This window comes from Nitrospira sp., from assembly GCA_030692565.1.
Lineage (GTDB): Bacteria > Nitrospirota > Nitrospiria > Nitrospirales > Nitrospiraceae > Nitrospira_D.
Window position 1 is genome coordinate 1 of the sequence record JAUYAO010000004.1, and the last position, 90,958, is coordinate 90,958.

The window sequence follows — 90,958 nt, forward strand, 5'->3', positions numbered from 1 at the left end:
ACCGCGCCCGCCGCTGCTGCTCTGAGTCGGGTCGACTGCCGATCTCTGGCCCTGGGCCAACGGCGTGCGTCGCGAATTCGTGACAGGCGCGGAAAACTCTCATTCACCCTTGACTGTCAAGACAGTCGCTTACAAAGGGGATGAAAAGATGAGTGCTGACTGGAGTGCCCCCTCTCAAAGCCGAAAGCTGATGACTGTTTTCCTAGGGGGCTATTAGCCGTCGACCGCTTGTTCAGGGCCAACCGCTCGTCTATACTCCGCCCGTATCGACATCTAACTCGTTTACGCACACCTTGTACGATCTAGAGAAACAGCTTCGACAGCAGTTCGGTCTCGCCCAGTTCCGGCCCGGCCAAGAGGACGTCATGCGGGCCGTCTTGGCCCGCCGCGACGCGATGGTGGTCATGCCGACCGGCCAGGGGAAATCGCTCTGCTATCAACTTCCTGCGACACTCTTGCCAGGGTTGACCCTCGTGGTGTCCCCGCTTATCGCTTTGATGCAGGATCAAGTTGAGAGCCTGAGGCAACGGAAAATCTCTGCTGCCGCCTTCCATTCCGGCCTGACCGAGCAGCAGCGAGACAAGGTCATCCAGGGTCTTCACCTTCAAAGTCTCAAACTGCTCTATGTGGCGCCAGAACGGATTCAACACGAAGGGTTTCTGCGCCTGGTCAGGAAATGCCTGGTGTCGCTCCTGGTCGTCGATGAAGCGCATTGCATCTCCCAATGGGGGCATGATTTCAGACCCGACTATATGAAGCTCGGGCGCCTGCGCCAGGAACTCAACAATCCGCCCTGTTTGGCGTTGACGGCCACGGCGACGACGCGGGTGCAGGCCGACATTTGTGAACGGTTGACCCTGCGCGATCCGTTGCCCGTGGTGACGGGATTCCGCCGGGAAAATTTAGCCTTGTCCGTCCGGCTCTGTTCGTCGCTTGGGGAGAAGCTGACGGAATTGGATCGGCTGGTGCGCAAATGCGACACGGGGACCATTGTGATTTATGGAGCCACCCGCCGGACGGTGGAGGACGTCGCGAGCTGGCTCGGGCAAACCCATCCGTCTGTTGGGTACTACCATGCCGGGCTTTCCGATGAGGAGCGGCGACTCGTCCATGATGATTTTCGCCAGGGGCAGCTCCGCATTCTCGTGGCGACCAACGCGTTCGGTATGGGCATCGATAAGGCGGACGTGCGTTTGGTCGCGCACATCGATATTCCGGGAAGCATCGAAGCCTACTACCAAGAGGCGGGCCGCGCCGGGCGCGACGGGTTGCCGGCTGCTTGTGTGCTGCTGTTTCACGAGCGGGATCTCAATACGCAGGAATATTTCATTCAGCAGGCGGCGAAAGATCCGGCGAGTGGAGAACGTGCGGCTCGCATGCGGACGTTGCTTCGCGAGATGCTGGCCTATGTGTCGGTCCGTACCTGCCGCCAGCTGGCGATTCTGGATTACTTCAGCGATGCCGAGGAGCGGGCCATGGGGCCTTGCGGCCTCTGCGATCGCTGCGTGAGCGAGGTGCATGAAGCGCCCGCATCTCTTCAGGATGATGCGGCCTGTGCCAGGGCTGTGTTGCAGACGGTGGCCTGGTGTGATGGGCGATTCGGGGTGACCCGCGTTGTGGAGATTCTTCGCGGCAGCCAATCGAAGGCGATCCTGTCGCAAGGAGCCGAGCGGTGTGAGAGTTATGGCTTCTGTCGGGACTCCTCAAAAACGACGGTCACGCATGCGGTGAAAGATCTGATTGATTCGGGCTATCTGGCGGTGATTGGTCAGGAGTATCCCTTGCTTGACCTGACGCGCCTGGGCCGCGAGGTGCTGAACGGGACCCGTGCCCTCGACGCACGGCAGGCGGCCGGGGGCGCGATCGGTGCACGATCGACAAAGCCAGTGGCTGAACGGCGACCCTCTCGCGCGATCGAACTCGCCGCTCAGGGTGATCCGCAGCTCTATGAGCGGCTCCGCCGGCTCAGAACGGCATTGGCGGAAGAGGAGGGGGTGGCGCCGTTCGTCATCTTTCATGACAAAACCTTGCGCACGATTGCCAGCCACAAGCCCGTGACCCAGGCGGCCTTGCTGGAAATCCCCGGCATCGGCGACGCGAAAGTCGAGCGCTACGGCCGTCGGGTGTTGGAGATAGTGAATGGAGAGTAAGAAAGCAGTCAGCTTTCAGCAGTCAGCTTTCTTTTCCCCTCCTTCGTAAGGAGGGGGCAGGGGAGGTCGAGACTTCCGGCAGCCGTGACGGGCATGTGAGGTTGCATCGGCATGGTAGCTCATGAGCTGCTACCCCTCCTGGCCTCCCCTTACAAAGGGGAGGAAAAATTAGTGGCTGAGAGCTGAACGCTGATGGCTGAACGCTATTTCAAATTCCCCGCCTTCGCAAACTTCTCTTGCAGTTCGCTATAGGTCTGGGTCACCGGAAACTGCGGGAATTCTTTCGGCAGATGATCGGGCGGCCGGAAGAAGAATCCGGCGTCGGCTTCGCCCAGCATGGCGGTGTCGTTGTAGGCGTCGCCGGCGGCCATGGTGAAAAAGTTCAACGACTTGAAGGCGGCGACGGAATACTTTTTCTGATTCGGCATCCGCATGTGGTGCGCCGCGATGCGGCCGCTTCCGTCGATTTCAAGCTGGTTGCAGAACAGCGTGGGATAGCCCAACTGACGCATGAGCGGCAGCGCGAATTGATAGAACGTGTCCGAGAGAATAATCACCTGGCAGCGCTCACGTAACCAGGTGACGAATGCCGGCGCTCCTTCCAGCGGCCCCATCTTATCGATCACGCTCTGAATGTCGGCGAGGGTCAACTTGTGCTCATCGAGAATGGCGAGCCGCCGCTTCATCAGCTTGTCATAATCCGGCATCTCTCTCGTCGTGATCTTGAGTTCTTCGATTCCGGTCTTGAGCGCAACATTGATCCAGATTTCCGGCACGAGCACGCCTTCTAAATCCAAACAGGCAATCACAGGCTTCTGCATTCGAGCTTCTCCTTGCTGGGCGGTTGATAGGGGACTCACAGCTTTTGTTCGATGTTCCCTCTCCCTTCCAGGGAGAGGGGTAGGGGGAGGGGGTCTCACGGCGAGCTGGATCGCTTCCAGTACCGCTGAAGTTTCTATCAGTGCCTCATGATTCCAGAAGCGTAAGACTCGGTATCCCTGAAGGCTTAGCCAGTGAGTACGGACTTCATCGTTCCTTGTCTCGTCAGCATGTTGCCCGCCATCAAGCTCAACGATCAGCCGCTGTTCAAGACAGCAGAAATCTACTATGTAGGGGCCAACCGGATGTTGACGCCTAAACTTAAGCCCATTGAGTTGTCTTGACCGGAGCAATTGCCATAGGCGTCGCTCGGCGTCTGTTTGATTCGCACGCAAGGAACGCGTAAAGGCTTTCTTCCCCTCACCCCTGCCCTCTCCTCCAAGGGGAGAGGGTGGTTGTTGGTTGGACATTATGCTTCCTTCTGAAATGCCTGACTGAGGAACCGCCAGACTTTGTCGAGCGCGCGATCGAGGATGTGGGTGCCCTGCCAGCGCGGCTGATTCTCCTGCTCATGGCGGGCGGCCCAATCGAGCGCGGTCGCGAGGGGGATCAGCGTCGGCAGTTGCTCCGTCAGTTCGCCCCACAAGAGACTCAGCACCGGTCCGATCCGCACCGGAACCGGCAAGGCATCAACGGGATGTTCCGCCGGGTCTTGGCACCACTCGGCCGGTGAGGTCACCAGCAATTCGCGGCAGGCTGCCGGCCGGTGCTCGTAGATGGTGCAGACGTCCTGATCGAGAAATGCGCACGGGAGCCGCAGCGCATAATAGGCGCGATTGATCGGCTCCAGCGCCGTGTCGTCAGGCGGGTTCGTCGATTCACCCATCTCGATCAAATTATTCCAGAGTCCGCGGGCCAGCAGGGCCGTCCGCGTGACGGCCAACCGTTGAGTCAGGCGGGTCTGTTCGGCTTCCGGCAAGGTCTGCACATAGGCGCGCAGCGCAAAGGCTTCGGGGGCTGAGACCGGCACGAGCATGCGGCAACAGGCGGCGCAACCTTTTTTGCATGAGATGGCATGTCCCGCCTCAATGCTTCGGCGTTCTTCCAGGGCCTGGGCTTCTTCTCCCAGCCGCCGCATCATCGGCACGATCGCCGAGACCGGCACGAAGCCAGTGGGCACGTCGACCGCACTGGTGAGTTGCCCCGCCGGGGTGTTCAGAGAGATGTCGTATCGTTCGGTCATCGGGTCTCTATGTTGTCGAGTAGTTCGCATCATAGAGAAGCATTTGGCGCAGGGTCAACCGGAACGCGTCCTTGCTCCTCCTCCACGGAATGCCGATAATGGCGGCATGCTTTCTGGTCATGTGATCGGTTTGTTGAAAGAGTATATGCAGGATCTGGTGGAGCAGGCCCGGCAGGAGACCTTGGCTCAGGAGCGGTTTGGCTTTTCCGCCTCTGCCTATCGGCCTGACCATGCCATCTCGGATCTGTTGGCGCTCCTTGATGACCGCATCGAGTCTGAAGGTATGCAGGTCGGGTTGCCCGAGGGCTTTCTTCATGACATGTGGGGGCTTTGTAATGAGGCGAGCACATTTTTGACCGATCGAGTTTATGTCGAGAGCAATGTAGGATCCGAAGCCGGGAGTAAAGCGAGAACCAGAGAGCTGACGTATCGTGCGCTGCTGGCGTTTATTGAGGATCGGGGGCGGGCCTTGTCGCAGGGTGAGGGGGGAGCTGAGGTATGAGTCGACTCCTCAAGTGCCGTTCGTTTCTGGCTTTTGTCGAAACGGGGGTGCGGCTTTCAGAGCTTTCCCGCGAGCCGGTAGACGGCGATGCCGGCGAGTTCCTCGATCGCTTCTGATACTTCCCGGAAAGCCCATGTGGCGGGAAGCACATCGAAAATGGAGAGGGTGTCCCAGCCATCCGTGACCCGGTTTCTTGCATGAAATCCGCAAGGGGAGGGGATGACGTCGAATCCTTGCGCGCGGAATAGCGCCGCCGCTCTTGGCATATGGGTTGCGGAGGCGACCAGGATAATCGAGGCGCGGTCGCCGAGGAGCGTTTTCGTTCTTGTGGCATTTTCGTAGGTTGTGCGGGCCTGGTCTTCTGTGATGATAGCGGTTGCGGGGACTCCGAGGCGGGTGGCAAATTCTTTCAGGACCGTCGCCTCGGCCGGCCCTGCCCCCAATACGCGGGCGTCTCCGCCGGTTACAAGCAGCGATGGGGCGATGCCATGACGGTAGAGATCGGCGCCGCAGACCGTTTGCCGCATGGATTCTTCCGTCAGTTCGATCCTGGGGCGTAGCGAGCCGGCGTCTCGCAGTCCGCCACCCAACACCACGATGGTGCCGTTCGCGATTGGCCTCGGAAGGCCTGACGGAAGGTGTTCGTCTTCCAGCGCGGCTACAAGCACGTGCGCAGTCAGTGGAGACGTGAGGATGAGGAGCAGGGTGACCAGAGCCATAGCGCTCAGGCGGAGGCGGCGCTGTCGTACGGAAGAGAAGGGAAGCCAGGCGAAGAGCAGGACCAGGCCCGAGAGACCGAGGATCCAGGTCAGGGGATAGACACCATACTTGACGAGCTTATAGAGGCCGAAGAAAAATGGGCTCAGTTCCATCGACGTTCCTTAGGGATGATGGGGGTCGCTAGGACGTGCAGCATAGCAGTCGTGGGAGATTTGACCAAGAGAGGATGTCAGGGATGTCGCACCCAAAGCAATATTGGCTGATGAAATCAGAACCGTTGGTGTTTTCGATCGAGGACCTGGCGCGGGCGCCGAAGCGCATGACCTCGTGGGATGGGGTACGGAACTACCAAGCCAGAAATTTCATGCGGGCGATGCAGCCGGGCGATCAGGTGTTGTTCTACCACAGTAACGCGAATCCTCCGGCTATCGTGGGAATCGCGGAGGTCACGGCTACGGCGTATCCCGATCCGACCCAGTTCGAGCGGCGCCACAAGCATTTCGATCCTGCCAGCGATCCCAAGGCACCCCGGTGGGACATGGTCGATATCCGCCATGTCCGGACCTTCGATGCGCCCATTTCGCTCGACTCTTTGCGGATGGAGAAGGCGCTCGCGGGGATGGCGCTTTTGCAGAAAGGTTCTCGATTGTCGGTTCAGCCGGTCACGAAAGGGGAGTGGGAATACATCATGAAGCTGGCCAACGGGTGATTCTGCCTGGCCTCAGGTGCTCGCCTTTCCTTCGTCGAGATGTCGATGTTGCCAGTCCAGCCAGGCATGTCCGAGTTCGTGCGCGAGGATATAGCGGCGCCTGGTCATCGGGAGGCGCTTTCGAATATAAATCGTCCTGTTGTCGTCATCCCAGATGCCATCGGCGTTGGCATCGCGCTTATCCATTTCAGTATCCGTCAGCTGGCGGATTGAAATTTGATAGCCGAAGGGGAGAACGACTCTCGTCGGAATTCGTATCATGCGAGAACGGCTCCTTTATCAGTCCACGGTATCGGGGAAATTGCATTTCGCTCGTTCAGCCGAGTCGGCTCTAGTACATTACCACAAAGCCTCAGTGCGACGATGTTCTAATATATTATCCATATCAATGGCTTAGGAGAGTTTTTGGTGCTGGGAGTCGCAACGGCAGTTTAGCGCGACCGCCTCTTCGCCGGTTTCCCTTCAGGGTGAACTCGTGTATCATGCGAGCCATGAATCAGGTCACAATCGACGAGATGGTAAAGGCCTACCCCCAATCGGTCCGGTTGACCGAAGTGAAGATCCGGGATCGCGGGGAGGTCAAGAAACTGGATGCCGGAGAATTACTTCTGCGGACCGGTGACCGGGTCTTGCTCGAAGCCGATGGCGAAGTGACCTACGGTGTGGTGTACACCGCGCCTTACGAGACTCCGTTTATTCCGCCCATGCGCGTATTGAAGCCGATTCTGCGCAAGGCAAACGGGGAAGATGCTGCGCTCGTGTCACGGCTTGAGCGGCTCTCTCACGAGGCCATGGCGTATTGCCGGGCGAAGGCTAGTGAGATGAAGCTTCGGTTGAAGCTGGTCGAGGTCTATGGCGCGCTCCAGCGCCGGCAACTGACCTTCGTATATACCGCAGACGATCGTATCGATTTCCGCGAGCTCGTGCGTGACTTGGCCAGGCGTTTTGGCGGCCGGATCGAAATGCGCCAGGTAGGTGTCCGGGAGGAAGCCCGGCGACTCGGCGGACTCGATACCTGCGGACTGGTACTCTGTTGCACCAGCTTTCTGACAGAGGTCAAGCCGGTGACCGTGAAGCAGGCGAGAACAATGGGGTTGCAGGTCGAAGATCCCCGGCTGCTCGGCGTCTGCGGACGATTGAAATGTTGCCTCATGTTCGAGATGATGGACGCGCAAGGCGCGCTCCCTCAGCCGGCCCAGAAACTCATCACTCCCTCGCGATCGACCCCGCCCGTTCGATCTTCCTAGGACTTGACTCTTCTGCGTAAGCCAACAACTCGTTTCCGGGTTGTCTCTAGCGGACTTGCTCTATTTTGCTCCATCTGACCCTTGTCGATTGTGATAAATCACGCGCACGAGTGTGCAGGATTTTCTGCAGCGATTTTCAGCTGTTCCGGGCATCAGGTCATGCAAACTGGCCTGGAGCTTCGGGCGATAGTTTTTCGAATCCTTTTCTGTCGATTCCGCTCTCAGTAGGGTGAACGCTCAAGGAGGATCAGTAGGTCGCATCCGTGTTGTGCCATATTCCAACCCCAAATCAGGAGGTCGCAAGTGATGAAAAAAGGACTGTTAGTCATGATTGCGGTGACAGCCATCGGCTGTGCCGGAGTGGCGCCGCAGAAGGCGATGAGCGGAGAGCCGAAGTCGCCGGTCGAAGGGTTCGACATCCATGTACAGGCTCCTCATTTGATGGCAAACGGGGAACCGGGCGGACCGTTCCATCACTATTGCAAAGGCATCTCAGACAAGATTCTTCAATGTCTTCTGTTCGACTCGACCGATCCCAAAGCCAAGCTCGTCGCGATTGAGTATTTCGTGTCAAAAGACCTGACCAGGAAGTTGCCTGCCATTCAGTGGCACCGTCATTTCCACGATCATAAGGTCGAGATTGCCACGGGCCGCGTGCAGATTCTCGACATGCCGGCCGATCAAGCCGCGAAGGTGGCCGAAGTGGCCGCCGGAACGGACGGTGTGATCTATCACTTGTGGCAGCATGGGCAGGAATTCCCGGACGGCACGGTGAGTTTCCCGCAGTCACTCGGGCACAAGTTCCCTGGCCATTCAGACAAGTAGACGATCGTTGATCGGGCCAGCCCCGTCTTTGTTGATGTGGGCTGGCCCCCTCACGTTTTTTCACTGCATAGGCCGGATTCCATCGCTGAGGGGGTGCCATGATGGCGCAGGGTTGTCGACATTGGGTGTTGCTGGGTCTGTCTATCATGGTCATGATCGGACAAGTTCCCGCGGTGGCGTCGGCCACTGAGGCGGCGGTGCTCAAGCCCCGGGTGCCGGCCGATAAGATTGATGAGGCCAGAACATGGATCAATCCGTTTGAAGCGACGCCTGAGAATATTGACAAGGGGCGGGCCTTGTTTCAGGGCAAGGCGTTTTGCGTGACCTGTCATGGGAAAGAGGGGAAGGGGTTGGGTGATATTCCTGGCCTTGTCGGCAAGCTCCCGCGCAATTTCACCGACAAGATTTGGCAGGCCGCCCGCACGGACGGTGAGCTCATCTGGATTCTCAAGAATGGGAGCCCGGGGACCGATATGGCGTCATTTGTTCCCCTGGTTCTCACCGAAGAAGAAGCCTGGCATGTCCTGCTGTATGTGCGATCCTTCGGGCAGCCCTAATCTGATCGGTATGGCCCGGCCGTATTCCCGCTATCTGTTCTTCAGCGCAGTTCTTCTCCTTGCCTTGATGAGTCTTCCCGGCCGCGCCCTGGCGGAATGGTCTGCCATCGCTGAGACCAAAGTGCTCTACACTGACAATGTGTTTGAACTTTCCTCCTCGCGGCGTCTGGCGCTGGCTGAAGACCCCAGTCAGCCGGCGGTCGTGTCCGTCAAGAAGGCCGGCGATGTGGTGTGGGAACCGTCGATCGATCTACGCCACCGCTCGCGCCCGACGAATCTCGGCGATATGGAGGTGTCGCTAAAAGCCGCGGGTTTCGTCTTCACGGACAATCCGATTTTCAATCACGGTAATTACCGTATACAGGTGAAGCAGGCGCTGGATGCCGATACCTCCATCCTGATCCGGTACCGGTTTGTCCCGAATCTGTTTCTCGGCCCCAATACGGAGCGCCGGACCGGCCTCCGTCTTCCGGAAGAAGAGCGGGTGACCTCACATATTTGGCGAGTGCAGGTGGAACGACGGCTGTCGGAGTCGTTGATCGGGACGCTGGTTGCCCGGTATGGCCTGCGGCAATTTAACGACGTCTTTGCCGAGCGCGATACCGCCTTCTGGAGCGCCGGGCCACAGGTGGAGTGGCTGGTGATGTCGCGGGTCACGCTCAGTCTGGCCTATTTGTTTGAACAGGGCCTGGCCGATGGCCGCGAGCAGACCCAATTCAGAGACGACGTTTCCTACCGCCAGCATTTTACGTCGATTGGCGCCACGGTTCAGATCGCCGAACCGCTTTCATTCATGGTGGGGTATGCCTATCGGCGCAAGGAATTTACGAGTGAGATTGCGGGCGATTCGAATCGAGGAGTTGTGGACACGACTCACCAAGGCTCTGCCGAATTTCAATACCGCCTCTCACCTGCTGCCATCATGACACTGGGCGTGCAGCGATCGCAGCGCTTATCGAACGTGACCTCCCGAGAATTTTTCAATACCAATACCTCCCTGGGGATCCAGTATCGCTTCTAGAGAGCAGGATGAGTGTTGTAGTGGGCCAGGATGATCGTTGCCCAAGCTATGTAGGGCGGCTTGCCAGCACGCTGGGCGATTAGAATGATGGTAGAAAAATTTGGAGTGTTTGGGGCAGGCCTGGTAGGGGGCAAACCTACGGCCCGCTGATGAAGAGCAGCGGACCGGTAAGAACCCGCGTCTATTTCGAGGAGTGCACGTCAGCCCCTCAGGGCGCTTATTTGCCGTTCCCCTTCAACTCGATTGTTTCCATGATGGGTTTTGCCAGGTACAGTTTTCCCCACGTGCGCCCTGTAATTTCTTCTAACATCCCTTTTTTTTGTAGAAGTATCACGGCCTGTCTCGCGGTGGGGTTGGAGACCTTGAGAACATGTTCAGCCCGTGAGACGGACATATACGGGTTCAGAAAGAGTTCGTCCAACAACGCCAACGCTTTTGCTTTGTCGCGAAGGCGAGCACGGAACTTTTCGCGAAGATCCATCAGGCGGCCAGCCTGTCCCACGGCTTCAAGCGCAATTTCTGTGACGCCGGCAATGAAGAATCGAAGCCAGCTCATCCAGTCTCCGTGAGTTCTGACTCGTTGCAGAAGATCATAGTAGTCTTGGCGATGGGCCTCGATGTATGAGGATAAGTAGAGCAGAGGTTGCGGCAGCCGACCCCGCTCGATGAGAAAGAGTGTGATCAAGAGCCTTCCCAATCGACCATTCCCATCCAGAAACGGGTGAATCGCTTCAAACTGCTCATGCATGATGGCGCACTGGATGAGATCGGGGAGCGTGTTCCGCTCGTGGAGAAAGCGTTCCCAATCTCCCAGCAAGTCGTCCAAGTATTCCGGTGGCGGAGGGACATAGGGAGCCGTTTCGATGGTGCTTCCTGATGGGCCAATCCAGTTTTGACTGCGGCGAAACTCTCCGGGCGTCGCTCGGTCGCCCCGTACTCCCTTCATCAGTCGCCCGTGCATCTCTCGCACGAGCCTGAGCGAAAGAGGGAGCTTCTGTAACCGTTCGAGACCATGTTCCATTGCCGCGACATAATTCCGTACTTCTTGAACGTCATGATCTTCGGTACGCCGTGCTGGCTCTTCCATCTCATCTATTAACAGATCGGACAGGCTGGCTCTTGTTCCCTCGATACGGGAGGACAAGACCGCTTCGCGTCGGACATAAGGGGCGATCAAGAGGTGCGGGTTGGGGAGATGTCGGCCTAGTCCCGAAAGTTCACTGAGGGCTGCATCGGCCCGAGACAGCGACAGCACAAACTGGTCATCGTATGTAAGCGTGGGCGGCAGCTTGGCTGGAATGAACGCCGTATAGCCTGTGGGTGTCCGTATGGCTTTGCCCGCGCTCGGAGCTCGGAAGTCTTTTGGATTCATAGTGTGGGAATCCTGAATGTAAGGCGACTTTCAAAGTGCTTTTAGCTTTGAAAGAAATACTGGTTATTCTTTCAAAGAAAGAGAGGCTTTGCAAGGACTCTTTCAGACAGGGAGAGTCTTGAGGGAGAGAGGGGGCAGAGCTTCAACGGCAGAAAAATAATTCACTCCCATCCGTCTACACGGTGTCTATACCGGCGACTTTGAGGAGGACTGCGGCTTGTAAGTGTTTGATTTTGGTGGGCCGTGTAGGGGTCGAACCTACGGCCCGCTGATTAAGAGTCAGCTGCTCTACCAACTGAGCTAACGGCCCACCTAGGAATGTGCGATGCGAAGGTCTTTGTGCAGTCGTGATCCCTGTCTGTGCTTGCTGATGGTGCGCCTGACAGGATTTGAACCTGTGGCCCTCAGCTCCGGAGGCTGATGCTCTATCCAGCTGAGCTACAGGCGCTCCCGTAAGCAAGGAGTGGCACCTTACCATAGGGCGAAAGTCTCTGTCTAGGCGGTGTGAAGATGGGCGAGAGGGTGTTTTTTGGGGAGGAAGGCATAGGGGAGCAGGAGCTCTTCTCCCTGGCATTGCTGTATTCGGTGCAGCGCGGTCAGTTGTTGAGACTCTTCTCCGGCCAGCCGGTCTTCTTCTTCTCGAAATGGAGAAGAAAGGCGAATGATCGGGATAGCGGTTTGGATGTCGCAGGCGCCTTCAACGCATCCATCCTGGTCAGGTGGGATGCCCATCGATCGACAGGTGAGCGGCCGAAAGGCGTAGACTGCGCAGTCCCCCTCGGAGGTGAGCGCGGGGCAAGGCAGATCCTGGAACTCTTCAGCGAGTTGCTCGGTGAGACGGTCGGGCCAGTTGTCCAGCATCGGTGACGAAGAGAGGCGGGGAAAACGAGCTTCGATTGCCGTCACCTGAGTCTGAGCATTCTGTTGGATGGACTGGCGTTGTGCGTGCGGAAGCCGGGCAAGTCCTTCTTGAAGCTGTTGCTGATCGAGAATCGTGACGGGAAACGTGCCGATGCAGCAATGGCAGCAGCCCTGACGGCAGGGCAGCTGTTCTAAGAGGGCTGCCGCGGCTCGTTCGAACCATCGTGAGGTTTTTTCAGGGAGCGAGGAGAGGCTGGTGATCGGGGTCGGTCGATTCGACACAACCGGCTACTCTTCCTGTGGAGCCATATCGACAATGAGGTCGCCCTTGGGCGAGTAAAAGCCCTGGTCGTCGATCTGGACGATCCCGTTGCACTGTTCCTGATAGAACTCCAGAATCCACCCGTTGAAATCGTAGCCCTCATCCGTCATATCGTCTTTGGAAAAGCGGGTGGTAAGAATGAATTGTGCGCGATTGACGAATTCGAGAGCGAGCTGGGCTTCAATGTCTTCGTAGGCCGTCAGCAGATCGCGATATTGAGTCTGTTCCTGGCCGAAGACGTCTTGATAGGTGCCGCGATCGCGTACGCAAAATAATTGAACCGGCTTCCGGTCTCGGTGATAGCCCAGGGAAATTTGTACCCAGGCCCACTCATCGAGAGCCGCGTCATCAATGTTGGTCGGGACGATGGGCGTCTGACCGCGGGCTTTCAAAAAATCGATCAAGAGTCGGAGCGGCGGCGAATTCTCTTTCTGGCAGAACACGCGAGAATATACATAGTTTTCAGCCTGTTCCGATGAGTCCGCCTGCGCAGATGCGGGAAGAATTGGAAGTTCCCTGCCCATGATGATCCTTTCACTGGAGCCCGTGTTCTTGAGGTGTCCGGCACCTCCGGCCTGAGACGTTTCGCTACTTTACGCCGGGGTCTCAGGCAACTGCAAGAGGGCACTGTAGGCATTTCCCCACGCCTGGCCTGTGTTTTTCTCGTTGACAGCCTGGGGACTCTTGGCTACACTCTCGCGGGTTTTCATGGTGGGAGTGTTGTTGAAGGGCCTTTCGCCAAACGATTCTCAATTCAGCGTGTTTCAAGAGAGGCGAGTCAACATTCGATTTGTGGTTTTCTTCTTCTCACTTTCTAAGGAGGTTCCCGAATGGCAAAATCAATGACGAAGTCGCAGATCGCTGACTACATGGCCCAAAAAGCCGGTATGACCAAGAAGGCCGCCGTCCAAATGATGGACGATTTTGCCGCCTTGGCCTATCGTGAAGCAAAGAACGTCTTCACGGTGCCTGGCATCGGCAAGTTGGTGTTGGCGAACCGCAAAGCCCGGATGGGCCGGAACCCACAGACCGGTGAGCCGATCAAGATCCCGGCCAAGCGGGTGGTGAAGTTCCGCGTCGCGAAGGTGGCTAAGGACGCAATCCTCGGAAAGAAGTAATCGAGGGAGTTCCGTCCGGCATCGGTGCAGCGCCATGAGTTCTCTGGGGCTTCATCCGCTGCAGGTGACGACATAACAAAGGGCTGGTTCTCCAGACGGGGAACCAGCCCTTTGTATTGGTGCCGCCAAGAGTTCTTTTTCAGGAATGCGAGGGTGCCAGACCGCTCCCGCCCATGCCGTCATGGCCGACCAGCCTGATCGCGTCGCCATCTTGCACGAGAGAGTCTTCGCTCGCGATGCGCTTATTGATTGTGACCAGCACTTTCTTCTCCCGCAGCAGTTGCAGTAAGTGGCGGAGTTGAAAGCCTTGGCGTTGAATGACCTGCCGAACGGTGAGCGAGGTGGGGATCTCGCAGGCCATGTCTCGCTCGCCGTCGGCTGTTTGTAGTTGCCCGGTCAGGGTAATGGTGACCATTGGTGCCGCTCCTTGCGTTCGCGTGTGTTCAGATGGGATTTTTTTCGTAGCGGGTAGGCGTTGACTCAGTCGCGCCGCATCCCGATAATAGCGCCATCATGCAATCTTTGGATATCTATAATCCCGGTATGCCGGACCTGCAATTTGTGCTGTTTGTCTCGGCGCTCTGCACCTCCGACCTTCCGACGTTAAACATCCCCCAGCCTCTGAGAGACGAGCTCTTTGAGCGCTGTTGGGCGCTGGTTCATACAGGGCCGCCACCGGTTTCGAAACGCGAGCGCGTATTGGACCTTCGCCATGGGAACGATCTCACGCTGGATGCCTGCCTGGAAGCGATCCAATCGATCCTGGGCGATGCCGGGATTACGACGATTACCTGGGATCATCCGCCGAGTCCTCCTTCGAGGTCCAGTACGCCGGAGGCCCAGCCGTTGATCGATCGCCTTCAGCAACTGTACCCTGACGCGCCCGACATTGTCGATCCGGATGGCGGGCATGCAGGTTAGCGCGACGCCGCTGGAAGGTCTCCTGGTGATCGAGACGACGCTCTGGCGCGATGCGCGCGGGGCCTTCGTGGAAACCTATCATCAGGAGCGCTATCGAGACGCGGGTATCGGGGCGGCGTTTGTGCAGGACAATTTTTCCTGGTCGCAGGCGAATGTGTTGCGGGGTTTGCACTATCAGCTCAGTCGTCCACAAGGGAAGCTCGTGATGGTCGTGGAGGGGCGGGTGTTCGACGTGGCGGTCGACATTCGGAAAGGATCGCCGACCTTTGGCCACTGGCATGGCGTCGAACTGTCGGCCGAGAACGGACGGCAGGTCTATATTCCGCCAGGCTATGCGCACGGGTTTTGTGTGTTGAGCGAACGGGCCGGATTCATGTATCGGTGCACGGACTACTATACTCCATCGGATGAACGGGGCATTCGATGGAATGATCCGCAGCTGGCGATCGACTGGCCGGCCGTGAATCCTCTGGTATCCCAGAAAGATCAAGCCTATAAGACGCTGGCCGAGATGCAGGCCGAGCTTCCGCCGTGGACCGCCGCGCGGTAAGCCAGATCAACCGTTGAACCCCACGCGGGAGCTATGTTATACGCCGTACCGTCAATGCAGAGGGTGATCACCACGAACCATCGTAATTCGTCGTCATAGAAGGAGGACTCAATGGGGAAAAGTTTGAAGGGGACCAAGAGCCACGATAATTTGAAGGGCGCATTTGCCGGCGAATCGCAGGCCAATCGCCGTTATCTCTATTTTGCGCGCCGTGCCGACATCGAAGGTTATCCCGACGTCGGCGGACTGTTTCGCGATACCTCAGAGGCCGAGACCGGCCATGCCTTCGGCCATCTCGATTTCTTGAAGGAAGTCGGCGATCCGGCCACCGGAGTGCCGATCGGCAATACCGAAGCCAACCTCAAGTCGGCGATCGAAGGGGAAACCTACGAATATACCCAGATGTATCCCGGCATGGCCAAGACCGCGCGAGATGAAGGATTCGCCGAACTCGCCGAATGGTTCGAGACGCTGGCCAAAGCCGAGCGCTCGCACGCCAACCGGTTCCAGAAGGGTCTCGATAGCTTGAAGCAAGGCTAATCAGGCACAGGCATTCTGAGGAAGGGTGGGTCGGGCTGAGGTCCGATCCACCCTTCCTCTTTTCCGCCTTGTCTTCCATCCGATCAACAGGAGACAATACCAGCCGTGAAAGGCCTAAGTCTGATCCAGCCGGTCGATTCCGCTCAGCTTGCGAAAGATACGCTGCGCATCTATGAGATTTGCGACGGCTGCCGCCGCTGCTTCAATCTGTGCCCGTCCTTTAATACTCTCCTCGACGGGATTGACCGGCATGACGGCCATGTTGAGAAGGCGATGTCGGCCGAGCATCAGCGGGTGGTGGATGAGTGTTACTACTGCAAGCTTTGTTATAACCATTGTCCCTACACGCCGCCGCATCAGTACGCGTTGGATTTCCCGAAGCTCATGGTGCTGTGGAAGCAACGGTATGCCGCCGAACGGGGCGTGCGCTGGCGGGATTGGCTGCTGATCCAGACCGATCTCATCGGACGGTTCTCGACGATCTCAGCCCGGCTCTCCAATTGGGCATTGAGCCTTGGGGGCGTGCGCCGGCTCATGGAAATGACGGTAGGAGTTCATCGCGACCGAAAGATCATGCATTTCTCCACGGAGACGTTTTCACGCTGGTTTCAGCGCCGTCCGATACCCGCGCCCCTGCCGGGGCCGCAAAAGAAAGTGGCGCTGTTTGCCAGTTGTTTGGTGAACTATCAGGCGTCCGATGTCGGGAAGGCCACGGTGCAGGTCTTGGAAAAGAACGGCGTTCAGGTGGTGGTGCCGGAGCAACAATGTTGCGGGATGCCCTCGTTCGATATCGGGGACACCGCCGCGATGCAGAAAGCGGCTCAAGCGAATCTCCGATCGCTGTTACCCTGGGTCGAACAGGGATACGATGTCGTGGTGCCCGTGCCGAGTTGCAGCTTGATGTTGAAGCGCGAGTATCCAGAGCTGCTCGGCGGTGAAGAGCCGAAGAAGGTTAGCGCGCGGACGTTCGATGTCTGCGAGTACCTCATGAAACTCAAGCGGGAAGGCGCGCTTGCCATGGATTTCGTCAGCAACCCAGGCCGGGTGGCCTATCAGATTCCTTGCCATCTCCGCGATCAGAATATTGGCTTTAAATCAAAGGAGCTGATGGAATGTGCCGGGGCGCAGGTTGAGGTGATTGAGAAATGCTCCGGCCACGACGGATCCTGGTCGGCGAAAACGGAATTCTTCCCGCTTTCAATGACCATTGCCAAGAAGGCGGTGCGCGCAATCGAGCAGGCTCCGGCCGACCTTGTGGCGTCGGACTGTCCGTTAGCCGGGCTGCAATTGGATCAAGCCGGAGCGACGGGGCATGTGGGCGGGAACGCGACCAAGCACCCGATACAGATCGTGCGCGATGCCTACGGGCTGCCGTCATGAATGCGTTGATCTCCAGCGATATTATTCCGTATGCCGACTACGAGCGGCAACGCGAAGGGTTTCGTGCCCGTATTATTGAGTTGAAGCGGCGGCGGCGGATCTCGGTCGGGCCGCTGATCACGCTGGTGTTTGAAAATCGAGAGACGCTCCTGTTTCAGATCCAGGAAATGATTCGCGTCGAGCAGATCTTTGATCCGGCCAAAGTCCAGGAAGAGCTGGATGTGTACAATGCCTTGCTTCCGGGAACGGGCGAGTTGAGCGCGACACTGTTGATCGAGATCACCGACGACGCCAGAATGAAAGAATGGCTCGATGCCTTCATGGGGTTGGATCATGGGCGGAAGGTGGCGATTACCATCGGCGGGGAGCGTCTCTACGCCGAGTTCGAAGGCGGCCATAGCCACGAGACGAAAATCAGCGCCGTGCATTTCGTGCGCTTCCTGGTGCCGCCCTCGGTCAAAGACTTGCTGGCGGATTTGCGTGTGCCGGTGACGCTCTCCGTGCACCACGGCGTGTATCGGGCGGACACGCCGGTTCCCGGCAGCATGCGTGAAGAGTGGCTCAGGGATCTGGAGGGGTAATGCCATCTGTCTTATTGACCAAACGAATCGAATTCGCCGCCGCTCACCGCTATATCAAGCCCGAGTGGGATGAGGCGAAGAACCGCGCCGTCTTCGGCCCCTGCTATAACGCGCCTGCGCACGGGCACAATTACATGCTGGAAGTCACCGTCTCCGGCGAGGTGGATCCCAAGACCGGCATGGTCATCAACTTGTTCGACCTGAAGCAGGTGCTGCTCGCGGTGATCGAAGAATTCGATCACATGAACTTCAACCTGGACCTGCCCTATTTTCGCGACCGAATTCCGACGTCGGAGAACATCGCGCGGGTCCTCTGGACCAAGCTGGCTGCGCAGTCGGATATCGGCACGTTGGATACTATTCGTCTCTACGAAGACGAGGATCTCTATGCGGAAATCACGGCGTCCGGCGGGCTTGATGTGGCCAGCGTCACCCGCCGGTATTCCTTTACGGCGTTGCTCGATGGCCTCCAGGGGCATATGTGGGATTGCTTCGTGTCGGTGCATGGGGCCATCGATCCGGTCACCGGTATGGTGACTGACATTGGGGCGCTGGACCGTCTGGTGCAGGAGCGGGTTGTTCGAGTATGTGATCGGCAGGATCTTAGAGAAATTCTCAAATCCTCTGCCATCAGCGGTGCGCACCTGGCCGAGTACATCTGGCACGCACTCGTGACCCGTCTCTCACCCGCGGCATTAAAGAATATTCGCGTCGTGCAGTCGCGCGATCTTTCCTTCGACTACAACGGGTAGGTTCGTATGGGATTCCAGCCGCTGTGGATCATTCTTCTTGCCGGGTCGCTCGGGTGGAGTCTGTCCGCATGGGCCGGGCAGGATGAAGAGGCTGTTCAGCGCGTGGTCACGCAGGCCGTCGCCGGCACCGCGACCTTTTCAGAGTCGCGAGACAAGCAGTCGGTGTTGATGCTGTACACGGACGATTATGTGGGGAGTCAGGATGGTCAGCCGGAAACCAAGGCGGCGATCGAACAATGGTTGAGCGACTATGAGTCGGAGTTGAAGCAGGGCAATCGATTGCGGTTCATCGGAGCGGTGTCGAATCTCAGGACCGGTCGTGACGGGTCGACAGCCTGGGCGATCTACGACTATGTGTTTCAAGCCATCAGAGATGGTGAGATCGAGGGGCAAGACGCCGGCACCTGTACCAGCCTCTTGCGTAAAGAGAATTTAGTCTGGCGTATTTTCCACGATCACTGTTCGAAGTCGAAACCCACAAGATAAGTCCGCCAAGGCTAGGTGCCGGAGAACGGGCGATCGGGAAGGTTGCCGAGCTCGCCTGCCGGATCACTACTCTGCGTTTAGGATCTCCTGCACCTTCTCGATCAGCGTCGTCGGGAGGAACGGTTTCTGGAGAAAGGGCGTGTCTTCGTGTATTCCGCTGGTCTCCAGCGTCTCTCCCGCATAGCCTGACATATAGAGGATCCGCGCCTCCGGTTGCATCGCTTTTACGCCTTCTACCAGCACCGTACTCTTCATGCGAGGCATGATCACATCCGTTACCAGTAGATGACAAAGACCTTTGTGGAGTTGGAGTTGCTGCAGGGCTTGGATGCCGTCGCCGGCGACCAGCACGTGGTATCCCTGGTCTTGAAGAACGGTGGCCATCAGCGTGCGAATGCTGTCATCGTCTTCGACGAGGAGAATGGTTTCCCGTGTCGTTACCGGCGCCATGGCGGATCGGGTCGCTGCGAGTGAAGCGCCAGATTGTTCGACCCGAGGCAAATACACGGTAAATCGGGTGCCCTGTCCAGGCTGGCTGGTGACATCGATGTAGCCCTGGCTTTGTTTGAGAATGCCGTAGACGGTCGCCAGTCCAAGGCCGGTTCCTTTGTCAGGTCCTTTGGTTGTGAAGAAGGGCTCGAAAATATGAGACAGCGTCTCCTGGTCCATTCCGCATCCGGCGTCTTGGACGAGAATTTTGACGAAGGAGCCTACTCTTGCGCCGGGATGAAGGCGAACGAAGTGTTCATCGAGGTCAATGCAATCAGTCTCGATATTCAGTAACCCTCCGCCCGGCATCGCATCGCGGGCGTTCACGGCCAGATTCATAAGGATTTGTTGGAGCTGGACCGGATCCATCATGGCATGTCCGGCTTCAGGATGGAGCACGACGACCATCTGGATATGCTCACCGATGATCCGCTGCAGCAGATCTTCCATCTCTCTGACGGAAGCATTGATGTCCAGTTCCTTGGGCTCGAACACCTGGCGCCGGCTGAACGTCAGAAGCTTTTTGGTGAGGGCGGCAGCGCGCAGGCCGGCCTGGCTGATCAACTCGATTTCTCGTTTCGCCGGATGCGCGGCCAATTGCTGCAGCAGCCGGTGGGCATGACCGATGACCACCATCATCAGATTATTGAAGTCGTGGGCGATACCGCCGGCGAGCCGACCGATGGCCTCCATTTTTTGCGACTGCTGGAGCGCCTGTGCGGTGCGTTTGTATTCGGTGATATCCGTGATCGTTTCAATGATGTGGGTGCGGCCGTCGGTAGTCGGTGCCTTCGCCCAATGGACAAGCAGGAATTGATTGCCGGGCAGGGGGACCTCGCTGGAAACGACCGTGTCACTTGCCATCGCTTCGGGCATCCGGCAAAAGTCGCAGGGGGTCCGGCACCCGGCGATCTTGTCGTAGCAGGCTTTCCCTGCAACATCGCCGAATTTCTTGAGCCCGGTCTGGTTCTGGAATTGGATCTGATGTGTCGACGGGTCGATGACCGTCACGATGACGGGCTGCGAATTGAGCAGGACCTGCGCATCATACTGCGGAAATCCGGAGCCGTGAGAGGGAGAGGCCATCGGTTCGTTCCAATGACAGGTGTCGAGGCCGCTGGCGGTGCATGCCCCGTGACTGACTCGACAGTACACCAGGCCCCGGACGAGTCAAGAAGTTCGTCGGTTCCGGTCTGTTCCTAAGGAGAACGAGGCAGGCTGTGGGAGCTACTTGGTAAGGTGATCTGAAATGAGTGCCGCGAGTTCAGCCGGCTCGACCACGCCTTCGCGGGTCAGGAGGAGCTTGCCGTTCGAGAAGAAGTGCGTCGTGGGGTACGTTTCAAACGTGTGGGTCTTTTTAATCTCCCGGCAGCGGCCAGGGACATGCATCTTGGCCTTGCCGACCTTGATGCCAGGAAACTTTGCCGCGGTTTCTTCGAGAATAGGGTCATAGGTCTTGCAGGGTTCGCAGGTGGCGAGTCCATAGGCGACGACGGCACCGGGACTGTCGGTGAACTCTTTGTAGTTCTCATCTCGGACGTCTTCGACGGTTCCTGCCATGATCCTGCCTCCTAAAATGAAAGGGGAGGGTTCTCTCGAACGCCTCCCCTTCCGGTTTCACAAGCTAGCTGAGCTTCGCCAGTGCTTCGAGGATATCCTTGTCCTCGCGGGCAACCTTGATTTCCTGCACTTTTGCGTAGGCCACCTTGCCGTTCTTGTCGACAATGACGGTGGCGCGCTTGGAGCAGTTCAACGGCTCGAAATAGAGGCCGTAGGCCTTGCACGTAGTCCGGTGCACGTCGGACAGCAGGCGGTGCTTGAGGTCCATGGAATCCGCCCAGGCCTTGTGCGAGAAGAAGCTGTCGCAGCTGATGCCGAAGAGTTCGGCGTTCGCGTTCTGGAACTTGGGGAAGTCATCGGTCAAGCACTTGTTCTCCCCCTGGCAAACCGGGCTCCAGTCCAGCGGGTAGAAGGCCAGCACGACGTTTTTCTTGCCGCGATAGTCGCTCAGCTTCACGTCCTTCTGATCCTGGTCCTTCAGGTTAAAATCCGGGGCGGTATCGCCGACCTTAATTTCTGCGGCTACATCACTCATTGCTATGCCTCCTTATGAGAATATCGCTATCTGTGGGCGTATTTGAGGTCTCAGATTGAGAGAACCCCCCTGTGGAAACCTTGAACTTTGTACCTTGTGGTTTGAAAGATTGTCAACGGGCCTGAAGGCCTACAGCGATAGGCCTATGAGCTGTAACAGGCTGAACTTAAAGCGTTTTGCCTATCCCTGGAGCTCACGGAACCCGATCATTCGGCCGGCAGGGGATGCGGTGCGGTAATTGACGATCCGGATCGTCCGGCCCAGTAACGGGAGGCAAAAGGCCGTGCCGACTTTGGGGGATTGCCCGATGCGGAGCAACTCCGTGGCGGACTCGGTCAGCAAGTCTTTCGCAGCACTTTCGGGGATCCCTTTGCCATAGAACGTTTCGATCTCGTCCAAGCCGAATTTGGTCAGTCCCATCGTGTGACACCAGACCTGGTCCGGTTTGGCCTGGTCGTCGTGCACGATGGCGACATGGTCGTCGGCCAGAAAGCTGGTCATCGCTCGATTCTGCCAGTCCGAGGGATTCAGATACGCTTGCGTGGTGACATCATAGGCCGTGCCCTGTGTCAGCAGCGTGAGGCCGCGCGCGAGGCGGGCCGCGAACAAGACCAGGTCAGGCATATCCCGATTGGGCATGAGTGTGGGCGCGACGGCTCCCATCTGGTCGTGTTCCCAGGCCAGGTTCTTCATGATATCGCCGGTGTGAGTGGCCGGCAGGGGCATCACGACGTGAGCGGACCAGGGGCCGTGGGTGGCCTGCCAGGACTCTGGCGCTCCAGCCTCCGGTTGAATCGCAAGCGGGCCGCCGTATTCGCGATCGTGCCAGATCGCGATTTCATCGAGTCCTGGCGCGGTGCCGCGATAGCCGATGAAATAGAGCGGCGGGCGTTTGGCTGACGGCTTGGGGATTTTTTTCTTGATACGCATCGTCGACGGCTCGCTATTTGCCGGATTTCTTAGCTCGGCGGCGTTCATCCGCATTGAGCAACCGTTTGCGCAGGCGGAGGTTGAGCGGAGTAATTTCCACCAATTCATCCGGTCCGATATATTCCAAGGCGAATTCCAGGCTCATCTCCCGTGGCGGGGTAAGCACCAACGCTTCATCGGTTCCTGATGCCCGCATGTTGGAGAGGTGCTTTTCCTTGCAGACGTTCACGTCCAGATCTTCGTCCCGGCTGTTTTCGCCGATCACCATGCCGCGATAGACCTCGACGCCCGGGCCGATGAACATGGTGCCCCGTTCCTGCGTCATGAAGATAGCGTAGCCGGTGCTGGTGCCGTCTTCGTGCGCCACGAGGGATCCGTGCGGTGCGACCATCAAATCCCGCTCTTCGGCCGGCTCATAGGCGGCAAATACGTGATGCATGATGATCGTGCCGCGGGTTTTGGCCAGCAAGAGGTTCTTGAGGCCCATGATGCCGCGCGTCGGGATATGGTATTCGAGATGCATTTCGCTGGTGCCGACATCGGAATGGATGAGGCGCATATGGCGCAGTTCGCCTCGGCGCTTCCCCATCTCTTCGATGACCGTCCCCTGGTAGGTCTCGGGGACTTGGATCGTGAGTTCTTCGTACGGTTCCGTGGCTTTGCCGTTGGCATCGCGGTGGATGATGACCTCGGGTTGCGAGACCTGGAGTTCGTACCCTTCGCGCCGCATCTGTTCGATCAAGACGCCGAGGTGGAGTTCTCCGCGGCCGGCGACGAGGAACCGGTCGGCGCTGTCGGTTTCATGCACGCGCAAGGACACGTTCGTTTCGAGTTCTTTGAAGAGCCGATCCCGCAAGTGGCGAGACGTCAAATACTTTCCTTCGCGTCCGGCAAACGGGCTGTTATTGACGGAGAAGCTCATTTGGACGGTCGGTTCATCGATCGTCACGCGGGGCAAGGCAATCGGATTTTCCGCATCGGCGATCGTATCACCGATGCTCACCTCATCGAGGCCTGCGACAGCCACGATCTCTCCGGCTGCCGCCTGATCGGCATCGACCCGTTCAAGGCCGGAGTACACAGCCAGGTCGGATACCTTCCCGAGGGTTTGGGCGCCGTCTTTCCCGAGCAGCATGACGGGCTGCCGTCGGGCGATGGAGCCGGATTGAATCTTCCCGATGCCCATCTTGCCTTTGTAGGGATCCTGAACGAGGGCCAGGACCAGAATTTGGAGCGGGGCTTCGGCATTGATGGCCGGTGCGGGAATTTTTTCCAGAACCGTGTCCAGCAACGGCGTAATGTCTGTCCCGGGCTTATTCACATCCAGCGTCGCCTGGCCCTTGATGGCGGCGGCATAGACGATCGGGAAGTCGAGTTGTTCGTCGGTGGCGCCCAGGTGGACGAACAGATCGAACGTGCGATTCACGACGTCGTCGATCACGGCATCGGGCCGATCGATCTTATTGATCACGACGATGGCCTTATGCCCGAGCGCGAGTGCCTTGCGCAGCACGAACGTCGTCTGCGGCATGGGCCCTTCTTTGGCGTCGATGAGGATGAGCACGCCGTCGACCATCCGGAGCGTACGCTCGACCTCGCCGCCGAAATCGGCATGCCCCGGCGTGTCGACGATATTGATTTTGACGCCCTGATAGACGACGCTGGCGTTTTTCGCTCGGATCGTAATGCCGCGCTCACGTTCCTGATCCATCGAGTCCATGATGCGCTCGCCCATGTCGTCGATCTTGCGATGGACGTGGGTCTGTCGCAACACCGCATCGACCAAGGTGGTTTTGCCGTGGTCGACGTGTGCGATGATGGCGATGTTTCGAATATCGGTGCGACGGTCGTGAGGGGCGCGTAGCTGTGTCATGGTGTTGTGGTCTCGCGGTCAAAAAAAGGCGCCTCGACAGTGAGGCGCAATCGCGCAGTATAGCCGAAGTCTCGTCTCCGGCACAAGCCACGATCTTCAGACCTGTTGGTTTTTCCTACGAGGCTACTTACTGTGCCAGGACGCGGTTCTCGTCATGGCTCCCCACGTCGCTTTTTTGCCGACCATCCAACGATACAACCCGATCAATTTCCAGAGGGAATTCAATTGTCGATAGCCGAAGTTCTCCAAAATCGCTCCTAGGAGGAGCAGGAGGACGTGTTGAGGTTTCGGATAGACGTGGAAGGACATCTCTTCGAGGAAAAATGCACTGACCGAGAGCAGGATGCCGAGACTGATGGCGGCCACGAGCAACACAAGCCAGACTTTAAAAGAGACGAAGCCCAGAATGAATCCGACGGTGACGAATACGTAGCCGAAGACTTCGATGGCCGGGCCCAGCCACTCAAACAGGGCCATAAAAGGAAATGCCAGCCAGCCGACGGCTCCACCCTTGGGATGAAATAAGAGATCGAGATTGTTCGTCAAGCTCTCACACAGGCCACGCTGCCACCGGATGCGCTGATTCTTGAGTGTCGTGAGGTCTTCCGGGGCCTCGGTCCAGCAAATCGGGTCGGGAGCGAAGGTGATGCGATAGGGCTTCCCGGCTAGTCGCATGTGCCGGTGGAGCCGCACGACGAGCTCCATGTCCTCGCCGATCGTATCGTGGCGGTAGCCGCCGATGCCGATCACGGTGTCCTTATGGAAGAGCCCGAAGGCGCCGGAAATGATGAGCATCGCATTGATCGGAGACCAGCCGAGCCGGCCGAACAGGAAGGCGCGCAGGTATTCGATGATTTGAAACAGCGCGAGGATATTGGTCGGGAGCCCCACCTTCGTGAGAAATCCGTTCTTCACTTCGCAGCCGTTGGCGACGCGGACGGTGCCGCCGCAGGCGATGGTGTGGGGGTCGTCCAGAAAGGGCTGCGCTGCCAGCCGAAGGCTGTCACGTTGGAGGATGGAATCGGCATCGATACAGCAAAATAACGGGTACAGCGAAATGTTGATTCCGGCGTTGAGCGAGTCCGCTTTGCCGCCGTTGTCTTTATCGACGACCCGCAGATTGGGCTGTGCCGGGGCGTGGTAGACCGTTCGGATCGGCTTCGTGGCCAGCCGGGCGTCATAAGCTTCGGGAAAGGGAATCAGGCCGAATTCCTTGATCAGCACGTCCAACGTCGTGTCCTTCGACCCGTCGTTGATGACCACGATTTCAAATTCAGAATAGCTCAACTGGAGAAGGGATCTGACGGTGGTCGCGATGGTCGCTTCTTCATTGAACGCGGGAACGAGCAGCGTGATTTGCGGTTCGAACCCGGTGTAACCGTGCGGGAGGCTGTTGAGCGAACGCTCTTCCATGTAGCGCCGCAAATGAATGGCGGCGACGACATCCAGCATCAAGTATCCTGCGGTCAGGCCGAGAAGGTAGAGCAAGAACAGCCATTCGGAAATCGATATGAGCGCGTCTATCCACATCGGTCAGTGTCGTTCCATCCGCCGTCGGGTCCGCCGATGGAGTGGTACCTCTACCATGTGGTGGAGCTGGACCCTTGCGGCCATGTCGGTCGTGGCCCTGCCGGTACTCGGATACGCAGAGGACATTTCGGTACCGCTCTCCATTCCCATCCCGCCCGCCGTTTCTGAGATCGAGTTGTCGTATGTCGGTGAACGCACTACTCCAGCCGTGACGCTCAGTGGTCCGCCTGCTGCCGTGCCCTCTCTTCCTTATCGACCGTTTGTGCCTATTCTTGATCTTCGCGGCCTGTTCGGCGAAGCCCGCCTGTTCGGCTCCTGCCAAGGACGGCAGACTCGGGCGCAGGAGGGGATCGATCTGCAGCGGGCTCCCGGAAAGGGCCTGCGGTGCGGTCAGCGCATCCCTCTGCATCAGGCAGAAATTGCCGTGGATCTCTTGTCTTACGAGACCCTGCGGATTCGTGGGCATGCGACCGGCCGGGTCGTCGTGGCATTGGAAGATCGGGCTGCAGCGCAACGAGAAGACAATCTCCCGCTTGCCACGGTGACGGGTCCGTTCGATCTCACGCTTCCGCTCAAGGGGATCGGTCGGAAGCTGGATCTCCGTTCACTGACGGCGCTGGTGGTATCGACGGAGACGGCCGGTGCGCACATTCTGTTTGAACAGATTGAAGCCGTGCAGCCGTCAGTCGTGCCCCGAGGGCCTGTTGGGATCGGATTCTGGGTGTGGACGTATCGCGAGGCGATCCGTGACCCGAATGCCCTGCTGGCGACCTGTCGGATGCAGGGCTGCTCCAGAGTGCTGATTCAGATGCCGTCTCAGGCGGATGACGACGGGCTTTGGCGTCACTATGCCAGACTATTGATGACGATGCAGGAGGCCGGGGTGGCGGCATTTGCGCTGGACGGATATCCCGAAGCGATTCAGGAACCCCATAAACTCGCCGATAAGATACAGAGGCTCCTGGCCCTGGTGAAACCCGGCGGGATATCCGGGGTTCAGCTTGATATCGAACCCTATCTCCTGCCGGGCTTTCTGAAGGATGAGGCCCAACTTCGTCGCTATGTCGAGGCGATTGAGACGCTGAAGGACGTCATCGGCGGACGCGTTCGTCTCTCGATGGTGATTCCCTTTTGGCTGACGGCGCCGACCCTGGCCGGTCGTCCGTTGGCCTATGCCGTGATGGATCGGGTCGACGAAGTCGCGGTGATGAGTTATCGCACTGACTTGGACGAAGTGCAGGACATTGCCGAAGACATCCTGCGCTATGGCGATCTTGTCGAGACACGGGTGTGGCTGGCGGTGGAGACGACTCCGCTCCCGGTTGAGCAGCATGTGGTGCTGCGCCGTGAGATGGACCCTGACCGGGCTGATGCGATGCTGGACTATGATCGGCGTCTGCTGCAGTGGATGCCACTGCCAGGGGGATCGAACCTCTCGACCCGTCGGGAGTGGTTCCGCATTCATCACCGATTCACCGTGAGGCCGGAGCGGCTGACCTTTGCCGGCCGTTCACGCGCGGAGGTGTCCGCCTCGGTGAAGCGGATTGTGGAGATGACCTCACATCCCAGTTTTTCGGGCGTGATCATTCACGACGTGGATGGGTTTCGAGCGCTGCCGGACTAAGGCTGTATGGCGAGAGGTTGGGCCGCCAGGGATGAGCGATTCCATGGGATGGAGAGGTCAGTGTAGATCTGTTGCCGGGGTGGTGCTTGCGATACTGTTCGCCCTGGGGTGGGCGGGCGTGGACGTTGGTCTGGTGCAGGCGATCAGCGCCGAGCCCTCGCCACGCCGGCTTCTGGAGCAGGGGAAGGCGCTGGAGCAACAGAAACAGTTCCCGAAGGCCATCGCGGTCTATCGCCGATATTTGGCAGCCCGCCCGGAGAATGACGAAGTCCGTGCCGCATTAGCGAAGCTGCTCTCCTGGCAAGAGCAATGGGACGAAGCGAGCGCCTTATATCGGGACGTCTTGTCCCGCCATCCTCTCGATGACGAAAGCCGCGTGGCTCTTGCGCGGGTGTTGTCGTGGCAACAGCGCTACGACGAGGCCAAGCAGGAGTATGAGCGGGTTCTCCGCGATCATCCGCAACATCCTGATGCGCTGACCGGGCTCGCCGATGTGCTGGTGTGGAGCGGTCATCCGGACCAGGCGATTCCGTATTATCAACGTGTGGTGGAGGCCACGGGCGATCCGGCACTCGCATCACGCCTCCATTCACTGAAGGCCGAGTCCTCTCAAACAATCGCCCCGCCGGTTCAACGCCCGGCACCCGTGCCAGCCCCGGTCCGGGAGGCCGAGTCTGTCTCTGCCGATGCGAGGCAGAGAGTGGAGCGCGGGCGCCAGTTCGAGGCGGCGCGGCAGTACGGCGAGGCGGTCGCCCTCTACCGTGAAGGACTGCGCCGGTCTCCTGAAAACGATGAGGTGCGTGGTTCATTGGCGCGCGTCCTGTCGTGGCAGGGCGCGCACTCCGAGGCGGCCTCGTTATATCGTGAGGTGTTAGCGCGCCATCCCAAGGATCAGGATATTCGTGTGGCGCTGGCGCAGGTGCTCTCGTGGCAGAAACAATTCCCCGACGCGCAGGCTTTGTATGAACAGGTGGTTCGGGAAGAGCCTCGCCATCTAGAGGCGCGCCGCGGGCTTGCGGAGCTGGCGCATTGGCAGGGGAACCGGACAGAGGCCTTGGCGCGTTACGAGGCGCTGGTGGCCGAGACGCACGATCCGGACATCGAACAGCAGCTGCGCAACGTACGATCCGAACTGCTGGTCTCGCCGCGGGCGGCCGTGGGGCAAGGGTTGACCGGGCTCCGTCTGCCCTATCGCGACTACGCCAAGATTGGCTACGGGCACTACACCTACACGCGGAGCCAGCCGGATGAGCGGGATCTCCTCTTTGAGGTGGCCAAGCCGATCGGCGATCAGACGCTGGTGGTTCGGGCCGAGCCGATCAATCGCTTTGGCTCGCACGACACGCCGCTGTCGGCCGAGTTGTACAGTCCGCTCTGGAAGCGGGCCTGGGGCTACGTTGCGGCACAAGGGACCATCAATCCGCATTTCGCCCCCAACTATTCGTTCGTCGGCGAGATGGCGCAGGGGTTGGGCGGCGTCCATGCCGCGCTGGCTCCGTTCGAAGTGTCATTCGGCTATCGTCGTTTGAATTATAAGAAAGACGACATCGATCTCCTCATGCCCGGATTGACCATCTTCCTGCCGTTCAATCTCTGGCTGACCGAGAAGGTGTATCTGATCCCCAATACCGGGGCCTTCACATTGTCCTCGCAATTGACCTGGCGGCCGACGGAGCGGGTGCAGGTCTTCGCGTCGGGGTCGTTCGGAACGTCGGGCGAACGGATCGTGGCCACGCAAGATTTTACCCGGGTGCAGAGCCGGACGCTCCAAGGGGGAGTGACGGTCCCTGTGACCGATCGATTTTCGGTTGAGGCGTCGGGCTATTACGAAGACCGCGGATTTCTCTATGTCCGACGGGGCGGCAACCTGAGTCTGATCTATCACTGGTAGGGTATGGAACGATCAATCCTCATCCGTCTGACTGGAGTCGCAATCCTTTTTCTGTCGATCGTCATCGGGTCGTGGGTCTTGTTCGGCCCGCGATCTATTCAGCACATCGACCTTCCCGATCAGGCCTTCCATCGTTTCCCCGGCGTCTCAGGTCCCGATCATGCCACCGTTGTACCCCCGCGCGTGTCGACGGCGTGGACGACCTATGCAGAAGGGGCGAAGAGCCGCCTGGCGATCTTATTGACCGATCCGGATTCCTCCTGGCTGGGATTGGCGCATGGGCTCAAATCCATCGGCGTCCCCTTTCTCATCACGCGCGATGTTCGTGAAGCCCTGACGCATCAGGTGGTGGTGGTCTATCCGATGATCTCGGGGAAGGTGCTCAGTTCCCAAGAGCTACAGGCGCTGGCCGAATTTCCCCAAGCCGGCGGGACGTTGATCGGGGTACAGGTATTGGGCGGCGGGTTGAATGAGACCTTCGGTTTTCGCGAGGCGTTGGTCTCGCGGGAGCGCTATGACCTGCACCTGGCGGAGTCCGACCCATTGCTGGCGGAGTTGACCGAGCTGCGCGAGCGGCATCTCCGTGTCGGCATTCGAGACAAAGGGATCGAGGTGATGGGAACCTACGGTTATACGGAGAGTGAGGCCCCGCTCGCCCGATTTGACGACGGCACTGCGGCCGTCACGCAGAAAACCTACGGTAAAGGCCGAGCCTATGCCATCGGGCTTGATCTCGGCTTCCTGCTGCTCAAAGGGTACAACAATCGCGGAGAGGAACTTGTTCAGACGTTCGACAATCAGTTTGATCCGACGCTCGATGTCTGGCTGCGGCTGCTGAAGTCGATCTATCGCGCCGCCCAGGCAGGCGCGGTGACGCTGGGCACGGTGCCCTTCGGCCAGTCGCTCTCGGTCATGCTCACGCACGATGTGGATTTTACGGAGTCCATTAAAAACGCGGTGGATTATGCGGAGTATGAGAAGAGTCAGGGGTTGATTGGCACGTACTTTATCCAGGTGAAATACATTCGCGACTACAACGATGATATTTTCTTCAATGACGAAGGGGTGCGGTATCTCGCGCGTCTTGCAGGTCTCGGCATGGAGCTGGGGAGTCACACGATCGCCCACTCGAGGGTCTTCAACCGGTTTCCGATGGGGACGGGGCGCGAGGCCTATCCCGCCTATGCGCCGTTCGTGAAGGATCGGACGACGGCCTTGAACGCGAGCATCCTCGGCGAATTGCGGGTCAGTAAGTTCTTGATCGATCACTTTTCAGGCCAGTCCATCGTGTCATTCAGGCCGGGCGAGTTGTCCAATCCCTTCAGTCTGCCTCAAGCCCTGCTGGCGACCGGATATCGATATAGCTCAACGGCCACCGCGAACAATTCGCTGACCCATCTGCCGTATCAGCTGAACTATGATCGATTGACGGACAGCGAAGTCGAACTGTTCGAGTTCCCCGTCACGATTGAAGACGAGGAGCTGCCGAAGATGGGCGACCGGCTGCCGGAAGCCTTGGAGGTCGCGCGCCAGATCAGCCGGTACGGTGGCTCAATGGTTGTGCTCATCCATCCCAATATCCTCGATCATAAACTGGCCTTTGAAAAAGGGTTTGTCGAAGGCGTGCGGTCTTATGCCTGGTTTGGGTCGGTAAGGGAATTCGGGCGCTGGTGGGCGGCGCGCAATCAGGTGAAACTCGACGTGGCTCAGGATGCAACGAGCCTTACGGTGACGATTGCGTCTCCTGAATCGGTGGACGGATTGACCCTTGAGATACCGGCGGGCTGGAGACTGAGTGCAGCGGGTTCGTCATTGCAGGGCATCCAGCAACGGAGTACCGCGGTCATTCTGCCAGAATGGCAGGGCACGCACAGGCTGGTCTTTTCATCGAGCCGGTCGTCGAAGTAGCGGCTGCCCCGGCCGTTAAGCCGGAGCCACTCCGGGAGTTAGCGCAAAAGAGTCCTGGATTCTCTTGGCGACGAAGGGGGTGAGCACCTTCCGCGCTTCCGTCGTCGGCAGCGTTTGCACAAGGATCGATAGTTTCTCGTCTGTCATTGACGGCAGAATGGAGAGGGCCTCCGCGGCTCTGTATCGCACCCACCAGTGGGAGTCGCCCAACAATCCGATCAAGTGTTCTTCATCTTCCTCGACGCCCATCTTTCCAAGGGCTGACGCAGCGTGGACTCGAATAAACCACGTCGGGTGGGTGAGGTACTGTCGCACGGTGGAGAGATCCTGCGGGTCGGAGCATTGCCCGAAGAGCGAAAGGCACCCGGCCAGCACGTCTTCATGCAGGGGACGCCGGGCAAGGAGAGGGCGAATCAGCGGCAAGGCGCGATGATTCCTGATCGAAGCGAGAAAGCGGATTAGACGAGCGGCAATCAGCGGCGGTGCGTGTCCCGCGGCTTCCCCGAGCGCGCGGGCGACGAGTTCATTTCCCGCGCCCTGGAGGATGGCCAGCACTTTGAGCGGAGACCAATCGAGACGTTGGGACATCAACGGGACCAACACAGGAATCGCGCGCGGGGCATCGATTCGCACAAGGGCGCGGGCGGCCTCAAGAGAGCGAAACGCATTTGCGTCATGCGCGAGTTCGACGAGGCGCAGCCAAGCTGAGGAGTCTTTCAAGTGGCCGAGCGTGACGATCGCCAGGAGTTGTTGCCGCAGCGTCCCTTTGGCCAAATAGTGGTGCACGACGTGATCCATGCCGGTCCGCCGTATCACCGCGCACAGTTCGTCTGACGACTCTCCTTTGATGGACTCCTGCAGATGATTCCATAAATAGAGAAACAGCACCCGGTCGCGCGGGTGGATCGGCGGGAGGGTGTCAGGCGCTTCGATCAAGCTCTGGGACAGGATCGGACGCCAGACGGTCACCATCTGTTGGCGCCGTCGGTCGGTCGAGACACGGAGTCGACGGATGATGAGCGTCCATCCGAGGAGGAACAGAATCAGACCATGAATGGTGAAGGTGGTCAGCCAGCCGACGTCCATAATTGACTGGGAGAGAGTGTTTTCAACCACGCCTATTCCCCGCTATCTCCAGCTAGGCCGCGACTTTGAGGAAGCGACTCAGCCGTGCGGTGAGTTCCCGCGGGTTGAAAGGTTTCACCATATAGTCATTCGCGCCTGCGGCCAGGGCCTGTTGAATGTCATGCTCGCTTGAATCTGCGGTGAGCATGATGATGGGAACCCGCTGCCATTCAGTCTTGTTCCGAATATACGGGAGTAGCTGCAGGCCGCTCACGTGCGGCAACATGATGTCGAGCAAGATCAGGCTCGGCGGCGCCATGGTGTCGATCAACTGCTGCGCTTGGTGGCCGTCGGGTGCATGGACGACATGGTACCCGGCGCGTTCCAGGAGAAATCTGATCAAGCCGGCGGTATCTTCCTCATCCTCCGCCATCAGCAATGTGGGTTTCCCCGAGGGTGTTGTCTCCGTCATGTGCTCTCCTTTCTCTCTCCGTCGTCGTCGCTAGTCGAACACCACTTGGACTTGCTCAAGATATGTTGCGAGCAGCGCCAGCTCTGTTGCAATCGGGGCCGCTGATCCCGCCTTCGCGGCTTGTTCGATCGCGGCGGCCATCGTAGTAACACGATCGAAGCCATAGCTGCCGCCGGCTCCTTTCATGCCATGGGCGATCTTACGGACGGTCTCAAAGTCCTGTTGCGCCAGCGCCTCCCGCATGGTCACGACCTCTTTCTTGCGATTGGTCATAAATTTCGGCAACAGGTCTTCAAAATCCGCTTCCACGTGGACGATCATCGCGTCGTCTGTCGATACCGGATGAAGTGGGGGTGTGATGTGCATCAAGCAGCCTCCTGGTGATCGGGATGTCGGGCATAGTGGCGAATGGCCTCCAGCAGCGCCTTTTTCTTAATCGGTTTCGTGAGATGCGCCGTGCAGCCGGCCGAAAGACTTTTCTCGAGTTCTTCGGGGAATGCATTGGCCGTGAGCGCCAAGATCGGAGTCGGCGCGCGCCGGTGTTCGTGTTCCCATTCCCGAATCCGATGGGTGGCGACATACCCGTCCATGACGGGCATCTGCATGTCCATGAAGACGAGATCGTAGGTGCCCGCTTTGAACTTCTCCAATGCGATCGCCCCATTTTCTGCCATGTCGAGTTCATAGGCTGTGGTTTTCAAGAAGAGCGCGACGACGTCGCGATTGTCTTCGAGATCCTCGGCGAGGAGGATTCGGCCTATCGCAGACGGTCGGGCCGGGACATGCGGTGTTTCGGCGGATGCTGGGAGCGGAGTGGTTGCCGGAGTCTGGTCGAGGGAGATCTGTGGTATTTCGGTCAGGGTACTGTGGACGGCGTTGAGCAGCGCTATGCTTCGAATGGGCTTGCTGAGATGCTGGCGAATGCCCAAGGCGTGAGCTTTCGTCGCGTTTCCGCTGCCCGCGTCGGATGTCAGCATGATGGTTGGCGTCTTGGATAATTCCGGGGATGCGCGCATCGCCTCGGCGACGGAGAAACCGTCCATTTCCGGCATGCGACAATCGAGGATGACGAGATGAAATGGGATGCCGTCGGTGTGGGCCTTCTGCATCGCAGCCAACGCGGCAGGGCCGTCACCGGCTTCGACGATACTGGCGTCTGTTCGGGCGAGGATGTCGTGGCAGACCAGGCGATTGGTTTCATGGTCATCGACGATCAGCATGCGCGTGCCGGTCAGGCGCAGGCCGGTCCCGTCGCCGGCGGGAGGCTCTGAGGCGGCCTGCGGCAGGCGTACGGTGACATGCATGGTGCAGCCCGCTCCGAGCGTGCTTTCAGCCCAGATGCGTCCGCCCATCAGTTCAGTCAGGCGCCGGGAGATGCTGAGCCCCAGCCCGGTGCCGCCGTATTTTCTCGTCGTGGAGGAATCGACTTGCGTGAAGTTTTCGAAGATTGTATTCAGCTTGTCTTCGGGAATGCCGATGCCGCTGTCCGTCACGCTGAAATGCAGCAGGCCCTCTGGGGAGGCGTCGTGCGGCTGCACCCGCAGGATGATTTCGCCCCGCTCGGTGAATTTAATGGCATTGCCGAGGAGGTTGAGCAGGATCTGCCTCAGACGCGTGGGATCTCCCATCACGAACTGTGGGGCATCAGGCGCCACATGGGTGATGAGTTCGAGCCCTTTTGCCTGTGCCCGCACAGCCATGAGTTCGCCGGTGGTTTCGACGAGTTCCCGAAGATCGAAGGGAATAGTTTCCAGCGTCATATGGCCGGATTCGATTTTCGATAAATCCAAAATGTCGTTAATCAGTCCCAGCAAGGCGTTCGCCGCCCGACTGAACCGATTCACAAAATTCTTTTGTTCGTCGGTGAGCGTGGTTCCCAGCAACAGATCGGCCATGCCGATGATAGAATTCATGGGGGTACGGATTTCATGGCTCATCGTGGCGAGGAACGCGCTCTTGGCTTGCGTAGCTGCCAAGGCCTGATCTCGCGCTTGCTCGAGTTCGCGATTCTGTGATTCGAGATGCTCGGCAGCGATCCGTATAGCCTCATCCGATTTTTTGCGCGCGGTGATGTCCCGGACAAATCCGGTAAAGAACCGGCTGTCTGCGAGACGGATTTCGCTGATGGCCAGTTCGATCGGAAATAATGTGCCGTCTTTCTTGACGCCGGCGACTTCCACTTCTTTCCCGATGACGTTGGCGTGACCGGTCTGGCGATAGTGTTGGAGATAGCCGTCATGGGCTGATTGGTGCGGCTCCGGCATGAGGCGGGAGATGTTGGTGTTGATGATCTCTTCGGCTGTGTAGCCGAAGATCCGTACCGCCGAGGGATTGAACGAGGTGACGGTGCCGCGCTCGTCGATGGTGATGATGCCGTCGGCCGCATGGTCCAGGATGGCCCGCATCCAAGCTGTGTGTCGCGTCAGCGCTTGCTCAGCGGTTTGTCGCTGCATCGTATTCCGATAGGACCGCAGAATCTGGCCGCAGGTTTGGAGAAACGGATTCAGATAGTCGATCAGTGAAGCGTGATAGCCCTCCGGTCGTCCGGCCATGGCCACAACCCCGACCACTCGATCACCTTCTAACAGCGGAAGGCCGAGGAGTGTTTGAAAAGAGGGATGGCCGGAATCATTAATCAGGACTGGGTGCCCGGTGGTAAGCACCCGTTGCAAATGTTGCTGGAGGACTTTCTCCTGTTTCTCTGACGAGGGCTCTGACGTGGCAGGGAACGTATGGGCATGGATGTGGAGAGATGGGGGAGCCTCGTTGGTGAATTCCGCCTCCCCAACGATTCCGTAGGGACTCCGAGTGAGGATTTGCAGTCGGGTGAGCAGTCTGGCAAACATCTCTTCGGTCCGGATGTCTGAGATAAACGCGTCCTGCACTTCGGAAATCGCGGATAATAATTCTTGCTGGGCCTCAGTCTGGAGTGTCACCTGTTTCAAGGCTGTGACGTCTTTCGCAATGCCGAGAAATCCTGTCAGCGCGCCGTTGGGCCCTCGCACGGCCGTGACGACCAGACTGACGGTAATGCCGTCGCCGTCTTTGCGAAGGTAGGTCCATTCCCGTTCTTCGTAGCCTCCCATGCGCGCCGCTTCAACCAGGACATCGGCACCGGCCAGCGGACGTCCGAATCGTTCAGAGAGCTGATGCCCGCGAACGGCTATTTCCGACGGGAGGTGGAAAGAGTCGAGGGTGCGCTGTCCGATGACTTCATCGGCCTGGTAGCCGAGCAGGCGCTCGGCGCCGAAGTTAAAGAGCGTAATGAGGCCTTGCGGATTGGTGGCGATGATGCCGATTTCCGTGGCGGAATCGAGGACGGTTTGCAGACGTGCCCGAGTGTCGGCGATTTCCTCCAGCGCCTGTTTTTGCGCGGTGATGTTGCTGCAGGTCCAGATCAGCCACTGTTCTTCATGGTGCCGCTCCGGAAGCGTTTTCAAGGAGGCTTCGACCCAGATGGACTCGCCGGATTTGGTGCGGCCGATCAGATCTCCCCGCCAGATGCCGTGCTGTCGGAGGAGGGGGAAAAACACGTCGTCGAGTTTCGCGACCCATTCGGGTGGATAGAGCGTCGTCCAGGATTGTCCGATGAGGTCGATGGGACGAAAGCCATACATGCCGGCAAAGGCGTCGTTGACGAACGTATAGCGGCCTTCTTTGGTCAGGAGGGCGACGCCCTCGGTGCTATGTCCCAATGCCAGGAGCAGCCGCTCATGCATCGCTTCGGCTTGCCGCTGGGCTTGGGCACTCTGGGCGAGTTGCTTGGCGCGTTGGCGGAGCTCCAACTGGCTTATAACTTGCCGTGCCAGGGCGGTGAGGGCCTGCTCCTGTTTTTGGCTGACATGGCGGGGATGACGGTCGAGCACACAGAGGGTGCCGATCGCATCGCCATCGGCAGTGAGGAGTGGAATGCCTGCGTAGAAGCGAATGAACGGCTCTCCCGTGACCATGGGATGATTCGCGAATCGAAGATCGGCCAAGGCATTAGGAAGCACGATGGGGTGCGATTGCATGATGGTATGGGCGCAGAGCGAGCGATCTCGCGGGAGTTCGGTCTGGGGAATTCCGATGCGGGATTTGAACCAGAGGCGGGTCCGATCCATGAAGCCGATGTAGGCCATGGGGGCTCCGCAGATTTGTGTCGCGAGCTGGCATAGGTCGTCGAAGGCCGGCTCAGCTTGGGAGTCCAGGATGCCATAGCGCAACAGGGCGTCGTGGCGTCGATATTCATCTTGCGGCTGTATAGAAGGCTTCATCACGCTCGGTGGCATCCGGTCACGAATGCAATGGTTCAGTTCGTTAGGCGATAACCCTTAGCCAAGGATGGACCGCCGGAGCGCAGAACAGTGCCACATCTCCGGCTATCTTCTCGGTAAATTCCCGTGCAATCTTGAGCGGTTGATGAGTGGGGTGGTCTGTAGGACTCCGCTCCCCGCCTTCCGGGAAGACGGCCTCTGGTGTAACGGGTCTGATTGCCTGGTCTGCTTGAGTTTTGGGGGGATGCATTGTAAGGTGACGGGGCGACCCTGCCAGATTCTTTTTCCCTTTGGAGCGTGCCTGAATGCCTGGTGACGACCGGTTCGTTGAAATACAGCAGCCTTCGCGTCGTCCCTGGCGTTGGTGGCAGATCACCCTCTTGACGCTGTGTGCCCTCGGCATTGTGGGCGTCACGGCTGCGGCTGGCGTGATCTGGCATTTGGCTCAGGATCTTCCCCCCTTGGACCTCTTGCAGGGGTATCAACCGAGTTTGGTCACGACGGTCTATGCCGACGATCGGCAGCCGATTGGCCAGTTCTTTATCGAGCGGCGGACGCTGACCCCTCTGGACCACATTCCGAAAACATTGACGCATGCCGTGATTGCGACGGAAGACGTGCGGTTTTTCGAGCATCCTGGGCTGGACTATATCGGGATTTTGCGAGCTGCGTGGACCAACCTTCGCCACGGCGGGAAGAAGGTGGAAGGGGCAAGCACGATTACGCAGCAATTGGCGCGGTCTCTCTTCTTGTCCGCAGAGCGATCGTATGATCGGAAGCTGCGGGAGTTGATCCTGGCCTATAAGATGGAAGCGGTGTCCACGAAAGAGCAGATTCTTGAAACCTATTTGAACCAGATCTATTTCGGTCAGGGGTCCTACGGAGTGGCATCCGCGGCGCAATCGTATTTCGGAAAAGAGATCGAAAAACTCACGCTCGCCGAGTCCGCGTTTCTCGGCGGACTGCCGAAGTCGCCGAGCCGGTTCTCCCCGTTCACGAACTACGAGCGGGCGAAGAAGCGTCAGGAGCATGTGCTCGCGCGTATGGAAGAGGCGGGATTCATTTCCGTCGCTGAGCGCGATGCCGCGATCGCAGAGGAATTGAAGTTCCGTCGGCCTGGCAGTGAGCACATTGCGCCCTATTTCGTCGAACATGTGCGCCAGCAGCTGGTCGCAAAATACGGCGAATCGATGGTGTACAAGGGCGGGTTGCAGATCTTCACCACGCTGAATCTGGAAATGCAGCGAGCTGCGGAGAGTGCGTTTCTTGCGGGCGTGCGGGATCTCGATAAACGCCAAGGGTGGCGTGGCCCAAAGAAGACAGTCGATCTTGCGACGGTGCAAATCCCCGGGGCTCCGCTTTCGGATCAACCGATCAAGGCCGGGGATTTTCTTGAGGGCATCGTGCTGAAGCAGGCGAAGGATCACTATGTCGTCCAACTCGGGGATCAGACGGCCAAGCTTCTATTCGACGATATGGCCTGGGCCAAACGTGTGTTGAAAGGGACTGATCCAACACAGGATGTGGTGGTGACGCCTGACGTCAAGAAAGCCTTGAAGCCGGGCGATGTGATTGAGGTCAGCGTCAAGAAACTCGCCAAGGACGGGATGCAATTGACTCTGGAGCAGACGCCGATTGTCGAAGGTGGGCTGGTTGCGGTTGACCCTCGGACGGGGGCTATTCGTGCCATGGTGGGTGGCTACGATTTTTCCCGCAGCGAATATAACCGCGCGGTCCAGGCCCGCCGGCAGCCCGGCTCAGCGTTTAAGCCGGTGATCTACGCCACGGCGATGGCGCAGGGGATGAGTCCTGCGACGCAAATTCTCGATGCGCCGGTGGTGTACGAGCAGGAAGCCGACGATAAAATCTGGAAGCCGGAGAACTATGGACGGAAATTCCACGGGATGGTGACGCTGCGCGATGCCCTGGCGCACTCACATAATCTGGCCACCGTGCGATTGCTGGACAAGGTGGGCATCAAGAATGTCATTGAGTTTGCGCGAACGGTCGGCGTCACAAGTCCGCTTCCCGCAGATTTATCCCTGGGGTTGGGATCGTCCTCTATCGGGCTGCTGGAACTGACCTCGGTCTACGGCGTGTTTCTGAACAAGGGGACGAGAGCCGAGCCCTTTGCGATTAAGGTGGCCAAGGACAGTACCGGCAAGACACTTGAAGCCATGGAGGATCAGCCGCACGAACTCATCGCGAAGGAGACGGCCTATCTGATCACCAACATGATGGAAGATGTGATTCAGAAAGGGACCGGTCAGGCGGCGAAGGTGATCGATCGACCGATCGCCGGCAAGACCGGCACAACGAACGAATACATCAATGCCTGGTTTATCGGTGGAGCTCCGAACTTGGTAACGGGGGTATATGTCGGATTTGACGATCGCCGGCCCTTGGGAGAAAGCGAGACCGGTGCCCGTTCGGCGCTGCCGATTTGGATCCAGTTCATGAAGGAGGCCTTGCTCCAATTGCCGGTGGTGCCGTTTGAAATTCCTGAAGGCATCACCTATGTAAAAGTCGATCCGACCACCGGGCTGCTGGAGTCGGAGCAGGAAGGGGACGGAGAGAAAGGCTCAGTCGAGCTGTTCGCCAAAGGAAGCGAACCCACCCAATCGGCTGCGCGCCGTCTCGGGCCGACCGATTTCTATAAGCTGGATCAGATTCCTGAAGGGGGGCCTGTCGGGGAGGGTATCGCTTCGCCGTGAGTTGTTAGGATTGTGAGTCTTGGTATTCCTCATGCCAGGCCATCTGAATCGCTTCGAGGATCTTCTCGTTCGACTTCTTGGGATCATCTTTAAAATCCGGCAGTGCCACGATCCAGGCGTGCATGTCCGTGAATCGAACGGCCAGCGGATCCGCGTCCGGGTGTTTCTCGACCAGTCGAATCGCAATATCTTCCGTATTCTGCCACTTCAAATCCATCGGGTATCCTCGTTATCAGGGATTACGTAACTTCAGAGACCTTTTTGCCTTGCAGCCCTCGCTTGAGGGAATCGTCCAACATGGCTACAGTCAGGCCTTTCGCGGCTTGTTCAAGCTCGGCCATGCGAGCGCGGATGGCGCGGGGGTCGTTCCCATCCTTGGCCGCAGCCAGTGCCGAGAGTACTTGGCGAATGGCGGTGACCTCGGCGGCGGAGATGAGCTGCCCGCCGTCGGTTAAGGACTTTTCCGTGGTGATGATCAAGGCTCCGGCGTCGAGCCGGGCTTCAATCAACTTTCGCGCGCTGACATCGTCTGCGGCGAACTTGAAGGAGTCTTCGATCATCCGCTCCACTTCTTGATCCGACAACCCGTAGGAGGGTTTGACCTCGATCGACTGGGTTTCACCGGTGCGCATGTCTTTGGCCATGACGTTCAGAATGCCGTTGGCATCGATCAGGAAGGTCACTTCGATGCGCGGCACTCCCGCTGGCAGCGGCGGAACTTTCAACCGAAAACGGGCCAGGCTGCGGTTGTCTTTCGCCAGTTCCCGTTCGCCCTGGAGAATGTGGATGTCTACGCCGGTCTGTCCGTCCACATAGGTGGTGAACATCTCCTTGGCGCTGGCGGGAATTGTCGTGTTGCGGCGGATGAGGCTGCTCATGACCCCGCCCATCGTTTCGATGCCCAGCGAAAGAGGCGTCACGTCGAGGAGGAGCATGTCGGTCGTGCCGCCGCTCAGAATATCGGCCTGCACGGCGGCGCCGAGGGCCACGACTTCGTCCGGGTTGAGCTCGCAATGCGGTTGCGTGCCAAAGAGAGCCTGCACGCGTTGACGGACCAGCGGCATGCGGGTCGAGCCGCCGACGAGCACAACTTCGTCGATGTCGGCTGCAGTCAGCCCCGCATCCTTGAGGGCGAGACGGCAGGGTCCCAGCGTACGTTCCACCAGGGCGTTGCAGAGCGACTCCAGGTGTTCGCGCGTGAGTTCGCGGGTGAACAGACCCTTGCCGTCAGGAAGTTCGAGGTTCACGGTGGTCTTGAGTTCGTCCGAGAGGCGGATTTTTGCCCGCTCGGCTTCAAGCCGGATTCCCTGCATATGATCGGGATGAGCCTTGAGGTCGAGCCCGTACTGCTGGCGAATGTCCGCGACGAAGATGTCGGCGATCAACTGGTCGAAGTCGTCGCCGCCCAGGTGGGTGTCTCCATTGGTGGCAAGCACTTCGAAGATACCGTTCTTCAACTTCAAGATTGATATATCGAAAGTCCCGCCGCCGAGATCGTAGACCGCGATGGTTCCCTGCGTCTTTTCTTGGAGCCCATAAGCCAACGAGGCTGCGGTTGGCTCATTGATGATGCGCAGAACCTCAAGCCCCGCGATCATACCGGCGTCTTTGGTGGCCTGGCGCTGGCTGTCGTTGAAGTAGGCGGGGACGGTGATGACGGCTTTGGTGATGCTCTCACCGAGAAAGGCTTCCGCCCGGAGCTTCAACTCCTTCAGGATCATGGCGGAAATCTGCGGCGGCGAATAGGTCTTCTCGCCGAGCTTGATCCGGATGACTCCGCCTTTCTCGGTGAGCGTATAGGGAAAGTAGGCCAGTTCGTCCTGAACGTCGGCCAGGCCCTTGCCCATGAACCGCTTCACGGAATAGACGGTCCGCTCGGGGTTTCTGGTCAGGTGTTCTTTCGCCGGATCGCCGACGATGAGCCCGTTATCGGTCAGCGCAACGACGGAGGGGACCATGGCCCGCTCGTGGCGTCCTGCGATGACACGGGGCGTGCCCTCGTCCATATAGGCGACAAGGGAGTTCGTTGTTCCGAGATCTATGCCGACGATGCGTGCCATGGTGATTATGCGATGGTGGCGACGAGGTCGTTGACGATGTTCTTGACGTAGGTGCGGTTGGAGAGGATGTCCCGCATATCTTTCAGAATACGGTCCCGTTCGGTGCGCGCCTGTTCGGTGGCTTCGCCGCGGTCTTGTAGCTCATCCCACCGGCCGAAGAGTTGGTGAAGTTGGGTTTCCATATCTCGTTGCCGACCCTCAAGCGTGGTGCGTTCGGATTGGAGCTGTGAACGGAGCGCAGCGGCAGCGTCGGAGGTCCGGTCACTGGCGCGGAATTCATCGAGCGTGTCCTGGAGTTCGAGGATTTCTTCGAAGAGGTCGGCGGGCGGTGTCGTCCGGATCTCTTTCACCGAGCCGGCTTCGAGGTCCAGCAGATATTCGGCTCGCTGAATCGGATCCCGCAGCGTGCGATAGGCGGTATTCAGCATGGCCGAGTTGCCGAGGCTGATGGTCTGCTCCGCATCGCTCTTATTCTGGTAAAAGTCGGGATGGAACGCCCGGCTCAATTCGTAGAATTTGGTTTCCATCTGTTGCTGATCGAGGGCCAATCGGCGGGGAATGCCGAAGCAGGTGAAGTAGTCCAATTCCTTCGACACCGGCTGGACCTTCACGCAGCGATCGCAAAAGTATTCTCCCGAGACCTCGGATTGGCAGTGCCAGCACATACTGCGAGCCATTTGCAGCTCGCGCCGGTCACCGGTGCTATGGGTATGATTGTGTCCATCCATGGGCGGTACTCGTTTAAGCCGAAAAAGACTCTCCGCAGCCGCAGGTTTTGTTGGCGTTCGGATTCACGAACTTGAAATTCCCGCCCATCAGGTCCTTGTGAAAGTCCATCTGGGTGCCTTGCAGGTAGATCGCACTCTTGGCGTCCACAATGATCTTCACGCCGTCGAAGTCATAGACCTGGTCGTATTGGCCGATCTTTTCGTCGAAGTTGATGGTATAGCTCAGACCGGAGCAGCCGCCCCCTTTGACGCCGAGGCGGAGGCCGCCTTCTTCGATGCCTTGGACATTGATCAGGCGCTTCACTTCCTTAATCGCTGCATCGGTGAGCGAAATGACCGGGGTCTGGGCTTCCGTATTCGTGGCGTCCATAGTGCGTTCCCTTCTGCCGTTACTTTGTGTCGGCTTTCTTCTGATAGTCGGCCAGTGCCGCCTTGATCGCATCCTCAGCCAGAACCGAACAGTGGATCTTGACCGGTGGCAGGTTCAATTCATGAACGATGTCGGTGTTCTTAATCTTTTGGGCCTCTTCGATGGTCTTGCCCTTGAGCCATTCGGTGGCCAGGCTGGAGCTGGCAATGGCGGAGCCGCAGCCGAAGGTTTTGAACTTGGCATCGACGATCGTATCGTTCTGGACCTTGATCTGCAGCTTCATGACGTCGCCGCACTCGGGCGCACCGACCATCCCAGTTCCCACGCCCTCTTCGTCTTTCTTGAAGCTCCCCATGTTCCGGGGATTATTGAAATGATCAACGACTTTGTCACTGTATGCCATGGTGCGTCCTCCTCGTGTCTATCTGAGTCAGTGGGCTGGATCAGTGGGCCGCCCACTGAACGGATTTCAAATCGACCCCTTCTTTGGCCATTTCGTACAATGGAGACATTTCACGCAGCTTCGTGACGATCTCAATAACCTTCTTGATCGTGTAGTCAATCTCTTCATCCGTATTGAAGCGGCCAAGGCCGAAGCGGATGGACGAGTGGGCGAGTTCCACGCCGACGCCCAAAGCCCGCAGGACGTAGGACGGTTCCAGCGTCGCCGAGGTGCAGGCCGAGCCGGACGAGAGCGCGATGTCCTTCATGCCCATCAGGAGCGATTCGCCTTCGACGTAGGCGAAGGAAATATTCAGGTTATGCGGCAAGCGCTGAGTCGGATGGCCGTTGAGATAGGCTTCGTCAATCTCTTTCATGATGCCGGCCTGCAGGCGATCGCGCATCGCAGCCAGACGTACCGATTCCGTGGCCATTTCCTGCTCGCACAATTCGCAGGCTTTGCCGAATCCGACGATCATCGGCACCGGCAGAGTGCCGGAGCGCATGCCGCGCTCGTGTCCGCCGCCGTCCATTTGCGCGGCGATCCGCACGCGGGGGTTCTTCTTTCGGACATAGAGGGCGCCGACACCTTTCGGGCCATAGATCTTATGGGCCGAGAACGACATCAGGTCGATCCCCATATCCTGCACATCGACCGGGATTTTGCCGACGCCTTGCGTCGCATCGCAATGGAAGAGCACGCCCTTTCCCTTGGCGATCTTGCCGATTTCCTTCACCGGGTTAATCGTGCCGATTTCATTGTTGGCGAGCATCACGGAAATCAGGACCGTCTTGTCCGTGATCGCCTTCCGCACATCTTCCGGATTCACCATGCCGAATTTATCCACCGGGAGATAGGTCGCCGTCGCTTTGCCCTTCGCTTCGAGGGCCTTGGCGGTGTCGATGACTGCGCGGTGTTCGGTCGAGGAGGTGATGATATGATCGCCCTTCTCCTTGTACATCTCCAGCACGCCCTTGATCGCCAGATTGTCCGATTCAGTCGCGCCGCTGGTGAAGACGATTTCCTTGGAATCAGCCTTAATCAGCTTCGCGATCTGCTTGCGGGCATTTTCAACCGCTTCTTCTGCCGCCCAGCCGAAGGCATGGTTGCGGCTGGCGGCGTTGCCGAACTTCTCGATGAAGTAGGGCAGCATGGCCTCCAGCACCCGGGGATCCATCGGGGAGGTTGAATGATTATCCAGGAAAATAGGGAGCTTCATTGTGCGACTCCTTGTGCCGTGGGAGACTGAATCGTGATGAGAGGTGTTCCGCCCATCATGTCTTGCAACGTCATATTGTTGAGAAGCTGATAAATGCTGTCTTGTACCTTGAGCAGCGGTGTGCGGATGTTGCAGTGCTCGCGCTGGAGGCAGAGTTCGCCTTCTTTTTCATGCGAGCAATCCGTAATGCCCAGCGGCCCTTCGATACCTTCGAGAATCTGCGCGATCGTAATCTGTCTGGTGCTGCGGGCCAGGACGTAACCGCCCTTGGGACCGTTATGGCTTTCGATCAGCCCGTTCTTCGCCAAGGTCTGAAGCACCTTTGCTAAGAGTTCGAGCGGGATGTGGTACTCTTCTGCGATTTCTTTCGTATTTACAACCCGGCCCGGAGTCACGTCACCGAATTGCACCGAGGCGATGTGCTGGAGGGCCATGAGGGCGTAGTCAGCTTTTTTTGAAATCTTCAACATGCCTATTGCCGATCATTGAGATCGGAGACTATAATGATCTCCGATCAATAAGGTCGGACTAAAGATACCACGCAACTTTTAGAGCTGTCAACAACGGAATCCAGCATTTTCCGGAGAGAAAGGATCAAGCATATGGGAGGCACCAACCCTTATATCGAAAAGACGGAATATGAGCTTCCCCGATCCTCCTATACCATTACGTATATCGAGCCGGACGGCACCGTGACCAAGGTCGCCGTTGATCCGGCAAAGATTCCCTATGGCCCAACCGGATTGCCGGGAAGCATTCTTGACATAGCGATGGCCAACGGGGTGGATCTGGAGCATGTGTGTGGGGGGGTCTGTGCCTGCTCGACCTGCCATGTGATCGTCAAGCAAGGGCTTGAGAGCTGCAGCGAAGGGACTGACGATGAATTCGATCAGCTAGACGAGGCTCCGATTACGACATTGCAGTCTCGACTCGGTTGCCAATGTGTGCCGAACGGCACAAAGGACATCGTGGTGGAGATTCCCGCCGTGAACAAGAATCTCGTCAGGGAAGGGCACTAATCGAAGGTTTCTGTCTTCACGTCCTTCCGGTCGTATCCGTATTCCATCAACGCCGCGCGTAAGGGCCGGACAAATCCCTTGGTGCCGCTGATCATCGGGATGACTTTCGGTTGTCCTTCCACGAGGGGGCGCAACATCGCCGCTGTTTGCGCGACCGCCTCTGCTTCTCCGCCCGGTGCGACTAGGGGCAAGTAGCGGAAGGAAGGGGAATGAACGGCCATGGTGAGCAATTCCTGATGAAACAACAGCTCGTCCTCCGACGGCGCCACTGCGATGAGGAGCACTGAGGTGATCGCGTGGGCTGCGACCAGTTGTTTCAGGAGGCAGCGAATCGGGACGAGACCGGTATAGCGGGCGATGAAGAGCAGTTCCCGATCCAGGGGCATCGGCAGCACAAAGTTCCCATAAGGGCCTGAGAGCGGAATTTCATCGCCGGATTTCAGCTGATAGAGGTAATTCGAGCCAATCCCCTCAGGGATGCGGTCAAACACCAGCGTCAACTCACCGTAGGGAGAAGAAGGATCGGCCATTGAGTAGGCGCGATTGAGCGGGGGCTTGGCTCCAACCGGCAACTTGACCGAGACCCATTGTCCCGGCTGAAACACAATCTTCTGCTGGAGCGGGCGAAGGACCAGTTGCCGCACATGGGGTGTGAGATCGAGCGTGGAGAGCACGACGGCTGGTTGGGTAAGTTCTGCCATACGACCGGTGTCTATCCTCATAGCAGAACCGGCCTGATTCTGTACAACACTTTTCCCTGCGTGCTATAGATACCGGCCTTTCCACCCCACTAATGAGATGAATGCATGACTCAAGTACGTGTCCGCTTCGCACCCAGTCCGACCGGGTTCCTTCATATCGGGGGAGTCCGGACTGCGCTATTCAATTGGCTCTATGCGCGCCAACAAAACGGGATCTTTGTCCTGCGGATTGAAGACACGGACCAGGATCGTTCGACTGACGAGTCTATTCAGGCCATCATCGAAGGCATGAAATGGGTGGGGCTGGATTGGGACGAAGGACCGTTTCGTCAAACTGAGCGCATGGAGCTGTATCGCAGCCATGCCCTGGCGCTGCTGGACAAAGGCCAGGCCTACTGGTGTGTGTGCAAGGCTGAGGAACTGGAAGCCCGCCGCAAAGAAGCCGAGGCGAAAGGGCTGTCGCCTCGATACGACGGGCGCTGCCGGACTCTCGGGGTTACAAATCCCTCGGGCGATGCCGCGTTGCGATTCAAGGCCCCGCAAGAAGGTCAGATCGTGGTTGATGATTTGATCAAAGGGAAGATCACGTTTGACAATAGTGCGGCAGACGATCTGATCATCCTCCGCTCAAACGGGTATCCGACCTACAATTTCTCCGTCGTGGTCGACGATGCGCTCATGAACATCACCCACGTTATTCGTGGGGATGACCATTTGACCAACACACCACGCCAAATTCCAATCTTTCAGGCGTTGGGGTTTCCAGTCCCGCAATTCGGCCACCTGCCGATGATTCTGGGGTCGGACAAATCCCGGCTTTCCAAACGGCACGGGGCCACGTCGATCATGGCCTACAAAGACATGGGCTACCTGCCCGAGGCGATGGTGAACTATCTGGTCCGGCTGGGCTGGTCGCACGGGGATCAGGAACTGTTTACCCGGCAGGAACTCATCGAAAAGTTTTCCTGGAAGAACGTCCAGTCCTCCCCGGCCGTGTTCAATCCCGAGAAACTGCTCTGGATCAACGCCGAATACATCAAGACGACCTCGCCGAGCCAGGTGGCGCAGGCACTCGTTCCGCTGTTAGAGCAGGCCGGTCTGCAGGAACAGGTCAAGGCGGTGTCGCCCGAGTGGTTGGCTCAGCTGGTGGTCCTGGTGAAGGAACGGGCGAAGACCCTGGTTGAGATGGTGGACTGGGTGCGGCCGTACTTCGGCGAGTCGGTCCTCCTCGAAGAGGAAGCCGCCAAGAAATTTCTCACGCCGGCCATCGCGCCGGTGCTCGGTAAGCTGATCGCACGGTTCGAGGACTTTCCCGCGTTTTCGAAACAGGTATGGGAAGAGTCGTTCAAGAAGTTCGCGGAAGAAGAAGGCCTCAAAATGGGCCAGATCGCTCAGCCAGTGCGTGTCGCCTTGACCGGCAGGACCGCCAGCCCTGGGCTGTTTGAGGTCATGGAGGTCCTGGGGCGAGACCGGACGCTCCTCCGTCTCCGGCGAGGACTTGAACGAGCCACAGCTTCATAAGACGAATTCTGTCAATAAATTCGCGACGATCTTGACGGAGTCACGATCCGTATATTACTGTGTGCGTCGGTTGGGGGATCGTCTAGCGGTAGGACGTCAGTCTCTGGATCTGACTACCTAGGTTCGATTCCTAGTCCCCCAGCCAAAAATTCTTTCCCACGCCGTACTCTCAGGCCGACGTCTTCGTTTCGTACCGCGCTGGGGGATCGTCTAGCGGTAGGACGCCGGCCTTTGGAGCCGGCTACCTAGGTTCGATTCCTAGTCCCCCAGCCAATTTCTCTTTCATCGCATCAACAACCCTCAACTTCTTGGCGTCTCTTCTGCTGGTTGCGCGGAGCGCTGCTCGGGCGCTCTGCCGCGGTCTTCCCCGTGATGCTCTGTAAGAACTCCGCCATCGGAAAGACATACGCGCACAAGGGGATGCTGAAGACAAGCACCCCGCTTCTTATTCACCTTACAGGGAGGATTGCGATGAAACGCACGGTGACGATGGGACTGTTGTCTCTGGTGATGGCAACAGGGTTGTTTGTGGCGTCGAACGGCTTGGCGGCCGATGCGCATACCACGAGCAAGTTTGAGGGCGTGAAGGCCAATACCGGCACCGCTATGCACGGCCGGCAGGGGAACAACGATACGTTGACCTGGTCGGAGGAATTCAAGATTCCCGACACGCCCGCTCCACACTGGCAGGTGGTCGACACCAAAGGAAATGTGTTTTTGTTGCAGCGCTTGAAGATCAAGGGCGACAAAGAAAATCGAACGATCACCATCTCGTCATACATCCACGATGTGGCGAAGGTGCAGATCTACTGCGCCTGGGCCGAAGCGTTGCTCGGCGCGGCTTCATTCGCCAAGCCGATTATGACTGCGGCCGGCGAAGCCGCTTCGATGCATGCGGACAACGCCATGGGGAAGCACAACAGCATGGCGATGGGGCGGTAGTGATTGGCCATCGGCTGTCAGCCCTCAGCTTTTTCGGAAGCGTGAAGCTGGCGGCCGTCGGCTGAATGCAGCGTGACGATGGTGACAAGGAGGTGTCTATGCTTCGAATGGCGATGGCGGCAATCATCGGTTTCGTGGCGGCAGGTCCCGCCGCCGCGCAGCTCATGGAAAAAACCGCGCTCACGCTGGACGGGGCCAAGCAGATCGCGGCCGTCGCGGAAGCCAAGGCCAAGGCGGAAGGAGCTCGCGTGGTGATCGCAGTCGTGGATGACGGTGGCAACTTGTTGTTGCTGCAACGGCTGGATGACACGCAAGTGGCCAGCGTCAATGTCGGCATCGACAAGGCCAGAACCGCTGCGATTTATCGACGGCCCAGCAAGGTGTTTGAAGACCAAGTGAAGAACGGCCGGGTGTCGGCCTTGGCCCTGCACGGAGCCGTCGCATTGCAAGGCGGCGTGCCGATCACCGTGAAGGGGAAGGTCATCGGCGCCATCGGCGTCAGCGGAGAAACGCCCCAGCAGGATGAAGACATCGCACTCGTCGGGGCTGCTGTCGCCGCAGGATTCACCACTCAGTAGCTGACAGTCTTCAGCGATCAGCTCGGATGCATGTGCTGGATGCTGACAGCTGATGGCTGAAGAAAGGGCCGCATCATGAAACATGCAATCTTATTCATCTCCGCAGTGGTCTGTGTAAGCAGTGTGTCACTGGCACAGACCGGATCGGTGTCCGATACGCGTGCGCTTACACTCGAAGGAGCTAAGACGGTCATTGCCGCAACGGTTGCGGAGGCAAGAAAGGTGAATGCCCCGGGCGGTTCCATCGCCGTCGTCGACGACGGCGGGAATCTTCTGGCGCTCGAACGGCTGGATCAGACCTTTGCTGCCAGCGCAAATATCGCGATTGGGAAGGCCCGCACGTCCGCGCTCTTTAAGAAGCCGACCAAAGTGTTCGAAGACGTCCTCAAGGGTGGACGCACCTCCATGGTCACGCTGGGCAGCGATCTCCAGAACTTCACCCCGTTGCAAGGCGGGATTCCGCTCGAATGGGAAGGCAAGGTCGTCGGCGCGATCGGGGTGAGCGGTGCGGCCAGTGCGCAACAGGATGAGGAATTGGCGATCGTCGGCGCCAAGTCGTTGGATTCAATGGAAATGGCCGGGATGGTTAATGGCCACTCGCCGTTACCCGTCACCTACATCGAGAGCCAGAGAGTCACGGCTTCTTTTGCGAAAGGCGCCGTCTTGCTCGGGGACGACGAGAGCATGATGCACGCGGCTCGGAATTACATGGTGCACGCTAGCCACCGCGACAAGGCGGGCGTCGTCGAAATCCACGAGTTCGATACGGACATCGTCTACGTCCTCAAGGGTACGGCACAGTTGATCACCGGCGGGACGCCGGTCGGCACGAAGACGATCGCGCCGCATGAGTTCCGAGCGCCGACTGTCACCGGCGGCGAGGCGCGGAAGCTGGTGCCGGGCGACGTGGTGATTATCCCGAATGGCGTGCCGCATTGGTTCAAAGAAGTGGAAGCGCCGTTTGACTACTACGTGGTGAAGGTGCGGTAGACGGAAGCTGAAAACGGTCCTCAACTTTGTTCTCGTCTTGCGACCATCCTCAACGTACCCCAGAGGGTACGCCTCCGGTGGCCGCATCGCCTGCGGCCTCGTTGGATGACCGTTTTGAGCATCCTCCGAGGACGGAGAATGAAATGAATCAGCGACAAAATGCACTCGCAGTATTTGCGACTATGACTTTGGCTTTCTGTTCAGGTCTGGCCCGGGCGCAGGTTACGGGGGATGCGCCGGGGGTGCGGCCGGACGCGATCGTCGATCTGAAGACCGACGAAGGGATTGCGCTCGTGAAAGGCCAGTGGCGCTATAGCAACGTCAAGGTAATCGAGGTCGATCACCATGGTCCGGGAGCGGATCTTGCGCCGTCCGGCCCGCCGAATCGGACGCAGGATATCGACCTCCACGCAGGCGCGGCCGACTTCGATGATTCGACATGGGAACAGATCAAACCGGTTCAACTCGAAGAACGGCGCTCTACTGGGCGGCTGTGCTTCAATTGGTATCGCACGAGTGTGACGATACCGGACAAGATTGGGTCTTTCGATCCGACCGGAGCCACGGTCGTTTTCGAAGTTGCGATCGACGATTATGCGGAGATTTGGATCGACGGAAAGCTGCCGCTAGTCTTGGGGCAGCCGGGTGGGCACCTGATCAAAGGTTTCAACGCACCGAATCGGGTCGTTCTGACGAAGGATGCGCGGCCGGGACAACGGATTCAACTCGCGGTCTTCGGTATCAACGGCCCGCTTTCCAACCCGCCGGGGAATTTTATCTGGGTGCGGTCGGCCATGCTCGACTTTTACAAGGCCGCCCAGATCGGCCCGACACAGTTGGTGAAGACCGAGATCGTCAAGGTCGATGAGGCGCTCGATCAGATCGTTGCGCCACACACCCAGTTAGAGAAACTCGCTGGTGGCTTTCTCTTCACCGAGGGACCGGTCTGGGTCCCGGCCACCGCCAATACATCGGGATATCTCCTCTTCAGCGATCCCAACGCCAATATCATCTATCGTTGGTCACCTGAAGGGCAGGTATCCGTCTTTCGCACCAAGAGCGGCTATAGCGGATTCGACGTCGGGGAGTATCATCAGCCCGGCTCGAACGGGTTGACGCTCGACCGCCAAGGCCGCCTCGCGATCAATCAGCACGGGAATCGCCGTGTGATTCTGGTCGAACCGCGCGGCAACATCACGGTGCTCGCCGACCACTATGACGGCCGGCGCCTCAATAGCCCCAATGACCTCGTCTATCGATCCGACGGTGCACTCTACTTCACCGATCCACCCTTCGGGCTCCCTCGCGTGTTCGACGATCCGCACAGGGAACTCCCCTACAGCGGCGTCTATTGCGTGAAAGATGGCGTGGTGAAATTGGTGAGCACCGACCTCGATGCTCCGAACGGTCTGGCGTTCTCGCCGGACGAGAAGAGACTCTATGTCGACAACTGGAACGACGAGAAGAAGGTCATTCTGCGCTACGACGTGAATCCCGATTGCACGCTGTCCAATAGCCGGTTGTTCTTCGACATGACAAACGCACCCGGCACCGACGCCCTCGACGGTCTCAAAGTCGATCATAAGGGCAACGTCTACTCAACCGGGCCGGGCGGGCTCTGGATAATCTCCCCGGATGGCAAGCAGCTCGGGCTCATCAAAGGGCCGGAAGATCCGCACAACATGGCCTGGGGCGACGACGACGGCAAGACGCTCTATATCACCGCGCTCACCGGCATCTATCGCATAAGGATGAATGTGTCGGGGGTGCGGCCATGAGTCACATGGCGGGCAGGGTGATTCTGTCGGGAATCTTCGTCCTGCTGTTCCATTTCACGGCATGGGCTGAGCCAGTCCCGGTCACGATTACCAGTCTCGATCCGCGTTTCGATCAGCTTGTGCCGAAGCATGCGCAGCTCGAAAAAATCGCCGATGGCTTCATCTGGGTCGAAGGGCCGGTGTGGAACAAGCAGGGCGGCTTCCTGCTGTTCTCAGACATTCCGGCCAACACGGTCTACAAATGGACGCCGGACAAGGGCGTCACCCCGTTTCTCAAAAACAGTGGCTACAGTGGCGCGACTCCCTACGCCGGCAAGGAGCCCGGATCAAATGGCCTGACGTTCGATGCGAACGGACGCCTTGTACTCTGCCGGCATGGAGATCGGCAGATCGGACGGTTGGAAGCAGACGGCACGATCACGCCATCGGCCGAGCGCTATTATGGCCACCAGATCAACAGCCCGAACGATCTCGTGTACAAATCGAACGGCGACCTGTACTTCACGGATCCGCCATTCGGATTGCCCGGCGTCTTCAACGATCCGAACAAAGCCCTGGTACAAGGTGTCTATCGTGTGGCGAAGGACGGCGCTGTCACACGATTGATTACCGATATCAAGGCGCCGAATGGCATTGCATTCTCGCCGGACGAGAAGACCCTCTACGTCTCCGATGTCGATCCGAAGCGCGCAGCATGGTTGGCGTATGACGTGAGGCCGGACGGTACCGTGACAAACGGGCGTGTCTTCTTCGATGCTACTCGCTGGCGCAAGGATCCCTTCTTCGGGCCGGATGGATTCAAGGTGGACCGGTACGGCAATATCTTCGGCGCTCGGCCCGACGGCCTTAGTGTCATGGCGCCGGACGGGACGCTCCTCGGCACCATCGAGACGGGGCGGCCGACGTCTAATGTCGCGTGGGGTGAAGACGGGCGGACCCTCTTTATCACGGGCGGGGATTCACTGTACCGGATGAGGCTTGAGACCAGAGGCGCCCATTTCTAGAAATGTGTAAGAATATTCCCGCTTGTCCGACTCCCTCTATAAGGCCTGCAAGCGGTCTGCTCACACAGGTCTGCGGAAGAACGACATCAGAGGATCGAGCAACAAGGACATGATCACAGAATTGATCGCACGCCTGACCCCTCCCTGCACCGACATCACGCGGCTTGTATCAGAGTCCATGGACCGGCCGATGGCGCTGTCCACCAGACTTGCGCTCCGGTTTCATCTCCTGATCTGTGCCGGCTGTGCCGCCTACAAGCGCCAGTTAGAACAGATTCGACAGACCTTGCGTCGATCAGCGGATGCCGCTCCCGGCGAATCGAACGGATCGACGGGTTCCTCTCCCGAAACGACCGCACGGTTGAAAGACGCCTTTCGGCAGCAGGCGAAGAAGCCCTGACAGCCTCTTTCAGTCACCAATTCCCTCGGCATTTTCCTGTAAGACCGCCGTCCTCATGCCGACTGACTTCCATGCGTTGGATCAGTTGTGTACTCATTATGGTGCTTGGCGGATGTCAGACCCTCCGGGGCTCTGACTCCTGGATCCGCACCCAGCTTCCGTCGGTGTGGCCGCTGTGGGAACGATATCAGCAATGCCGCACTGCGACGGACCCGACCCAGCTCCAAGCCGTCCTCGATCATCTTGAGCAGGCCATGATCACGGGCGTGACGCCGCCGGCTTGGATCGCCGTGTTCGGGGTTCAGGTCTCCCGGCAACCCCTGCGAACATCGGTCGATCCTGAAGCCTTAGCGGCGGCCTGCACGGTGCGAGCCGCGATGGTGTCCCTGGGGATCGGTCGTGATGCTGAGGCGCGGGCGCTCTATCAACGGGTGCTTGCGAGATACGGGACACAGGAGTTGGCCTATTACCGGGATCAGGCCATCGAGGCCTTGCGGCATCTTGATGCGCAGCTCGTTGCACTGCGCCGCGCCCCACCCATCCGGTGATGTAAGAACGTTGAGCCGTGCTCGACTGATCGGCAGGGAAGCGGAGGGAGCCCATGAACGCGACAATCTATTGGACCAGGCACAAGCTTCAGCAGGGAACCCGCGAACTCCGCTGGGCCGCCAAACTCTGGTGGTTCAAACAGGAGATCGACTTTCTCGGCTGGCGCTGGTGGATGGAATCGCACCTGCCCGACGCCGCTGTTCCAGCGACCTCTCATCTCACCGCGCAAGAAGGCACCCATGCGATGCAGCCACTGCCACTCCTTCATGGTTAAGGATCATCTGTACGATCTGCTCGAAAACGACGGGCAGGTCTATGTCGGCGGGTGGCGTTGGGGCTATCGTTGTGCCGGATGCAGCCGGGTCGTCGAGTCCGGCGAGGATCAGGATGAAACTATCGAGGGGCCGGTGTCGGTCGGTTCGGCCGCGCCGGACTCGGCGGCGACCGCCTCGGCCAGCGCGGCGTCTCCGTCTATACCGTTGTTTCGCATGTTCTAAGCCAAGGAGTGTCAGCCATGCTTTGTATGATCTGTTGCCATATCATGCTCAGCTGCAGCAGCCAGACGGTGGAGGACGAGAGGGGCTCGTTACTCGTCACCCGGTGGAGCTGTCCCGGTTGCGGACGGTGCGAGGAAGAAATCTGGGTCAGTCGCCACTACCAGGGCGCCCGGCCTCGCCGGCTTCGCTACGCGGTCAACGCCGCAGTGGCCCTTACCATTCCGACGCGCTCGCGCGCCGGACGAATATCTGTGTCCCATGCGTCAGTGGGCTGACCGCGCGCGCGGTCATTGGCCGGAGTATCTGATGGAAGCGGCCGGTCTCGGCCTCTTCATGATCTCCGCCGCGGTGGTCACGACTCTGCTGGAGTATCCCGGCTCTCCGTTGCACGCCTCGCTGCCCGATCCTGCCACGCGCCGTGCGCTCACCGGCGTGGCGATGGGGCTCACCGCCATCGGTATCATCTATTCACCGTGGGGCAAACAATCCGGCGCCCATTTGAATCCGGCGGTGACGCTCACGTTTTATCGATTGGGCAAGATCGACGGGGTGGATGCAGTCGGGTATGTACTCGCGCAAGCAGCCGGCGGGCTCATCGGACTCCTTGCGGCTAGGGCCGGAATCGGCATGGCCCTCGCACATCCGGCGGTCAACTATGTAGTAACCGTGCCGGGCGAAGCGGGAATCGCCACGGCTTTTCTGGCAGAGGCCGCCATCTCCTTTGGTCTGATGCTGACCGTCTTGTTCCTGTCGAACCACAGAACGCTTGCGCCGGTCACCGGTCTTGTAGCCGGTGGGCTTGTCGCGGCCTATATCGGAATCGAGGCGCCACTTTCCGGTATGAGCATGAATCCGGCCAGGACGCTGGCCTCGGCGATTCCGGCTCATGTGTGGACGGCATTCTGGCTGTATCTCACGGCTCCGATGGGGGGGATGTTGCTTGCGGCTGAATTCTATCTGCGTGCGAAGGGGCTCAGGCAGATCTATTGCGCGAAACTGCATCATCATAACCGGGCGCGCTGCATTTTCCGCTGCCGCTATGGTGAGCTGCTCGAGCGGGGAACAGCGAGGCCGTTGCCTGCTGATCGATAAGACTATTGTCCCCCGTGGGGCGACTGCCGGTTGCTGCTGCTCTGCAGATCCATTTCCAAGACGACGGGGCCGTTGGGACTCTTCGGATCCACGCGATGCGGCATCTGATCGACCGCCAATTTGCTGAGGGGAACGGCGACGATATGTGGGGCCTTCTCGGTGGGGTTGGAGTAGAGCGCCAGCCGGATATTTTTAGGGCGCAGTTGTGGGGTCAGTAACGGCTTCAAGTCCGCGCTGGCGAATCCCACCACCAAGGCGCTGCCGTCGGCCAATTTATGGATCTCGTAAGCATTGGCGGCAGGCGCCGCACGCTCTAACACCATGTCCGGACTCTGTGAGACCAAGGCCAACCCGAGTCCTTGCTGAGGGACGAACCCGAAGCTGCCGACCGGCGCCACGGAGTAGCGGGTCTGCGGGAGCTCGGCGCCGAGCTCCACCACCCCGGTCTTGAGCCGCAACTGCCGGCGCAAGTCGGCTTCAGTCCCCTGGGCATCGAGAAACACCGCGGCCGGGGCCGCCTTCTGGGACGGCAACACCTCCATCTTGCCGCTATTCCCACCGCGCGGCGCGGCATGCAGGGAAGCAGGCAGGAGGCTCAGGAGTAACAGGCTCAATAGCGCATGAGTCAAGACGCGGCGGTCGGTGCGAAGGGGAGGTCGGGATGACATGGTCGTCAGGTGCTCCGGTAGTAAAGTGTGAGACTCATCTTTATCAAGTCCGGCCTGTCCGGCGCAATGGGCATCAGTCCGATTATCGTTCCAGTCTGCGGGGCGGCATTATTCTGGCCGGTGAGGCGCAGGGGTTCGTCGTAGGATCGTGGAGGGCTACGTCGGCGACCCCGTGCCGCGCATCGAGTTGAATCAGACAACAGTCATGCAGCAGGGCCTTCAGCTGTCGACGGCCCCGTTGTACCCGTGACTTCATGCCGGAGAGGGAGAGGCCCAGCTTGGTGGCGGCGACCTGTTGGGTGAGCCCGTCTAGTTCGACAAGCCTCAGGGCGTCCCGGTATTCCGGCGCCAGCTGATCCACCATGGGGCGGAGGCAGTTCGCGAGCTGGATGCGAGGCTCGTCTCGCTCCTCCGTTGGCTCTCCCGCCGTCAGCAGAGCTTCAACGTCCGTCGCCAGCCCTGCCGGGAGTTCTCGATGCCGGTGTGAAGTCCGGTAATAATCGATAACCACATGGCGCGTGACGGTGAAGATCCAGGAGACCAGGCGGCGGGGATCCTGCACCTGGTCGATCTTGTCGTGGATCTTCAGAAAGACTTCCTGGAGTAGATCGTCCACCGCCGCATCGTCTGCGACTCGTTTGGCGATGAAGGCGCGCAGTCGCCCGCGCACCTCCATCCAGACGTCTTGTCTATTCTGTGTCATGGTCATTTCTCCGAACGGAGCCCTTCTACGGTACCGTGCATCAAGACGCTGCGCAAGGTGCCGCTCGGGTCGCGCCGGAATGGGCCGGGACGCAGCAGCCTGTCTGGCTGAGCGGTCCGTCGACGGCCAATTGCTCGTGCACGAGGAAGACCTCCCAGGCATTCCCGTCGGGATCCGTGAACCAGAGCTTGTCCTGTCTGGCAAAGCAGCAGGATGTATTTTCTTCGACGCGCTCCGCACGCCGGCGGTCTGCAACCGCGATTTCCACTGGGCGATCTCTTCGAGCGAATCCACCTCGATGCCGAGATGGTCGACCGAACTGATTCTGCCCGTTGACGAGACCAGCGACAAATTCAGCGCCGGGGTTGTCCGGTCGAACTTGGCATAGTCGTCTGTCTGTTTCTGCGGCGACACGCCGAACACCTTCCGGTAGAACTCGACCGATGCCGGGACATGGCGGACATTGAGGGAAATGTGTGGCCTCATAAGAACCTCCTGGGTGAGCGGCAGGAGAGAAGTCACCTGCCTATCCCTAGAGACGGAGCATCGGGGAAAAGGACGCAACGGGGAGCGGGCTGGCAGTGGAAAAACAGGGGGCGCGATCCAACAGACAAACTGAGGAAACGGCAGGGATTATTCCGTTCGCCGCCGTTTGAGCTTATGTCCCACCTGTACGATCGCCTCGATGGCGGGTGTCAGCTCGCGTCCGAGGTCCGTCAAGGCATACTCCACTGTGGGCGGCGAAGTCGGCATCACCTGTCGGGTGATAATCCCATCCTGCTCCAATCGTTTCAGCCGCGCGGAGAAGACTTTCGGCGAGACGCCAGGGATGTCCGCCATCAGCTCGCTGAACCGCCTCGGTTCTTCCCGGAGATACCAAATCACGTTCGGCGTCCAGGCTCCCTTCAAGAACTGCATGCAGACAGTCAGCGGACAGCCCGCAGGCGGCGGCAACACCTTTGATTTGCGACGTTTGACGGCCATCCGGCCTCCTCCTGCGGTTCAGTGAACAGCGCTTTCCGAATGGAAAGTCGAAAGCGTACTTACTAAACGATAGCATCTTGCCATGTGATAGTCCACGCATTACCTTGGCGTGCAGGAGACAGCACAGTCATTTCATTCATATGGAAGGAGTTGCATCATGACCGCTCAGAAGACCGCCATCGTCACCGGAGCCTCCAGCGGAATCGGCCTGGGGCTCACCACGGCATTGATCGAACAGGGCTACCGCGTCGTCGCCAACTCGCGGCGGATCACCACGGCCGGAACGGTACAGCCGTCGGACAACGTGGCATTGATTGACGGCGATATTGCCGATCCAGGCATTGCGCGCCGGATTGTCGAGACCGCCATCCAGCGGTTCGGCAGCGTGGACCTGCTGGTCAACAATGCCGGAATATTTATTACCAAGCCCTTCACGGACTATACATCGGACGATTTCGAACGGCTGGTGTCCACGAATCTCACGGGGTTTCTGTACGTAACCCAAGGGGCTGTTCGTCAGATGACTCGGCAGGGAGCCGGGCACGTCGTGAACATCACGACGACGCTCGCCGACCAGCCGGTCGCCGGTGTGCCGGCTTCCATTCCCGTTCTGACCAAAGGCGGGCTCAACGCGGTCACCGCGGCATTGGCCATCGAGTACGCCAATGCCGGCATCCGGTTTAATGCCATCGGCGCGGGCATCATTGATACACCGATGCATAAGTCGGAGACACACGGATTCTTGAAGGGCCTGCACCCGATCCAACGGATCGGCCGGGTGTCGGAGATCGTCGATGCCGTGCTCTATCTGACGGCTGCCACATTCGTCACCGGTGAAGTATTGCACGTTGACGGCGGCGCGCATGCCGGGAAGTGGTAAACGAATTCTTCCGGGCGCTCGTTCTGAGCGTTCGTGTTTTTCCTAGAAAGGACAGGGATTATGCCATACGTGAATATGCAGGTGACGCGAGAAGGGGTGACGCTCGAACAGAAAGAAGCGCTCATCAAAGGGGTGACCGATTTGTTGGTCCATGTGCTGAACAAGCAGCCGGCTCAGACTTTTATCGTCATCGAAGAAGTGGATACCGACAATTGGGGCATTGCCGGAACGACGGTGACGAAGTTTCGGGAACAGGAGAAGAGATTGAGTCCTAAAAGTGTGAGATGAGAATAGCCGGGGTACGGCCTCAATGGCCGCACCCCGGCAAGTGAAGAGCGAGGGGACTATTCTTCGAGGCGGATGATCGGACAATTCACCACCACCCCGATCGGGCCCCAGGGCTTGCCTTCAGGGCCGGAGATCTGGCCGGCGAAGGCCTTCTTCTCGACTTCATTGAAGTCCGTCAGTTGGACGGAGCTGGAGGCCTGCATCGGCACCTGGGCCCAGACCGTCGCATGGACATCCCACATCGGGCTGTAGGCCAGGGCGCGGGCATCGAACGGAATCTCCTGCACGATGTTCAGCGGATCGCCTTCACCCATGAGGGCTGAGGCAAGGCCCTGCCGCTGCGGATTCATCTTGCCCGTCGGTCCGTTCACCACCGGGGCCAAGCCGGTCAAGCCGGAGCCGGGGCCGTTCGAGCCCTTGTTCGGCAAGGCCTTCAGATTCGGCGTATAGTTCGCCGCCTCCAGGGCTGCGATCGCCGGATCGGATGCGTTGAATGACGTATAGTGCACGCGGCGGCCTTCGAAGAATCCGTCCGTCATTTTGAAGGTGGCCGTGCGCTTCTCCAGATCGATACGGATGAGACGATCGTGCGGGCCGCTGTTGTTCTTGATCTGCGGCGCATTCAACACGATGCCGTTGGGCAGTTGGATCAACGGCGTGTAGAGTGCCTCACCAATGGCGCCAGGCTTCGCTTCCTTCGGAGGGAACCCGGTCTCGCTCGGCACCACGATACGCTCCGGCGAGAAGTCCACACTGCCGAGGAACTGCACCTTCCCGTTCACCATACCGACGGATTGAACCGCAAGCGTGCCCTTGCCGTTCGCCATCTTGGGGCTGAAGTGCACCCCGCGCGCGGCGGCGTCGGCCTTGTCCGATGACTCAGTCACCACGAACCACACCGTCTCGCCGCTTCGCTGGTCTTCGAAAATCGGTAGCGTCACTTCCGTATAGTCCGCATTCTCGACGGCGCTCTTTAATAGCAAGCGATGGCCCTTCTTCATGCCCATGCTCTCCGCGTTGGCCGATACACAGCCCACGGACAGAGCCGCCACGCCCACGGCTGCCATCAACCCGAACGTCGTCACTTGTCGCATCTGCTTCCTCATAACCGTTCTCCTCAAGCAGGTGAAGTGGATCATTCCACTCTCTACGCAGGAGTCGGAGCAGGCGGGAAGATCTTACAGGTTGGAAGAGTCTGGTGGCGGAATGAAGAGTGGACTTAAGCGGATTACGAACTCCGTTTTCGTCTGAGAGTAAGGATCGCAATCATAGAGATTACGGCGATCAACGGCCCACCGACAAACGCGCCGGTCATCGCGCCTTCGAGGGACTTGTCGTGCTGGTTGGAAGAGAAGAGTTCAATCGCGGCCATCGTCCCGAACAAGCCGACGACATAGCCCAGGATCGCCGCCAGCAGGGCCACTCCAAAGGTTTTCTTGGAGCGTAGTTACAGCTAAGGGTCAATCGCCGAGTGTTTGGATAGGGAGATGAGATGCTTTCTCCCCAGCCTGAATTACGCGTGCCCGCTCAAGAGAAAGTCATCGAGCACGAGCACTTCTAGGTCGCTGAATCGCTTGAGCTGGGAATCATTGGTAACAAAGACATCGGCACGTTCACGCACAGCTGTTGCGAGCTGAATGCAATCCGGCGTCTTAAAGTTAAACCGCGCTCTGATCTCAGCAGCATGTTCGGCGATTGTCTGTTCCAAAGGTAACAATCGAATGTTGTTGCTGTTGAGCAGGATGTCGCGATATTGGCAGGCCATCGAACGATTTCCATTCCTTAAGGGGTGAACCATGACCTCGAGAAGCGTGAGATAGGATGAAATCGCAGGAAGATTTGCGGCAGAGAGATGGATAAAGAGTGGATCAACAATCGAAATGTATTGTGGGGTCTGCTGAACAAAATAAATCAGAACATTGGTATCCAGGCAGATGCATCGTTTGCCGCGCAATCGGTCAACGAGCGTCCCATTCATTTCTTAGCTCATTGATATATTTCTTTGGGTCGACTCCTTGCCAGACTTCTCTGCCAAGCCCGCGCAACTCGAGAATGCTATGTCGCCGGGCCATGGGCTTTCCTAAAACTATCGAGGTTAATCCTCCAAGTCTGTACTCCTCATCAATGAGGCTGGATACATCCTTGATTGCACTCCCTGAAACTACATAGGCATAAGGGGCCGACATTTCTCGATCAGCCAATAGGGATGTCATAGCGACTCCAGATCAAATAAATTTCTCAACTTATCTGTAATGCTTCCCTCGAATGCGGCTTCAATATTTTTGTGTGCAATAGCGACCTGGTCTTTGATTGAGTCAAAACCCAATGGGTGCTCCGGCTTAAAGATATCATACAGATCTAATAAATGTGCGACCTCATTTGGTTTCTCGGCTGGGGCGCTCCCAAATGTAATCAGCACCCCGTGCCCTCCTTGTTGAGAAGGAAGGTCTACTCGAATCATGAAGCGGCCATGCATTTCTCCCATGGCTTTCGGAAGCTGAGGGTATACGGTGAAGTAATCCTCCATCAGAATCTGTGTGTGCGGAATAACGACACGATTGATATACCGTAACCCTAATCGAGCAATTCCCTTGGGGTTCGCCACTTTTCGGTATGTCTCAAGAGAAGAATAAATCAGCGGTTCCCACTCTTCAAAATGGGGATATGGACGGAGCTGATTTATAACCAGAACATCCTGGCCAATTTGGATGAGTCGACTCTCATCTGAAGTAACAAACTGCATCCACGGAGGGAGTCGCTTTACTCCAGCTGAGGCCTCACCAGCGGTCGAGAACATGACTTGGGCTTCTTGAATTTCCCGTTGTCGCTTGACTGGGAAGTCGATCTTGATTTGATCATAGAATTGACCTGGAACAGTGTCATCCCATTCTGAACCCTCAAAGTATAGCTCGCATAAGGCTTCTACAATAGGAGGGTAACGATACTTTCGGCGTGGAGCCATTTCTTCTATCTCCACTGAAATGATACGTGAATTAGTGATTCTTATAGCGACTACCTCGTGAGAAGACAAGTATCTGCAAAGATATGTCAATCAAGCTTACGCAATCCTTCAAGCGCTTTCAGTTGCTTTGGAGTAGCCCCATCAAGGTGCCGGTTTTGAACGATCGGCACTCTGATCAGACTTCACCTCATTGCTGTAAGATCCCCTCTATCCCAGGGACTACTTGCCAGCACGGAGGCGCTTCATGTTCCTGACTCCCTACTATGACATCATTATTATCGGCACCGGTCCAGGGGGCGGCACCCTCGCTTACAAGCTGGCACCGTCAGGGAAGAAGATCCTCTTGTTGGAACGGGGCGGATATCTGCCGCGGGAGAAGGATAACTGGAGTTCCAAGACGGTCTTCATCGATAACAAGTACAAGGCTAAAGAAACCTGGAAGGACAAGGATGGCGGCACCTTCCACCCCGGCATCCACTACAACGTCGGCGGGAATAGCAAAGTTTACGGTGCGGCACTGCTCCGCATGCGCGAACAGGACTTCGGCGAGGTAAAACATCACGGTGGCATCTCGCCTGAATGGCCGATCCGCTACGACGACCTTGAGCCCTATTACACCGAGGCTGAATATCTATATTTCGTGCATGGCAATCGTGGCGAAGATCCGACCGAACCAAAAGCGAGCGCGCCCTACAAATATCCAGCCCTCAGGCACGAACCCCGCATTCAGGAACTGCACGAGGACTGGCTGAAATGCGGCTACAAGCCATTCCACCTGCCGGTCGGCGTGATGCTGAACGAGCAGCAGAAAGAAAAGAGCGCCTGTATCCGCTGCAGCACGTGCGACGGCTATCCCTGCTTGGTCAACGCCAAGGCTGACTCACAGGTAATCTGCGTCGATCCGGCATTGCAGTACCCGAACGTGACGCTGATCACAAACGCGTTGGTGACAAGGCTAGAGACGAGTGGCACGGGGCGAGAGGTGACGGGCGTCGTGGTGGAACGAAACGGAAGGACGGAAACCTACAAGGGCAGCATCGTGGGGGTCTCAGCCGGCGCGATCAATTCGGCGGCGCTATTACTGAAGTCCGTGAACGAGAAACATCCGAATGGCCTGGCGAATTCCTCCGATATGGTGGGCCGGCACTACATGTGCCATAACAACTCGGCCATGTTGGCGATCTCCAAACGGCCGAACCCGACGGTATTTCAGAAGACCATCGGCTTGAACGATTTCTATCACGCCTCCGCCGACTGGGACTTCCCGATGGGCCATATATCGATGATCGGCAAGCAGGACCTCGATTCGCTGCGGGCCGGCGCGCCGGCCTTCGCCCCTGGTGTCGCCCTTGATCAAATGGCTAAACACTCCCTCGACTTCTGGATGACCTCGGAAGACCTGCCCGATCCAAATAACCGCGTGCTCGTCGGCAAGGATGGTGGCATCACCCTGGCCTATACAGAAAATAATCTGGACGCCCATCGCCACCTGGCTGCGAAGCTCAAGAGCATGCTGAACCACATCGGCTGCGAGGAGCATCTGTTGCCGACACATCTCTACTTGGGAAAGAAGATCCCTATCGCCGGCACGGCGCATCAATGCGGGACCGTCCGTTTCGGTCGCGATCCGAGGACCAGCGTGCTGGACGTAAACTGCAAAGCGCACGATCTGAACAATCTCTACGTCGTCGATGCCAGCTTCTTCGTCTCCAGCTCAGCGGTGAATCCCTCATTAACCATTATGGCCAATGCCTTGCGAGTCGGTGATCACCTTCTCGACCGACTCAAGTGATCAGTGAAGGGTGATGTGTGATGGGTAAAGGCCTCAACGCACAGTGGGTTCGAATCGGGGCCGTCTGCTTATCACTCGTCACCCATGACTCATCACTCGCGGCGACAGAGTCTCCCCTTGCTGTTCAATCCGTCGCCTCGGTCGGCTTTACCGTGTCGGACATGGAGCGGTCGGTTGCCTTCTATCAAGACCTGCTGGCGTTTAAGCCGGTGAATGATGTCGAGGTCGACGGGCCGGAGTACGATCAGCTGTACGGGATCTTCGGCGTGCGGGCGCGGGTGGTGAAGCTGCAACTCGGCGAACAGCAATTAGAGCTGACGCAGTTCCTGGCGCCGCCGGATGTGCGACCGGTTCCAGTCCCTTCCTATAGCAACGACCTCTGGTTTCAGCACATTGCGATTGTCGTGCGAGACATGGATAGAGCTTGGGGACAGCTACGCAAGCATCACGTACGCCAGATTTCTCCGCGGCCGCAGACGATTCCCATTTCGAATCCCGCAGCCGCCGGCATCAAGGCGATCAAGTTTCGCGATCCGGACGGTCACAATCTCGAACTGCTCTGGTTCCCCGAAGGCAAGGGCAACCCGATCTGGAAGAAACCCGGCTCTGATCTGTTTATGGGGATCGACCATACGGCCATGACCGTGCGCAGCACCGAAAGCAGCACCAAGTTCTATCGCGACCTGTTGGGGATGACGGTCGCCGGGGGCACGCTCAACATGGGCACGACGCAGCAGTATCTCGACAGTTTGCCCGGTGCCCGCACGTGGGTAACCGGCCTGGCCCCGAAGATGGGCCCGCCTGGCCTAGAATTTCTGGAATATGAACTGCCGACGGCAGGCCGGCCCTTCCCCACCGATACGCACCCGACTGATCTCTGGCATTGGCAGACGACGCTCGTCGTGTCCGACATCGAGGCTGCCGCCGCACAGGTTCACGGCATGGGACAAATGATCTCATCCGGTGTGGTCACGTTGCCGGATAAGGGCTTGGGCTTCACCAAAGGATTTCTTGTGCGTGACTCCGATGGTCGCGCCGTTCAAATTGTGTCACCATGACCACCGCAACGCTCGCCACGATAGGAGCGCCGCGTGCGATGTCGATGTGGATCAAGCTGGGGCTGGGAGCGGCCGCAATCGTCGCCGGCTGGTGGGGCCTGTCGTCCTTCGACTATGAGAGCTACCTCTCGCCGGCGGTGCTGACGCGGCGGCTGCATGACGCCGGTCCGCTGGGGCCGGTGCTCCTGATCGGCAGCATGGTCGGAGCCGTCATCATCCCGCCGATTCCGAGCTTGCCACTGGATCTTGCCGCCGGAGCCGCCTTCGGGCCATTTTATGGCGCGCTCTATGCCGTGATCGGGGCAGAAATCGGCGCGATTCTCTGCTTTCTCATTGCGCGGGCCTTGGGGCGGGACGCGTTGGCCCGCTTCATGAAGACAGAGAATATCTTCTGCCAGAAGTGCACCGATCACCAACTGATGGGCGCCATGTTCATCGCCCGGTTCATCCCCCTCTTTTCGTTCGACGTGGTGAGCTACGGCGCCGGACTGACGAACATCTCCCTCAAGACCTTCGCCCTCGCCACCCTCTTCGGCATGGCGCCTCCGACGTTCGCCCTCACATATCTGGGTAGCAGCGTCGTCAGTGCGCAATGGCCGTTGATTGCGGGTGGCATCGTCATGGTCGCACTGTTTCTGGCTATGCCGAAGCTGCTGGCCCGGTATCGGACAAGTCGTGTGGCCAGGTTGCTCCTTGGCCCGCCACCGGCTTCGGCAGGGAGTCGAAGAGAGACTCCGGTCCTGGTCCGTTGTGTCGGCTGTGAAGCCTCTGTGCCGGGCGTGTGAGCGGAGGAGGTGTGTGTGTCCCGGTCGCTCCCCCTGCATTGCCACGTTTTCCTCTCCGGTGCTAGACTCTGTGGCCGTGAATCCACCCCTCAATCTCTCTAGTACTAGGTGCCAATGATGCCGCCTTCTGATCGCGAACCTGCGCCTCCTCAGGATCGCATCGCCGACGAGGCGGCGGAAACCGGCGTCATCCTCCGCAGAATCCTCGAGGGTGTGGAAGCGAAAGTCGGCGAGCAGTTTTTCCCCTCGCTCGTGCAACAGCTGGCCATGGCGATGGGCGTCGACTACGCCTATGTCTCGGAACGCACCGAAGATGGGTGCCGGTTCAGATCCAAAGCAGCCTGGGGCAAAGGCCACCTGCTGCCGCCATTCGACGTCCCTGCTCAGGGTCCCTGCGAAACGGTCTTGACGCGCAAGTGCGTCCATCACCCCGATCAATTACGCGAACTCTATCCGCATGTGCAGTTGATTCAGGACATCGGGGTCAACAGCTATTGCGGAGTCCCGGTTGTGGATTCCCATGACCGGGTCGTCGGGCATTTGGCGATCATGGATTCGAAACCGATGCTCGACCCTGTCCGGGCGACCTCAATCCTCGGCATCTTTGCGATACGGGCTGCCGCGGAATTCGAGCGGCTGCGCTTCGAAGCGGCCATGCGCAAGAGCGACCTGACCTTGAGAAAGATCGACGAAGGCACGGCAGGAGCGACGGGGGCGGCGTTCTTCCCATCCTTGGTAAAGAGCCTTGCTGAAGCACTGCAGACGAAGTATGCCTTCGTCTCTAAGTTCGTCGAGGGCCACCGTGCCCGGGTGCGCACGCTGGCCTTTTGGAAGGGCGACGGGTTTCTCGATAACTTCGAATACGATCTGCCCCATACGCCCTGCGAGCGCGTCTTAGCGGGAGAGGTCTGTCTCTTCCCGGAGAAGGTGCAGGATCTGTTTCCGGATCATCGGGACGATCTCGCCGCGTTGGAGATGGAGAGCTATCTCGCAATTCCCGTGACGGATCGCGCCGGCAACGTGATGGGCCATTTGGCAGTGATGGATACCAAGCCGATGCACGACGATCCGCGTGTCCTCTCGGTCTTCAAGATCTTCGGCGTCCGGGCCGGCGCCGAGTTGGAGCGGGAGCGCATGGATGCGCAGCTGAAAGACAACGAAGAGCGGCTGCGCGATCTGTTCGACGAGGCGCCGATCGCCTATGTTTATGAAGGGGTCGATTCCAAGCTGCTTCGGGTCAACCGCACGGCGATGAAGTCCCTGGGCATCACGGCCGATCAGGTTCCGGGCCTATACGGGAGGGACTTTGTTCCGGATACTCCCGATGCGCAGCGGCGCTTGAAAGAAGCCTTTGCTTCCGTCGGGAAGGGGATCGACACGAGCGGGGTGGTATTGGAACTGCGGCGTAAAGACAACGGGAAACCGCTTTGGATGAGATGGTGGTCGAGGCCGGACCCGAGCGGCACCTACACCCGCACGATGTTCCTCGACATTACCGAGCAGGTGTTGATGGAGCAGGAAAAAGCCCGTCTGGAAGCGCAGGCTGTTTATCTGCAGGAAGAAATCAAAGGCGCGCATAACTTTGAAGAACTGATCGGGGGGTCGACGTCACTAAAAAAAGTGCTCAAGAATGTAGAACGGGTAGCGCCGACCGATTCGACCGTCCTCATCACCGGCGAAACCGGCACCGGTAAAGAATTGATTGCCCGCGCGATTCACAACCTGAGTCCGCGCAAGGGCCGGGCGCTCGTCAAAGTCAATTGTGCGGCCATTCCGGCAGGCTTGATCGAAAGTGAGCTGTTCGGCCACGAGAAAGGCGCCTTCACCGGTGCCTTGACCAAGAAGATGAGAGGTGGCTCCGGATGGCTGGACAGCCTATTCCCGTTCTTAAGTGGCGCCTCGCGGGTTGCTGACTACGCGGCCGTGAGCCGTGTCGTCAGATTTTCAGAGTACGCCAGGTCAGGCGTCTTGCCGTCAAGCGCCTGATGCGGTCTGGTCTGGTTGTAGAACGTTAGATAGCGCTCCAAGCCCTGGTGCGCAGCCCCGACGGTCTCGTAGGCGTGCAGATAGACCTCCTCGTATTTGATGCTTTTCCAGAGTCGTTCCACGAATACGTTGTCTCGCCAACACCCTTTCCCGTCCATGCTGATCTGGATGCCGTGATGCGTCAGGAGTCCCGTGAACTCCTGGCTGGTGAACTGGCACCCTTGATCGGTATTGAAGATCTCCGGCGGGCCATAGTGGGCCAGGGCGGCCTGCACTGCGTCCAGACAGAAATCGGTCGTGAGTGTGTTGGAGAGCCGCCACGCCAACACCCGGCGACTGGCCCAGTCCAGGACGGCAAACAAGTACACGAAGCCACGCGCCATCGGGATATAGGTAATATCGGCGGCCCAGACGTGATTAGGACGCGAGATCTTTAGGTCCCGCAAGGATAGGGATAGACCCGATGGGCCGGATGTCGGCGGCTAAGATGCGGCTTCCGATACAAGGCCTCAAGCCCCATGCGGCGCATCAGGGTGGCCACATGTCGCCGCCCAACGGCCTGGCCCTCTTGCCGTAAGAGATCGCGCAGCATGCGCGCCCCGGCAAACGGATACTGCAGATGCAACTCGTCGATCCGCCGCATCAGTGCCAGCGCCGTCTCTGATACCGGCGTCGGGTGGTAGTAGGCAGTCGAGCGGGCCAGTTTCAGCAACTGGCATTGCCGCCGCACAGGCAGTCGATGGGTGCGATCGATCATGGCTTTGCGCTCCGCAAGCCCGCCTTGGTGAGCGCCCCGGCTAAAAAATCATTCTCCAGGGCCAGTTGGCCAATCTTGGCATGGAGGGTCTTGAGATCGGGCGTGTCCGCCGTTGGTTTGGCGCCACCAAACACGTCCGCCGCTCGCGCCAGTAGTTGTTGTTTCCATTCGGTGATCTGGGTGGGATGGACGCGAAACTGCTCGGCCAGTTCCGCCAGCGTCTTGTCGCCTTTGACCGCGGCCAACGCGACCTGCGCCTTGAAGGTCGCTCCATGATTCCGTCTCGTTCGCTTCATCGCCTCGCTCCTCTGGTTTGCCACCACCCGGTGGCGTTGGTGAAGCAAGGCTACCACTTATCACACTGTCCGAATTTCCGGAGCCCCCTCTATGGGTCGCTTCGAGGTGGCTGATAAAGGCCCGATTTTTCTCGACGAGATCGGCGAACTGCCGCTGGATCTGCAATCGAAACTCCTCCGGGTGCTTCAGGAAGGCGAGTTCGAACGGGTCGGCGGGACGCAGACCTTCAAGGTGAATGTGCGGGTGATCGCCGCAACCAACCGCAATCTCGAGCAGCTTTCGAAGAGCGGCCAGTATCGTCCCGATCTCTATTACCGCCTGAACGTCTTTCCGATTCACCTGCCGGCTCTGCGTGAACGCGAAGGCGATATTCCCCTGCTTGTGCAGTACTTCGTGCGTAAGTTTGCCACGAATTTTGGCAAGAAGATCACGAAGATTTCGGAGCGTATGATGTCCGCACTGCAGCGCTATCAGTGGCCGGGCAACATTCGCGAACTGGAGCATGTGATTGAGCGTGCGGTGATCCTGAGCGAAGGACCGGAATTGGAATCGATCGAGTGGCTATCGCCGTCCAGCGGCAAGGCCGGATCTGCCAAGCCTCTTACGCTCGAGGAAGCGGAGCGGCAGCACATCATCGATATGTTGGAACAAACCAACTGGCGCGTGAGCGGCCCCAAGGGCGCTGCCGCCATCCTCAGCCTGAAGCCCACGACCCTCGAAGCACGGATGAAAAAGCTCGGCATTGAGCGCCAGGCGAAGTCGTAATTCCTTCTCTCCTGTTTTTCCCGTTATTCCAAAGAAATTTTCCCAACATATCGTGACGGTCCCAATATTTGGGGAATCATTTCGGTCCGATCTCACGACGGTTTTGCCCGTCAGGGTCCGCCTTCTCATTGGTTCATCAATCACTTAACGCATCCCACGACATCGCTCTGCGCAGTGGCACTGCTGTTGCTGAATAGTCGGGCAGTGCGCGACAGCAAAGGAGAACATGAAGCGATGTTGAAGATCACCAAAGTTCAAGAAAGCGGCCGGGATGTCCTTCTCAAGCTGGAAGGAAAGATTACGGAGCAGTGGGCCGCCCTCCTCGACGGCGAGTGCCGTTCGTTCCTTCGCCAGAAAAAGGCGGTCTATCTGGATTGTTCGCATGTGGACTTTATCGATCAACGGGGAGTGGAGGTGGTGAAGAACTTCCCTCCCGCGCAAGTCACCCTCATGAGCGCTCCCGGATTTGTGACGGAGTTGCTGGAGATTGGAGGCCAGTCATGAATTCAGTCGTCACCACGTATCAGGAATCGGGGGGGCAGGTCTCGACGGTCGGAGCATCGGCCACCACGTCGCCGGGCTCTTCGCTCTCGCAAGAGGAGCGGTCGCGGATCGGCCGTCTTCGCACCGGAGACGAGGGGGCGTTTGACGAACTGGTCAACAAGCACCACAGCGGGCTGATTCGCATGGCGCTGGGACATGTGGCGGACCGGGAAGTGGCTGAGGAAGTGGTGCAGGATACCTGGATGGCCGTAATCGAAGGGCTGGCCCGTTTTGAGGGGCGGTCCTCGCTGCGGACCTGGATCTTCGGGATTCTGATTCACAAGGCTAAGGATCGCGGTGTGCGGGAGAAGCGGCACGCGACATTTTCGGATTTCGAATCCTACAACGATGACAATGATGAAGCCGTCGATCCCTCTCGTTTCCATCAGAGTGGCGAATGGGCCGGCCACTGGGCCTTCCCTCCCCAACCCTGGGACGACCAGACGCCGGAAAAATTGCTGGCCAGCCAGCAAGCGGTGCGCGCCATGAACAAGGCGATTGAATCCTTGCCCAAAACGCTCAAGGAGGTCTTGGTCCTCCGCGACGTGGAAGGGGTGGACGCCAAGGAAGCGTGCGAGATCCTGAAGATCACAGAAACCAATCTCTATGTTCGGCTTCATCGGGCACGGGAACGGGTGCGAGTGGCGGTAGAAAGCTTTCTGGGAGGAAGGCCTTTGGATCTGTAAGAAGGGGGTCGGCAGGAGGACCAACCGGGAGTACATCACCGGAGGCTCCCTGCATGAAAGACCATCCGTCACAATGGATCCAGAGCGGACTCAGCTGCCGTGATGTCACGGAGCGGGTCTCTGAGTATACGGAAGACCGTCTCCCGATCCTGACCAAGGTCCGCGTCGGCCTGCATCTCGCTTCCTGCGCCAACTGTCGCGCGTATCTGAGGCAAATGGTCTTGATCTGCGCGACGGCCGCGCTGCTTCCCAAGCGGTCCCCGTCACCGATTCATCGACTCCAGTTGCGGCGGCAGTTTGCCGCACACTATTCCCGCTAGGACTTCCGCTCGTGCTGTAAGGGAACGGCCTCAAAGCCGACTGATCGCCATGACCACACTTGTGACAATGACCATGTTGAACTCGGAGCAGCTCAGGCTGGAGCAGGCGGCCACGCTGGCGGAGCCGGAGCGACCGTACGGACTATTGGCCAAGAGTCTCTTTCTTGTCATGGACCTGCTCTACGGCCGCGCTAGAAGTTGGAGCAAATTCAAAGTTCTTGAAGTAATCGCCCGCGTGCCCTATCAAGCCTGGGAACATGTGGCCTACATCGCGATCACGCAGCAATACCAGCATGAGGATTTTGCCCGGCGGGTGTTCGACCGCGTGAAAGAGAGCCGTCATCAGCAGGACAACGAACAATGGCATCTCCTCATTCTGGAGGAATGGATCCATCGCGCTCGAATCGAAGAGCGCTTCCTGTTGCACCGGCTGGTGCCGCAAGTCATCGCCTTCGTCTATTACCAGATCAGTTGGCTGCTCTATGTGATGAAGCCCGAATGGAGTCATCGCCTGAATGTCGATTTCGAGACCCATGCGGAACATGAGTACATGCGCTTCGCCCGCGAGCATCCGGAGTTGGAACAGACGCCTTTTGAGAGCGCCTTTAAGAAAGACTTTGGCGACTTCGCCACGATGGCCGACGTTATACGCCAGATCGGGTATGACGAACGCGTCCACAAGAACCAAAGCATGCATAAACTCGGCATGGCGCGCTTTACCTAGCAAGGGAGACATCATGAAAGCTGTTGCCGTCATACCGGGTCAAGCCAGCTCCATCCATCTTGCCGATTTGCCGAAGCCGTCGGTTCATGAGATCCCGAACGGACGCGGGGTGCTGGTTCAAGTATTACGCGTGGGGGTCGACGGAACCGACAAGGAAATCAACGCCGCGGAATACGGCCAGCGCCTCCCGGTTTTGAGTTTCTGGTCATCGGTCATGAATGCTTCGGGCGTGTACTGGAAGTCGGCGCGAACGTGACGGAGTTCATGCCGGGCGACTATGTTGTTCCGACCGTGCGGCGCCCAGGCGGCAGCTTCTACGATCAGATCGGCCAGTACGATATGACGCTGGACGACACGTACTATGAGCGCGGGATCAATCTGCGCCATGGGTATCTGACGGAATTCTTTGTCGACGGTCCGGAATATCTCGTGAAGATCCCCAAAGGCCTCAAGGATGTGGCGGTGTTGCTGGAGCCGGCTTCGATCATCGAGAAGGGCATTATCCAGGCGTATGAAGCGCAGCGCCGTTTCAAGATATGGCGGCCCAGGAAGGCGGCGGTGCTCGGCGCCGGGACGGTCGGTCTGCTGGCGGCTCTGTCGCTGAAGATGAGGGGCTTGGACGTTGTCAGCTTCGGCAAGCAGAGCGGGCCATCCCGCAACCTCGACCTGCTGGCGCAGTTGGGCGTGCGGTATATCTCGGCCGAGGATGTGTCGATCAGAGAAGCCGCAAAGCAGTATGGTCCCTTCGATCTGATGTTCGAAGCCACCGGCTACTCACCGGTCGCCTTCGAGGCCATGGAGGCCTTGGGTAAGAATGGCGTCCTCATTTTGGCCAGCGTGACCGGCGGCGACCGTGAACACGCGATACCCGCGGACAAGATCAATCTGGATTTCGTACTTGGGAATAAGCTCGTCGTCGGCACGGTCAACGCCAATCGGGAGTACTTCGAAGCGGGCGTCTACGACTTCGCGCGCGCGGAGCTGGAATTTCCCGGCTGGTTGTCGAAACTGCTGACCCATCCGGTCGTGGGCTTGGAGAATTACCGGGACATGATGCACCTGCTGACGACCGAGCCCAGCGCGATCAAAGTGTTTGTGAATGTGGCGTACGACTGGCGATGATTCTTCTCTCAACTCTTTTGCCGTAAGGAATTCAGGGCTCGTGCGACTGAGGAGCAGAACACTTCTCCTCCCCGAGCAAGGAGCCTTGTATGAACCTCCAATCTTCGACCAGTCCCGCCGTTCTCGCGGAACCCAGATCCCGTGAAGTCGAGCCGGTCGGTATAACTCCGTCCACCTCTGCGGTGCCGGGTCGGGCGATCCATACCGAACGGGTGTATCGCCACCGGCTGCCGGTCCGCATCGGTCACTGGCTGAATGTGGTCTGTCTCTTTATTCTGATCATGAGCGGCCTCCAGATCTTCAATGCGCATCCGGCGCTTTATTGGGGGGATCGCTCGGATCGCGACAAGCCGCTTCTCTCCATGCAGGCCGTGAAGAATGAGAGCGGGGAGATCCGCGGGCTGACAACGGTCTTAGGTCACGCCTTCGATACGACCGGCGTGCTGGGCTACTCCAATGGCATGAGGCAGGGCTTCCCCGGATGGGCGACGGTCCCGAGCGCCCGGTGGCTCGCGATGGGGCGGCAATGGCATCTCTTCTTCGCCTGGTTCTTTGTGATCAACGGACTGCTCTTTGCAACCTATGCCTTCATCAGCCGACATTTCAAGAAAGATCTTCTGCCGACCGGCCAGGATCTGAAACAGATCCCGCAAGCGGTGAAAGACCATCTCGTGTTGCGTCACCCGAAAGGCGAGGAAGCGAAGCGCTACAACGTGTTGCAGAAGTTGGCCTACGTCAGCGTGATCTTCGGCCTCGCGCCACTGATCGTGCTGACCGGCCTGACGATGTCGCCCACGATCGATGCGGCTTTCCCCTGGCTGTTGAGCATCTTCGGCGGTCGCCAGGCGGCGCGCACGATTCATTTCATCGCCTGCTTCTCGTTCGTCGGATTTGTCGTAATCCATGTCTCGCAAGTCATTCTCACAGGATTCTTCAACAACATCCGGTCGATGATCACCGGATACTTCGTTGTATCGCATGAAGGAGTGAAGCCATGAAGCCTGAACGAGCTTTGGAGCGACGAGGATTTTTGAAGGGCACAGTCGGAGCCGCCGGTCTTCTCGCACTCGGCGGTTGCGACAACCTGACGCAGAGCAACTGGTTTCCATCGATCTTGCAGAAGGCGGAACGTTTGACCGAAGGCATCCAGCGAGCGATTGCTCCGGCCAGTGCCATGGCGAAAGAGTATGGGGAGGCTGACATCTCACGGGTGTTCCCGGCAAACGGGAACACGGATCCAGGAACGGAAGAGTATGCCGAGATGGTGAAGAAGGATTTTGCCGACTGGGATGTGCTGATCGACGGGCTGGTGAAGACGCCGACGAGGTTTTCACTGGCCGCAATCAGGGAAATGCCGGCGCGGACCCAGATCACCCGGCACGATTGTGTCGAGGGCTGGAGTGCCATCGGGAAGTGGACGGGCGTGCCGCTCGGCGACTTGCTGCGCAAAGTGGAGCCATTGCCGACGGCGAAGTATGCGGTCTTTCATTGTGCTGATGCCGACGACGAGGGTGTCCCGTACTACGAGAGTATGGCCGTCGCCGATTGCTTTCACCCCCAGACGATCCTGGCCTATGACCTGAACGGCCGACCGCTCGACGTACCGCACGGCGCGCCGCTTCGTCTGCGCTTCGAACGCCAGCTCGGCTACAAGCAGGCGAAGTATGTGGAGCACATCGAACTGGTGGAATCCCTCGCCGATATTGGAGGAGGAAGGGGCGGCTATTGGGAAGACCAAGGATATGAGTGGTATGCGGGAATATAGCCAGCGAGAGTGACCCGTGAAACATATAACCTGCTTCATATTCTCTTTCGGCGCGTTACTCCTCGCCGGCTGTCTCTCGCCGATTGCCATGCATCGGGCGGTGATCGAGTACGACCGAACGGTGAGTTATGTCGAAGCCGATTTGCTGCTGCTCAACATCGCGCGTGCCCGCTACCATCGGCCGGTCCATTTCACGGCGGTCTCGAGCGTGGCGGCGACATTCGACTTCCGTACGAGCGCAGGCATTCGCGGCGGATTCGGTCCGGTGACGGATTCAGCCGACCGTCCGATCAATCTCGAGTACAGCGCCAGCGTGGCGGAGAATCCGACGATCACGATCGGGCCGATTACGGGCGAAGAGTTTACGAAGCGTGTCTTGCGTCCGCTGGATGAGGATAAGTTCGAGTTTCTCGTACGGCAGGGCTATGACATCAACATGGTGCTACGCCTCATGGCGCGCGGCATTGCCATCGACGATGTCCGTGGGCCTCTCGTCTTGTTCAGCCAGCCGTCCCAGGCAGAGGGCTATCTGGAGTTTCGCCGCCGGCTGTTGCCCCTCGCGGGCTTGGATGCGGAGCGCAAGTTGTTCGTCGGTCCGATCCTCTTCGAAGAGAGCCAGACGGTGCGAACGAATCGCCCGCCGAACCCTGATGAAGTCGTGGCGGCGCTGGAAAAGGGGTTCCGATGGGAAGGCGACAGCGAGGGCAAGGTCCATACAGTGCGTCGTAAGGCCGTCGGCCGGTTGTTGATCGCCAATTACGATCCGGCCAGGCTGTCGAACGACGAGCGGCGGGCTCTCCATGAGGAGGCGCAACGAGTGCCGTCCGATTCGGTGTTGGTGGACCTCAGGCCGGGCCATCCCGGGGGCGACTATCCCTTGCACGGTTCGATTCTGCTTCGCAGCATGAACGCGATTATCGGATTTGTGGCGCGCAGTATCGAGGAGGAACCGGAGATGATGGTGTCGCCCGATCCGCGGACCCAGCTTGTGGTGCGCAATCCGGCCAGGACACTGGAGATCGAAGAATCGGTCTCAAAGCCGGGCGACTATGAATTCTCCGTACCGTTTGACGGCCGCTACTACTCGATCCGCAAGTACCCCGTAAGCCAGGGAATGGTTCCCAGTTGGAATCAGGAAGCATTCGCAGTGCTCTCGAATTTGTTTCAGATGACCGTCACCGATCTGACGAAGTATCCGACGCCGGCGATTGCGATTGCCAAGTAGGGACGGGCTTCGTCGCAGACGGTGCCTGTCCCGATTGCTCGCGTACATCCAGCCGCGAATCGACGAACGTAATTGGAGAAGGAGGGCGCCATGCTTGATCGCATCATGACCGGTACGCTCGTCATCCTTGCGGGGCTGTTGCTGCCCTGGGCCGTCGTCAATGCGGGAGCCGGCATGAAGGCGCCGGACATCACCAATTCCACCTGGCTGAACAGCGAACCCCTACGGCTGGCGGACCTGAGGGGGAAAGTAGTCATGGTCGAGTTCTGGACCTTCGGCTGTTACAACTGCCGGAACGTCGAGCCCTATGTGAAGCAATGGCATCAGAAGTATGCCGATCAGGGTTTCGTCATCATCGGCGTTCATTCGCCTGAGTTCTCGCACGAGCGCGAAATCGACAACGTGCGGCGCTATATCAAGGATCACGATATTCGTTTCGCTGTGCCGATCGATAACGACTTTTCGACGTGGAATGCCTACGGCAACCGCTATTGGCCGGCGATGTATCTCATCGACAAGCGCGGCGTGATCCGCCATGTGCGTGTCGGCGAAGGCGGCTACCAGGACACAGAAGCGAAGATTCAATCGCTGCTTGCTGAGCCGTCCTAAGGGGGCAGGATGCCACAGCTGTCACGGCGACGATTTCTGCAGACGACCGGGGGACTGTTGTTGGCGGCAGCCCTGCCCTCGTCGGCCGCAGCCGGAGTGCTGAACCGCCTCTTCGGTCAGCCCGAGCCGAAGCTGACGAAGTCGATCACGCCCAACGATGAATTCTACGTCACTTCCTACCGCAGTCCTCCGACGATTCGCCTCAACGAGTGGTCCTTGGTGATCAACGGCCTGGTCGAACGGCCCATGACTCTGACGTACGATCAATTGCTGGCCAAGCCGACAATCTCGCAGATCGTGACGCTCGAATGCGTTGGGAATACGGTGGCGGGGGAATTTATCAGCACGGCCGAGTGGGAAGGGGTCTCGCTTCGCGCGTTGCTGGAGGAAGCCGGTGTCAGTGCAAGAGCCTATGATGTCGTCTTCCGTGCGGCCGATGGTTATTCAGACGGGATTCGTCTCGATCGTGCGGTGGCGGGCGATGTGTTGATCGCGCACAGGATGAACGGAGTGCCGCTTCCTCTAGGCCACGGATTTCCTGCCCGCATGATTGTGCCCGGCCATTACGGCATGAAGAGCGTGCAATGGCTGACGGCGATCGACGTCGTGGCCGAGGATTACAAGGGCTACTACGCGCAGAAGGGCTGGACCGACGAGGCGATCATCAAGACCACCTCACGCATCGATCTGCCAGGACATGGCACAACCCTTACAGGGGGGCGTCATAGGGTGGAAGGCCTTGCCTTCGCCGGTGTTCGAGGCATCAGGCGGGTCGAGATCAGCACAGACGGCGGGGAACATTGGATGCCCGCGATGCTCGATGTCCCGCTTTCGAATGCTGCATGGCGATTCTGGCGTTACGACTGGGCGGTTCTGAATCCCGGCCGGCATACGCTCCTTGTCCGCGCCATAGATGGTACCGGGAAGGTTCAATCATCCGTCGAACAGGACCCGGCTCCGGATGGGGCAGCCGGGCTGCACGAGATCACGGTGACAGTCGAACCCTGATTGGGCTGTTGTCCGAGCGGCTCGCCTAGCGCAGTGAGGCCAGGTCAATCACGAATCGAAACCGCACGTCACCCTTGAGGACGCGTTCGTAGGCGTCGTTCACCTGCTGGATTGGAATCACTTCGACGTCGGACTCGATGTGGTGTTCCGCGCAGAAGGCGAGCATCTCCTGAGTCTCGCGGATGCCGCCGATCACGGAGCCGGCGATGCTCCGTCGATGCAGAATCAACGGAAACGGTTCGAGCGGCGCCGGTTTTTCCGGCGCGCCGACAAGGATCAACGTCCCATCGGTCTTCAGCAAATTGACTAAGGCGTTGTAGTCATGCGGAGCCGAGACGGTATCGATGATGAAATCGAAATGCCGCTGCAGCTTGGCAAACGTGCCGGGTTGCGACGTGACCTCGAAATGCGCGGCTCCTAAACGCATGGCGTCTTGCCGCTTCTTCTCCGAGGTGCTCAGGACGGTGACTTCGGTGCCGAGTGCCCGTGCGATCTTCACGGCCATGTGACCAAGCCCGCCTAAACCCACCACCGCGAGCTTATGATACTTGCCGACGCCCCAGTGACGGAGCGGGGAATAGGTCGTGACGCCTGCGCACAGGAGCGGGGCGGCGCCGGCGGCTGAGAGGGCTTGGGGAATCCGCAATGCATACTGCGCATCGACCACGATCTGGGTGGAGTAGCCGCCCTGGGTGATCTGGCCGCTCTTGTCGCGTCCGCTGTAGGTGAGCAGCATGCCAACGTCGCAATACTGCTCTAGCCCTTCCCGGCAAGAAGGGCAGCTTCGGCAGGAATCGACAAAGCAGCCTACCCCAGCCCGGTCGCCTGTCTTGAACGTCTTGACCTCTTTTCCGACGCGCGCCACTGTTCCGACGATTTCATGCCCCGGCACCATGGGGAAAATGGACCCGCCCCATTCGTCCCGGGCTTGATGGATGTCGGAGTGGCAGATGCCGCAATGGGTGATGGTGATCAGGATGTCGCGAGGACCGACCTCACGCCGTTCGAATGAGAACGGCGTCAACGCCGCCTTGGCGGTCATTGCGGCGTAGCCTTTGGTTTGCAGCATGGAGATGCTCCTGGTATGGGTAAGTTAGCGAAGGGCTCCAAGACCATAGCAAGTTAGCAGTCGGATGCCAATGGGGAATGTGTCGCGACGGAGTGAGCCGTCAACCGCGGGGCCTATCCTTCGTTGTATGATGCAGCGAGTTAACCCATGTCGAAGGAGTGTCTGCGATGCCCATGACCTTTCAGGATGCGCGGCATCTGTTGGCTCGCACGGGATTCGGTGGGACTCCCGAAGAAATCCGCGAACTGACTGCGCTCGATCGTGAGGCCGCCATCGATCGACTGCTTGCCGGAGTTGCCCCCACTGCCAGGACGAGCGCTCCCTCCCATGTGCTCAATGCTCTGCCGCCTGCCGAGGGGATGAAGGGGTTGAGCGTCGAGCAGAAGAAGGCGTTCAAACAGGAGCGGCGGGAGGACGCCTTCGAGCTGAAGGGCTGGTGGTATCAGGAGCTCCTCACCACGCCATCCCCGTTGACTGAACGGATGACCCTGTTCTGGCACAATCACTTTACGTCCAGTTTTCACAAGGTCAAATGGCCGGCGTTGCTGTACCACCAGAACGTGCTGCTTCGCCACCATGCGCTCGGTTCGTTCCGAGATCTGCTCTTTCAGATTGCGAAGGATCCGGCGATGGTGCTGTATCTGGATACGCAGACCAACCATAAGGATCATCCCAACGAGAATTTTGCCCGCGAGCTCTTCGAGCTGTTCACTCTTGGGGAAGGGCAGTACACCGAGATCGACATCAAGGAAGCGGCCCGCGCCTTTACCGGCTGGCATGTTGCCCTCCATCACGGCGGCGGGTTCGCGTTCAACTGGCGCCAACATGATGCGGGCGCCAAGCATGTGTTGGGGAAGACCGGGGCGTTTGGGGGTGATGATATTCTCGCGATCGCGCTCGATCAGCCGGCCTGTGCACGCTACCTCACGGCCAAATTGTGGCGGGAGTTTATTTCGGACGAGCCGGAGGCGCGCGAGGTCGATCGGCTCGCGGCGGAGGTTCGAAATAGTGGGTATCAGATCAAACCGCTGCTGCGGGGGCTGCTGACGCTGCCGCAGTTCTGGGCATCCGAGACGCGCGGAGTGCTCGTGAAGTCGCCGGTCGAATTACTGGTCGGTACCGTCCGTCTTCTGAATCTGCCCATTCAAGACACGGCCATGCTTGCAAAATATGGGAAACGCCTGGGGCAGGATCTCTTCGATCCCCCCAACGTGAAGGGCTGGCCCGGAGGGACTCGCTGGATTACCAGTGCGACGCTGTTGAATCGTTGGCAACTCTTGCAACGGGGCCTGCGGGGTGCGGACATGGGCGGACCCATGCATACGCATGCGACGATGAGCGAGATGCACGGCGCCGCCTGGATGACGGAGGAAGAGTCGGAGACCGTGCAAGCGGTCTTGGTTCCGGTGCCGCCGGTCAATCCGATTCCGACGGGAGCGGATCGGTGGCAGAGGGTGCATCATCTGGTGATGGATCCGACCTATCAATTGAAGTGAGGGGGACGAGATGTTTCGACGAGACCTGCTGAAACTGGCGGCGACGCTCCCGCTTCTGGTGCTGGCTCCACGGCCGTGTGACCTTTTCGCGGCTCCTTCCGCGCCTGCGCGGGGCCGGTGGGATCGCATTCTGATCTTGGTCGAGTTGCACGGAGGCAATGACGGGCTCAATACACTCGTGCCGTATTCCGACGAGCGGTATTACCAGGCTCGCCCTCATCTGGCGATTCCTCGCGAGCGGGTGCTGCAGCTCTCGCCGTCGGTCGGGGTGCACTATGCGCTGGAGCCGCTCATGCCTCTCTGGGAGAAGCAGCAGTTGGCGATTATCCAGGGTGTCGGTTATCCCGATCCGAACCGATCGCATTTCCGGTCGATCGAAATCTGGGACACGGCGTCGGCCAGCCAGCAAGTATTGGATGAGGGCTGGCTCGCCCGTTTGTTTGAGACCTATCCGTTGCCGGCAGAGTACACTGCCGACGGAATTCTCCTCGGCCAGCGAGACGGCGGGCCGTTGAGCGGCAGGACAGTCCGGACGGTCGCGCTGCATGATCCGCAGCAGTTTCTCCAGCAGGCCAGTCACGTGAAGGCGGTGGAACAATCGAGTCCCAATCGTGCACTGGCTCACATCCTCCAGGTGCAACGGGAACTTACCCATGCCGCAGGCGATCTGGCTATACGCTTGCAACATGCCTCGCCGCTGCAGACGACTTTCCCTCCGTCGCCGATCGGACACCAGCTGGAGACGGCGGCGCAATTGCTGGCGGCCAAGGTGCCGGTGGCAGTCATCAAAGTCTCGCAGACGGGTTTCGATACTCATGCCGGTCAGCTGGGGCATCATGAGCGGTTGTTGAAGGAGCTCGCCGACGGGCTGGTCGCGTTCCGTCAGGCAATGGTTCAAGCCGGACTGTGGGATCGCGTCTTGCTGATGACCTATTCAGAATTCGGCCGGCGGGTCGGCGAGAACGCCAGTGCCGGAACGGATCATGGGACTGCGGCTCCGCATTTCTTCCTGGGCGGATCTGTGAAGGGCGGATTGTACGGAAGCATGCCGTCGCTGAACGATCTTCAGGAAGGGGATCTGAGATATCGGGTCGACTACCGGAGTCTATATGCCACGGTGATGCGATCATGGTGGGGGATTCCGGGAACGACGATCGTGGGGCCGGAGTATCAGGCGATCAATTGTCTGGAGTGAGGGGTCCGGTTCATCACGTATCCGGATCTTCGTCTGCCGGATCTTCTTGGTCGACGGTCAGCGGCGTGCCCGGAATACGATAGCCTCCGGTGGCCCAGGTGCCCAGGTCCGTGAGCTGACAGCGTTCGGAACAGAAGGGGCGCCAGTGATTGTCCTTCCACTCGGTGGGTGTGCGGCAGACCGGGCATTTCATGCCGGAAGTCTACCATTCTCCCGGCTTGGTTAGGCAAGAGGGCGGGCGTTTGCTAGGATTTGGTCTGGGGTTTGGCGACGTGCAGAAAACGTTGCAGGCGGCTGCGATCCAGATCGGACAGATTCAAAAACTCGACGCCGAATTCGCCATGATTCGCCCAGCGGACGGCGGCGGAGTGGACCGTGATCGGCGAACCCAGGTCGGTGGCCCGAATGAGGAGCCGGACACCAGACCCGGGATTGATCGGGGCCGTGCTGGTCACGGCGCAGCCTCCGGCGGAGATGTCGAACATCGTGCCTTCGCGGATCTCGGTTTGATTGGTCGTGGAAAAGAAGACTTGGAGCTCGACGGGGATGCGACGATGCTCGCGGCACTCGATCATGAGAACCTCCCGGGGTGGACTAGCGGGCGGAAGGGTGTTCGAACAGCTTCACCGCGACCGCGTTCTGTTTCATCTTCTTGACGAGCCCGACATAGGACACGTCGCGAATGATGCTCGTGAACTGCGCGCGGTAATTGCTGACGATACTGGCCCCATCCACAACCGCATCGTAGACCAGCCATTCCCCCGATTGAAGGAATAACCGAAAATCCACCCGGGTATCGATCTTCGGACTCTTGAGATGTGTTTTCACTTCGGCGAATTGGGCTTCTTGTTGTTCGCCCAGATAGGACACGGCTGCGGCGGAATGTTCGCTGATCCGGCCGGCGAAATTGTCTCGAAGCAGCTGCACAAAGAGCTCAACGAATTCCCGGCGATCGGTCTCGGGGAGTTCCGCCCAGGGCGTGCCAAGGGATCGTTTGGCCATCTCTTCGTATGACACCCGTTGCATGATGATGTGTTCGATGGCTTGCCTTCGCGCCTCGGATCGCTCCGGCTGTTTCATGGTGGGCTCGTCCAATATACGCAGCAGTTCCGTAATGGTGCCTTTGACGGCGTCAGTTGCCGAGTGAGCGATCGGGGTTGGTGCAAGGTTGTCTGCTGCATCTGTCTGCCAGACAGCGCCGGGTGCCAGGAGAAGCGCCGTGATCACCAGGTGTTGAATCGAGGTGCGAATCAGGGTGTTATGTGAAGGGGTGTTCAGCACCCCACAAGCCTAGCAGGGATAGGAGGGATGTAAAGATGAGCGGAACTGACCGGAAACAGAAGATAATAAGTGCAGGGTGAATCCTGCAATCGAAGATTAGCCTATCTTCTGTGTCTTTTCGATCTTGGACCAGGCATCTTTCAATGACACGGTCCGGTTGAAAACGAGGCTGCTTGCGGAGGTATCCGGATCGACGCAGAAGTAGCCGGTTCGCTCAAACTGATAGCGAGCTCCGATCGCCGCCTGCTTCAAGCTGGGTTCGACCAGGCATCCGGTGAGGCGTTCGAGCGACTGGGGGTTGAGGGACTGCGTCCAATCCTGGTCCGATGGAATCTTGGCAGGATCGGTGACCAGAAGGGGGTTGTACAGACGCACCTCCGCCGGAACAGCATGGGCTGCGGAGACCCAATGAATAGTCGCTTTGACCTTTCGCTGTTCCTGGGACGATCCGCTCTTGGTATCGGGATCGTAGGTGCAGCGCAATTCAGTGATGGCGCCGGTCTGCGGATCCTTGACGACGCCGGTACATTTCACAATGTAGGCGTAGCGCAGGCGGACTTCACGTCCGGGTGCCAGGCGAAAGAATTGCTTGGGCGGATCTTCGCGGAAATCATCCTGTTCGATATAGAGCACACGTGAAAAGGGCACGTGTCGGGTTCCCGCTGTCGGGTCTTCCGGGTTGTTGACGGCTTCCATCTCCTCGACCGTGTCCTCGGGATAGTTTTCGATGACGACTTTGAGTGGGTTCAGGACGGCCATCACGCGCGGCGAGCGCTTGTTCAAATCTTCGCGAATGAAGAATTCAAGCAGCTGCATCTCCACGATCGCATCGCGTTTGGCGACGCCGATGTGGTCACAAAAGGCGCGAATGGCTTCAGCCGTATAACCGCGTCGCCGTAGTCCCTTGATCGTCGGGATGCGAGGATCGTCCCAGCCCGCAACCAATTTCTTGGTCACGAGCTCCAGGAGTTTGCGTTTGCTCATGACGGCGAAGGTCAGGTTCAGCCGGGCGAATTCGATCTGTCTGGGCCGGTGGGCCGCTCCCGATTCGGCGACAACCCAGTCGTAGAGCGGACGGTGGTCCTCAAACTCCAAGGTGCAGATTGAATGGGTGATGCCTTCAATGGCGTCCGAGAGCGGGTGGGCGTAATCATAGGCCGGATAGATGCACCACTGGGTACCGGTCCGGTAATGGGCGGCATGGCGGATGCGATAGAGCACCGGGTCCCGCAGATTGATATTCGGAGAAGCCATGTCGATTTTTGCCCGGAGGACATGGGTCCCGTCCTGGAATTCCCCCGCCCGCATCCGGCGAAAGAGATCCAGATTTTCATCGACGGGTCTGGTTCGGTACGGACTGTTCTTGCCGGGCTCGGTGAGCGTCCCGCGATATTCGCGCATCTGATCGGCGGTGAGGCTATCGACGTAGGCCTTGTCCTTCTTGATCAAGGTGACGGCAAATTCGTAGAGCGGCTCGAAGTAATCCGACGCGTAGAACATTTTGCCGTGCCAGTCGAATCCCAGCCAGCGCACGTCATCCTGAATAGCCTCGACGAATTCCGGATTTTCCGTAGTGGGGTTGGTGTCGTCGAAGCGCAGGTGGCAGACTCCGCCCGGGTTTTCGTTGGCGAGGCCGAAATTGAGGCAAATGGATTTTGCATGGCCGATATGGAGATAGCCGTTCGGTTCCGGCGGGAAGCGGGTGACGACGCGGCCGCCGTGCTTGCCGGCAGCTTGATCTGCCGCCACGATCTCTCGAATGAAATCTGAGGGCCCTGTCGATGTTGGTTCAGTCATCAGTTTCGTGCTCGATATGCGGACAGTTGGGGCTATGGCGAATGAGAATGGGCGTAGTTGTACCACAGTCCGGTGTGTGCGAGAAACGGGGGGAATGGGAGCCGATCAGGACAGGGGTTCGGAGGTTTCCGATGTCTGGTGCGGGGACATTTGAATCACGTTGAAATCTTTTTGCGCGATGAGGTGTCCTTCCATCCGGAGGCGGAATTCGTAGCGGCCGGGAGCGGGAAACATCAGTGAAGGAATATTGATGCCGAAATCGGAGATCTGCAACCGGTCGGCGATGACGATATTAGGGAGCGTGGCGCGACAGACCAACTGCTCCGTATTGATGTACGCCAGATCGATATCGAAGTGGTACGTGCCTTCTGCGTCGGTGAGGCAGAAGTACAGGCCCATCTGATTGTGCTGAAACGGGAAGGAAGCGGCCTGTAAGTGGGTGAAGATGCCGATGAGGCTTTTCTTCTTGGTCTGACTGTCTTCGATGACTTGGTCGCACACCAAGAAGGCTTGCACGCTGGGGGTGTGGATGTCCGGCATGAAGGTCATTCTACGAGATGATGGGAGATTCTCAAAGGACTCTTCCAAATTGCGGAAGGATCGCGCTAGAGCAGCTTTTGAGACGTGCGCTGTTTTGAGTCGATGGGGGGAGGAACACGCGCGGATTGAGCAATGCAACGTCAGCCGAGCACCACGGTCCCCCCTTTGTTTTCACTGACATCGCCGAAGAGGGTCGTGCCGGAGCCAATGCGGCAGTAATGGGGCGTGATGTCCACGAGCATCCCTCTGTGCGAATAGAATTTCCCCAGCGCCACCTGGATTTTCTTGTGCGCCACGCCGCAGGCTTCCAGCACTGTCTGGCCGGTAGATTGATCGGTCACCCGAACCCACGGATGGTCGGCGGTCGCGCCGGCGGCCGCACGGTGCACGTCGACGCTGAATTGATTGGTCGGATTCAATACCAGGACGTTGCGGCGAAGATGGCCGATGTGTGTACCCGTATCACCGTACAGATCGATCGTCACGAGAAGTAATCCCTGGTCCGGTTTCGACTCCAAAAACAGCTGTTCTTTCCCCTGGATCCGAACCACCCCGTTGGTGTTGCGAAACTTATTTGAGCCGATGAGCAGTTCGAGGCCTAGCCGCGAGGATTCTGTCTCGGTTGGATCGGGCGTGGAGGCGCCGATTGTGCGTTGTGGGGCAAGGGATTCTGACATCGTGATCCTCGTTCCGGTACGTCCTCAAGTAGGCGTAGGTGCATCCTGATCGGAAGGTGAGAGGCTAGGCTTTGGGTGCCCTCTCTGTCAAGACTTTCCACCGGAATATGGGCGGCTCGGTTTGAGTCGGTGATGCCCCGGCCGGTGGTGAAGCCCAGAGCGGTACTTCTCACGGGTTGAGCCCTTCCCTCGGACGCCAGGTGAGCGCGGATGCGTCGGGTACGTTTGCAAACCAGAAAGTCTCTGTGATACCGTTCCACCCTCGATTTGGCAGTCCTGCAGGCGTGCGTTGTATCAAGAGCGTGCAGGAGGGCCGATATGTCCCGGATGGTCCCATCGTCTAGCCTGGCCTAGGACGGAGCCCTCTCAAGGCTTAAACACGGGTTCAAATCCCGTTGGGACCACCACCACTTACGCTATTTACGCTATTCCTGGAAATTTCCGATGCCCACACAGTGCCCGCTGAGCGGCTTCCCAGTTGCTAACCGCTTCCTACGATAGCTATAATCTGACCCTCTTGATCCTGCCTCGCACATACGTAATATTGGAAATCAGTTTGAAAAATTGGTCCGCAGGTTCCTAATACCTTCATCGGCAGGAGCTGAACCATGTCAAGCTTAAGAGCACATAAGAGGCTAGGGAGCCGCGACCTCAAAAAATTGAAGGCGCTAGTTCATTACATTTGCTCTAAATGCCCCGATAAGAATCTGCTAGGGGCCACGAAGCTAAACAAAATTCTTTGGTATGCGGATGCGATTTCCCTTGAGACTCGAGGGATTTCTATAACCAAGGAGACATATGTAAAGCGGCAGTTCGGTCCAGTCCCTAAACACATCTTGCAAGTCATCGAGAAGCTAGAAGACGAAGACAAGATTGCCGTTAAGAACACCCCTTTCCATAACTATGAGAAGCGAGAATTTGTGTCACTCAAGGAGCCAAACCTCTCTGTATTTACCCCCGATGAGATCAGTTTAGTAGATGATGTAATCAGAGAGATCTGCTTTAACCATACTGCTAGTTCGATCAGCCTTGCCTCTCATGACAGGATTTGGGAGTTAGCAGAAATCGGGGATGAGCTTCCTCTGGAAACGATATTTGCTTCCGATCTCGATGAGGTCACAGAGGCAGATGTACGATGGGCAAAGCGAGCGTTGAGCAAGATTGCCTAGGCGATGCAGTCAGTAAGGAAACTCCGCGTTGCGCCCGCCACTGAAGAATACCTTGAGGAAGAAGAGAGAAGAGATCCTTTGGTTAGAAAAGTATTCGCCGGTTTGACCTGGCTTTTAACCCACGAACAAGAACCGCCCGGATACAAACTTCCTGGTTATAACCCACCGAAGTACATTGTTACTAAGTCATACCGTTTCCCGGTCCCTCGTCTTTTCCGACTAATCTATCAAGTGAACAAAAGAGAAGTTTTTGTTGAGCTGGTTCAGGTGGTGGACTACAAAGAGCAAGAAAACTCCTGACGCGGAAAATCCCGATCAATTTGCCCCCCATCTGACTCGTGATCAGGTGCAAAAGCTGCTGGGAGAGTTAAAGAAAGAGCGGCGAATCCACTTGACGGGTGTGACGGGCGGGAAGCCCTAGATCAAAGGATACCGCATCGTTCGACGTGATTGCGGGACGATGAGCAGGTTTCAGCCGTCCCCGTGACAACTGGCGAGTGTTCTCCTGTCTCCTCATATCACTTTACGCCTGCATTGATTCTCTAAAGTTTCGAATGCCCCCGCTCATTTCACCTCGTTCCCTCGCCCTTCGGATTCTTCAACGCCCCATAGACGTTGTGCAACATGTGCTCCATAGCGAGCTTCCGAAACTCACCGTCGGCCATGAGTTTCCCAAAAATCTCTTCGTTGCCGTCCATGCGATCTATGACGAGTCCCTCAAAGGCTTTCTCAAACACGTAACGGAAGTCGTCTTTCGAGTTTGTCGCCGCTGCTTTCTGAAGCGTGTCGCTCTCGATGGCCTCTTCCTGAATCTGATCAAAGAAGAGTTGATCGGCTTGGGTGAAATTTGTGCCGAAGCGTTCGTTAAGAATATCGATAAGCTCAGACAGCTTGATTGTCTCATCGTCCTGCCCGGTGCCAACGTCACTCGGCCCTTTGAGCGGATGGGCGGCACCCGCAGTGAGATCAATCTGACCTTCGCTGATCTTTTGGAGCCTGTAGTATTGGAGTTCAACCTCGTCTTCTAGATGTTGACCAGGCCCCGCCTCGCGCTTAGGCAGCTTGGTGAGGAGAAAACGCAGGTAGGTATAAAGCTGTTCCAGGTCGGAATCCTGATACGGGATCACTTGTGACAGGAAGCTGTACATATTGCGGAAGTTGACCAGCAACGCCTTCACATCCTCCCGTTCCTGCTCAGGACGTTCCTTAAACCGCTCCACCGCCTGATCCAAAACGCCGTTCATCTGAGCGTGATCATGCACCGTCTCTTTGCGGCGCGGCTTGAAATAGACAGCGCAAAAGGCGTTGACCTCCTCCACATAAATCAGACCCGTCTCTTCGATTTGATGTTGCAGCCGATAGAGATGCTGCGCGTCCGTTAAGGGCTCGGTGGGCGTGTCCTCGTAGTAGGGCTTGAAGGCCTTAAAGATTTCTTCCGGCTTGTTTCGAAAATCGAGGATAAATGTGTCTTCCTTGCCCGGACAGGTACGGTTCAGCCGCGAGAGCGTTTGGACGGCATGCAAGCCGGTGAGCTTCTTGTCCACGTACATCGTGTGCAGCAGTGGTTGGTCAAAGCCGGTCTGATACTTCTCCGCAACTAACAGCACTTGGTACTCGTGACCGTCGAACTTCTCAGCCAGCTCACTTTCCTTGATGCCGCCATTCATCGAGACTTCCGTCCAGTTCTTGCCAGGAGCATCGGGGTCCTCCACGATGCCAGAGAAAGCGACCAGTGTCCGAACATCCGTATAGCCCTTCTCAGCGATGTACTTATCAAACGCCAACTTGTAGCGCACAGCATGAAGTCGGGAGTCGGTAACTACCATCGCCTTGGCGCGCCCGCCGATTTTATGCTTCACATGCGTTCGGAAGTGCTCCACCATCACCTCGGTCTTGGCAGCCAAATTATGCGGGTGTAGTGTCAGGATGCGAGCCAACGCACGAGCTGCCTTCTTGCGCTCCACATGGACATCTGCTTCCGTGGCCTGAACGATGCGGAAATAGGTCTCGTACGTGATGTAGTTTTTAAGCACATCGAGAATAAACTTCTCTCCAATTGCCTGCCGCATCGTATACAGGTGGAACGGCGCTTCGCCGGACGAACCGGGTTCATCAAAGACCTTTTTCGTCTTATATTTCGGCGTCGCGGTGAAGGCGAAGAAACTCAAGTTCGGCTGCTTACCCCGCCGCATCATCTCTCGCACCACTTCGGCAAGCTGGTCGGCTTCATCATCCTCATCCAGCTTCTGCTCGGCAGCATAGGCCGCTGCTTCTTCCTGGATTCGGTCGGCGTTCAGCACGCCTTTAAGTTCCATCGCACTTTCCCCGGATTGTGAGCTATGTGCCTCATCGATGATGACCGCAAATTGCTTATCCTTCGTGGATATGCTGATGCCGGGATGATCCTCCTCCCGCAGCTTTCCCAATGTTTCCGCGATGAAGGGAAATTTCTGGAGCGTCGTAATGATGATAGGCGTCCCATTCGCCAGGGCCTGCACCAGTTGCCGCGTGTCCTCATCAATCTTTTGCACCACACCTTGCTTGTGATCGAACTGATAAATGGTGTTTTGGAGCTGCTGATCCAAAATCCTTCGATCTGTCACCACAATGACTGAATCGTAAATCTTCTTGTCTGCGGCGTCGTGCAGGCTGGAGAGCTGATGCGCCAGCCAGGCGATGGAGTTGGACTTACCAGAACCAGCTGAGTGCTGGACGAGGTAGTTTTTCCCAGGGCCATGCGCCTCGGTGTGGCCAACCAAACCACGCACACAGTCGAGCTGATGATACCGAGGGAAGATCATCGTCTCCTTGGTGATCCTGCGGATGCCCTCATCCGTGAGGATGCGCTTCTCCTCAACTTGCAGGTGCATGAAGCGCCCGAGGATGTCGAGCAGACTATCCCGCTGCCACACCTGACGCCAGAGATAGGCCGTGCGATAGCCGCCATCGGCAGCCGGAGGGTTGCCGGCATGACCTTGGTTGCCAAGATTGAAGGGCAAGAAGTGCGTCTTGTCCCCGCTCAGCCGCGTGGTCATGAACACCTGATCCTGATCCACGGCGAAATGGACCAGCGTGCGTTTCGTGAAATCGAAAAGGAGTTCGCGATGATCCCGGTCCTTTTTGTATTGCCGTTTCGCGTCTTCCACCGTTTGGCCGGAGAGCGGGTTCTTGAGTTCCGCCGTCGCGATGGGCAAGCCGTTGAGGAAGAGGGCCAGATCGAGCGACTTGGAATGCTCCGTGCCGTAGTAGAGCTGCCGCGTCACTGAGAGCTGGTTCTTCCCGTAGATCGTCAGCGTGTCCGGGTTCATCCGGTTGTTGGGGGCAAACACCGCCACGCGTAGCAACTTGCCATAGCACTTGAAGCCCTGACGTAGCACCTTGACCATGCCTTTGGTGTCGAGCTCCTTGACCAGATGGTCCAGCACTACCTTTTCCGTCTCTGCTTTGTGGATGGCTTTAAGGTTGTCCCACATCTTCTCCTGCGTTGCCTGGATGAAATTCAGCACCAGCACCGGATCGAGCGCACGCATCTTGTCGAAGCGGTCCTTCGCCTCGCCCTCGCGGTAATCCACAAAGATATAGCCACCCCGTGTCGTCAGTTGGTCAATGATCGCGTCTTCGAGGCGGTCTTCGGTGTGCTTTTTCATGGTTTAGGAAATAGTTTCCACGTTCGTGTTGTCCAAGGCGTTGAGCGCCAGGCCGTCGATGTCCTGATAGAGATAATGGCGGATGGAATGATCGCGTTGCAGGTATTTTCCGGCTGCGTCCAAGTAAGCCGCCGGGTTGGCATGGCAGGACAGCACATACTTGGTCAGGTGAAGAGGCTTGGCCTTGCCGGTGTAAAGTTTGATGATGCTGTGCAGAGCGCGGCACCACGCTTCGCTCGCCTTGACCTGGTCAACCAAGCCCTCCGGGAAGCTGCCCGATTTGAACTCCATGATGAACGCACTCAACTTTTCGCGATACAGATGGAAGATCACAAAGTCGCACCGTTTCGACCAGGGCTTGGCGTTGTCGTCGAGGAAGTGGAAGAGGGGGTCGGAATTGCCATTGCGGTTTTTCTTGTCTAGATTGATGACCAGGGCTTCGCCGGGAACGTGCAGACGCACCCGGATTTCTTTCTCCTGATTACCCGGGAGAAAAACCTTCTCCTTCAAGACGACACGCCCTCCGTCCGTCTCCATGATCTGATAATGAGCTGTATTCAAGTAGCTCCGGAGCGCATTGAAGTAGCCTTGGGCATTGATCGACATGGCTAGGAGCCTGTCCGAGTAATGGCTGACCATGCGTGACAAGACGTAGATTCACGGCAGGACCAGCAGCGATTCGGTCCGCCGCCGAAGGGTGTGGCCGATACGTGTGCCAATGAGTGGAATTGTGATCGGTTTGGGGGG

General features: G+C 58.4%; 96 protein-coding genes, 5 tRNA genes and 1 pseudogene. 57 read left to right on the top strand and 45 right to left on the bottom strand.

The window, feature by feature from the left end; translation table 11 throughout:
* The first annotated feature begins 293 nt into the window (after window positions 1-293).
* On the top strand, window positions 294-2,150 hold the full coding sequence (locus Q8N04_01135) for an ATP-dependent DNA helicase RecQ (GenBank protein ID MDP3089256.1): 1,857 nt from the start codon (window positions 294-296) through the stop codon (window positions 2,148-2,150).
* Window positions 2,151-2,353: 203 nt separating this feature from the next.
* Here the strand turns inward: Q8N04_01135 and thrH are convergent, their stop codons facing one another.
* Window positions 2,354-2,971, bottom strand: coding sequence for a bifunctional phosphoserine phosphatase/homoserine phosphotransferase ThrH (gene thrH, locus Q8N04_01140; protein MDP3089257.1), 618 nt, complete (start codon window positions 2,969-2,971; stop codon window positions 2,354-2,356).
* Between the two features lie 192 nt (window positions 2,972-3,163).
* On the opposite strand from thrH, the gene Q8N04_01145 reads away from it, so the two are divergent.
* Complete coding sequence (locus Q8N04_01145; GenBank protein MDP3089258.1) at window positions 3,164-3,313, top strand: hypothetical protein; 150 nt, start codon at window positions 3,164-3,166, stop codon at window positions 3,311-3,313.
* 125 nt (window positions 3,314-3,438) lie between these two features.
* Here the strand turns inward: Q8N04_01145 and Q8N04_01150 are convergent, their stop codons facing one another.
* Window positions 3,439-4,212, bottom strand: a complete 774-nt coding sequence (locus Q8N04_01150) for a YkgJ family cysteine cluster protein (GenBank protein ID MDP3089259.1) — start codon at window positions 4,210-4,212, stop codon at window positions 3,439-3,441.
* Window positions 4,213-4,255: 43 nt separating this feature from the next.
* On the opposite strand from Q8N04_01150, the gene Q8N04_01155 reads away from it, so the two are divergent.
* The gene (locus Q8N04_01155; protein ID MDP3089260.1) at window positions 4,256-4,714 is read left to right on the top strand and encodes a hypothetical protein; all 459 of its coding nucleotides are present in this window, start codon (window positions 4,256-4,258) and stop codon (window positions 4,712-4,714) included.
* 56 nt (window positions 4,715-4,770) lie between these two features.
* Here the strand turns inward: Q8N04_01155 and Q8N04_01160 are convergent, their stop codons facing one another.
* Window positions 4,771-5,586 carry a YdcF family protein gene (locus Q8N04_01160; GenBank protein MDP3089261.1) on the bottom strand — a complete coding sequence of 272 codons (816 nt, stop codon included), beginning with the start codon at window positions 5,584-5,586 and terminating at the stop codon, window positions 4,771-4,773.
* A gap of 83 nt (window positions 5,587-5,669) precedes the next feature.
* Here Q8N04_01160 and Q8N04_01165 point away from each other — a divergent pair, with 83 nt between their 5' ends.
* The gene (locus Q8N04_01165) at window positions 5,670-6,143 is read left to right on the top strand and encodes an EVE domain-containing protein (GenBank protein MDP3089262.1); all 474 of its coding nucleotides are present in this window, start codon (window positions 5,670-5,672) and stop codon (window positions 6,141-6,143) included.
* Window positions 6,144-6,155: 12 nt separating this feature from the next.
* On the opposite strand, the gene Q8N04_01170 is transcribed toward Q8N04_01165, so the two are convergent.
* The gene (locus Q8N04_01170) at window positions 6,156-6,404 is read right to left on the bottom strand and encodes an ImmA/IrrE family metallo-endopeptidase (protein MDP3089263.1); all 249 of its coding nucleotides are present in this window, start codon (window positions 6,402-6,404) and stop codon (window positions 6,156-6,158) included.
* 230 nt (window positions 6,405-6,634) lie between these two features.
* On the opposite strand from Q8N04_01170, the gene ricT reads away from it, so the two are divergent.
* The 4 genes from ricT to Q8N04_01190 all read left to right on the top strand — a co-directional run bounded on the left by ricT (window position 6,635) and on the right by Q8N04_01190 (window position 9,793).
* Window positions 6,635-7,390, top strand: coding sequence for a regulatory iron-sulfur-containing complex subunit RicT (ricT, locus tag Q8N04_01175; protein MDP3089264.1), 756 nt, complete (start codon window positions 6,635-6,637; stop codon window positions 7,388-7,390).
* A 306-nt stretch (window positions 7,391-7,696) separates the two neighbouring features.
* Complete coding sequence (locus Q8N04_01180) at window positions 7,697-8,215, top strand: DUF1264 domain-containing protein (GenBank protein ID MDP3089265.1); 519 nt, start codon at window positions 7,697-7,699, stop codon at window positions 8,213-8,215.
* Between the two features lie 98 nt (window positions 8,216-8,313).
* Entirely contained in the window at window positions 8,314-8,772 is a 459-nt protein-coding gene (locus Q8N04_01185; GenBank protein MDP3089266.1) for a cytochrome c, read from the top strand.
* Entirely contained in the window at window positions 8,735-9,793 is a 1,059-nt protein-coding gene (locus tag Q8N04_01190) for a hypothetical protein (GenBank protein ID MDP3089267.1), read from the top strand. The genes Q8N04_01185 and Q8N04_01190 overlap by 38 nt, the downstream gene beginning before the upstream one ends.
* A gap of 217 nt (window positions 9,794-10,010) precedes the next feature.
* On the opposite strand, the gene Q8N04_01195 is transcribed toward Q8N04_01190, so the two are convergent.
* The 5 genes from Q8N04_01195 to Q8N04_01215 form a co-directional block, all read right to left on the bottom strand.
* Window positions 10,011-11,165, bottom strand: a complete 1,155-nt coding sequence (locus Q8N04_01195; GenBank protein ID MDP3089268.1) for a Fic family protein — start codon at window positions 11,163-11,165, stop codon at window positions 10,011-10,013.
* A 234-nt stretch (window positions 11,166-11,399) separates the two neighbouring features.
* Window positions 11,400-11,475, bottom strand: a tRNA-Lys gene (locus Q8N04_01200).
* 61 nt (window positions 11,476-11,536) lie between these two features.
* Window positions 11,537-11,613 (bottom strand) — tRNA-Arg (locus Q8N04_01205).
* Between the two features lie 47 nt (window positions 11,614-11,660).
* Window positions 11,661-12,308 carry a YkgJ family cysteine cluster protein gene (locus Q8N04_01210; protein ID MDP3089269.1) on the bottom strand — a complete coding sequence of 216 codons (648 nt, stop codon included), beginning with the start codon at window positions 12,306-12,308 and terminating at the stop codon, window positions 11,661-11,663.
* A gap of 6 nt (window positions 12,309-12,314) precedes the next feature.
* The gene (locus Q8N04_01215; GenBank protein MDP3089270.1) at window positions 12,315-12,872 is read right to left on the bottom strand and encodes a hypothetical protein; all 558 of its coding nucleotides are present in this window, start codon (window positions 12,870-12,872) and stop codon (window positions 12,315-12,317) included.
* 306 nt (window positions 12,873-13,178) lie between these two features.
* Between Q8N04_01215 and Q8N04_01220 the strand changes: the two genes are divergently transcribed.
* A complete protein-coding gene (locus Q8N04_01220) occupies window positions 13,179-13,466 on the top strand; it encodes an HU family DNA-binding protein (GenBank protein ID MDP3089271.1) in 288 nt (95 codons plus the stop codon).
* A 139-nt stretch (window positions 13,467-13,605) separates the two neighbouring features.
* Here the strand turns inward: Q8N04_01220 and Q8N04_01225 are convergent, their stop codons facing one another.
* Window positions 13,606-13,881, bottom strand: coding sequence for a MoaD/ThiS family protein (locus Q8N04_01225; protein ID MDP3089272.1), 276 nt, complete (start codon window positions 13,879-13,881; stop codon window positions 13,606-13,608).
* Window positions 13,882-13,979: 98 nt separating this feature from the next.
* Here Q8N04_01225 and Q8N04_01230 point away from each other — a divergent pair, with 98 nt between their 5' ends.
* The 7 genes from Q8N04_01230 (at window position 13,980) to Q8N04_01260 (ending at window position 18,676) form a co-directional block, all read left to right on the top strand.
* Entirely contained in the window at window positions 13,980-14,387 is a 408-nt protein-coding gene (locus Q8N04_01230; protein ID MDP3089273.1) for a hypothetical protein, read from the top strand.
* The gene (gene rfbC / locus Q8N04_01235; GenBank protein ID MDP3089274.1) at window positions 14,377-14,937 is read left to right on the top strand and encodes a dTDP-4-dehydrorhamnose 3,5-epimerase; all 561 of its coding nucleotides are present in this window, start codon (window positions 14,377-14,379) and stop codon (window positions 14,935-14,937) included. The genes Q8N04_01230 and rfbC overlap by 11 nt, the downstream gene beginning before the upstream one ends.
* Window positions 14,938-15,048: 111 nt before the next feature.
* Window positions 15,049-15,477: a rubrerythrin family protein gene (locus tag Q8N04_01240; protein MDP3089275.1), complete on the top strand. Its 429-nt coding sequence runs from the start codon at window positions 15,049-15,051 to the stop codon at window positions 15,475-15,477.
* A 105-nt stretch (window positions 15,478-15,582) separates the two neighbouring features.
* Window positions 15,583-16,857, top strand: coding sequence for a heterodisulfide reductase-related iron-sulfur binding cluster (locus Q8N04_01245; GenBank protein ID MDP3089276.1), 1,275 nt, complete (start codon window positions 15,583-15,585; stop codon window positions 16,855-16,857).
* Entirely contained in the window at window positions 16,854-17,438 is a 585-nt protein-coding gene (locus Q8N04_01250; GenBank protein ID MDP3089277.1) for a DUF3501 family protein, read from the top strand. Before Q8N04_01245 ends, Q8N04_01250 begins: the two co-directional genes overlap by 4 nt.
* Window positions 17,438-18,190, top strand: a complete 753-nt coding sequence (locus tag Q8N04_01255) for a 6-carboxytetrahydropterin synthase (GenBank protein MDP3089278.1) — start codon at window positions 17,438-17,440, stop codon at window positions 18,188-18,190. The genes Q8N04_01250 and Q8N04_01255 overlap by 1 nt, the downstream gene beginning before the upstream one ends.
* 6 nt (window positions 18,191-18,196) lie before the next feature.
* Window positions 18,197-18,676, top strand: a complete 480-nt coding sequence (locus Q8N04_01260) for a nuclear transport factor 2 family protein (protein MDP3089279.1) — start codon at window positions 18,197-18,199, stop codon at window positions 18,674-18,676.
* Window positions 18,677-18,742: 66 nt separating this feature from the next.
* Here the strand turns inward: Q8N04_01260 and Q8N04_01265 are convergent, their stop codons facing one another.
* The 6 genes from Q8N04_01265 to Q8N04_01290 all read right to left on the bottom strand — a co-directional run bounded on the left by Q8N04_01265 (window position 18,743) and on the right by Q8N04_01290 (window position 25,593).
* Window positions 18,743-20,251: an ATP-binding protein gene (locus Q8N04_01265; protein ID MDP3089280.1), complete on the bottom strand. Its 1,509-nt coding sequence runs from the start codon at window positions 20,249-20,251 to the stop codon at window positions 18,743-18,745.
* A 141-nt stretch (window positions 20,252-20,392) separates the two neighbouring features.
* Entirely contained in the window at window positions 20,393-20,725 is a 333-nt protein-coding gene (locus Q8N04_01270) for a thioredoxin family protein (protein ID MDP3089281.1), read from the bottom strand.
* Between the two features lie 64 nt (window positions 20,726-20,789).
* Window positions 20,790-21,260: a peroxiredoxin gene (locus Q8N04_01275; GenBank protein MDP3089282.1), complete on the bottom strand. Its 471-nt coding sequence runs from the start codon at window positions 21,258-21,260 to the stop codon at window positions 20,790-20,792.
* 180 nt (window positions 21,261-21,440) lie between these two features.
* Window positions 21,441-22,190 (bottom strand): hypothetical protein, encoded by a 750-nt coding sequence (locus Q8N04_01280; protein MDP3089283.1) that lies wholly within the window; start codon window positions 22,188-22,190, stop codon window positions 21,441-21,443.
* A gap of 13 nt (window positions 22,191-22,203) precedes the next feature.
* A complete protein-coding gene (gene typA, locus Q8N04_01285) occupies window positions 22,204-24,063 on the bottom strand; it encodes a translational GTPase TypA (protein MDP3089284.1) in 1,860 nt (619 codons plus the stop codon).
* Between the two features lie 123 nt (window positions 24,064-24,186).
* Window positions 24,187-25,593 carry a glycosyltransferase gene (locus Q8N04_01290; GenBank protein ID MDP3089285.1) on the bottom strand — a complete coding sequence of 469 codons (1,407 nt, stop codon included), beginning with the start codon at window positions 25,591-25,593 and terminating at the stop codon, window positions 24,187-24,189.
* Between the two features lie 55 nt (window positions 25,594-25,648).
* Between Q8N04_01290 and Q8N04_01295 the strand changes: the two genes are divergently transcribed.
* From Q8N04_01295 to Q8N04_01305, 3 genes are all read left to right on the top strand, one after another.
* On the top strand, window positions 25,649-27,217 hold the full coding sequence (locus Q8N04_01295; protein MDP3089286.1) for a hypothetical protein: 1,569 nt from the start codon (window positions 25,649-25,651) through the stop codon (window positions 27,215-27,217).
* A gap of 118 nt (window positions 27,218-27,335) precedes the next feature.
* Window positions 27,336-29,108 carry a tetratricopeptide repeat protein gene (locus Q8N04_01300; protein MDP3089287.1) on the top strand — a complete coding sequence of 591 codons (1,773 nt, stop codon included), beginning with the start codon at window positions 27,336-27,338 and terminating at the stop codon, window positions 29,106-29,108.
* A 3-nt stretch (window positions 29,109-29,111) separates the two neighbouring features.
* A complete protein-coding gene (locus Q8N04_01305; protein MDP3089288.1) occupies window positions 29,112-31,016 on the top strand; it encodes a hypothetical protein in 1,905 nt (634 codons plus the stop codon).
* A gap of 15 nt (window positions 31,017-31,031) precedes the next feature.
* On the opposite strand, the gene Q8N04_01310 is transcribed toward Q8N04_01305, so the two are convergent.
* Genes Q8N04_01310 through Q8N04_01325 form a run of 4 tightly spaced genes read right to left on the bottom strand, consistent with a single transcriptional unit; the run spans window position 31,032 to window position 36,809 of the window.
* The gene (locus Q8N04_01310; protein ID MDP3089289.1) at window positions 31,032-32,132 is read right to left on the bottom strand and encodes a HEAT repeat domain-containing protein; all 1,101 of its coding nucleotides are present in this window, start codon (window positions 32,130-32,132) and stop codon (window positions 31,032-31,034) included.
* A gap of 22 nt (window positions 32,133-32,154) precedes the next feature.
* Entirely contained in the window at window positions 32,155-32,553 is a 399-nt protein-coding gene (locus Q8N04_01315; GenBank protein ID MDP3089290.1) for a response regulator, read from the bottom strand.
* 30 nt (window positions 32,554-32,583) lie between these two features.
* The gene (locus tag Q8N04_01320) at window positions 32,584-32,919 is read right to left on the bottom strand and encodes an Hpt domain-containing protein (GenBank protein MDP3089291.1); all 336 of its coding nucleotides are present in this window, start codon (window positions 32,917-32,919) and stop codon (window positions 32,584-32,586) included.
* Entirely contained in the window at window positions 32,919-36,809 is a 3,891-nt protein-coding gene (locus Q8N04_01325) for a PAS domain S-box protein (protein MDP3089292.1), read from the bottom strand. The genes Q8N04_01320 and Q8N04_01325 overlap by 1 nt, the downstream gene beginning before the upstream one ends.
* 305 nt (window positions 36,810-37,114) lie before the next feature.
* Here Q8N04_01325 and Q8N04_01330 point away from each other — a divergent pair, with 305 nt between their 5' ends.
* Entirely contained in the window at window positions 37,115-39,523 is a 2,409-nt protein-coding gene (locus Q8N04_01330; GenBank protein MDP3089293.1) for a PBP1A family penicillin-binding protein, read from the top strand.
* 4 nt (window positions 39,524-39,527) lie between these two features.
* Here the strand turns inward: Q8N04_01330 and iscX are convergent, their stop codons facing one another.
* From iscX to Q8N04_01365, 7 genes are read right to left on the bottom strand one after another with little or no spacing between them, the layout of a single operon-like run.
* Window positions 39,528-39,740, bottom strand: a complete 213-nt coding sequence (gene iscX / locus Q8N04_01335) for a Fe-S cluster assembly protein IscX (GenBank protein MDP3089294.1) — start codon at window positions 39,738-39,740, stop codon at window positions 39,528-39,530.
* A 22-nt stretch (window positions 39,741-39,762) separates the two neighbouring features.
* On the bottom strand, window positions 39,763-41,583 hold the full coding sequence (gene dnaK / locus Q8N04_01340) for a molecular chaperone DnaK (protein MDP3089295.1): 1,821 nt from the start codon (window positions 41,581-41,583) through the stop codon (window positions 39,763-39,765).
* A gap of 5 nt (window positions 41,584-41,588) precedes the next feature.
* Complete coding sequence (hscB, locus tag Q8N04_01345) at window positions 41,589-42,311, bottom strand: Fe-S protein assembly co-chaperone HscB (GenBank protein MDP3089296.1); 723 nt, start codon at window positions 42,309-42,311, stop codon at window positions 41,589-41,591.
* 13 nt (window positions 42,312-42,324) lie between these two features.
* On the bottom strand, window positions 42,325-42,681 hold the full coding sequence (locus tag Q8N04_01350) for an iron-sulfur cluster assembly accessory protein (GenBank protein ID MDP3089297.1): 357 nt from the start codon (window positions 42,679-42,681) through the stop codon (window positions 42,325-42,327).
* 19 nt (window positions 42,682-42,700) lie between these two features.
* Window positions 42,701-43,084: a Fe-S cluster assembly scaffold IscU gene (gene iscU, locus Q8N04_01355; protein MDP3089298.1), complete on the bottom strand. Its 384-nt coding sequence runs from the start codon at window positions 43,082-43,084 to the stop codon at window positions 42,701-42,703.
* Window positions 43,085-43,124: 40 nt separating this feature from the next.
* A complete protein-coding gene (locus tag Q8N04_01360; protein ID MDP3089299.1) occupies window positions 43,125-44,342 on the bottom strand; it encodes an IscS subfamily cysteine desulfurase in 1,218 nt (405 codons plus the stop codon).
* A complete protein-coding gene (locus tag Q8N04_01365; GenBank protein MDP3089300.1) occupies window positions 44,339-44,812 on the bottom strand; it encodes an Rrf2 family transcriptional regulator in 474 nt (157 codons plus the stop codon). The genes Q8N04_01360 and Q8N04_01365 overlap by 4 nt, the downstream gene beginning before the upstream one ends.
* Before the next feature lie 132 nt (window positions 44,813-44,944).
* Between Q8N04_01365 and Q8N04_01370 the strand changes: the two genes are divergently transcribed.
* Complete coding sequence (locus Q8N04_01370; protein ID MDP3089301.1) at window positions 44,945-45,361, top strand: 2Fe-2S iron-sulfur cluster-binding protein; 417 nt, start codon at window positions 44,945-44,947, stop codon at window positions 45,359-45,361.
* Here Q8N04_01370 and Q8N04_01375 read toward each other — a convergent pair.
* Window positions 45,358-46,062 carry an FAD-dependent oxidoreductase gene (locus Q8N04_01375; GenBank protein MDP3089302.1) on the bottom strand — a complete coding sequence of 235 codons (705 nt, stop codon included), beginning with the start codon at window positions 46,060-46,062 and terminating at the stop codon, window positions 45,358-45,360. The two genes, Q8N04_01370 and Q8N04_01375, sit on opposite strands and share 4 nt — an antisense overlap.
* A 105-nt stretch (window positions 46,063-46,167) precedes the next feature.
* Here Q8N04_01375 and gltX point away from each other — a divergent pair, with 105 nt between their 5' ends.
* The 13 genes from gltX to Q8N04_01440 all read left to right on the top strand — a co-directional run bounded on the left by gltX (window position 46,168) and on the right by Q8N04_01440 (window position 55,413).
* Window positions 46,168-47,583, top strand: a complete 1,416-nt coding sequence (gene gltX / locus Q8N04_01380; protein MDP3089303.1) for a glutamate--tRNA ligase — start codon at window positions 46,168-46,170, stop codon at window positions 47,581-47,583.
* A 71-nt stretch (window positions 47,584-47,654) separates the two neighbouring features.
* Window positions 47,655-47,728, top strand: a tRNA-Gln gene (locus tag Q8N04_01385).
* 54 nt (window positions 47,729-47,782) lie between these two features.
* Window positions 47,783-47,856 (top strand) — tRNA-Gln (locus tag Q8N04_01390).
* 198 nt (window positions 47,857-48,054) lie between these two features.
* The gene (locus Q8N04_01395) at window positions 48,055-48,525 is read left to right on the top strand and encodes a hypothetical protein (protein MDP3089304.1); all 471 of its coding nucleotides are present in this window, start codon (window positions 48,055-48,057) and stop codon (window positions 48,523-48,525) included.
* Between the two features lie 98 nt (window positions 48,526-48,623).
* The gene (locus Q8N04_01400) at window positions 48,624-49,103 is read left to right on the top strand and encodes a heme-binding protein (protein MDP3089305.1); all 480 of its coding nucleotides are present in this window, start codon (window positions 48,624-48,626) and stop codon (window positions 49,101-49,103) included.
* 75 nt (window positions 49,104-49,178) lie between these two features.
* A complete protein-coding gene (locus Q8N04_01405) occupies window positions 49,179-50,093 on the top strand; it encodes a heme-binding protein (protein ID MDP3089306.1) in 915 nt (304 codons plus the stop codon).
* Window positions 50,094-50,236: 143 nt separating this feature from the next.
* Complete coding sequence (locus tag Q8N04_01410; GenBank protein MDP3089307.1) at window positions 50,237-51,871, top strand: SMP-30/gluconolactonase/LRE family protein; 1,635 nt, start codon at window positions 50,237-50,239, stop codon at window positions 51,869-51,871.
* A 5-nt stretch (window positions 51,872-51,876) separates the two neighbouring features.
* A complete protein-coding gene (locus Q8N04_01415; GenBank protein ID MDP3089308.1) occupies window positions 51,877-52,875 on the top strand; it encodes an SMP-30/gluconolactonase/LRE family protein in 999 nt (332 codons plus the stop codon).
* 109 nt (window positions 52,876-52,984) lie between these two features.
* Entirely contained in the window at window positions 52,985-53,275 is a 291-nt protein-coding gene (locus Q8N04_01420; protein MDP3089309.1) for a zf-HC2 domain-containing protein, read from the top strand.
* A gap of 71 nt (window positions 53,276-53,346) precedes the next feature.
* Window positions 53,347-53,823, top strand: coding sequence for a hypothetical protein (locus tag Q8N04_01425; GenBank protein ID MDP3089310.1), 477 nt, complete (start codon window positions 53,347-53,349; stop codon window positions 53,821-53,823).
* Between the two features lie 53 nt (window positions 53,824-53,876).
* Window positions 53,877-54,098: a hypothetical protein gene (locus tag Q8N04_01430; GenBank protein MDP3089311.1), complete on the top strand. Its 222-nt coding sequence runs from the start codon at window positions 53,877-53,879 to the stop codon at window positions 54,096-54,098.
* On the top strand, window positions 54,091-54,321 hold the full coding sequence (locus Q8N04_01435; protein ID MDP3089312.1) for a hypothetical protein: 231 nt from the start codon (window positions 54,091-54,093) through the stop codon (window positions 54,319-54,321). The genes Q8N04_01430 and Q8N04_01435 overlap by 8 nt, the downstream gene beginning before the upstream one ends.
* 258 nt (window positions 54,322-54,579) lie before the next feature.
* On the top strand, window positions 54,580-55,413 hold the full coding sequence (locus Q8N04_01440) for an aquaporin (protein ID MDP3089313.1): 834 nt from the start codon (window positions 54,580-54,582) through the stop codon (window positions 55,411-55,413).
* Window positions 55,414-55,415: 2 nt separating this feature from the next.
* On the opposite strand, the gene Q8N04_01445 is transcribed toward Q8N04_01440, so the two are convergent.
* The 3 genes from Q8N04_01445 to Q8N04_01455 all read right to left on the bottom strand — a co-directional run bounded on the left by Q8N04_01445 (window position 55,416) and on the right by Q8N04_01455 (window position 57,768).
* Complete coding sequence (locus tag Q8N04_01445; protein MDP3089314.1) at window positions 55,416-56,081, bottom strand: hypothetical protein; 666 nt, start codon at window positions 56,079-56,081, stop codon at window positions 55,416-55,418.
* Between the two features lie 82 nt (window positions 56,082-56,163).
* A complete protein-coding gene (sigZ, locus tag Q8N04_01450) occupies window positions 56,164-57,270 on the bottom strand; it encodes an RNA polymerase sigma factor SigZ (GenBank protein ID MDP3089315.1) in 1,107 nt (368 codons plus the stop codon).
* A 147-nt stretch (window positions 57,271-57,417) separates the two neighbouring features.
* Window positions 57,418-57,768 carry a helix-turn-helix domain-containing protein gene (locus Q8N04_01455; protein ID MDP3089316.1) on the bottom strand — a complete coding sequence of 117 codons (351 nt, stop codon included), beginning with the start codon at window positions 57,766-57,768 and terminating at the stop codon, window positions 57,418-57,420.
* A gap of 157 nt (window positions 57,769-57,925) precedes the next feature.
* On the opposite strand from Q8N04_01455, the gene Q8N04_01460 reads away from it, so the two are divergent.
* Window positions 57,926-58,648, top strand: coding sequence for an SDR family oxidoreductase (locus tag Q8N04_01460; GenBank protein MDP3089317.1), 723 nt, complete (start codon window positions 57,926-57,928; stop codon window positions 58,646-58,648).
* 60 nt (window positions 58,649-58,708) lie between these two features.
* Window positions 58,709-58,936, top strand: a complete 228-nt coding sequence (locus Q8N04_01465; protein MDP3089318.1) for a 4-oxalocrotonate tautomerase family protein — start codon at window positions 58,709-58,711, stop codon at window positions 58,934-58,936.
* Between the two features lie 56 nt (window positions 58,937-58,992).
* Here the strand turns inward: Q8N04_01465 and Q8N04_01470 are convergent, their stop codons facing one another.
* The 4 genes from Q8N04_01470 to Q8N04_01485 all read right to left on the bottom strand — a co-directional run bounded on the left by Q8N04_01470 (window position 58,993) and on the right by Q8N04_01485 (window position 61,898).
* Window positions 58,993-60,042: a hypothetical protein gene (locus tag Q8N04_01470; protein ID MDP3089319.1), complete on the bottom strand. Its 1,050-nt coding sequence runs from the start codon at window positions 60,040-60,042 to the stop codon at window positions 58,993-58,995.
* A gap of 122 nt (window positions 60,043-60,164) precedes the next feature.
* Window positions 60,165-60,359: a hypothetical protein gene (locus Q8N04_01475; protein MDP3089320.1), complete on the bottom strand. Its 195-nt coding sequence runs from the start codon at window positions 60,357-60,359 to the stop codon at window positions 60,165-60,167.
* A gap of 90 nt (window positions 60,360-60,449) precedes the next feature.
* Window positions 60,450-60,914 carry a PIN domain-containing protein gene (locus tag Q8N04_01480; GenBank protein ID MDP3089321.1) on the bottom strand — a complete coding sequence of 155 codons (465 nt, stop codon included), beginning with the start codon at window positions 60,912-60,914 and terminating at the stop codon, window positions 60,450-60,452.
* Between the two features lie 231 nt (window positions 60,915-61,145).
* Complete coding sequence (locus tag Q8N04_01485) at window positions 61,146-61,898, bottom strand: TIGR04255 family protein (GenBank protein ID MDP3089322.1); 753 nt, start codon at window positions 61,896-61,898, stop codon at window positions 61,146-61,148.
* Window positions 61,899-62,142: 244 nt separating this feature from the next.
* Here Q8N04_01485 and Q8N04_01490 point away from each other — a divergent pair, with 244 nt between their 5' ends.
* The 4 genes from Q8N04_01490 (at window position 62,143) to Q8N04_01505 (ending at window position 67,519) form a co-directional block, all read left to right on the top strand.
* Complete coding sequence (locus Q8N04_01490) at window positions 62,143-63,690, top strand: GMC family oxidoreductase (protein MDP3089323.1); 1,548 nt, start codon at window positions 62,143-62,145, stop codon at window positions 63,688-63,690.
* A 20-nt stretch (window positions 63,691-63,710) separates the two neighbouring features.
* The gene (locus Q8N04_01495) at window positions 63,711-64,748 is read left to right on the top strand and encodes a VOC family protein (protein ID MDP3089324.1); all 1,038 of its coding nucleotides are present in this window, start codon (window positions 63,711-63,713) and stop codon (window positions 64,746-64,748) included.
* Window positions 64,745-65,533 (top strand): TVP38/TMEM64 family protein, encoded by a 789-nt coding sequence (locus Q8N04_01500; GenBank protein ID MDP3089325.1) that lies wholly within the window; start codon window positions 64,745-64,747, stop codon window positions 65,531-65,533. Before Q8N04_01495 ends, Q8N04_01500 begins: the two co-directional genes overlap by 4 nt.
* Before the next feature lie 114 nt (window positions 65,534-65,647).
* A complete protein-coding gene (locus tag Q8N04_01505; protein MDP3089326.1) occupies window positions 65,648-67,519 on the top strand; it encodes a sigma 54-interacting transcriptional regulator in 1,872 nt (623 codons plus the stop codon).
* Here Q8N04_01505 and Q8N04_01510 read toward each other — a convergent pair.
* Window positions 67,447-68,572, bottom strand: a pseudogene (locus Q8N04_01510) (IS3 family transposase). The gene Q8N04_01505 and the pseudogene Q8N04_01510 overlap by 73 nt on opposite strands.
* Window positions 68,573-68,663: 91 nt before the next feature.
* Here Q8N04_01510 and Q8N04_01515 point away from each other — a divergent pair.
* The 12 genes from Q8N04_01515 (at window position 68,664) to Q8N04_01570 (ending at window position 77,340) form a co-directional block, all read left to right on the top strand.
* Complete coding sequence (locus Q8N04_01515) at window positions 68,664-69,338, top strand: sigma 54-interacting transcriptional regulator (GenBank protein MDP3089327.1); 675 nt, start codon at window positions 68,664-68,666, stop codon at window positions 69,336-69,338.
* Between the two features lie 234 nt (window positions 69,339-69,572).
* The gene (locus tag Q8N04_01520; protein MDP3089328.1) at window positions 69,573-69,842 is read left to right on the top strand and encodes a hypothetical protein; all 270 of its coding nucleotides are present in this window, start codon (window positions 69,573-69,575) and stop codon (window positions 69,840-69,842) included.
* Entirely contained in the window at window positions 69,839-70,567 is a 729-nt protein-coding gene (locus tag Q8N04_01525) for a sigma-70 family RNA polymerase sigma factor (GenBank protein MDP3089329.1), read from the top strand. Before Q8N04_01520 ends, Q8N04_01525 begins: the two co-directional genes overlap by 4 nt.
* Before the next feature lie 53 nt (window positions 70,568-70,620).
* The gene (locus Q8N04_01530) at window positions 70,621-70,887 is read left to right on the top strand and encodes a zf-HC2 domain-containing protein (GenBank protein ID MDP3089330.1); all 267 of its coding nucleotides are present in this window, start codon (window positions 70,621-70,623) and stop codon (window positions 70,885-70,887) included.
* Window positions 70,888-70,936: 49 nt separating this feature from the next.
* On the top strand, window positions 70,937-71,611 hold the full coding sequence (locus Q8N04_01535; protein MDP3089331.1) for an alternative oxidase: 675 nt from the start codon (window positions 70,937-70,939) through the stop codon (window positions 71,609-71,611).
* A gap of 13 nt (window positions 71,612-71,624) precedes the next feature.
* The gene (locus tag Q8N04_01540) at window positions 71,625-71,867 is read left to right on the top strand and encodes a hypothetical protein (protein ID MDP3089332.1); all 243 of its coding nucleotides are present in this window, start codon (window positions 71,625-71,627) and stop codon (window positions 71,865-71,867) included.
* On the top strand, window positions 71,864-72,733 hold the full coding sequence (locus Q8N04_01545) for a hypothetical protein (protein MDP3089333.1): 870 nt from the start codon (window positions 71,864-71,866) through the stop codon (window positions 72,731-72,733). Before Q8N04_01540 ends, Q8N04_01545 begins: the two co-directional genes overlap by 4 nt.
* 89 nt (window positions 72,734-72,822) lie before the next feature.
* The gene (locus tag Q8N04_01550; GenBank protein ID MDP3089334.1) at window positions 72,823-73,731 is read left to right on the top strand and encodes a cytochrome b/b6 domain-containing protein; all 909 of its coding nucleotides are present in this window, start codon (window positions 72,823-72,825) and stop codon (window positions 73,729-73,731) included.
* Complete coding sequence (locus tag Q8N04_01555; GenBank protein ID MDP3089335.1) at window positions 73,728-74,498, top strand: molybdopterin-dependent oxidoreductase; 771 nt, start codon at window positions 73,728-73,730, stop codon at window positions 74,496-74,498. Before Q8N04_01550 ends, Q8N04_01555 begins: the two co-directional genes overlap by 4 nt.
* A 16-nt stretch (window positions 74,499-74,514) precedes the next feature.
* Window positions 74,515-75,723: a hypothetical protein gene (locus tag Q8N04_01560; protein ID MDP3089336.1), complete on the top strand. Its 1,209-nt coding sequence runs from the start codon at window positions 74,515-74,517 to the stop codon at window positions 75,721-75,723.
* Between the two features lie 90 nt (window positions 75,724-75,813).
* Complete coding sequence (locus Q8N04_01565) at window positions 75,814-76,332, top strand: redoxin domain-containing protein (GenBank protein ID MDP3089337.1); 519 nt, start codon at window positions 75,814-75,816, stop codon at window positions 76,330-76,332.
* Window positions 76,333-76,341: 9 nt separating this feature from the next.
* Complete coding sequence (locus Q8N04_01570; GenBank protein ID MDP3089338.1) at window positions 76,342-77,340, top strand: molybdopterin-dependent oxidoreductase; 999 nt, start codon at window positions 76,342-76,344, stop codon at window positions 77,338-77,340.
* A 25-nt stretch (window positions 77,341-77,365) separates the two neighbouring features.
* Here Q8N04_01570 and Q8N04_01575 read toward each other — a convergent pair whose 3' ends face one another.
* Window positions 77,366-78,409 carry an NAD(P)-dependent alcohol dehydrogenase gene (locus Q8N04_01575; GenBank protein ID MDP3089339.1) on the bottom strand — a complete coding sequence of 348 codons (1,044 nt, stop codon included), beginning with the start codon at window positions 78,407-78,409 and terminating at the stop codon, window positions 77,366-77,368.
* Between the two features lie 167 nt (window positions 78,410-78,576).
* Here Q8N04_01575 and Q8N04_01580 point away from each other — a divergent pair, with 167 nt between their 5' ends.
* Entirely contained in the window at window positions 78,577-79,905 is a 1,329-nt protein-coding gene (locus Q8N04_01580) for a DUF1800 domain-containing protein (GenBank protein ID MDP3089340.1), read from the top strand.
* Window positions 79,906-79,915: 10 nt separating this feature from the next.
* On the top strand, window positions 79,916-81,100 hold the full coding sequence (locus Q8N04_01585) for a DUF1501 domain-containing protein (protein ID MDP3089341.1): 1,185 nt from the start codon (window positions 79,916-79,918) through the stop codon (window positions 81,098-81,100).
* Between the two features lie 13 nt (window positions 81,101-81,113).
* Here Q8N04_01585 and Q8N04_01590 read toward each other — a convergent pair whose 3' ends face one another.
* The 6 genes from Q8N04_01590 to Q8N04_01615 form a co-directional block, all read right to left on the bottom strand.
* Window positions 81,114-81,293, bottom strand: a complete 180-nt coding sequence (locus Q8N04_01590) for a DNA gyrase inhibitor YacG (GenBank protein ID MDP3089342.1) — start codon at window positions 81,291-81,293, stop codon at window positions 81,114-81,116.
* Between the two features lie 52 nt (window positions 81,294-81,345).
* Window positions 81,346-81,675, bottom strand: a complete 330-nt coding sequence (locus Q8N04_01595) for a PilZ domain-containing protein (GenBank protein MDP3089343.1) — start codon at window positions 81,673-81,675, stop codon at window positions 81,346-81,348.
* A gap of 19 nt (window positions 81,676-81,694) precedes the next feature.
* The gene (locus tag Q8N04_01600) at window positions 81,695-82,327 is read right to left on the bottom strand and encodes an ABC transporter substrate-binding protein (GenBank protein MDP3089344.1); all 633 of its coding nucleotides are present in this window, start codon (window positions 82,325-82,327) and stop codon (window positions 81,695-81,697) included.
* A 150-nt stretch (window positions 82,328-82,477) separates the two neighbouring features.
* The gene (locus Q8N04_01605; GenBank protein ID MDP3089345.1) at window positions 82,478-84,178 is read right to left on the bottom strand and encodes a glutamine--tRNA ligase/YqeY domain fusion protein; all 1,701 of its coding nucleotides are present in this window, start codon (window positions 84,176-84,178) and stop codon (window positions 82,478-82,480) included.
* Between the two features lie 105 nt (window positions 84,179-84,283).
* Complete coding sequence (locus Q8N04_01610; GenBank protein ID MDP3089346.1) at window positions 84,284-84,718, bottom strand: hypothetical protein; 435 nt, start codon at window positions 84,716-84,718, stop codon at window positions 84,284-84,286.
* Window positions 84,719-84,858: 140 nt separating this feature from the next.
* Window positions 84,859-85,395, bottom strand: a complete 537-nt coding sequence (locus Q8N04_01615; GenBank protein MDP3089347.1) for a hypothetical protein — start codon at window positions 85,393-85,395, stop codon at window positions 84,859-84,861.
* A 329-nt stretch (window positions 85,396-85,724) separates the two neighbouring features.
* Between Q8N04_01615 and Q8N04_01620 the strand changes: the two genes are divergently transcribed.
* The 3 genes from Q8N04_01620 (at window position 85,725) to Q8N04_01630 (ending at window position 86,985) form a co-directional block, all read left to right on the top strand.
* Window positions 85,725-85,802, top strand: a tRNA-Glu gene (locus Q8N04_01620).
* 201 nt (window positions 85,803-86,003) lie between these two features.
* The gene (locus tag Q8N04_01625) at window positions 86,004-86,564 is read left to right on the top strand and encodes a Panacea domain-containing protein (GenBank protein ID MDP3089348.1); all 561 of its coding nucleotides are present in this window, start codon (window positions 86,004-86,006) and stop codon (window positions 86,562-86,564) included.
* Between the two features lie 253 nt (window positions 86,565-86,817).
* Window positions 86,818-86,985 carry a hypothetical protein gene (locus Q8N04_01630; protein ID MDP3089349.1) on the top strand — a complete coding sequence of 56 codons (168 nt, stop codon included), beginning with the start codon at window positions 86,818-86,820 and terminating at the stop codon, window positions 86,983-86,985.
* A gap of 148 nt (window positions 86,986-87,133) precedes the next feature.
* On the opposite strand, the gene Q8N04_01635 is transcribed toward Q8N04_01630, so the two are convergent.
* Both Q8N04_01635 and Q8N04_01640 read right to left on the bottom strand, forming a co-directional pair.
* Window positions 87,134-90,211 (bottom strand): type I restriction endonuclease, encoded by a 3,078-nt coding sequence (locus Q8N04_01635; protein ID MDP3089350.1) that lies wholly within the window; start codon window positions 90,209-90,211, stop codon window positions 87,134-87,136.
* Between the two features lie 3 nt (window positions 90,212-90,214).
* Complete coding sequence (locus Q8N04_01640) at window positions 90,215-90,721, bottom strand: hypothetical protein (protein MDP3089351.1); 507 nt, start codon at window positions 90,719-90,721, stop codon at window positions 90,215-90,217.
* Window positions 90,722-90,958 lie beyond the last annotated feature (237 nt).

Excerpts from the sequence above, each read along its gene's own strand:
- sigZ (MDP3089315.1), bottom strand. The coding sequence starts at position 57,270 with ATGAGGCCACACATTTCCCTCAATGTCCGCCATGTCCCGGCATCGGTC.
- Q8N04_01160 (MDP3089261.1), bottom strand. The coding sequence starts at position 5,586 with ATGGAACTGAGCCCATTTTTCTTCGGCCTCTATAAGCTCGTCAAGTAT.
- Q8N04_01530 (MDP3089330.1), top strand. The coding sequence starts at position 70,621 with ATGAAAGACCATCCGTCACAATGGATCCAGAGCGGACTCAGCTGCCGT.
- Q8N04_01425 (MDP3089310.1), top strand. The coding sequence starts at position 53,347 with ATGCGTTGGATCAGTTGTGTACTCATTATGGTGCTTGGCGGATGTCAG.
- Q8N04_01195 (MDP3089268.1), bottom strand. The coding sequence starts at position 11,165 with ATGAATCCAAAAGACTTCCGAGCTCCGAGCGCGGGCAAAGCCATACGG.
- iscU (MDP3089298.1), bottom strand. The coding sequence starts at position 43,084 with ATGGCATACAGTGACAAAGTCGTTGATCATTTCAATAATCCCCGGAAC.
- Q8N04_01615 (MDP3089347.1), bottom strand. The coding sequence starts at position 85,395 with ATGTCAGAATCCCTTGCCCCACAACGCACAATCGGCGCCTCCACGCCC.
- Q8N04_01315 (MDP3089290.1), bottom strand. The coding sequence starts at position 32,553 with ATGACGGAGACAACACCCTCGGGGAAACCCACATTGCTGATGGCGGAG.
- Q8N04_01215 (MDP3089270.1), bottom strand. The coding sequence starts at position 12,872 with ATGGGCAGGGAACTTCCAATTCTTCCCGCATCTGCGCAGGCGGACTCA.
- Q8N04_01290 (MDP3089285.1), bottom strand. The coding sequence starts at position 25,593 with ATGTGGATAGACGCGCTCATATCGATTTCCGAATGGCTGTTCTTGCTC.
- Q8N04_01430 (MDP3089311.1), top strand. The coding sequence starts at position 53,877 with ATGAACGCGACAATCTATTGGACCAGGCACAAGCTTCAGCAGGGAACC.
- Q8N04_01635 (MDP3089350.1), bottom strand. The coding sequence starts at position 90,211 with ATGAAAAAGCACACCGAAGACCGCCTCGAAGACGCGATCATTGACCAA.
- Q8N04_01410 (MDP3089307.1), top strand. The coding sequence starts at position 50,237 with ATGAATCAGCGACAAAATGCACTCGCAGTATTTGCGACTATGACTTTG.
- Q8N04_01575 (MDP3089339.1), bottom strand. The coding sequence starts at position 78,409 with ATGCTGCAAACCAAAGGCTACGCCGCAATGACCGCCAAGGCGGCGTTG.
- Q8N04_01555 (MDP3089335.1), top strand. The coding sequence starts at position 73,728 with ATGAAGCCTGAACGAGCTTTGGAGCGACGAGGATTTTTGAAGGGCACA.
- Q8N04_01400 (MDP3089305.1), top strand. The coding sequence starts at position 48,624 with ATGCTTCGAATGGCGATGGCGGCAATCATCGGTTTCGTGGCGGCAGGT.
- Q8N04_01585 (MDP3089341.1), top strand. The coding sequence starts at position 79,916 with ATGTTTCGACGAGACCTGCTGAAACTGGCGGCGACGCTCCCGCTTCTG.
- Q8N04_01375 (MDP3089302.1), bottom strand. The coding sequence starts at position 46,062 with ATGGCAGAACTTACCCAACCAGCCGTCGTGCTCTCCACGCTCGATCTC.
- rfbC (MDP3089274.1), top strand. The coding sequence starts at position 14,377 with ATGCAGGTTAGCGCGACGCCGCTGGAAGGTCTCCTGGTGATCGAGACG.
- gltX (MDP3089303.1), top strand. The coding sequence starts at position 46,168 with ATGACTCAAGTACGTGTCCGCTTCGCACCCAGTCCGACCGGGTTCCTT.
- Q8N04_01350 (MDP3089297.1), bottom strand. The coding sequence starts at position 42,681 with ATGGACGCCACGAATACGGAAGCCCAGACCCCGGTCATTTCGCTCACC.
- Q8N04_01540 (MDP3089332.1), top strand. The coding sequence starts at position 71,625 with ATGAAAGCTGTTGCCGTCATACCGGGTCAAGCCAGCTCCATCCATCTT.
- Q8N04_01485 (MDP3089322.1), bottom strand. The coding sequence starts at position 61,898 with ATGGCTCCACGCCGAAAGTATCGTTACCCTCCTATTGTAGAAGCCTTA.
- Q8N04_01260 (MDP3089279.1), top strand. The coding sequence starts at position 18,197 with ATGGGATTCCAGCCGCTGTGGATCATTCTTCTTGCCGGGTCGCTCGGG.
- Q8N04_01180 (MDP3089265.1), top strand. The coding sequence starts at position 7,697 with ATGAAAAAAGGACTGTTAGTCATGATTGCGGTGACAGCCATCGGCTGT.
- Q8N04_01505 (MDP3089326.1), top strand. The coding sequence starts at position 65,648 with ATGATGCCGCCTTCTGATCGCGAACCTGCGCCTCCTCAGGATCGCATC.
- Q8N04_01595 (MDP3089343.1), bottom strand. The coding sequence starts at position 81,675 with ATGATCGAGTGCCGCGAGCATCGTCGCATCCCCGTCGAGCTCCAAGTC.
- Q8N04_01365 (MDP3089300.1), bottom strand. The coding sequence starts at position 44,812 with ATGTTGAAGATTTCAAAAAAAGCTGACTACGCCCTCATGGCCCTCCAG.
- iscX (MDP3089294.1), bottom strand. The coding sequence starts at position 39,740 with ATGGATTTGAAGTGGCAGAATACGGAAGATATTGCGATTCGACTGGTC.
- ricT (MDP3089264.1), top strand. The coding sequence starts at position 6,635 with ATGAATCAGGTCACAATCGACGAGATGGTAAAGGCCTACCCCCAATCG.
- Q8N04_01220 (MDP3089271.1), top strand. The coding sequence starts at position 13,179 with ATGGCAAAATCAATGACGAAGTCGCAGATCGCTGACTACATGGCCCAA.
- Q8N04_01625 (MDP3089348.1), top strand. The coding sequence starts at position 86,004 with ATGTCAAGCTTAAGAGCACATAAGAGGCTAGGGAGCCGCGACCTCAAA.
- Q8N04_01190 (MDP3089267.1), top strand. The coding sequence starts at position 8,735 with ATGTCCTGCTGTATGTGCGATCCTTCGGGCAGCCCTAATCTGATCGGT.
- Q8N04_01500 (MDP3089325.1), top strand. The coding sequence starts at position 64,745 with ATGACCACCGCAACGCTCGCCACGATAGGAGCGCCGCGTGCGATGTCG.
- Q8N04_01465 (MDP3089318.1), top strand. The coding sequence starts at position 58,709 with ATGCCATACGTGAATATGCAGGTGACGCGAGAAGGGGTGACGCTCGAA.
- thrH (MDP3089257.1), bottom strand. The coding sequence starts at position 2,971 with ATGCAGAAGCCTGTGATTGCCTGTTTGGATTTAGAAGGCGTGCTCGTG.
- Q8N04_01440 (MDP3089313.1), top strand. The coding sequence starts at position 54,580 with ATGCGTCAGTGGGCTGACCGCGCGCGCGGTCATTGGCCGGAGTATCTG.
- Q8N04_01455 (MDP3089316.1), bottom strand. The coding sequence starts at position 57,768 with ATGGCCGTCAAACGTCGCAAATCAAAGGTGTTGCCGCCGCCTGCGGGC.
- Q8N04_01490 (MDP3089323.1), top strand. The coding sequence starts at position 62,143 with ATGTTCCTGACTCCCTACTATGACATCATTATTATCGGCACCGGTCCA.
- Q8N04_01550 (MDP3089334.1), top strand. The coding sequence starts at position 72,823 with ATGAACCTCCAATCTTCGACCAGTCCCGCCGTTCTCGCGGAACCCAGA.
- Q8N04_01420 (MDP3089309.1), top strand. The coding sequence starts at position 52,985 with ATGATCACAGAATTGATCGCACGCCTGACCCCTCCCTGCACCGACATC.
- hscB (MDP3089296.1), bottom strand. The coding sequence starts at position 42,311 with ATGGATGGACACAATCATACCCATAGCACCGGTGACCGGCGCGAGCTG.
- Q8N04_01590 (MDP3089342.1), bottom strand. The coding sequence starts at position 81,293 with ATGAAATGCCCGGTCTGCCGCACACCCACCGAGTGGAAGGACAATCAC.
- Q8N04_01605 (MDP3089345.1), bottom strand. The coding sequence starts at position 84,178 with ATGACTGAACCAACATCGACAGGGCCCTCAGATTTCATTCGAGAGATC.
- Q8N04_01525 (MDP3089329.1), top strand. The coding sequence starts at position 69,839 with ATGAATTCAGTCGTCACCACGTATCAGGAATCGGGGGGGCAGGTCTCG.
- Q8N04_01270 (MDP3089281.1), bottom strand. The coding sequence starts at position 20,725 with ATGGCAGGAACCGTCGAAGACGTCCGAGATGAGAACTACAAAGAGTTC.
- typA (MDP3089284.1), bottom strand. The coding sequence starts at position 24,063 with ATGACACAGCTACGCGCCCCTCACGACCGTCGCACCGATATTCGAAAC.
- Q8N04_01610 (MDP3089346.1), bottom strand. The coding sequence starts at position 84,718 with ATGCCGGACATCCACACCCCCAGCGTGCAAGCCTTCTTGGTGTGCGAC.
- Q8N04_01480 (MDP3089321.1), bottom strand. The coding sequence starts at position 60,914 with ATGAATGGGACGCTCGTTGACCGATTGCGCGGCAAACGATGCATCTGC.
- Q8N04_01170 (MDP3089263.1), bottom strand. The coding sequence starts at position 6,404 with ATGATACGAATTCCGACGAGAGTCGTTCTCCCCTTCGGCTATCAAATT.
- Q8N04_01275 (MDP3089282.1), bottom strand. The coding sequence starts at position 21,260 with ATGAGTGATGTAGCCGCAGAAATTAAGGTCGGCGATACCGCCCCGGAT.
- Q8N04_01495 (MDP3089324.1), top strand. The coding sequence starts at position 63,711 with ATGGGTAAAGGCCTCAACGCACAGTGGGTTCGAATCGGGGCCGTCTGC.
- Q8N04_01515 (MDP3089327.1), top strand. The coding sequence starts at position 68,664 with ATGGGTCGCTTCGAGGTGGCTGATAAAGGCCCGATTTTTCTCGACGAG.
- Q8N04_01240 (MDP3089275.1), top strand. The coding sequence starts at position 15,049 with ATGGGGAAAAGTTTGAAGGGGACCAAGAGCCACGATAATTTGAAGGGC.
- Q8N04_01320 (MDP3089291.1), bottom strand. The coding sequence starts at position 32,919 with ATGCACATCACACCCCCACTTCATCCGGTATCGACAGACGACGCGATG.
- Q8N04_01395 (MDP3089304.1), top strand. The coding sequence starts at position 48,055 with ATGAAACGCACGGTGACGATGGGACTGTTGTCTCTGGTGATGGCAACA.
- Q8N04_01305 (MDP3089288.1), top strand. The coding sequence starts at position 29,112 with ATGGAACGATCAATCCTCATCCGTCTGACTGGAGTCGCAATCCTTTTT.
- Q8N04_01460 (MDP3089317.1), top strand. The coding sequence starts at position 57,926 with ATGACCGCTCAGAAGACCGCCATCGTCACCGGAGCCTCCAGCGGAATC.
- Q8N04_01535 (MDP3089331.1), top strand. The coding sequence starts at position 70,937 with ATGACCACACTTGTGACAATGACCATGTTGAACTCGGAGCAGCTCAGG.
- Q8N04_01360 (MDP3089299.1), bottom strand. The coding sequence starts at position 44,342 with ATGAAGCTCCCTATTTTCCTGGATAATCATTCAACCTCCCCGATGGAT.
- Q8N04_01280 (MDP3089283.1), bottom strand. The coding sequence starts at position 22,190 with ATGCGTATCAAGAAAAAAATCCCCAAGCCGTCAGCCAAACGCCCGCCG.
- Q8N04_01580 (MDP3089340.1), top strand. The coding sequence starts at position 78,577 with ATGCCCATGACCTTTCAGGATGCGCGGCATCTGTTGGCTCGCACGGGA.
- Q8N04_01445 (MDP3089314.1), bottom strand. The coding sequence starts at position 56,081 with ATGTCATCCCGACCTCCCCTTCGCACCGACCGCCGCGTCTTGACTCAT.
- Q8N04_01565 (MDP3089337.1), top strand. The coding sequence starts at position 75,814 with ATGCTTGATCGCATCATGACCGGTACGCTCGTCATCCTTGCGGGGCTG.
- Q8N04_01330 (MDP3089293.1), top strand. The coding sequence starts at position 37,115 with ATGCCTGGTGACGACCGGTTCGTTGAAATACAGCAGCCTTCGCGTCGT.
- Q8N04_01255 (MDP3089278.1), top strand. The coding sequence starts at position 17,438 with ATGCCATCTGTCTTATTGACCAAACGAATCGAATTCGCCGCCGCTCAC.
- Q8N04_01405 (MDP3089306.1), top strand. The coding sequence starts at position 49,179 with ATGAAACATGCAATCTTATTCATCTCCGCAGTGGTCTGTGTAAGCAGT.
- Q8N04_01225 (MDP3089272.1), bottom strand. The coding sequence starts at position 13,881 with ATGGTCACCATTACCCTGACCGGGCAACTACAAACAGCCGACGGCGAG.
- Q8N04_01230 (MDP3089273.1), top strand. The coding sequence starts at position 13,980 with ATGCAATCTTTGGATATCTATAATCCCGGTATGCCGGACCTGCAATTT.
- Q8N04_01325 (MDP3089292.1), bottom strand. The coding sequence starts at position 36,809 with ATGAAGCCTTCTATACAGCCGCAAGATGAATATCGACGCCACGACGCC.
- Q8N04_01165 (MDP3089262.1), top strand. The coding sequence starts at position 5,670 with ATGTCGCACCCAAAGCAATATTGGCTGATGAAATCAGAACCGTTGGTG.
- Q8N04_01295 (MDP3089286.1), top strand. The coding sequence starts at position 25,649 with ATGTGGTGGAGCTGGACCCTTGCGGCCATGTCGGTCGTGGCCCTGCCG.
- Q8N04_01415 (MDP3089308.1), top strand. The coding sequence starts at position 51,877 with ATGGCGGGCAGGGTGATTCTGTCGGGAATCTTCGTCCTGCTGTTCCAT.
- dnaK (MDP3089295.1), bottom strand. The coding sequence starts at position 41,583 with ATGGCACGCATCGTCGGCATAGATCTCGGAACAACGAACTCCCTTGTC.
- Q8N04_01250 (MDP3089277.1), top strand. The coding sequence starts at position 16,854 with ATGAATGCGTTGATCTCCAGCGATATTATTCCGTATGCCGACTACGAG.
- Q8N04_01520 (MDP3089328.1), top strand. The coding sequence starts at position 69,573 with ATGTTGAAGATCACCAAAGTTCAAGAAAGCGGCCGGGATGTCCTTCTC.
- Q8N04_01150 (MDP3089259.1), bottom strand. The coding sequence starts at position 4,212 with ATGACCGAACGATACGACATCTCTCTGAACACCCCGGCGGGGCAACTC.
- Q8N04_01370 (MDP3089301.1), top strand. The coding sequence starts at position 44,945 with ATGGGAGGCACCAACCCTTATATCGAAAAGACGGAATATGAGCTTCCC.
- Q8N04_01570 (MDP3089338.1), top strand. The coding sequence starts at position 76,342 with ATGCCACAGCTGTCACGGCGACGATTTCTGCAGACGACCGGGGGACTG.
- Q8N04_01470 (MDP3089319.1), bottom strand. The coding sequence starts at position 60,042 with ATGAGGAAGCAGATGCGACAAGTGACGACGTTCGGGTTGATGGCAGCC.
- Q8N04_01265 (MDP3089280.1), bottom strand. The coding sequence starts at position 20,251 with ATGGCCTCTCCCTCTCACGGCTCCGGATTTCCGCAGTATGATGCGCAG.
- Q8N04_01435 (MDP3089312.1), top strand. The coding sequence starts at position 54,091 with ATGGTTAAGGATCATCTGTACGATCTGCTCGAAAACGACGGGCAGGTC.
- Q8N04_01185 (MDP3089266.1), top strand. The coding sequence starts at position 8,314 with ATGATGGCGCAGGGTTGTCGACATTGGGTGTTGCTGGGTCTGTCTATC.